Genomic DNA, 82709 nt, shown 5'->3' with positions numbered 1-82709 from the left:
CCGATCGCGATGGAAAACGGCCTGCGCTTCGCCATCCGCGAAGGCGGCCGCACCGTCGGCGCTGGCGTCGTGTCGAAAATCGTAGAATAATCGGTAGGCCGGGCTTCAGCCCGGCACATCGGTGAACAAACAAAGGCCGCTCCCTAGGGGGCGGCCTTTTTTAGGCTTTTCTATCGAAGACCGTCGACCTACCCGTAGGCCGGGCTTCAGCCCGGCGCGTCTATGATCCTAATGAAGGCCACGACCAGAACGTCAAGGCAGGGCGCATCCCGACCGACGATTTCAAAGAAATCCAGCTTTGTGTGAAAAGCAAACTACGCTGTCGAGAGCGGGCGGCTCAGCCCAACCCGCCTTCAGCTGCGGCCCGTACGGCCCGAATATTCTCACCGTAAACCTCGGGCTGATCAACTGATCCGCCTTTGAACACGGCAGACCCGGCCACCAGCACATCAGCCCCCGCTGCGGCAACAAGGGGTGCTGTCTGGGGATCAACTCCGCCGTCGATCTCGATATGCACCGGGCGGTCACCGATCATCTGGCGCAATTTGCGGATCTTGCCGGTCATGTCGATGAACTTCTGGCCGCCAAAGCCGGGGTTTACGGTCATGACGCAGACCAGATCGGTGAGGTCCAGCAGATGCTCGACCGCTTCAGCCGGGGTGCCCGGGTTCAAGGCGACGCCTGCCTTCATGCCTGCGGCGCGGATCGCCTGTAGCGTGCGGTGGGTGTGGGGCCCCGCCTCGACATGCGCGGTCAGAATGTCTGCACCTGCATCAGCGTAGGCCTGGATGTATGGATCGACCGGCGTGATCATCAGGTGCACGTCCATGACCGTCTTTACATGCGGGCGGAAGGCTTTGACGGCTGGCGGGCCAAAGGTCAGGTTCGGGACGAAATGGCCGTCCATTACGTCAACATGGACCCAATCCGCGCCCTGCGCCTCGATGGCCTGAATTTCCTGCCCGAAATTGGCAAAGTCGGCGGACAGAATGGACGGCGCGATCTTGATGGTGCGGTCAAAGCTCATATTGGCCTCGTATCAGCTGAAGAGTCGCGGATGCGTATACCCGTGAGGCGGAGCGATGGATACCCCCCGCGCGTGTCGGGTCGTTACAAAACTTTCACTACGCTGACACATATCCGTTGAACGGCATCTGTAGCAGTCCGCCAACATGAATTGGGGGTGGCACGTGCTGCGTATCAAGAAACTGACCAAACGCTTTGGTGACAATGTTGCCGTGAATGCCGCGACGCTGGATGTGGACAAGCCATGCATGATCGGGATCATCGGACGGTCGGGCGCGGGTAAGTCCACCCTGCTGCGGATGATTAACCGCCTGACGGATGCCAGCGAAGGCGAAATCCTGTTTGAAGGCCGGGACATCACCCAACTGAAAGGCCGTGACAAACGCGCCTGGCAGGCTGATTGCGCGATGATTTTCCAACAGTTCAACCTGGTGCCGCGCATGGATGTGGTTTCGAACGTGCTGCATGGCACGCTCAACCGTCATTCCACGCTGGCCGCTATGTTCAACCTGTTCCCAATGGATGAAATTCACCGTGCCATCGACATTCTGGACCGGTTGGGAATTGCGGAGCACGCTCCGAAACGGGCCGAGGCCTTGTCGGGCGGCCAGCAACAGCGCGTGGCGATTGCGCGGGCGCTGATGCAGGACCCGAGGATTATTCTGGCAGATGAACCAATTGCCTCACTGGACCCGATGAATGCACAGGTTGTGATGCAGGCGCTGCGCCGCATCCACGAAGAAGATGGCCGTACCGTTATCGCCAACCTGCACACACTGGACACTGCACGTCGCTATTGCGACCGCGTGGTTGGGATGCGCGACGGGCGCATCGTGTTCGATGGGCTGCCCGAGCAACTGACCACTGGCGTCGCCCGCGAAATCTATGGTGCCGATGCCAGCTTCTCGGAAGAAGCGACATCAACGGAAATCGAAACGCTCGACGCCACGCAAAAGGCGCTGATGGAAGCAGAGGCAACCATCTGAGCGGTCCCAACACCTTTCATCGCCCGGCCCGATGAGAGGCCGGGGTTATCAAACTGGAGAGAGACAGATGAAAAAACTGATTGCTGCCTTGGTCGCAACCACAACACTGGCCGCACCGGTCATGGCCGAAGAAATCAGCGAATTCCGCATCGGCATTCTAGGTGGCGAGAACGCTCAGGACCGGATGAGCAAAAACGAGTGTCTGCGCGAATACACCGAAGAACTGTTGGGCGTTCCGACCAAACTTTTTGCCCCTGCCGACTATAACGGAGTGATTCAGGGGCTGCTGGGCGGCACGATTGATGTCGCCTGGCTGGGTGCGTCGGGCTATGCCAAAACCTATCTGAGCGACCCCGAAGCGGTTGAGCCGGTACTGGTTAAGGTGAACACCGATGGCGGCTACGGCTACTACTCGGTTGGTTTTGCACGCAAGGACAGCGGCATCACCTCGCTTGGTGACATGAAGGGCAAGGTTTTTGGCTTTGGTGACCCGAATTCGACCTCGGGTTATCTGATCCCGTCGATCGAGATTCCCCAGGCCACCGGAGCAACCATGGAATCGGGTGACTATTTTGCTGAGGTGAAATTCACCGGCGGTCACGAGCAGACAATTGTCGCGGTGAACAACGGTGACGTTGATGGCGGTGTGACCTGGGCTGATGGTCTTGGCGAGTGGGAAGACGGCTATCAGTCGGGCGCGCTGCGCCGCGCTGTGGATGCTGGTCTGGTCGACATGAACGATCTGGTCGAGATCTGGAAATCGGCACCGATCCCGGAAGGTCCGGTTGTACTGCGCAAGGCTCTGCCCGAGGATGTCAAAGCTCAGGTCACCGAATTGTGGAACACGCTGGATGAAAAAGACCGCGAATGTTTCTACGGGGTGGCCGCGGGTGAGGCCAAGAGCTTTGATCCAATTACGCATGAGGCCTACGAGGTCATCATCGAAGCGCGCAAGCTGAAGTCCAACTAAGACCGCAAATCCAATGATCGGGGTCCGGTGATGTACCGGACCCCGTTTTCCCTTCAGGAGCATTCCATGACAGACCTTACTGCAGGGTCATTATCCGTCGATCAGATCCGCAACGACTATACAGCGATGACACGACGCAAGCGGGTCTATGGCGGCATCCTCCTGATCCTGTTCCTGTCGTTGATGGCGGCAGGGTTTCGCACAGCCGACAACCGGAATGCCGGCAGCTTTGTCGATGGCTGGCACCGTATTCTTGATTACCCCACAGAGGTTCTGTCCGAGGCGGGGGAAAAGATTGCCGAAATGCCAGCCAATCTGGTCTCGTTCTTCCCGGCTCTGATCGAGACAATCAACATCGCGGCGGCGGCGACGCTTGTTGGCACAATTGTCGGGACGTTTTTCGCCCTGATGTCGACACGCGGCATGGCGCTGTGGCCGTCATTTATCCCGCTGTTTCGCCGAATATCAGACATCTGCCGCGCCATTCCCGAGATCGTAATTGCGTTGGTTCTGATCTTCATTCTGGGCGGTGGCCCGGTTCCCGCGATGATCGCTATTGCGATTCACACAGCTGGCGCATTGGGCAAACTGTTTTCCGAAGTGAACGAGAATGCCTCGCTGAAACCGGTGGAAGGGCTGCATTCCGTCGGTGCCAACTGGTCACAGCGGATGTATCTGGGGGTGATCCCGCAGGTCGGGCCGAACTATGTCAGCTACGCGCTGCTGCGGTTCGAGATCAATATCCGTGCCTCGGCCATTCTTGGATTTGTTGGGGCGGGCGGTCTGGGTTACGAGCTGCGCAATGCCATGTCCTGGGGGCAGGGGCGTTATGGCGAAGCCGCGGCCATCTTCATTCTTCTGTTCGTTACAATCGTGGTCGTCGACCAGCTGTCTGGCTACCTTCGCGACCGTCTGACCCACGGCTCGGAAAAAGGAGCTTTGGCATGAGCACTTTCGCAACCAATTTGACTGTTGATGACCTCAAAGCCGAAGCAGATCGCTTGTTCAACCGCAAAAGGTTGATGAATTTCGGGTTGCCTGCTCTGGTTTTCGTCTATCTGGTCTATGTCTTCTTTGCTTTTGACGTGTCGGGCCTTGTGGGGCGCGCAAACTGGGCAAATGGCAAGACGCTGGTGGCAGACAGCTATAGCTACAAAACGCATGTCGCGCGGGATAATCGCACCGGTGAAGTGTCTGTCGCCATCGAGGGTGAGCGCAAGGGCGCTTACCCTGAGGGTCAGGCGCCGGAGTGGGTGGCACTGGGCGAGACGACCGTGATCGACCTTGAAAAGGGCCATGTGGTGCGTTTCGGTGCGCAGACGGTGGAATATGACATTCCCGGCTATGGCACCATTCGCGCGACGCCCACGCGTTCGGCCGGTGTGCAGGCCGAGTTGCCGGAGGGCGAGGTTCCGGAGTGGATCAATGTCTCTAAAAACCGGCTGTCTGTGACCACGGACGCAGGTCGTTTGACTGTCACCCGCAACCGGTCCGAGGTGTTCCGCTATTTCACAGGGTGGGAATTGTTCTGGTTCACGCTGGACAGTCCTTATTTCGGCAAGTCCTTCCCGGAACTGGCCGGACGCGCGGTGTCGGGCGAGGCGGGTGCGATCTTAAATGATTTCTGGACCAACAAGATGTGGCGCCATCAGGATGTGGCGTGGGCCATCTTCGAGACGATGCTGATGGCATTTCTGGGCACGTTTGGCGCGGCGATTGTGGCCCTGCCATTGGCCTTCCTTGCGACGCGCAATTTCAACCGGATGACATCCATCCGCTTTGCGACACGGCGTGTATTCGATTTTGTGCGCGGCGTAGACGCGTTGATCTGGACTGTGGTTCTGGCCCGCGCCTTCGGCCCCGGCCCGTTGACCGGTGCGCTTGCCATTCTGGTGACGGACACCGGGACATTCGGCAAGATATTCTCGGAAGCGTTGGAAAACGTGGATCAGAAGCAGATCGAAGGTGTGCAGTCCACGGGTGCGAACGCCCCGCAACGGTATCGGTTCGGCGTTATCCCTCAGGTCACGCCTGTTTTGCTGAGCCAGCTTTTGTACTTTCTCGAATCCAACACCCGCAGTGCGACGGTGATCGGTGCAATCACGGGGGGCGGTATTGGCTTGCTGCTGACGCAGGCAATCATCACGCAGAAAGACTGGGAAGAGGTCGCCTACTACATCATCCTGATCATTCTGATGGTGATGTTGATGGATTGGTTTTCGGGCTGGCTGCGCAGTCGTCTGATCCAGGGCGAGTCGGGTAAAAAGCGCAGACTGCGCACGCCCGACCCCAAACCGTTCCTGTTGCCCTGAACCGGGTTAGGAGTGGCAAGAAAACGGCACGGTTCAGTGCGGCGCAACCGTTTGAAAAAGCGTCACAGAGCTTTTGCACGACCGTTCATCCGATTGCCGGGACAACGCTGGCCCAAAGGCAGTTTATCCGGATTTCGCGCCACGCCCAACGGGATGAGACCCCCGGCAGGAGGTCGACGTCAGGCGGGAGAGGTTGTGGTTTACTCTTCGTTTAGCGTCAGCGTGACACGCTCACCAGCAAAGACGGTTCGACCATATTCGACGGGTGCGCCGTCCGGGTCCACGTTGACACCGATCGAAAACAGCACCGGGGCACCTTCGGACAGTTGCAGGTGAAGGGCTTGCGTTGCTGTCGCACCGCGCGCGGTCAATCGGGTCGAGATGCGGGTGTAGTCCGCGATGCCGCAGCGTTGCAGGGCTTTTGTTACTGACTGGGTCTCGGTCAGCGCCTGTAACAGGTTTGGAAAGCGTTCTGCCGGGAAGACACTTTGAAAAACGGCTATGGGCTGCCCATCCGCCAGCGATAACCCGTCATAGACATGCACCGGGCCCCCTTTGCTCAGACCCAGTGCTTCGGCCTCGGCTTCATCTGCCGCGCGTGTGGTCAGGGCCAGGATTTTCTTTCCCGGTATCTTGCCGCTGGCCGAGACGTTCTTGTGATATCGAACCCTTTTGCCAATCGGATAGTCGGTTGGCCGCGCCGCCACAAAAACGCCCGCACCGCGCCGGGCATGAACCAGACCTTGTTCCGACATGTCAGCCAACGCGCGCCGCACTGTGTGGCGGTTGACACCGTATTTAGCGGCCAGCTGCGCTTCGGTCGGCAGGCGGTCACTGGTTTGATACCGCCCTTCGGCAATGTCCGAGGTCAGGCGCAGGGCGATGCTTTTCCAGATCGGCGTTTTGCTCATGTCACCAAATCTTCACACAGTTGGAGATTGCGTGTAGCGCACACGCAGGTTAATATTTGTCTAGTTGTATAGTTTAAATAGACAACCCGGCCAAGAGGCTTTGATGACAGATCAGACAGAAATCGCGACCGGGGCGCGCAGGGATTGGATGGGTTTGCTGGCCCGTGCACCTGCCGACACCCTGATGACCTTGTGGGACGGGATTGAGACCCGCCCGAGCTTTGACTGGCTGCGCCGCCCCGAGGTCGGGAGCGTGATGGTGCGTGGTCGCACCGGCGGCACCGGAGCACCGTTCAATCTGGGCGAAATGGCGGTCACGCGCTGTTCTGTGGTGTTGCAGGATGGAACGGTTGGTCACGGTTATGTTCAGGGTAGATCGAAACCCAAGGCCGAAGCCGCAGCATTGATTGATGCGATGATGCAGACCGGGGCAGCAGATGAGGTGCAGGCGCGGCTGCTCGACCCGCTTCAGCAGCAAATGCAGGCGGTCAAAAGCACACGCGCGGCCAAGGCAGCGGCCACCAAGGTTGAGTTTTTCACGCTGGTTCGGGGGGAAGATTGATGGCCGCGCAAACACAGTTTTCCGGGGGCTTTGAAAACGCACCTGTCGATGCCGCACATGCGTTCCGCGCTGCGATGACAGTCATGGCACGCCCGGGCGACATACGCGTCCTGTCGGGCGGTGAACCTCCTGCACCTCTGTCCGTGGCGGCTGGTACACTGCTGCTGACGCTGTGCGACCCCGAGACCAGGGTTCACCTGGCCGGAGGCACCGATACCGCCGCAATCCGCAATTGGCTGACATTCCACACGGGCGCCCCGCTCGTATCCGCAGCAAAGGCTGATTTTGCCGTTGGCACGTGGGAGGCATTGGGACCGCTTAACGCCTATCGCATCGGAACGCCGGAATACCCGGATCGTTCTGCGACCCTGATTGTGGAATGCGACCGGCTAGAGCAGAGCGGTACCGTTCTGAGCGGCCCCGGCATCAAAAAGACCGCGCGCCTGTCTCTGCCGGATATTCCGGCGCTTCAGGGGAACGCGATGCTCTACCCTCTGGGGTGCGATTTCTTCTTTACCTGCGGCAACAGGGTTGCGGCCCTGCCACGCAGCACGCAGATCACGTCGGAGGCGTAAGCGATGTATGTTGCTGTCAAAGGGGGTGAAAAAGCTATCGAGAACGCCCATGCCTGGTTGGCCGAAGAACGCCGGGGCGCGACCGATGTGGCAGAACTGAGCCTTGCACAGATCCGCGAACAGTTAAGCCTTGCAGTGAACCGGGTCATGGCGGAAGGCTCGCTTTATGACCCCGATCTGGCTGCGCTGGCGATCAAGCAGGCGCGGGGCGACCTGATCGAGGCGATCTTTCTGATCCGCGCCTATCGCACCACGCTGCCGCGTTTTGGCCATTCAAATCCGGTCGAAACAGGTGAGATGGCCTGCGACCGCCGGATATCGGCCACGTTCAAGGATGCGCCCGGTGGGCAGGTTCTGGGGCCAACGTTCGACTATACGCATCGTTTGCTAGATTTCAAACTGGCCGCGGATGGTGATGTCCCGAAAGTTCCGGAAGGGTCAGCGCGGCAGGAACCGACGCCGCATATCACTGAATTCCTGAAAGACGAGGGCCTCATTCAGGACGAGCCGGCAAGTGATGACACCCCCGGCGACCTGACGCGCGAACCGATGGAATTCCCCGCCAATCGCCCGTTGCGCCTGCAATCGCTGACACGCGGGGATGAGGGTTTCGTGCTGGGCATGGCATATTCCACCCAGCGCGGTTACGCACGCAACCACGCGTTTGTGGGTGAATTGCGGATCGGCAAGGTTGCTGTTGAAATGGACATCCCCGAGTTGGGGTTTGCCATAGATATCGGCGAGGTCGAACTGACCGAGTGTGAGACGGTGAACCAGTTCAAGGGTTCAAAAACCGAGCCGCCTCAGTTCACGCGCGGTTATGGTCTGGTCTTTGGTCAATCCGAACGAAAAGCCATCGCGATGGCCTTGGTTGATCGCGCGCTGCGGTGGAAGGAACTGGGCGAAGACAATCTGGGCGCGCCTGCGCAGGATGAAGAATTTGTTCTGAGCCACGCGGACAACATTCAGGCAACCGGTTTTCTCGAACACATCAAGCTGCCGCATTACGTGGATTTCCAGTCCGAGCTTGAACTGGTCCGCAAACTGCGCCGCGAGGCTGACGCGCGGATCACGTCAAAGGAGGCTGCGGAATGAGCTCAAAACCCAAAAAAGAAATCTATTCCGAGCGAGGACGCTATTTTCCAGAGCGCAACAAGGCTCAAGCCTCCAAGAATGGCTATTGTGATTTCAAGTTTCTTGATCCTCTGTTCAAGACCAACTCTAATTTCAGTGTGTTGGGCGTTGAGGCGTTCCAAAATCTCGTTTTTGCAATCCAATTGCTGATCTCGGATCGCACGAAGCTCCCGTTTTATGATCTCTTCTTCGCTCGGATTGATAATTTGATTCAATTCCCAAGGTTCCAATGCATTTGTTCCGTTTTGCATAAGGGGGGTGTTCAAGATGTCTGAATACAACTTTGCATATTTGGACGAACAAACCAAACGGATGATCCGCAGGGCTATCCTGAAGGGCCTGGCTATTCCAGGGTATCAGGTGCCCTTTGCCAGCCGTGAAATGCCGATGCCTTATGGCTGGGGCACCGGAGGGGTGCAGGTCTCGGCCGCGACGCTGACGCCTGAGGATACGCTCAAGGTCATCGATCAGGGTGCGGATGACACGACCAACGCAGTGTCGATCCGCAAGTTCTTTGAAAAGACCGCAGGTGTGGAGACGACCGAGGAAACCGAGAAGGCGACGGTGATCCAGACCCGCCACCGCATCCCCGAGGCGAAGTTGCGCGAAGATCAGATTATCGTTTATCAGGTGCCGATCCCGGAACCTCTGCGTTTCCTCGAACCGCGCGAGACCGAGACACGCAAGATGCACAGCCTTGAAGAATATGGGCTGATGCATGTTAAACTGTATGAGGATATCAGCCAGCACGGGGCAATCTCGACCGCTTACGCCTATCCGGTGAAAGTGTGTGGTCGGTATGTGATGGACCCGTCCCCGATCCCCAAATTCGACAACCCGAAGCTTGAAATGGATGCGATCCAGCTGTTCGGCGCAGGGCGCGAGCAGCGCATTTACGCGGTACCGCCACATACCCGGGTCGTGAGCCTTGATTTCGAGGATTACCCGTTCGAAGCCACCAAGGCCGATCATCCCTGTGACCTGTGCGGAGCCGAGGATAGCTATCTGGATGAAGTCATCATGGATGATGCGGGCAACCGGATGTTTGTCTGTTCGGATACCGATTATTGCCGGTCGCGCCGCGAAGCGGGCCATATGGGCCGACTGGCCGAGGAGAACGCGGCATGACCCCCCTGTTGCAGGTCAAGGGCATCGAAAAGCTCTATGGAGCGCGGATCGGATGCGCGGATGTGACTTTTGATCTCTACCCCGGTGAGGTGATGGGGATCGTGGGCGAAAGCGGGTCGGGCAAGTCGACCCTGCTGAATTGTCTGGCCGGTCATCTGGTGCCCGATGCAGGGCAGGTGATCTTTGACACGCGCGCGAACGGGCCGGTGGACACGGTAACCATGTCTGAGCCCGAACGCCGGATGCTGAGCCGTACCGACTGGGCCTTTGTGCATCAGCATGCACGTGACGGGCTGCGGATGTCAGTTAGTGCCGGAGGCAATATTGGTGAACGGCTGATGGCCGTGGGCGAGCGCCACTATGGTGACATCCGAGACAAGGCCATTGACTGGCTGGGCCGGGTCGAGATCGAGGCGGCGCGCGTTGATGACCGGCCCACCGCGTTTTCGGGCGGAATGCAGCAACGTTTGCAGATCGCCCGTAATCTGGTGACTGGCCCGCGACTGGTGTTCATGGACGAACCGACCGGGGGGCTGGATGTCTCGGTTCAGGCGCGATTGCTGGACCTCTTGCGCGGCTTGGTGCGTGAAATGGGGCTGAGCGCGATCATCGTGACCCATGATCTTGCTGTGGTGCGTCTGTTGGCCGACCGGTTGATGGTGATGAAGGATGGTCATGTGGTTGAGGCCGGGCTGACCGATCAGGTGCTGGATGATCCCCAACACGCCTACACGCAACTGCTAGTGTCCAGCGTTCTGCAGGTTTGAGTATTTGGGAAAAGGTGAAGCAATGATTGAACTGATCAATGTGAGCAAAAGCTTTACCCTGCACAATCAGGGCGGTGCTGTTATCCCGGTGATGGAAGGCGCGTCGTTGAGGGTTGAACCGGGTGAGTGCGTTGCTTTGACCGGGGCGTCTGGCGCGGGCAAGTCCACGCTGATGCGCGTGATTTATGGCAACTACCTGGCGGCCTCTGGTCAGGTGCTGGTTGGAGGTCTGGACGTGGCAAAAGCCGAGCCGCGCCAGATCTTGACCCTCCGCCGGGAAACGCTGGGCTATGTCAGTCAATTCCTGCGGGTCGTGCCGCGTGTGCCGACGCTGGACGTTGTGGCAGAGCCTTTGCTGGCCGTGGGTTGCGACAGAATTGAGGCGCTGGAGAAATCAGCCGGGTTACTGAGACGGCTGAACATTCCTGAGCGCTTGTGGACCCTGAGCCCCACAACCTTTTCGGGCGGCGAACAGCAGCGGGTGAACATTGCGCGTGGCTTTGCGCATGACTACCCGGCGATGTTGCTGGACGAACCGACGGCAAGTCTGGATGTGCAGAACCGCGAAACCGTGTTGTCGCTGATTGAAGAGGCAAAAGGGCGTGGCGCGGCGATTGTCGGGATATTCCACGACCTCGATGCCCGTGAGCGTGTCTGTGACCGCGAAGTCAATGTCGCTGACTTCACGCCGGGACTGGCGGCATGACACTTGCCCCTGTCATAGCGATTGTTGGCCCTTCGGGAGTTGGCAAGGACAGTGTCATGGAAGCGTTGGAGGCACAGGCGCCTGGCGTCCGGCGCGTACGGAGGGTGATCACCCGCCCCGCAGGCGAACAAGGCGAGGATTTTGACCGGGTTTCGGTTGCAGAGTTCCAGCAGATGGAACAGGCAGGCGCTTTTGCGCTGAGCTGGCCTGCGCATGGACTGTTCTATGGTATCCCAGCCGCGATTTTGCGACAGCGTCAGGGGGCGAATGCGGTTCTGGTCAATCTTTCCCGCAGCGTTCTTTTGCAGGCGCAGAAGGTGTTTGGAGATCTGATCGTGATCTCTCTGACAGCAGATGCAGGGGTTTTGGCGCGGCGCCTGTCCGAGCGGGCACGGGAAAGCGCAGACGAGCAGGTGCGGCGGTTGTGTCGCGCCAACGCGAAGTTGCCGGATGGTCTGAACCGGGTCATCGAAGTCGACAATTCCGGCACGCTGGAAGACACGGTCGCCGAAATCCTGCGCCGTCTTCAACCGGAAAGCGCGTAGCGATGGATCAGGTGAAACCTCCCATCTTCGGCTTCGCCCACCAGGGCAAGATCAGTGATCTGGAAGGGCTGTGGCAGCAAAGGGTTCAGATGGGTTTGCAGTGCTTCTTGGGTTGCCCTGAGGGTTGGTTTGTCCAGTTTTCCGCTCAGCGTGATGTGGAATCGAAACGCGTCCAGCACGTAGGGATAGCCCCATTGGATCAGATTGTCGTCCTGTTCGGGGGTCAGCCCGGCGGTGCGGCGGCGCGTCAGTTCGGCCTGAGTGGCAGGTGCGCGAAACCGGTCGAGGTCGCGAACACAGGCCGCGGCCAGCGCATTCAGCGCCTGCGTTTCACCCAGCGGGCGCAGCGCCAGAAACCGGCCAAGGCGAGCAATTTCCAGGCCGTCGAGAGTGACGGGCTGCTGGCGCGCAGCCAGCGCAATGCACGCCTGGTGCAATGCGTCAAAGGTCAGGCCAACGCGCAACCGGAACGGCGGTTTCAGGGTCGCGTGCAGCCCGTATTTGCGCGGCACCTCAGTGATGGTCGCAATGTCGATGCCACCCATGATCGGATGCGCGACCTGCATTCCTTTTGCCATGTCCCAGCCCAACCAACTGGTCGCAATTTCCGTCCAGGCCACCTCGGCGGGTGGCGCAAAATAGATCGCGTATCGCGTGAATGTCACATTGGCCTCCTATTAAGTGGCCTTCCAATACCTCAGATTGCGTGAAGTTCAGATGACAGAAGACTTGATCCTTGCCAATGCCACGCTTGTGTTGCCGAATGAAACCGTGACCGGTTGTGTTCGAATTGCGGGTGACACTATCATCGAAATCGACACCGGGCGTGCAGTTCCCGCTGGTGCGATAGATTGCGAAGGCGACTATGTCAGCCCCGGTCTTGTCGAGTTGCACACGGATAATCTTGAACGCCATATTCAGCCGCGCCCAAATGTGCATTGGCCCCATGCCGCCGCCATTCTGGCCCATGATGCGGAACTGGCCAGCGTGGGGATCACAAGTGTGTTCGATGCGATGCGGGTTGGTTCAATCCCGTCCGGCGCCGGAAGGTACGGAAAATATGCCCGCGGCCTGTCGCGGGAGTTGTGGGAACTGCGCGAGCAGGATGCGCTCAAGATCAGCCATTTCCTGCATTTGCGGGCAGAGGTGTGTTCCGAGACACTGATCGAGGAACTGGACGAGTTTGGACCCGAGGACAGGGTTGGTCTTGTGTCCATCATGGATCACACCCCCGGCCAGCGTCAGTTTCGCGACATGGGCAAGCTGCAATCCTATCTGAAGGGCAAATATGCCATGGACGATGATACGTTCTTTCAGCATGTAGCCCAGCTGAAAGGCCTTCGGGATCGCAACGGTGATGTGCACGAGGTCGAAACCGTCAAGGCCGCACGCCGATTTGGAGCCGTTCTTGCCAGTCATGACGATACGACCGAAGATCAGGTGAAGGTCTCGGCAAGTCACGGCATTCGGCTGGCTGAGTTCCCCACAACGGTTGAGGCCGCACGAGCGTGTCATGATCACGGCATCAAGGTCATGATGGGTGCGCCAAACGTTGTTCGCGGAGGCTCTCATTCCGGGAATGTTGCAGCCCGAGAATTGGCCGAGCTTGGGCATCTGGACGTATTGTCCTCGGATTACGTGCCGTCGGCCTTGTTATTGTCTGCGGTCATGCTGGGTGAAATGTGGGGCGATATGGCGCGTGGGATGAAGACCGTCACATTGGCCCCGGCGCAGGCCGCCGGGCTAGAGGATCGTGGCGAGTTGCGCGCCAATGCCCGCGCCGATGTTATTCGTTTCCGGATGCGCGCGGGTGTACCGGCCCTCAACTCGGTATGGGCGCGCGGTCGCCGTGTGGCGTGATCAGGCCGTATAGAACAGGTAACGGTCCGGCGCGATCGTCTCGGGCCCTTTGATCTGATTGAAGCCGACAAGGGGCTGGCCGGAAATCAACAACCCACCGGGCTGCATGACTTGCGCGATCAACGGGCTGAGGCGTGCGGCTTCGGCCACATCTTCGTGTTTGATGCCGCGTCCGAAATCATAATGAGCCAATGCGATCCTGTGCCCCTCGGCCATCAGCCTCCGCAGCATAGGTTCAGCTTCGCCTTGCAGGAAATCTTCGGCCGGTGGCGTGCTGTCAGGATGGCATTGCAGCACACGATCCATCACCCAGATCCGGCGGTTCGGCAGGATCTCTCGCAGGTGGTCATAGGTGCGACCATTGCCTAGCCCCATATCCAGCACGTCGCCAGTTTGGTCACTGATCTGTTCGGCTGCCCAGTTCAGCCCGTCGCGTTGAGCCGTCAATCGGCGCAGCATGGAATCCAGTCGGCTCATGACGATGTCCTCATTCGTTCTTTGGTGCGACCCAGGGTGTGGCAGGACCGTCCAGCAGATGTTTCAGCAGCGCCTCGGTAAAGGCCCAGATGTCCTGATCATGGACCAGGTGATGGGTCAATACTCCAAAAGGCTCGGCGTTGTCTGCGCGGCCTTCGCGCCTGTCCCGCAGGAGGTTGACTGTCTGCGCGATCAGGCGATCCGGAGAGATCAGACCGCGTGAACCCCGCCAGTCAATCGGGTCAAGATGTGTGTTGACCTGCTCAAGCCCCGCAGCCGCCATTTTCGTTCTGCGGGGCGTTGCCGTGGAAAGAATGCGGTATCCCAGTGACGGAAGGTGTTCGATGACTTCTGGTGCAATGCGGTTCCACGGAGGGACAAACATCGGCCGCAGGGCGTTGCCGAACAAGGCGTCAAGGCATGACAATCCTGCCGCAGCATCCGCAACAACCTCGTCCAGCGGACGGTTGAGACGAAACTCGGCTTTCTTCTCACTGGCAGGCGCATGGTTCTTGTGGGACCACCCGTGGACCACAGGGATGAGAGTTTCGCCGCGCGCAACATAGTCAGCCAGCGCAGGGGTTGCCGCATGGGGAATGACGGCCAGATGTACCGGCAGGCCCAACTGTGCGGCCAGACCGGACAGGCGGTCCAACCGCGATGTCGGAGCGATCGCGTCATCGTCTCGCCACCACAGCGGAAGCGACAGGCCCGCTGCATGCCAATGGGTCAGTTCGACCTCAAGTGGGTGCCAGTCCGGGTTCATTTACGCCGCTCCAGCAGGTGCTTGGCGATCTCTACAGTTTGGGTCGCGCCGTCAAATCCAAAATCCTGCTGTGCTCGGGGTCCATCTGAAATGACACGCTCTACGGCCTGCGCCAACGCCTGCCCGCTCAGGGTTCGGCTGAGAAGCACCTCGATGGCTGGCAAACTCGACAGGCTTTGCCCACGCAGCCCCTGTTCAACCTCTTTGCCATCATCGAACGGGACAAAAACAGCGGGTGTTCCGCTTTGCAGAATATCCATGGCGGTGTTGTAGCCGCACATGCTGACCGATGCCGCCGCATGGGGCAGCATCTGGCGAAAATCCGGGCGCACGGGTTCCAGAATTGCCGAGGTTCCTTCGGCCAGTTGGGACAGCTCGGCTATTCTCGCCTTGGCATCCGTCCCGCCGACCAGCAAGCGCCAGCGCCTGTTGGGCATCTGGCGGGCGGCCTCGATGGCCGCGCGAAAGATCGGTTGCCCCACAGAACCACCGCCTGCACTGACAAGGATTTCGCCCTGTCCAACGGCCTCAGGATGCGGTTGGGGCAGTTCCGGCGCTACAAAGCCGGTATAATGCAACCGTTCCGCCAATCGGTCCGACACCGGCCAACTGACCGAAAGCGGTGTGACACTTTCGGTCGAGTGAACAAGAATGCCGTCATAAAAGCGGGTAACGATATCTTCTGTACGCTGGGCCTTGGCAGGTTTGGAAGGAGGGGCCAGAATATCCCGGATCGATCCCAGGATGATCGGAGGCCGAGGCAGGGCCCGTGCCGCATTCAGGGCCGCGTCGAATTCCGCTGCCAGCGACCGGCGGCCAAAGGGGTAAAGCTCGGTTATCAGGATTTGCGGCTGAAAGCTGTTTACCGCCTGCACCATGGCTGTCACACGCGCGCGCTGATAATCCGCGTCAGCCTCGACGCCGCTTTCAGTCAGAAGCCGGGTGAAATTGGTTCCATCTGATCTGAGCGGCGGCAAACCGAACAGGGTTTGCCCGCTGCTGTCCAGTTGAGGCGCAGGCATCCCGCCCGAGACGACCATGACTTGGTGGCCGTCATCCCGGAACGCCCGGCCCAACGTCAGGGCCCGGCTTAGATGCCCTGTTCCCAAAAGGTGCGTGACAACGATCATCACCTTCATGGCATCGGCCCATGTTTGATCAGGCGAACGGGGTCCGGGTCTGCGGTCATTGTGTCCATATCAACGATATACAGCCGATTGCGCTTGATCTTGAAGGGGGCGGGACCATCAAAATCCCAACCCCACGCCTGGGCGAGAATGACCCGCATGATGCCAATATGGCAGACCGCGACTGTATCCTTTCGCAGTCCGGACACCCAGGGGCGCAGCCTGGTCCAAACCTCGGCAGGGCTTTCACCGTGAGGCGGGCGAAAATCCCAGCTCCAGTCTTCGATATGGCGATACCCGCTGGTTTCATCGGCGATCAGGTCGACACCTCGAAGCCCCTCCCAGTCGCCCCAATTCATTTCGGTCAGCGCGTCCGAGGTTTTCGGGGCGCGCCCAGACACGATCCGCGCCGTTTCACTGGCGCGCAGCAACGGGCTGGACCAGATATCAGCGGCGGCCCATGGGTCAGGCAAGCGATACCCGGCCAGTTCAGACCGCGCGTCGTCATCCAGTGGAATATCACTGCGCCCCTGAATGCGCCCTGCGCGGTTCCAATGGGTATGCCCGTGGCGAAGCAGTGCAAGACGGGTCATGATACATCCTTCAACAAGGGCCGTAGATGCGCCCACAATCGCTCGGTCGCCTGAGGCATAAGATGGCGCCGTGCCACATAGCTGCGCGCATTCGCCCCAAGCGCACGGCGCTGCGCGGTATCCTCCAGCAGGTTTTGCATGTGATCAGCAAGCCCTTTGGCCCCAGCATCAACCGATGGGTAAACCGCAGGTGCCAGCACATCCCGAACGCCGGGGCGGTCCTGTGCGATCACGGGCAGGCCTGTCGCCTGCGCCTCGAGATAGACCATCCCATAGGCTTCGTTCACGCCCGGCCAGACAAGCAGGGATGCGTGTTGGTAGATTTTCTGCAAGGCCGCCCGGTCGAGCTGGCCCAGAAAGTGCACGCGGCTTCCGAACGGCACCATCAACGCTTCAACATCCGGCCGCGCCGGACCGTCCCCCGCGATGTTCAGGTTCCAGTCACATGTCAGGTGCGAAAGGGCTTCGGCCAAAATCCGGTAGGACGCCAGCTTGTCCCCATGCCGCATCATTCCGACAGTAAGCATGGGGCCGTCCCCGGCCGTAGCCACAGGCAACACGGTTTCAGGCAGAAATGGCGGCAATTCAACCAGTGCCTGCTTGCCAAAACGGTCCCGTTCCAACGTAATCAGGTCATTGGCAGTGTGGTAGAAAATGATATCCGCTGCATCACACGCCTGATGCGCCGCTTGGGCGAAATCGGCCCACGGCCCGTTCAGCCTGCTTGATGCGCGCGTACTTTCCAATTGCACATACGGAATGCCGCGCGCCTGGCAGATCTTGGGGCCCAGCAGGTCGGGTGCTTTGTAGTAATTGTGATAAGTCACCCACAGATCTGTATCAAAGGGCAACTCGGCGTACAGCCGCTGTGCTTCATTCTCAGCCGCGCGAACAAGGGTTTGCTGTAGGTCCCGGTCCCCGTTCTTGTCGTAGACGCGCAGGTCCGAAGCCAGTTCGACCTTATTTCCCTGCGCCGCCAAGGCCAGCATCAGGTTTCGCGCCATTTCGCGGTCGCCCGAGGGTTTCTGGCTGTCGGGGGATTTCATTGGCGCATAAAACGCAACCCGCGCCATTACGCGTCTTCCATGCTCAGGGTTTTCAGCCGTGCCGACAGCCGTGCAATACTAGGGTCCATTCGAAAATCTGCAATCAGACGGTCAAAGGCTGCACGCGCCATAGTTGCTGCCGTTTCCGGATCAGCGGCCAGTGCTGAAATGGCCGAAGCCAATGCAGCCGGGTCGTCATCAGACAACACGCCATGCGTTCCGGATTGGATGAACTCCGGTATGGCCGAAACCGGTGTCGACAGGATCGGCAATAGCTGCGATGCGGCCTCCATCAACACGTTTGGCAATCCGTCACGATCCCCATCCGCAGCAATCCGACTGGGCAAGACAAACAGGTCGGCCCTGCGCATGGCATCGATCACCTCTGGCTGATCGCACGCTCCCCTCCAGGTGATGCGGTCCGTGATACCAGCAGCGCGCGCCTGTGTGTGCAGAGTGTCCCCAAGACCCCCGCCGCCAATGTGGGTCCAATGCCAGTTCAGGTTTTCCGGCAGCAGTGTGAAGGCCGCAATAAGACGGTCAAAGCCCTTCTTTTCAACCAGTCGTCCAACGGAAATCATGTGAAACGGATCGCCAGCGGCGCGTATCCTGCGTTTTGGCGGTTCGGGGAAGCGCGACAGGTCCAGACCGTGATAGATAAGCTCCACGCGGTTGGGGTCATCAGCTAGGCTGCGCAGGTGTTCCGCGCCGATTGCCGTGCAGGTGGCCCCGAAAGCGGCCCCATACGTTGCGGCCTGCAGCTTTTCACGCTTTTCCCAATCCGGTGAGGTCCAGATATCCTTGGCATGGGCAGAAAAGCTCCATGGCAGACCGCGCATGATGGCCGCATATCGGGCGACCGACGAGGGGGTGTGCATGAAATGGGCATAGAGCCCCTGCGTCTGGGCGGGTAACTCGGCGGCCAGAACACATGCTTGCCCGAACCGGCGGATGCGGTTCGGCGTCGGGTCGCGGCGCAGGTCGTGCCGCCAGATCTTGTAGGCTTCGGCATAGCCGGGCAGGGCTTGGGCGGCAGCGCGGGCCGCCCACACCCGCTGTGGCTCTTCATGCAGGTATTCTGGCAGATAGCGAACCTGCCCCGAGAAGCGGTCGTGCAAAGGGTGACGTTTGGTGTCGGTTGGATGGCGCAGGGACCAGATGTCAAATCGGTGCCCGGCTTCCTGCAAGGCAACAAGTTCCTGCGCGATAAATGTTTCGGACAGTCGCGGCCAGCCTTTGACCACAACCGCCAGATTGGGAGAGGCCGAGTTCATCCAGTGGCTCGTTTCTGTTCCCGTGTCAGCAGGCTGTCAATGCGGTCGGTGACATAGTCCAAACCATCCAGCAATCCGCTTTGGATGGCCTGCGACGGCACTGATTGGTGCGGCAGGTTGCGGATGGCACGGATCATTGCGTCAGGTGTCAGGCTGTCGCGTTGTTCGTCCAGCATCTTGACCAGCCCCAGCTCTTCTGCGCGTGAGGCCCGTATCCACTGTTCCAGACGGGGTGTGGTGCGTGGAACGATGACGGCCCGTTTGTCAAAGGACAGGACCTCGCAAAACGTGTTGTAGCCGCCCATGCAGACCACGCCTTCGGCCCCGGCAAACAGCGTTTCGATCTGCGATTCAAACCCAACCGCAGTTACACGACCATTCAATGCGGCAACCCGTGCTTCGAAATCGTTGCGCAATTCACCCGACAGGAACGGGCCATAGACCAGCACAGCACGCGGCGACAGGTCTGGATCTTTCTCGTAGGCGGACAAGACCAGGTTGACCAGTGCCTTGCCATCGCCACCGCCACCGGGTGTGATCAGGATATAAGGTTGCTGAGGCGGTTCACCGACCGGGCCGAGGTCGCGGCGCAGATATCCCGTCCAGTGAATGCGGGATCGCGCTGACGCGCTTAGCGGCAAGCCTTGCGTCGGGTCGTAGATCGATTGCGATCCGTAAACCCAGATCTCATGATAGAACCGCTCGGTCGCCTCGATGGCTTCTTTGCGCGCCCATTCGGCGGCCAGCACTTCGGGTTCGTCCAGCACATCACGCAGGCCCAAAACCAGTTTCGTTCCGCAATGGCGTTCGAGGTATTTCAGTGTCGGCAACAGCTCACCCCGGAACCCTGTCGGTTCCTTGTCGACGACCAACACATCGGGGTCGAATTGCTGAACCGCAGTCTGGATCAATCCCGCGCGCAATTCGGTTACTTCGTCGATCCCCATTCCGATTGTGCGCGCGGCATACGATCCGTCCGCGCGCTTGGTCACACCGGGCAGGCGCACATGGTCAACGCGGCGGGGAAAGGTAAAACGGCCTGCCACGGGCGAACCCGTCAGGATCAGCGCCGAGGCGCTTGGATCCGCCTGCGTGATTGCCGCAGCCAAGGCGCGGGACCGGCGCAAATGCCCCAGACCGAACGTGTCGTGGCTGTAAAACAGGATACGCGGCGCGCGGTCCGGTTTAGAATTGGTTGTGCCAAGGCTCATAGTGTTGCCCGTCTTCTTGATCCCAGAGCGAAATCCGCGCGTTCGCAAGCGTTACTGTATATTTCAATCCCACGCTTGCCAAAGGCGGATTTGCGCACTTGCAAATGTTTCAAGCATTGCGATTTGGCAACAGCGTATTGACTGTTTCGCGACATATCGCACCACCGCCAGACAAGATCGCCTAATGAGAACGATGAAGACAATCGAGGCCGACCAGAAACCTTTGCTTGGTCATATTCAATTATTGAAAGATTGAAAACACCTGCGCTCATCAGAGTGCGCCAAGAACACGTCCAAACACGATATTGAGACGGTTCGATGCGAGTATTTGAACTGCTTGAAACGCTTCTGTAATCTGACCAATATCGGCAAAAACTGGATGCACGACCCAATGCGAAATAACTTTCTGGCCGCATTTTTTTTGGCGTTTTGGGCCATTTTCCTGAGCATTTCCACTGGTGCATTGGCGCAGTCATCCTTGATTCCCGGATATCCTTCAGGGTCGGGCAGTTCGTCCGAGGCCGACAAGGAAAGTGATCTGGCCGCTGCAATCCGCGCGGCCAGCGATGCGGGCGCAAGTGTCATTGTCATCGACAGTGCCGGTCAGGTTGTGACAACTGCAGGCGGAAAGGATGCAGGTTCGGAGGGCGCAGACAGCGATTCGAGCAACCCAATGGGTGACGGTTCGCAACTGATGAAGGCGCAAGAGCGGTTCTCGAAGTTCCGTGAGTCGATGCAATCGAGGCTCGAGGCGCTGCCCTATTCTATTTTTGAAGTACAATACATCCTGCGCCAGACCAGCCCGGATGGCCGAATTCAGACCTATGTCGAGGTGTTGGGTTGGAACATCCTGTTCCTGTTACTTGGGCGGTGGCTGTCGATCGAGATATACGGGAAGCGGTTCGCGCGCCGCTGGGTGGTGGCGCGGATCAAGGACGAACCACAGGGGTATCGGGAAAAGATGCCGTTCCTGCTGTTCCGGTTCCTGATGGGGATTGGAGCCACGGTCTTTGCCATGATCATGGCTTTGATCGTCGGGTATCTGATCTTTGGCGAGGCCGAGGATATCTCGGTCCAGTTCACGATCACGGCAATCTTTACGGCCTTTTTCCTGTCGCGCACGGTGTCGGACCTCTGGCGCATGGTCCTGTCACCTTATCTGAGCCAATATCGATTACCGCCCTTTTCGGACAAGAATGCGCGCAGGCTGTATATTTGGGCGTCCGTGCTGGCGACCTATGACATTTCGGTCGTTCTGTTTTCTACCTGGGTCGCGGATTTTGGACTGAACTACAACGTCTACGCCATGGTGTATGGCGGTCTGACAATGCTGGGCGCGCTGGGCAACATACTGATGATCCTGTTCAACGCCCGTGCAATCTCGAACGCGATCCGGGGTGGGCGGGCATCCGAACAGGTGTCATGGCTGTTGCGGTTCGTGTCTTTTGGCTGGGCACCGGCATTGATTATCTATGTCGTGTTCAGCTGGTTCCGTCTGGCCGTTGATCTGGCGCTGGAGCATCCGACGCCGCTGCCGCTGATTGCAAGCAGCTACATGATCTTCATGTCCGTGGTCGTGGCCTATGGTGCAATGAACTATCTGCTGGAGCGATATTTTGACCGCTCGCGCATGATTAGCGAAATTAACGGGGAAGCCGCCGCAGCGGAAGAAGGCGTCGTGACGACGGATATACCCGAGCCCGAACAACCGAAGCAGCATCTTCTGACTTATGAAGACCTGGCCCGCCGGGTAGCCGGAATTCTGGCTTTCGTGCTCGGGGCTTATGCGCTTGTCGTGATATGGTACCCGAACGCGGACTGGAGCGAGGATCTGCCGGTTGAACGTGCGCTGGATGTGATGGTTGTCCTGTTCATCGGGTACATCCTGTTTCACTTCTTTCGGATTTGGATCGACAGCAAAATCGCTGAAGAATCCGACGATGGCACCGAGGTTGAACTGGGCGACGAAGGTGGCGAAGGCGGGCAAAGCCGTCTGGCAACGTTGTTGCCGCTTTTCCGGGGCGCAATTCTGGCCGTTGTCGTGGTTACAATCGTTCTGATAGTCCTGATGGAACTGGGTATTAACGTCAGCCCGCTGTTTGCGGGTGCCGGTGTGGTTGGTTTGGCCGTGGGGTTCGGGTCACAAACGCTGGTGCGCGACATTTTTTCCGGCGCATTCTTCTTGTTGGATGATGCGTTCCGGAAAGGAGAATATATCGACATTGGGGATGTGAAAGGCACGGTCGAGAAAATCTCGGTCAGGTCCATGCAACTGCGCCACCATCTGGGTGCGCTGAACACCATCCCCTTTGGCGAGATCAAAGTGCTGACCAACTACTCGCGCGATTGGGTAATCATGAAGCTGCCGCTGCGCGTGACCTATGACACCGATGTCGAGAAGGTCCGCAAACTGATCAAGAAACTGGGACAGGAGTTGTTGACCGATCCTGTAATCGGAGACAATTTCATCCAGCCGCTGAAGTCGCAGGGCGTGATCGAGATGCAAGATTCGGCGATGATCATCCGGGTCAAGTTCATGACGAAACCGGGTGATCAGTGGCTGGTTCGCAAAAAGGTCTATCAGGACATACGCGAGTTGTTCGCGCGCGAAGGGATCAAGTTTGCACATCGCGAAGTCACTGTAAGATTGGCAGATGGGAAAGAGGCGGAAGACCTGACACCAAAACAGCGTGAAGCCGTAACGGGGGCTGTTCAGGCTGCGATTGACGAGGATTATCTGGACGATATCGGACCAGGCGGTGACGACCGTTAGCAAGGCCTTCCGCCGCTCTGAATTGCGCCTCGGATGAGGTGCCACCGACAGCGTGAGGTCCGGCTGCGCGTTTCGCGCGACGGTTGGGTCAGTTGGAAGTGAAGGGCCAGACCGGTTCGGATGTGCCCAGTTTCGAAGCGGGCAAATCCCATTGCAGCACAGCGTCACCGAGACTGAGGGCTGGTCTCAGGCGGTGCCCCGGTCCCCAGCCCGAAGCTTCTGTCGCAGGGGAGTAATCCGTGGGCGTCGGAGTAATGGTCTCTGCCTCGACGTTGTCTTTGCCGAGAACCGCCAATAGCTCGGCGGTGCGGGCAAGGGACAGATGCGCATGCATGATGGAATTGCCCGACGCGGCCTCGGCCAATGCGGAAAGGACGGCGGCTGCCAACAGGTAGCCGGTTGCGTGGTCCAAAGCCTGAACCGGCAATGGCGTCGGTTTGTCGGCGTCAGCCCACTCCATGCCCGCATGCGCAATTCCCGCGCTCATCTGGACAAGACTGTCAAACCCGCGCCGGGTCGACCAGGGGCCTTGCCAGCCATAGGCATTCAGCGTCACCTCGACCCTGTTCGGTGCCAGTTCATCGCGCTTGGCGCGGGTCAGGCCAAGTGCGTCCAAAGCGCCGGGCCGGTACCCATGAACGAATACATCCGCTTGGGGCAGAAGTTCTTGCAGCCGTTCCATGCCATTGGTCGATTTCAGATCGAGATAGGCGCAGTGTTTTCCAAGTGAAATGTCGGGGATCACACCGGGTTCGTCCCAGCCGGGCGGATCGATCCGCAGAACCTCGGCCCCGAAACCGGCCAATGTGCGGGTCGATACCGGACCTGCCAGAACGCGTGTAAGGTCAAGAACCCGCAGCCCGGCAAGAGGTCTTGCAGGGGTTGCCTGCGGTCTCTCGCGCAGCTTGACGTACCGGGGGCCTTGCCAGCCAATCAACGGGTCGCGCGATACAGCGCGGCCCTGCGGGTGTTCAAGCCACTCGGTCCGGCTGCGCATGGCAGCGGCCACGCCGCCTTCGGCCACAATATCGGTTTCCAAATCGGATATGGCCCGGGTTCTGACGGCTTTTGCCACAGCTTCACGCTCTGGCGGGGTGCCGAGAACCTTCATCGCTGCTGCGCGATGGCGCGGAAGGTTGGTGTGCAGCCTGATCCAGCCATCTGAGGCCCTGTAGTCCCCCGCGACCGCATCCCAAAGGTTTGGCATTTCCCAGCCATCGGGCTTGAAGGAATAGCCGAACCACAACGATGCCAGCCGGTGGTCGATGGCGATCTCGGGGGCGTTTTGGGTCAGGTTCAGCGCCTGCATAAAGCGGGCCATCTCTTGCCCAACGGCTGCAAAGCTGGCCGTCGCCAGTTCGGAGACGGCAAAAGCACTTGGCAGAGCGCCTTTGCCGACCTTGCGATATCGGTCGGCGGCGGGAAGGGTGGCAAGAAGGCTCATTGCTGATAAGGATCAAGGCTGTCGCGCAACCCGTCACCCAGAAAGTTGAAAGCCAGTACGATCACGATGATCGGCAGCATCGGGATTGCCGTCCAGGGGTAGATCTCGATCGATGCGAGGTTTTGCGCGTCATTCAGCATCACACCCCAACTGACCGCTGGTGCACGAAGGCCCAGGCCAAGAAAGCTAAGCGCCGTTTCCCCAAGTATCATTGCCGGGATCGACAGGGTGGCTGATGCAATCAAGTGAGACATGAAATTCGGCAACAAGTGCTTACGGATCACCCGGCCCGAGCTTGCGCCCATCATTTCTGCGGCCCGTACATATTCTTCCTCGCGTAGTGACAGGAACTTTGCACGAACTGAACGCGCCAGTCCTGGCCAGTCGAGGATGCCGAGGATGATCGAAATGATGAAGAATACGGCAACCGGGCTCCAGTTCGATGGCACTGCGGCAGACAGTGCCAGCCACAGCGGCAGTTCCGGCAGTGAACGCAGGATTTCGATGACCCGGTTGATGACCCAGTCGATGCGGCCACCGAAATAGCCGGCCATCGAACCGAACAGGATACCCAGAAAGAATGATACCGAAATACCGATCAGCCCCACGGTCAGCGACAGCTGCGCCCCATAAAGGATGCGGCTGAAGATATCGCGACCCAGCCTGTCGGACCCCCAGAGGAACAAGGTGGCACCATCCGGCGCGCAGAAAAGATGCCTGTCTGTCTTGATAAGACCCGCAAGTCGATATTCGGACCCTTCACAGAAGAACCGGATCGGGCGCGGGTCGTCAGTGTCAGGGACGAACTTCCACTGGAAGGTTTCCAGATCCGCCTCGGCGACGATTGGAAAAACATGGGGGCCGATAAAAGCGCCTTCGTAAAACCAGTTCACCGATTGCGGTGGCGCATACAGATGCTCTCCGTTTCGGTCATTCGGGCCATACGGCGCGATGAAACCGGCAAATGGGAGCATCAGGTAGCACATTAGCAGGAAGATGCCCGAGATCAGACCCAGCTTATGCGTGCGGAACTTGCGCCAGACCAATACCCAGTTGGGGGCATCCAGATCGGCGCGTTCCAGTTGCTGTATCGACGCCTGCGGATCAAACGGCGCGTCATCGACGTAGCGGTTGTCAGGAGTATCGGTCATGCTTCGCGCCCCTCATATCGTATGCGGGGATCCAGCATCACCAGCAGAATATCCGAGATCATCGTGCCGATAAGCGTCAGCAGCGCGACAAACATCAGGATAAACGCGGACAGGAATTGGTCCTGCGTTTTCAGTGCTGTCAGCAAAGTCGGCCCGATGGTTTGCAAGCCCAGAACGACTGACACCAGAACCGATCCCGACACCATAGATGGCAGAAGGTTACCGATATCCGCAACGAACGGGTTGAATGCCACGCGCAACGGATATTTCGTCAGCATCCGCGACGGCGCCATACCTTTGGCAATGGCCGTTTCCACATAGGGTTTCCCCAGTTCATCGAGCATATTTGCCCGCAGGCGCTGCATCATCGCCGATGCGCCCGAGGTTCCGATGACAAAAGTCGGAACGATCAGGTGGATGAGAATAGATTTCATCTTGTCCCAACTCAGCGGCTGACCTTCGAATTGCGGATCCATCAGGCCGCCGATAGGCAGGTTGAAATACCGATGCCCGTAGTAGAATAGGATCAGGGCCAACAAAAAGTTGGGTGTCGCTAGCCCCAGATAACCCACAAAGGCCGAGGTATAATCAATCCATGTCCGTGATCGCGCCGCAGCAATAACACCCAGGGGAAGAGCAACGGCATAAACAAACAGGATCGCGGCCAGGTTGACGACGACCGTCAGCCAAAGCGTGTCGCCCACGATTTCAGATACAGGCCGGTCGAACTCAAATGACCAGCCGTAATTACCTTGGATCAGACCCGAAAATCCGTGCGGTCCCGGCCAGAAGCCCACCCAGATCAGGTACTGTTCCCACATCGGGCGATCCAGAGCGTACTCGGCGCGCAGAAACTCGGCCTTGGCGACACCTGCTGACTGGCCCGAGGCCTGAAGCTCGGCAATCTGGTTGCTCAGGTAATCACCGGGCGGCAGGTTGATGATTATGAAAATCAGGACCGAGACCACCAACAATGTCAGCAGCATCGTGAAAAAGCGATACACCGCATAGCGCAGCATGACCATTTAGCTGCTCCTGCTTAGTCGGCGAAAAAGAACTCGTCCGGGCGGTGAACGCCAAAATGCGCACCGGGCTCCCATGCCCACATGGCCTGTTCCGGCACATTGCGCAGACGGTTCGACACGACAATGGGTTGGGGTGCTCCGTTCAGGATACCGATGGCAAAAAGCTGGTCGGCGTGGATTCTCAGCATCTCAGTCCAGACTTCCTTGCGTTCGTCATCGGTAGTTGCGACCTCCCAGTCATGGGCCAGTTGCATCAGGCGTTCTGCTTCGGGCATGTCGGGGGCTTCCCCGGCTTCACCACCTGTCTGATAAAACTGGCCCCATTTTGGCCAGGCCAGGAAGACCTGATCGGTGGGTGCCAGATACGCCGGGGACGTGTGCGCCTGCGGGATACCGTCATCCCACCCATACCAGACCGATGCCATCGAGTTACCTGCAAACACCCGGTTGCGCAGGATATCGCGATCCAACGGGCGCATGACCAGCTTGACCCCGATCTCGCGCCAGGTGTCAGTAACGATCTGAAGGGCGTTTTCAACCTCCTGCCGCTCGCCAGCGGTTTCGATCACCAGCTCCATAGGGCGCCCGTCCGGTAGCAGGCGAATACCGTTCTTGTCGCGCTGGGTCAGGCCGACCTCATCCAACAACGCATTGGCCTGGCCGACATCGTAACCGGCCCATGCGGTGGCATTCTTCTCATCATAAAAGGGCGAGGCAGGCAGAACCGACATTGCGCCGGGATGCGCTAGCTTGAAATACAAAGCTTGGTTGATTGTCTCGCGGTCGATGGCAAGGGACAGGGCGCGCCGCACACGGACGTCACGCAACACATCGCGCCAGACGTCATCCTCGAAATTGAGGTTCGGATAGATCGCGATTTGCGACGCAACGCCGGTTTTCCACAGCAATGTCTTGTAGCCGCCTTGCGCTTCGCCTTTTTTCAGGATCGAAGCGTCGCGGAAATCCAGACCCCGGCCTTGCAGGTCGCTTTCCCCTGCATTGGTTTTGGCAGCGACCAGACCGGGGGCAACGATCTCCATCTCGACCACGTCGATATAGGGCAGTTGAACCCCTTTGCTGTCGATACGGTGGTAATAGGGGTTACGTACGAAATTGTGGCGGATTTTCTTGCCGGAACTTGCGTTCAGCCACGGTTGCAACGTGGGCAATTCGTGATTGTCGAACTTGTACAGGTTGTCGAGCTTGTTGTGCAGCGCGGCCCAGCTTTTGACGCGGGCATCGTCGACCAGAAAGGCAAGTTCCTCGGGGTCGGCATATTTCTCGTGATATCGTTTCAGGAAAGCTGCTGGGCGATAGATAAAGGGCGGTCGTGCCTGAGCCAGCGATTGTAGAAAACCCGGGTTAGGGTCTTCCCATTCGAAAATTACCGTGGTTTCATCCGGGAAGGTAACGGTGGGTGATTTGCCTTCGACAATCAGAAAATCCGGCGGGCCTGACGGGCTGAGCAATTTGTTGTTGGCAACGTCTTCCCACCAATAGCGGAAATCTTCCGACGTAAACGGAGAACCGTCTGACCATTTGTGCCCTTCGCGCAGTTTCAGGGTGAACTTGCGGCCGTCTTCGTTTTCAAACGACGCCAGCAAATCGGGGATAATCTCATAGTTCTGGTCGAATCCGACCAGCCGGGCATAGCCATAGACAACCATCTGGCGGATATCTTTGGACCGCGTGATCATGGTGCGCAGGGTGCCGCCCTGTTTGCCGAACTCGCGACCCTTTGCTGCCAGATCTACAATCAGCGGGTCCGCTGGCAGGCGCTCCTGAACGGGTGGCAGATTGCCCGCTTCTACTTCCGCGTTCCAGAACACGCTTTCCTGCGGCGTCGGAATTGTCTCTGCCGTGGCGGGCAGCATACCGATGAGCGCCAGCGAAGCGGCCAGGATCAGGGGGCGAGTGGTCTTAAACATGGCAACGTACCTTATGGCCCGGTTCCAATTCCACCAATGAGGGTATCACGGTGTCCGAGAAACGAAAGGCTTCATCCCAACTGTCCGGCGCGCCGGCGCCCAAGGAAACCACTTGCAGGTCGATCGGGCGATTGATGTCGGGTTCGGGTTGAGCGGCAATCAGCGCTTTGGTGTAGGGGTGGCGCGGATTGTAGAAAAGAGTTTCGGGTGGTGCTTGCTCGACGATCAGGCCGCGACGCATCACGGCAACTTCGTCGGCGATCCGCGCGACCACAGCCAGATCGTGCGAGATGAACAGATAGGACAGGTTCAGGCTGTCCTGTAGATTTTCCAACAGGGTCAGAATCTGCTCTTGTACCGATACGTCCAGCGCCGAGGTGGGTTCGTCACACACGATGAGCTGCGGGTCGAGCATCATGGCGCGGGCTATCGACAGACGTTGCCGCTGCCCCCCCGAAAAGGCGTGTGGATAGCGTTTCAGCATGTCGGCTGTCAGGCCGACGCGCTGCAACATCTCGGCGGCCTTGTCGCGCTGCTCGGCCGTTGTTCCGATGCGGTGAATTTCCAGCGGCTCGGTCATCGCGTCCTGAATGCGCATCCGCGGGCTGAGCGAGCTGTAGGGATCCTGAAACACCATCTGCGCATTGCGCTGAAACGCCGTGCGCTGGGCGCGGGTCATGTTGTGCACTGTGATAGGATCGGCATTCGGCACGGTGCGAAACAGGACTTCTCCACCGGGATCGGGCAGTTCCGCACCCAATGCGATCCGCGCGGCTGTTGTTTTACCTGATCCGCTTTCACCGACAATGGCCAGCGTCTTGCCGCGTGCCAAATTCAGATCGACCCCTTTGCACGCATAGATTTCCTTGTCGGCCTGCCACCCTTTGCTGGACCGCATCGTGTAGGTTTTGGAGACACCCTTCATCTGAAGGATCAGATCGTCGTCCGGCATCGGTATACCCACAGCATCCTGATCTGGAATTTCCGGTGCAGCATCAAACAGTTGTTTGGTATATGGATGTGCGGGGGAGGTCAGGATTGGTGCGGCCGGGCCAGCCTCCATGATGCGGCCCTTGTGCATGACCACAACCTGTTCGGCCATGTTGGCGACCACGCCCAGATCATGGGTCACCAGAATAAGCGCCATGCCGGTCTCGCGCTGCAATTCCTTGATCAGCCCCAGAACCTGCGCCTGAGTGGTCACATCCAGCGCGGTGGTTGGCTCATCCGCGATCAGCAGTTCGGGTTTGGATACCATTGCCATCGCAATCATGGCGCGTTGGCGCATTCCGCCCGACAGTTCGAACGGGTAGGAGTCATAGGCGCGCTGCGGATCTGGAAAGCCCACGCGCTCGAACTGCGACAGGACCTTTTTGCGCGCCTCGGACTCGGAAAGCCCACGATGGAGCCACAGGACTTCACTGACCTGATTCCCAATCTTGTGCAGAGGTGACAGCGATCGCATGGGTTCCTGAAAGATCATCGAAACGCGATTGCCACGAATGCCGCGCATTTCCCGCTCGGAGACAGCTGTCAGGTTACATGTGCCCTTGGAATCATTCAGAGTTATCGTGCCGCTGCGTATCTGGGCCGTTCGCGGCAGAATCCGCAAGACGGCCCGGCACGTGATGGTTTTACCCGATCCCGATTCACCGACCAGCGCCAAGGTTTCTCCTGGTTTGACATCGAAATTCACATCCGTGACCACTGAACTTCCCGCACCAAAGCCGATGCTGAGGTCTCTGACAGACAACAACGCTCTCATGCAGGTTTTCCAACCGTTTGGCCGCTTGGTGACATCGGTCGTTTCAACTCCCCGTGATTTTTTCGTCAGTGTCGCGCGGTTCCGCCTGTCTAGTCAAACCCGTTCTTGGGCTGAAATGTCGCGAAAATGTGAAACTTTGGGCTTCGTCGCTACACAAAGTCTTGAGAATTTGTCATCTAAGGCGGCGTCGGGGGCACCTATGCTTTCGATTGGTATCAAGGAGATATTTGCCAGTGTCCGAGAATCAAAGTCGTCTGGACTTGTTTATCGATCGTATGGTGTCGCAGCGCGCCTGCCTGGATCACGCGATTGCGCAAACGGCAGGCATGGCTGGCCCGGTGTTTGAACTGGGGTTGGGCAATGGGCGCACCTATCATCATCTTGTGCAGCATATCGATGGACGTCCTGTCTTTGTTTTCGAACGCGCGGTGGCTTCGCACCCTGATTCAACCCCGCCCGAGGATCGGGTGATCTTGGGGGATGTGCGCGAGACGCTGCCAGCGGCGGTCGACAGGTTTGGACCGACAGCAAGCCTGATTCATGCAGACCTTGGGGGGCATAATCGCGAAAAGAACGACATCTTTGCGCGGCTTGTTTCCCCGTTGATCGAGCCCTTGCTGGCACCGGGTGGATTAATGGTTTCAAGTGACCGGATGTATTTCGAGGCGCTGGAGGAAATGCCGTTGCCCGAGGGTGCCGTCGAAGGGCGCTGTTTCATCTATCGGCGTTGACCAGAGAGAAGGGGCCTGCATGATATTCTACGATTGCTCTACGGCCCCAAACCCGCGCCGTGCCCGCATGTTCATCGCGGAAAAAGGGTTGAACATCGAAACGCACGAAATCTCGATTGCTGAGGGCGCGCAGTTGAGCACTGAGTTTCGTGCAGTGAACCCCCGGGCCACAATCCCGGTTCTGGTAACGGATGACGGCGCAGTCCTGACCGAAAATCTTGGCATCGCCGCGTATCTTGAAGCGCGTTTCCCCGAGCCACCCTTGATGGGCCGGACCGCTGATGAAAAAGGGTTGGTCCTGATGTGGAACGCAATTGCCGAGCAGCAGGGCGGTGCGCCCATCGCTGAGGCTTTGCGCAACAGCCATCCGGCGTTCAAACACCGTGCCATTCCCGGCCCTGTTAACCATGCGCAGATCCCTGAGCTGGCGCAGCGTGGGCGCGAGCGGGTTGCGTCGTTTTTTGAACTGCTGGAGGCGCGGCTGAAGCAAAGCGCGTATGTCGCGGGCGATGTATTCACTCTGGCGGATATATCCACTTTTGTTTTTGTCGATTTCGCGCGCGTCATTAAGATGCGGATACCGGACGGCAATACGAACACGCAGGTTTGGTTTGAAAGCGTGAAAGCCCGCCCAAGCGCCCAGCTTTAGGTTTGCAAAGCATTCGGCAGCGTTCTCGCATTCCGTACTGTACATAAATGTCTAGACAGAACTGAACAGTGCCACTAGCGTCTTCCCAGATTCTGTTCAGGGAGGTCGGGATGAAATCCCAATATCGCGTAGTGGTCATTGGTGGGGGCGTCGTTGGTGCTTCGGTTCTGTATCATCTGGCCAAATTCGGCTGGTCGGATGTGGTCATGCTGGAGAGGCGGCGGCTGGCATCGGGATCGTCCTGGCATGCAGCGGGCGGTATCCATGCCCTGAACGCGGATCCAAACATGGCCTCGTTGCAGGCCTACACAATTGACCTGCTGAGTGAGATCGAAAAAGAATCGGGCCAGAATATCGGTTTGCACATGACCGGTGGTCTGACGCTGGCCGGTACGCCTGAACGCTGGGAGTGGTTGCAGGCCAATTACCGCATCTTCCAGTCCATCGGCATTGATGATTGCGAGCTGCTGACCCCGCAAGAGGCACAGAGACGCTGCCCAATCATGTCAACCGACGGTGTTTTGGGCGCGATGTGGGCAGATCGCGAAGGGTATATCGATACGACAGGCACTGTTCAGGCTTATGCGACTGCGGCCAGAAAACGTGGTGCCGAATATTTCGAGGAAACCAAGGTCGAAGAGCTGATCCAGACAGATGATGGTTGGCAGGTTGTGACCGATAAGGGCACGATCACCTGTGAACATGTGGTCAACGCGGCCGGGCTCTGGGCCAAGCAGGTTGGGCGTATGGCCGGGGTAGAGTTGCCAGTCTCGCCGTTGAAGCACCACTATCTGATCACAGACACTGTGCCCGAAGTGGCGCAGGCGGATTTCGAGATGCCGATGACTGTGGACCTCGAAGGATTCACCTATATGCGGCAGGACCAGAAGGGTGTTCTGGTTGGGATCTACGAGGTCGATCACGAACACTGGGCGATGGATGGTGCACCATGGAACTATGGCGAGGAACTGTTTCAGGAACAGCTTGACCGGATCGAGAACGAACTGACGCTGGGCTTTGAGCGGTATCCGTCGATTCAGAACGTGGGCATCAAGACATGGGTCAATGGTGCGTTCACGTTCTCACCGGATGGTAACCCGCTGGTTGGTCCGGTTCCGGGCAAGCGCGGCTATTGGACCGCCTGCGCGGTGATGGCCGGGTTCCTGCAAGGTGGTGGCGTTGGGAAAACACTGGCCGAATGGATGATCCATGGTGAGCCCGAAGCGGATGCATGGCCGATGGATGTGGCGCGCTATGGTGATTTTGCACAGAACAAGCGGTATATCCGTGAAACCACTGGCCAGTTCTATTCGCGCCGCTTTGTGATGACCTACCCGAACGAGCAATTGCCTGCGGGTCGCCCGCTGAAGATGGCTCCGGCGCATGACGCGATGACCGAGGCCGGATGCAAATGGGGTGTCAGCTGGGATCTGGAGGTGCCGCTGTATTTCGCGCTCAAAGGGTTCGAGGAAACGCCAACGCTCAAACGTTCGAACGCGCACGACATCGTGGCCGCTGAATGCAGGACCATCCGTGAGGGCGTGGGCCTGATGGATATCACGGGTTTTTCTCGCTTTGAGGTTTCGGGCCCAAATGCCAAAGCGTGGCTGGATAACGTTATGGCATCGAAACTGCCCGCCCCGGGTCGTGCCAAACTGGCGCCGATGCTGGGCGAGGACGGGCGGCTCAAAGGCGATCTGACCGTGTTGAACTGGGGCGATGGCACCTGGTGGATCATGGGCAGCTATTACCTGCGCGCCTGGCATATGCGATGGTTCAACGATCATATGACGGATGGGGTCACTGTCCGCGACCTGGGAGAGGAGTATTGCGGGTTCGCCGTGGTCGGACCAAAATCGCAGGCGGTGGTCGAAAAATTGGCCGAACAGGATATCTCGGGTCTGAAATTCATGGGCTGCGGTGATTTCGACATCGGTCTCGTCCGTGCCCGCGTGGCTCGTATGTCGGTGACCGGCGAAAAAGGGTATGAAATCAACTGCCGCTATGGCGATCACATCAAGCTGCGCCGCATTTTGCTGGAAGCCGGTGCAGAAGAGGGTATCCGCGAGTGCGGTTTCAATGCGATGCTATCAACCCGGCTTGAGAAAAGCTTTGGCATCTGGTCGGCAGAGTTCACGCAGGCTTACACACCCGGCATGACCGGCATGGATCGCTGGATCGACTGGGACAAGGATTTCATCGGCAAGAAGGCCGCTCTGGCCGAACGGGATGGCAATGGCCCGGCGCAGGTGCAGGTGACACTGGAAATCGATGCGTTGGACGCCGATGCCAGCGGGTATGAGCCGGTCTGGGCCAATGGTGAACGCGTGGGTTTTGTGACCTCAGGCGGTTACGGGCACTATACCGGCAAGTCGTTGGCAATGGCCTTGATTGACCGTGACAAGGTGGACCCGGGTACGGAACTGTCTGTCCATGTCGTAGGGGTGGAATGTCCGGCGCGGGTAATTGCACCGTCGCCCTACGACCCTCAGGGCAAAGCGATGCGGGGCTGATCATGACGGCTCCGGACCGACGACGCCGAAGGCGAGGGGGCGCGGCTGCCCCGCAGCCCAGCCGCGATGTGAACTATCGCCAGCTCAGGAACCCTTTCCCTTTGATGGAGGTGTTCCCGGCTGACCGGATCGCGGACATGCACGAGGCAGCGTTGCGTACGCTCGAGGAGTTGGGTGTAAAGACCCTGCTTCCCGAGGCGCGCAAGCTGTTCAAGCAGGGTGGCGCGCGTGTGGATGAAGGCAGTGAAATGGTCTTTATCGGGCGCGAGATGGTTGAGGCTGCCGTTGCCTCGGCCCCCAAATCTATCGCTTGTCGCGCCGGTTCGCGGCATCGGGATTTCACTCTGGAACTGGGTTCGCTGGTTTTTCAACCGGGGGCAGGCGCGCCGAACGCAACCGATCTTGAGCGTGGCCGTCGCCCGGCGACCAGTCAGGATTATCTGGAGTTTCTAAAGCTCACCCATCATTTCGATGTGTTCCAGATGATCTCGCCTCAAGTTGAACCTCAGGATGTACCGACGCATTTGCGCCACTACTTCACGACACAAGCGCAGATGGAACTGACCGACAAGTTTCCGTTCCTCTTCTCGCGCGGCACGCCGCAGGTCATGGATTGCTTTGAGATGCTGTCCACGGCGCGCGGTCTGTCGGATGATGAGTTTCGGGGCAATGCGCATTGTTACACGATCATCAACACAAACAGCCCGCGCACGTTGGATATTCCCATGGCGCAAGGGCTGATCGACTTTGCGCGCCACGGTCAGATGTCGATCATCACTCCGTTCACTCTGATGGGGGCGATGGCGCCGATCACCGTGGCCGGGGCAATCACCCTGTCCCATGCCGAGGCGCTTGCCGCGCTGACCTTGACGCAGCTGGCCAGACCGGGCGCTCCGGTCTGTTATGGCACGTTCACCAGCAATGTGGACATGAAATCCGGCGCGCCGGCATTCGGGACGCCCTCACATTTTCAGGCGTCACTGGCCGCAGGCCAACTGGCGCGTCATCTTGGCCTGCCCTGGCGGTCTGCGGCAGGGTCGGCGTCAAACAGCAACGACGTGCAAGCGGCGAATGAGAACCAGTTTGGCCTTTGGGGCTGCCTGATGGCCGGGGCGACCGTGATCATTCATTCAGCGGGCTGGCTGGAAGGGGGATTGACCGTATCCTTCGAAAAGCTGGTCTGTGATGCCGAGGTGCTGAACATGGTGGCCGAGCTTTGCGCGGGCGCGCAGGCGGGGTCCGCCGAAATTGGCTTTGATACCGCTTTAAGTGAGGTCGCGCCCGGTGGCCATTTCTTTGCCTGCCCCCAGACGATGGAGCGCTACACCACCGAGTTCTATCAACCACATGTCCATGACTACGCCAATTTCGGCACATGGACCGAGCGTGGATCGACGGATGCCAACCACCGTGCAACGGGGGTTTGGAAGGGTATCCTGAACAATTTCAAGGCCCCCGCCATAGACAATGATCGTTTTGGAGCCTTGCAGGACCTTATTGCACGCCGCACCGCAGAGGGCGGGGCGCCACCGGAGAGTTGAATGAACAACAAACCTATCCTTCACCGCGATGATCCCGAAGCCGAGCCCCTGATCGGCAATATCAAGGTGACCCGCGACGATTGGCTGAACGTGGCGATGGACGTGCTGATTTCGGACGGGGTGGACCAGATCAAGGTTCTTAACCTGGCCGAGCGGATGGCCGTGTCACGTTCATCCTTCTACTGGTACTTCAAGTCCAGACAGGAACTTTTGGACGCACTGCTGGCGCGGTGGCAGGCGACCAATACGGTTGCGCTTGTAAAACAGGCAGAAGCGCCAGCCAAAACGATAACGGGCGCGGTCTGCAACGTGCATCGTTGTGTGGTCAACACGGATTTGTTTGACACCGCGTTGGATTTTGCCGTGCGCGACTGGGCGCGTAAATCGGGCAAAGTACGCCGTGCGCTGGATCAGTCTGACACTCGGCGGCTTGAAGCTTTGCACGCGATGTTCGCCAGATACGGCTATTCCGAAATCGAGTCCGAAACGCGTGCGCGCGTGCTGTATTACATGCAGATCGGATATGACCTTGCACAATTGAACGAACCCTTCGAGACGCGGATCTCGATGGTGCCGCATTACCTATACGCCTTTACTGGCGTCGAACCGAAACCCGAAGAAGTTGAAGAATTCAGCGCATATTCCTGGCGCTACTGGAAAGGAGACCCGACATGAGTCAACCAGACGCAATCATCATTGGCACAGGTGTGATCGGCGCGGCCATTGCGTTCGAAATGTCCAAGGCGGGCTGGAAAACCCTGTCTCTGGATCGTAACGCACAGGTTGGGCACGGTTCAACCGCCGGGTCCTGCGCGATCATCCGGATGCATTATTCCACCTTCGACGGAACGGCGTTTGCCTGGGAAGGCTATCATTACTGGCGCGACTGGGCTGACTATCTTGGACTGCCGGAGGGGGCCAATCTGGCTAAGTTCAGGGAAACCGGCTGCTTGGTTATGAAGACCGAGGCGAACGGGATGCTGGAGAAGCACATGCGCAATTCATCAGAACTGGATTGCCCGTTCGAAGAATGGTCGGGGGACAAAGTGGTTGAACGCCTGCCGGTTTATTCGCTGGACAGCTTTGCCCCGGCACGCCGTATGGATGACCCGGAATTCGGCCAGTCCAACGGGCGAAAGATGTCGGGTGGAGTGTACTGGCCTCAGGCGGGGTACGTCACCGACCCGGCCTTGTCGGCGCAAAACCTGATGGATGCTGCCAAACAGCACGGAGCTGAGGTTCGCACCAGTGCCGAAGTAACCGAGATCCTGACCGAGGATGGACGTGTTTCCGGTGTAAAACTTGCTTCAGGCGAAGAAATCCGCGCAAGGGTTGTCGTGAACGTGGCCGGGCCGGGCTCGGCTATCATCAATGGGATGGCAGGCGTTCTGGATGACATGACCATCAAGACCCGCCCCCTGCGGCAAGAGGTCGTGCATGTCCCCGCCCCGGAAGGGTTCGATTTTGAAAACGACGGAACCATAGTTTCGGACAGTGACATCGCCTGCTATTGCCGCCCGGAACACGGCAATCACATCCTTGTGGGATCAGAGGATCCGGAGTGTGATCCACATCAGTGGTGCGAAGACGATGTGAACTACAATCGTGAATTCACCGATCAATGGACAACGCAGGCCATGCGGTATGCGCAGCGTGTACCCAGCCTTGGTATTCCATCAAAAACGCGAGGCGTGGTCGACCTTTACGATGCCTCAACCGACTGGATTCCGATCTATGACAAATCCAGCCTGCCGGGGTTTTACATGGCCTGTGGGTCCAGCGGGAATCAATATAAGAATGCGCCGATTGCAGGTAAGATGATGGCGGCACTGATCGCGTATTGCGAAGGCGGAGCGGATCACGACGCGGAACCGCTGCAATTCGAACTGCCTTATATCAAACGCACCATCGACGTGGGCTTTTACTCACGCAAGCGCCCGATCAATGAGGAAAGCAGTTTTTCGGTTCTGGGCTAGTCGGGTTTTGGCATCGATCAAAGTCGAGCGGGGCAGGTTAACAGCTTGCCTCGCTATGACCGGCCGAAGGATAGGCGCATAGCTTCCGGGCTGCGCATCGGACGGCATATCCTGGTTCGAGCTACGTTGCCGCGAAAGTCACCCAGGCCCAGACCATCGCCACATAGGTCAGGTTGTGCAGGCACTGGTCTAACCCAGCCGCACGCCAGAACGCGGCCTGCGTCGGCTCAAGCTGTTTCTTGTCTGAATAGCTAGCTTTCAAGAAATCGATATTGAAATGAATGACCCATTCAAGCAGTCCGACAATCAGGATGAACAATACCGGAGCGCCAAACGCGGCAAACACGATAACAGAGCCCGCAACATGTACTGCTGCGTGCTGCGCGCGTCCCAAGTGAAAATACTCGCCTCGGCCAGAGAGCATTTTCGGTGTCTGGAGGTAGTAGTCAGCGAACATGTGCTTGACCTGAAAAAGGCAAAGCATAAGTAACACCGCGCCAATACTGGCAGTCAAAAGAACCCTCCCGATATCGTTCTAAACTGACTTTAGGCAATAACACGGCCATGCGTAAATGAACTAGTTCACATAAGATAAAGAAAATTCTCGGGTGGGAAAAAATTTGCATAACGTGTCAGTATGGCAGTAAATTCAAACCGTTGAATTTGGGCGCGCGGCATCCGGGCCGTGTTATCGGCCAGCAGTAGGGGCAGGTTCCATAGAACGCACGATTTTCCGCTTTATTTGGAAATACTCCAAACGCGATCAGCTGATCCTGTTGGCTGTGACGGCGACGTTGTTTCCGTTGCTCTATCTTACGCTGGAACTGCCCAAGCGTATCATCAACGACGCAATCGGTTCGACAACTGCCGAAGTGGATGTCTGGGGCTATACGCTTTCACAGACGAATTTCCTGATCATCTTGTGCTTTGCTTTCCTTGCTGCCGTGTTGGCGCACGGGCTGATGAAAATGCGCATCAACACCATGAAGGGTGTGCTGAGCGAGCGCATGCTGCGACGGTTTCGGTATCAGCTGGTCAGCCGCGCGCTTCTTTTTCCGCAACCCTATTTCGAACGGGTCAGCCAGGGCGAAATGGTCTCGATGATCACGGCTGAAAGTGAACCAATGGGCGGGCTGATGGGCGATGCGATCAGCCAGCCGGTTCTGCAAGCCGGTCAGATGATCACCATCCTTTCCTTCCTGTTCTTGCAAAGCTTTTGGTTCGGGCTGGCCGCAGTCGCCCTGATCCCGGTGCAGGCCTGGTTAATCCCTAAATTGCAGCGTCAGATCAATCTGTTGAACAAGAAACGTATTCAGGAAGTTCGGACGTTGGCTGCCCAGATCGGCGAAAACGCGGCAGGTGCGTCAACCCTCCGCAGCAATGGCGGCTGGCGCTATCGCCGGGCTATGATCTCCGATCAGTTGGGGCGGCTTTTCGCGATCCGCTTTGAGATTTACCAGAAGAAGTTCTTTATGAAGTTCATAAACAACTTCATCTCGCAGCTGACACCATTCGTGTTCTACCTGATCGGTGGCCTTCTGGTGTTGCAGGGTTCGGTTTCGCTGGGGGCATTGGTTGCGGCGCTGGCGGCGTATAAGGATCTGAGCTCACCCTGGAAAGAGCTGCTGACCTATTACAACCAAACCCAGGACATGTCGTTGCGCTGGGATATCGTCGTTGACCGCTTCGATCCAGCCGGATTGAAGGACGAAGCGCTGTTCGAGGGCGAACCAGCAGAGCGCCCCCACCTGAGCGGTGATATAGCGCTAAAGCACGTCTCGGTTCGTGACATGGACGGCAATCAGGTGCTGGATGATCTGAATCTTACTTTTCCCGCTGGCAAGACGATTGGCATTGCCGCACCCAGCGAAGAGGACCGGCGCGCCATGGGTGAGCTGCTGACCCGCGAGATTTTGCCCGCTGCCGGCACGGTTCAGGTTGGGGATCTGAACCTGGCAGACCTGCATCAGGGCGTAGTGGCCGCACGTATCGGGTATGCAACGTCCCGCCCGGTCATGTTTCAGGGAACGTTGGGTGACAACGTGATGATGCCGATGCGGTTCAAACCCTTGGCTGAATCCACAGATGACCCAGATTTTGCCGAGACCTTGCGGGCTGGAAACAGCATGGATCCGTTCAGGGTGGAATGGCTTGACCCGGCGCTGGCCGGGTTTGAAGACGCGACGGCGTTGCGCGATTGGTGGTTGCAGCTAGTTGATGGAATGGGGTCTGGTGCAGCCTTGTTTCGGCGCGGTGCCGAACAAAGCTTTGTTGCGACCGAACACTGCGAACTGGCCAGGAAACTGGTCGAGCTGCGCCCGCTGGTGCGGCAGGCCGTCCATGACGCGGGTCTTGAGCAGCAGGCGCTGATATTCGACCGGAATGCTTACAACCCGGCGCTGCCTGTTGCCGAGAACCTGCTTTTTGCGACGCCCCGCGTGCCGGTGACGCAGGCGTTGCTTGCCCGGCAGAAGGTTTTCCTCATGCAACTGCGAGAGCTGGGGCTGGATGAGACGCTGATCGCCCTGACCCGTGACGTGATCGAGATGCTGCGACAGATCTTCGGGTTCGACGGAACCGACCATCCGTTGTTCCGCAAGCTGGGTCTTGATGCAAAGACCTATGAGGCAGCCGTGGAGCTGGTTGAACAGACCCGCAAAGAGGGAACATCAGGGCTGGATGACGAACAGCTGGCCAGTATGTTGGCCGTGCCTTTCGTCGTCTCGGCTGAGCAGATTGGCCCGGCTTTCACGGATGAGCTGAAAGACCGCATTCTGGAACTGAGGCAGAGTCATTCGGACAAGCTGTTGGAAAGCCTGAAGGACGCATTTGTTCCGCTGGATCCGGAAGATTTCGCGCCTGGATTGACGGTCATGGAAAACGCGCTGTTCGGCAAGGTCAGCCAGATAGGTGGCGCGCGATCAGATGAGGCCCGCAAGGTCATTGTGGACGTGTTGGAGGAGAACGGCGCGCGTCCTTTGGTGGTCGAGCTGATTTATGACATTCCGGTTGCTTTGGGTGGGCAGAGCCTTCCGGCGGTTTTTGCCGAACCGCTGGCGTTTACCCGCGCGACAATCAAGAAGCCGGATATCCTGATCCTGGAGCAGGCATTGGCCAGTTACGACATGAAAACGCAGGTGTCGGTCTACAAGAAGCTGCGCGAGTTGTTGCCGGATGCCACGGTGTTCTACCTCAATGACCAGTTCGAAAACCCGGACGTATTCGACATGTTCGTGGAAATCCGGCAAGGTCGTGTCGTCTCGGACGGAGGACCGGTGGACGTGGGAAAAGACAGCGCATCTTCAGCAGATCTGGCGCGGAAACTGCGCGCGCTGGAGCAGACCCCCTTGTTTTCGGGACTGGACCGGAGGCAATTGCGCCTTCTGGCTTTTGGCGCGCAGTGGTTCGATGCCAAGCCCGGGCAGGTGGTGTTCCTGAAAGATGATCAGCCGACCGACGGCGCGTATGTGGTGCTGGAGGGTGAAGCCGGCTTGTACCTGCCGCAGGAAGATGGCCCCGACCAGTTGATCACCACCGTGGGGCCGGGCGCATTGGTGGGTGAGCTTGGTCTGATCCGCAAAGAACCACGCGCGCTGAGCATGGTGGCCGAAACAAACCTATCCTGTCTTCGGATCGGTGAGGAAGAGTTCCTGGCCGTTGTGGAAAACGATGCGGCAACCGCGTTCAAGCTGATGCAGGTGATCGCCGGTTACGTGTCCAATTAGGAGTGATCAGTTGGCAGGTTCGCAAAACAGATCGTACAGCAGACCGATCAGCTGCGCAGCATTCCCATCGCGCAGCGAATAATAGATCGTTTTGCCATCTCTTCGGGTGGTGACAAATCCTTCCTCCCGCAGACGGGCCAGCATTTGGCTGACGGCGGCTTGCCGCAATTGCAGCAAATCCTCAAGCTGGCCTACCGATTTCTCACCACTCCCGAGGTGGCACAGGATCATCAGGCGCCCTTCATGCGCCAGTGTCTTGAGAAATGCAGCCGCGCGGGCTGCATTTTCTTTCATTTCAGATGGTGTGTCCGAGGTGTGTGCCTGAGGTTCGGTTTCTAGGAGTGTCACGTTTTGACCGTTGTTCCGTTAATCTTGGGTTAATATGCCTCAAACACGTCTGTGTTGTCACCCCTCGGTTGCAGGGGCACCGCCCTGAAAAGCATTGCCGTTAACGTAATCGCAGGGCTCCTCCTGCATTTGCAGATGCAAGCCACGACCTTCATACGGGTGCGCGCGGGCCAGGTCTTCGTCGATGTCGATCCCAAGTCCTGGACCGGTCGGAGCGACCACAAAGCCGTCCTCGACCTGAATGGACCCTTTGATCAGCTGATTGTGGAACGGTGTTTCAATGGTTTCCAGCAGCAGCAGGTTCGGGATCGACGCGGCCAGGTGGATATTGGCGGCCCATTCCACCGGACCCGCATAAAGATGCGGCGCCATCTGAGCGTTGAATATCTCTGCTATGGCGGCGACTTTCTTCATCTCCCAGATTCCGCCGGCACGCCCCAGCGCCGGTTGCAGGATTTCCGCAGCCCCGGCGCGCAGAACGGCTCCGAACTCGGCCTTGGTTGTCATGCGCTCTCCGGTGGCGATGGGGATACGGACGTTGCGGGCGACACGGGCCATGTCTTCGATCATATCGGGTGGCGTGGGTTCTTCGAACCATAGGGGCTGGTACGGTTCCAGCGCCTGCCCCAGCCGGATGGCACCAGCCGTGTTGAACTGACCGTGTGTGCCAAACAGCAGGTCAGCCTTGTCCCCTACCGCTTCGCGAATTGCCTTGCAAAAGGCGACGGACATGGAAATGTCACTCATCGCGGGCATGTGGCCGCCACGGATTGTATAAGGGCCTGCCGGGTCGAATTTCACGGCGGTATAGCCGCGCCGCAACATTTCGGCAGCTGTTTCACCCGCTTGTTCGGGAGAGGTCCAGAAGTCGGTCAGATTGTGATGCGGCAAAGGGTAGAGGTAGGTGTAGGAGCGAATTCGTTCGTTCACCTTGCCACCCAACAGCGCATAAACCGGGCGGTCGCGATCCTTGCCAAGAATGTCCCAGCAGGCGATCTCTAACCCCGAGAATGCGCCCATCACCGTCAGGTCGGGGCGCTGCGTGAAACCGCTGGAATAGACGCGACGGAACATAAGTTCGATGTTTTCGGGGTTCTCGCCCAGCATGTGCCGTTCGAACACATCCCGAATGACGTGGCGCATCGCCTCGGGTCCGACGGACGAGGCATAGCATTCGCCCCAACCGGTGATGCCGGTGTCAGTCGTCAGTTTAACCAATATCCAGTATCGCCCCCCCCAACCCGGAGCGGGTGGGGCGGTGACGATGATGTCGAGATCCTGCAGTTTCATCTCAGTTTCTCCGGGCCGGGGGATCAGGTTCTGTCGAACAGGATCACGTTGCGCTTGGCAGATCCGGTTTTGGTATCGGCAATGGCCTCGTTGATCTGATCCAGCGACCAGCGGCCCGAGATCAACTCGTCCAGTTTCAGCCGACCTTGCTCGTAGAGGTCGATCATCCAGGGGATGTCCCGCTGAATAACCACATCACCCATTTTCGAGCCGACAACACCCTGACCCAGGGCTGCCAGAACAACCGGTTCATAGCTGGCCATGCTGCCCGAATGCGGCATTCCGATCATGATGGCCTTGCCGCCGCGGCCAAGATAGCGCGGGGCCTGATCATAGGCGGCGATTGCGCCGACAGTGATCAGAACCGCATCGGCGCCGCGCCCGCCAAGGGCATCGAACGCCGCGTTCCAGGGTTCTTGCAAGCTGGCCAGAACGCCATGGGTCGCGCCGAATTCCTTTGCGATTTCCAGCTTTTCTTCGGTCATGTCGACAGCCACGATCCGCCTTGCGCCTGCGATCCGCGCGCCCTGAATAGCGTTCAGGCCAACGCCGCCGGCGCCGATGACCACAACATCCTGACCCGGACGCAGACCGGCCGCGTTTACCGCAGCACCAACCCCGGTGATTACCCCGCAAGACAGAAGGCTAGCCAGGTCTTTGGGCAGGTTTTCGGGGATCCTGACGATTTGCCGATGGCTCACCACGACCTTTTCGGCAAAAGCGCCGCAGGCCATGGCCTGTTCCAGAGGACTACCGTCAGCCGTTTTTAGCGGGCCTTTGACGGTGTCGTACGGTGTTTCGCAATTTGTCGGGTGCCCTCCGGCACAGGTGGGGCAGGACCCGCACGCGCGGATCAGCGTTACAACCACAGGCTCGCCAATCCTGAAGTCACCGGCGGCCTCTCCAACTGCGGAGATCACGCCTGCGGCTTCGTGGCCGTAAACGGCGGGCAGAAAGCCGCCCCAGGCACCTTCGGCATAGGATATGTCCGAATGGCAGATGGCTACTGCATCCAGCGTCACTTCGACCTCGCCCGTGCCGGGGGGTGCCAGCTGAACCTCTTCGATAACCAAGGGTTCGCCGAATGCCCGGCAGACTGCGGCTTTGATTGTTTGCATGTTTTCCCTCACTTCCGTTGGGCCCACGGTGGCGTGGGAAAGGATTGATCGCAAGGCAGAAACCGTCATGTGTGTGTCGTTGTTAAGCCACGACAGGCGGGGACCGGCGAAACAACACAAACCCGGCCAGCATCAGCGCCAGCGCCAGCAGGAACGGAGCACCCGGCAAGTACAGCGGTGTGTCAGGGCGAATGAATTGCGCAAATACGCTGGTCATGACCAAGGGCGAAATGACCATCGAAAGCGCGTGGAGCGCGGACAATACACCCTGCAACTCTCCTTGCTGCGAATCCGGTGTCGCTTTGGACATCATTGCCTGAAGTGCTGGTGTGGTGATTGCCCCGATTGCAGTGATTGGGATGAACAAAAGTGCAATGAACCCGTTGGTCAGAAAGGCCAGAATTGCGAAACTGAGGATTTCAAAACCCATCCCGTAGATAATGGCACCCCGCTCGCCGCACAATCGGATTGCGGGGCGGATCAGACCGCCTTGCACAACGGCCATGCCGATCCCATAGACGCCCAGTGACAGGCCGATCATCTGAGGGGGCCAGCCGAACCGCTCGGTGGTGAAAAAGGACCAGATAGCGGGGTAGACGTAGATTGAGACCGAATACAGAAAGTAGACCCACAGCATAGGTCGGATACCGGGCAGTGCAGCAATGGCGCGCAGCGAATTCACCGGGTTGGCGCGGCGCAAGTTGAAGGCGCGCCGGGTCTTGTCGGTTACGGTTTCAGGCATCACGAAACAGCCGACGGCAAAGATCAGTGCCACCAGTCCTGCCGCAGCCCAGAACGGGGCACGGGTTCCATATTCGCTGAGCAATCCGCCGATCACCGGGCCAAGGACAAAACCCACGCCAAAGGCCGCGCCCAACAGGCCAAAGTTCGCGGCCTTGTCCTTGGGATCGGAGATATCCGCCATGAACGCGGCAGCGGTGGAATGTGTGGCTGCGGTTATACCGCCGACAATACGACCGGCCAGCAACAGCCAGATACTGCCCGCCACTGCCATAACCATATAATCAAGCGCCATGACGAACAGCGACAGCAGCAGCACAGTTCTGCGGCCATAGGCGTCGGACAGGTTTCCAAGGATTGGACCAAAGATGAATTGCATCGCCGCAAAAGCGGTACTCAGCACTCCACCCCAGATCGCCGCATTGGCAAGCGAACTGCCCTGCACATCAACAATCAGTTGCGGCATGATCGGCATAACCAGACCAATGCCCATTGCGTCGATCATGACGATGCTGAGGATGAAGAGTGATGGCAGGCGCATGGAACTCGGGCTGGTGATCTGTTCGTGGCACCCTAGGCACAGTCACCGAATGTGGGAAGACAGAGTTTTGCGTGCAGTCCGCCGCATCACTCAAATTTGCTTGCCAATTCGCTCAGCAATCCGGCCAGTTCCTGTGGATGCGAGAAAAACGGAGAATGCGAACTGTCGATGGTTCGCCGCAGGTCCTTCGGGATAAACGCGCACATGTCCGCCTGATATTCCGTGGGGATCGTTCGGTCATCCGTGGTGCGGATATAGGCCTTGGGCACTTCGTTGAAATTCGTGCCGACCGGCAGTGGTGTTTCCTGGGGGCGAATGGCCTGTGGGCACAGGCGCGCATAGGCGTAAGGCAGGATATCGTCAGGGCAATCGTGGTAGAACAGCTTTGGGATGGCATCTACCGACACGGTGTAAGACAGCCCGTCAGACGATTTGTCAATCGCGTGGGCAATTGTCTGCTGCGGGCCGCGTCTGCGCATTTCTGCCAGCGAAAGGCCATCGTGAGGCACGTAGGCGCACAGAAAGATCAGGGCGCGCATGGCGTCCGGTCGAGCTTCGGCGGCGGCGCTGATCGGATACCCGCCCCACGAGTGACCCACGACAATCGTATCGGGCGTGCAGGCGTTCAGAACGGCATCGCGGCAATTTTCCAGCGTCACTTCGGACACCGGCGTTGGATCTGCACCATGGCTGGGCAAGTCGATGGCCCGGGCCGAATGTCCCAAAGCTTCCAGCGCGGGGATCAGGTCGCGCCAGCACCAGGCTCCGTGGCAGGAGCCGTGGACCAACAGGAAAGACGCCATCGCTGTTCTCCTTCAGATATGCCCGATATCGGTCAGAAACCGGGTCAGGATTGCTGCGTATTCTGCGGGTTTCTCGACGCAGGGCAAATGGCCAGCTCTGCGGATCAGTTCGAACCGCGATCCGGGGATGAGGTCGACAGTTTCGCGCACCAGATCGGGCGGGGTCGAGCCGTCCTCGCTTCCGGCGATGCCAAGCGTGGGAAGGCGCAGGCCGCTTGTGGGTGTATAGAAGTCGGTCCCGGCGACGGCAGCGCAACAGCCCAGATATCCGTCAAGCGGTTGGCTGATCATCATATCGCGCCATGGCAGGTGGTTTTGCGCTGCGCGGAAATCACGGGAAAACCAGCGTTCCATCGTGGCGTCTGCCACCGCTTCAATCCCGCCGCGACGCACAGCGTCGATCCGATCCTGCCAGACTGCGGGAGTGGCGATTTTGGCAGCGGTGTTCGACAGAACCTGCGCACGTATCTGATCCATACGTTTGACGGCCAGCCCCTGTGCGATCATCCCGCCAATGGACAGGCCGACAAAAACGCAGTCGCGAACCTTCAGGTGATCCAGCAGCGACTCGGCATCGCGGATCAGGGCGCCCATAGAATAAGGCGCCGGTGGAACCGAGGATTGCCCATGCCCGCGTTTGTCATACCGGATGATACGCAACCCTTTGGGCAGGTGCGGTAACACTGCGTCCCATATGTGCAGGTTTGTTCCCAATGAGTTGGCAAAAACCAGTGGCGCGCCGTCCGCCGCACCATCGACACGGTAATTCAGTTTCACGTCGCCCAGATCAGCGATCTTCATGACTCAGGTCCTTGCAGCCCCGGCGTTCCAGGTGCAACTTGCACAGGTTTGGGGTGCCTGTCAGGTCAGGAATTCCAACGCCCTGGCAAAAACATCCGGATCGACATTACCACCCGAAGTAACTACGATCACGTCGTCGCCCTCGATCTCGTCGCCCCGGAACAGCGCCGAGGCCAATGCGACTGCGCCGCCGGGTTCCAGCACGATCTTGAGGCGCAGGAAAGCAAGTGCCATGGCCCGCAGCGCCTCGTCTTCGGTGACCGAAATACCGGGTCCGCAAAGACGGTTTAGGATGGGAAAGGTGATATCGCCGGGTTGCGGTGTCAGGATAGCATCGCAAATATTGCCTGATGCCGCGTTGTTGTTCTGAATCCGTCCCGTCGCCAGTGATCGTTTGACGTCATCGAACCCTTCCGGTTCGCACGGGCGTACCCTTAGGTCGGGGGCGTGTTTTTCAAGCGCCAGCGCAATGCCAGAGGTGAGGCCGCCGCCACCACAACAGACCAGAACATCCGCCTGAGAAACCCCAAGTTCCGCTGCTTGTCTGGAGATTTCCAAGCCGGTGGTACCTTGCCCGGCAATCACCTGAGGCTCGTCATATGGCCGGATCAGGGTTAGCCCGCGTTCGGCGGCGATGGTTTCCCCGATCTCTTCGCGGCTTTCGTTTGCGCGGTCGTAAAGAACAACTTCACCCCCAAGCGCTCGGGTGTTTTCGATTTTCAGGTGCGGCGCGTCCGACGGCATGACAATGACCGAAGCAATTCCATGTTTCGACGCCGCCATCGCAACGCCCTGCGCGTGGTTGCCCGAGGAATAGGCAATCACGCCGCACTGGCGTATGTCTTCGTCCAGCGCGGATATGGCAGACCAAGCCCCCCGAAACTTGAAACTGCCCGTATGTTGCAGGCATTCCGGCTTGACCCAAATCCGGCGCCCGGCGATCGCGTCAAGAAATGGCGACGACAGAATTGGTGTCTCGCGGACATGTCCCTTAAGCCGTTTGGCCGCAGCTTCGATCATTTCAATTGTGCTCATGCAGCGTTCTTCAATACCTTTTTGATGACATCCAGAGATTGAGGCTCATTCAGGAACGGAACATGCCCGCGATCCGGGACTTCGGCCGAGATCAGACCGGGATGCCGCCGATGCATCTCAGCCAGGGTTTCGGCGCTCAGAACGTCCGAGTTCGCGCCCCTGATCGCGCCGCAGGGTATGTTGCGCAGCGCTTCAAAAAACAACCAGTAATCGGGTATGGCACCGCTCGCGGCCTGTTCCAGAAGCGCCTTGCGCAGGGCCGGGTCATAGCGCAGCGCCAGCCCGTCCCCTTGTTGTTTGTATTGAATTTCGGCCTGTTTGCGCCAGATCTCCAGCGGAACCCTGGGAAATTGCGGCTCCATCATATGTTTCAGGGCGGCAGCAGCTTCGTCATGGGTTTTCGCGGTGGGTTGCGCGCCCACATAGGCCATGATCTTGGCTATGCCTGACGTCTCGATGACGGGCCCCACATCGTTTAGGATCACACCGACCAAACGTTCGGGGTGGCTTGCTGCCAGTGCCATGGCAATCAGCCCGCCCCGCGAGGTGCCCAGAATGACCGCTTTTTCGATGCCCAGAAAATCCAGCAGTTCAATCGCGTCATGGGATTCACGAAAGATGTTGTAGTTCATGAAATCGGGATCGTAGTCCGAGCGGCCGCGCCCCCTGTAATCCATCGCAATCATGCGCAGTTCAGTGGCATGTGGTGCGAAATACGAAAAATCCCGGCTGTTCCTAGTCAATCCGGCCAGACACAAAAGCGGCGTGCCCGATCCATGGTCTTCGAAATAGATGCGCTTGCCGTCCGAAGTCGTAAAGTCTGACATCAAAGACCAGCCAGCTTGGGAATGGTGGTCAAATCAGACAGAACATGCGCTGGCGTCCACGGCAGCCGGTCCATTGGTTCCCCGATCCGATTGACCCAGGCGGTGACAAAACCATAACCGCTGGCCCCCGCGGCATCCCAGCCGTTTGAACTGACGAACAAGACTTCGTCGCGGGCGCAGTCAAACCTGTTCTGAACCAGATCATAGACACGGGAATGGGGCTTGAAGACCCCAACGCTTTCGACCGACAGCACGTCATCCAGCACATCGCCGATCCCGGCGGATTGAACAGCACCGTCCAGCATGGGCGGTGATCCGTTGGACAGGATGGCAGTCTGCATCCCGCCATCCTTGAGGGCATTCAGCATGACAGGAACTTCGGGATAGGCCTGTAACTCCCAATAAAGATCCAGCAGGCGTTGGCGCAATTCTGGGTTGCCCTGAAGGCCGGCAGCTTCCAGCGCCCAGTCCAGCCCGTCCTGCGTGACATCCCAAAAATCCGCATGGGCATCCGCCACAGCACGCAGCCATGTGTATTGCAATTGCTTCAGGCGCCAATGTCCCGCGACCTCGGGCCATTTGTCTTTCAGGGCTTCGAACCCCGGCTCGCCTGCTGCCTGCCGGGCGGCGGCCGCAACATCAAACAGCGTTCCGTAGGCGTCGAACACGCAGGTCGTGATTGCCATATGACCCTCCTTTGATTGCGCGCAGGTTGGCACAACGCGAAAGGGGGGGGAAGGGCCAAGGGTTTACAACTTTGTGTCAATCTCTAGGGTTGGCCGCTTAACCCCTAAAAACGGCCGGAGGCCACTATGACCGAAATCAAGCAAGGTGACACGGTTCGCATCCATTACACAGGGACATTGTTGGATGGCAAAGTCTTTGACAGTTCGGATGGGCGCGATCCGTTGGAGTTCGTGGTAGGATCGGGCCAGATCATTCCCGGTCTGGACAGTGCCATGCCCGGTTTGTCCGCAGGTGACAAGAAACGGGTCGAGATTGCCTGTACCGACGCCTACGGCCCGATCAACCCTGCGATGCGTCAGGAAATCCCCCGCGAGGGTATTCCCGAGGATATTCCGCTGGATCCGGGCACTCAACTGCAGATGCAGACACCAGACGGTCAGGCCGTACCTGTGACAGTTGTGGACGCCAACGAAGCGATTGTGACCCTGGATGGAAACCATCCGTTGGCCGGTCAGGATCTGGTGTTTGAGATTGAAGTCGTCTCGATCAATTGAGACATAGTTCGGGTTGGAACGCCCGCCCGGGCTTCAGCCGATCAAAGCTTCAACAGCTGCGCGCACCTGTGGCTGGGTGAAAAAGACAAACACCAGCAGCAATGATGTCAGCGCGAGCAGCAGCACTCTGGCCCGCTGGCTGAGGAAACCGGACTTTTTCCGGCTTTGCACTGATCGTGCGTTGTTTGCAATGATTTGATCTAGCTTGCTCATACCGAAGTCCTGCCGCCCAAAGATGGTGAAATCTTGGCGGCGGCAGGGAAAGATATGGTCACATGAAATCGGGTTGCGGCATGCCCAGAACGTGGAAACCACCGTCAACGCGGATGATTTCGCCAGACGTGCAGGCTCCCGCATCAGATGTCAGGTAAACTGCGGTCCCGCCAACAGCTTCCAGAGTGGCATTCGAACGCATCGGCGCATTCTGATCGCAGAACTTATATGTCCTGCGCGCCCCGCCAATGGCGGCACCGGCAAGGGTTTTCATCGGTCCCGGTGAGATTGCGTTCACGCGGATACCATCCGGGCCAAGGTCATTGGCCAGATAACGGGTCGCCGATTCCAGCGCCGCCTTGGCAACACCCATGACGTTGTAGTTCGGTACCACCCGGTTTGATCCCTGATAAGTCAGCGTCAGCAGCGAGCCCCCATTGTCCTTCATCATCGGATAGGCGCGGCGTGCCACCTCGATGAAAGAATAGGCCGACACGTCCATCGAGTGTTTGAAGTTCGCCCGCGTGGTATTCAGAAACCGGCCTGTCAGCTCGGATTTATCCGAATACGCAATGGCATGAACAACAAAGTCGATGGTGGGCCAACGCTGGGCCAGTTCACCAAAGGCACGATCCAGTGACTCGTCGTCGGTCACATCGGCATCCACCATGAAATCGCTGCCAAGGCTTTGAGCGAGAGGTTCCAGCCGTTTGCCGAAAGCCTCGCCCTGATAGGTGAAGGCCAGTTCTGCGCCTGCCTCGTGCATGGCCTTGGCAATGCCCCACGCGATTGAGCGGTCATTGGCCACGCCCATGATCAGGCCGCGCTTACCTTTGAGAAGATCCGACATCACTTTCACCCGTTATACTTAGACAGAATCATGGACCCGTTGGTGCCGCCAAAGCCGAAGCTGTTGGTCATGACACTGTCCAGTCCTGCGTTTTCAACCACTTCAGTTGCAATTTCACCGGGCAAGATGCCTTGGGCGAGTGTGTCGACATTGATCGACGGTGTAATGAAATCATTGTCCAGCATGAGTAGGCAGAAGATCGCCTCAAGCGCTCCTGCCGCGCCTTGCGCGTGGCCAGTCATCGATTTGGTCGAAGAAATCGGTGGCACATTGCCTTCACCGAAGATGCGGCGCACAGCCTCTACTTCGCCTACGTCACCGACAGGGGTCGAGGTCCCATGTGCATTGATATAACCGACCTTGCGACCTTCGGGCAATGTGGCCAGCGCCAGCCGCATCGCGCGCTCACCGCCTTCACCCGAAGGGGCCACCATGTCGTGGCCATCCGAGGTAGCAGCATAGCCGGTGACTTCGGCATAAATCTTTGCGCCGCGGGCCAGCGCGTGCTCCAGCTCTTCCAGAACGAGGATGCCGCCGCCACCGGAAATCACAAACCCGTCACGGTTCTCGTCAAACGCGCGCGAGGCTTTGTCGGGCGTGTCATTGTATTTCGACGACATCGCGCCCATCGCATCGAACAGGCACGAAAGCGTCCAGTCCAGTTCTTCGCCGCCGCCAGCAAACATGACGTCCTGTTTACCCAGCATGATCTGTTCGGCCGCGTTGCCGATGCAATGCAGCGAAGTCGAGCAGGCCGAGGTGATCGAATAGTTGATACCCTTGATCTTGAACGCGGTCGCCAGGTTTGCCGAGATTGTCGAGCACATGCATTTCGGCACAGCGAACGGCCCGATCCGCTTTGTCGCACCTGTCTTCAGAACGGTCTGATGCGCCGTCAGCATCGCGCTTGTCGACGGGCCGCCGGATCCAGCCACCAAACCTGTGCGCGGGTTGACTACCTGGTCCTCGGTCAGACCAGAATCTGCAATGGCCTGAGACATGGCGATATGAGCGTAAGCCGCGCCCGGACCCATGAAGCGCAGGGTGCGTTTGTCCACGTGTTCAGCCACGTCAATCTTGAGCGTTCCCGCGATCTGACTGCGAAACCCATGTTCCGCCATCTGTTCGCTGGCTTCGATCCCGGATTTACCTGCTTTGAGCGAGGCCAGAACCTCTTGGGCATTATTCCCGATCGAAGACACTACCCCCAGACCGGTGACGACTACTCGACGCATGTGCGCACTCCTTATTTCGGGTCGGTCAGGCTCAGGCCTCGGACAGAACGACCTTCATATCTTTGACATCATAGATCATCTCGCCATCGGCTTCGACGATTCCATCTGCCACACCCATGGTCAGGCGACGTGTCTGAATCGCCTTTTTGAAATCGATTTTATACGTTAGCATCTTGCGGTCGGGACGAACCATACCGGTCAGTTTCACTTCGCCCACGCCGACGGCCATGCCGCGCCCTTGCCAGCCACGCCAACCCAGGTTGAAACCGGTCAGCTGCCATAGACCGTCAAGGCCCAGGCAACCCGGCATAATCGGGTTGCCGGGAAAATGGCAGTCAAAGAACCAAAGGTCAGGGGTGATATCGAATTCGGCCAGCACATGTCCTTTGCCATGCAGGCCACCATCATCCGAGATGTCGGTGATCCGGTCCATCATCAGCATTGGCGGGGCGGGCAATTGTGCATTGCCGGGGCCAAATAATTCGCCGCGGGCGCATTTCAGCAGATCGTCTTTGTCAAAACTGCTTGGGAACTGGGCCATTCTTGCCGCCTCTCCTGCCGTGGGTCCGTTCGTTATATCTGGCCTCGTCTAGCACCCGTTTGCAAGGTCCTGCAAGAGCAGCGGCCACATCATGTTGTGTATGCCGCGTTCTTTGCGAATGAATTTCATTTGAAATTGCCAACCATGCGCTCCTATATATAATGGAAGTAACTATGGGTATCGGATCAATGACACCGCAGAGCGGCGATATAGCAACGGGTTGGCTGGTGAACGCTGGCTTGCGTCCGACGCGTCAGCGTGTGGCGTTGGCCGAGCTTCTGGTGGGCGATGGCCGGCATCGTCACGTCACCGCCGAGAGCCTGTTTGAATCGGCCAAGGCGAATGGCGACGCTGTTTCACTGGCGACGGTTTACAATACCCTGCGCGCGTTTTGCGACGCTGGCGTTCTGCAGGAAATCACCGTGGACGGGTCAAAAAGCTATTTCGACACGAATACGCATGATCACCCTCATTTTTATTGGGAGGATGAGGCGCGCCTGAGTGACGCGCCGTCGGACCAATTGGTGATCCAACGCCTGCCCAAAGCACCCGAAGGGGTCGAGATTGCCTCGGTCGACGTTGTCATTCGCCTGCGCAAAAAGTAGCGCCAATACCGCCTTTCAAACTCGCCAACAACAAACGTTCAACCTGATCAATCGTCGCGTCAGCGGGCCCTGTTCCGTGGCGCGCAAGTACAACCGATTCAGTTGCGTCCTGATTGCTGATCGGAACACTGACAAGACGTTTATTGTCATAACTGACCGGGCTGAGCGGGCTGGTATAGCTGATCCCGATCCCTTCGCCATGGGCGGCAAGACTGCGCTGGATCTCAATCGATGCCGCCCTATGCGCGACAGTCGGGTGCAGACCGTTGCGCCGAAAGAGACTGAGGATGTGTTGGGCTGACCAGCCTTCTGTTGACAGGATCAACGGGTGAGCAGCCAAGTCAGCCAGCGAGACCATGCCCGCTGTCGCCAACAGATGATCCGGTGGCATTAGGGCCTTTGGTCGACTGTCGAACAGTTTTGTTCGTGTGAACCCGGCATCCATTGTCAGCTCATAAGTGATGGCAATATCGATCTGGCCATCAATCAATCTGTTCAGCAGCCCTTCAAAGGACGCAGCAAAGTATGTGATTGCGATGTTTGGAAAAGTGTCGCGCAAATGGTGCAGGGCGGGGGCCAATAGGAAGGGGGCGAGGTCCGTAAAACACCCCAATCTTAGACGTGTCGCGCCCGACGACGGTGTTTCTGATGACTCGATTTGGGCTGCGTCCTTCAGAAGGGTCTCGGCCTGATCGATGAATTTTCGCCCCTGAGGCGTCAGCGCCATGGCCGAGCCTCGGCGGCGGATGAACAGAGGGTGACCCAAATGTGCTTCGACACGCGTCAGGGCTGTAGACAGGGCTGGTTGCGAAACATTCAGGTATTGTGCGGCTGCGGACAGGCTGCCGTGGCGCCCGACCGCGCAAACATATTCGTACTGACGCAGTGAAATATATAACATGAAGTTAATTATAACTTCGAAAGATATGATTTGAATAGAACACATCTTCAACGCAAAAGATTGGAAAACGAATGGAGACCCGGATGCCTCACCCGCTTGTTACTCAAGAAATGATCACAACTTATCAGGATGATGGCGTCGTTCTGATCAAAGGGCTGTTTGCAGACTATGTGGATCAACTGCGGAAGGGTGTGGCCGCGAATATGGCAGAGCCTGGCCCGTATGCATCAGAAAACAAGAAAGAGGGTCAAACGGGTCTGTTCTTTGACGATTACTGCAACTGGACCCGCATCCCACAGTTCCGTGAGGTGATCGAAAACTCGCCCGCGGCCGAGGTCGCAGCGGACCTGATGCAGTCGAAAAACGTGCAGGTGTTTCACGACCACGTATTGGTAAAAGAGCCCGGGACATCCATGGCCACGCCCTGGCATCAGGATGGCCCATATTACTTCGTTGAAGGTCAGCAAACCATCAGCTTCTGGTCTCCGCTGGATCCGGTCAGGCAGGCGACGTTGCGCTGTGTCGCAGGTTCTCACCGGTGGGAGAAAGAGGTGCTGCCAACCCGCTGGGTTTCCGAGGAAGGTTTTTTCCCGGATGAAGGGCAGTACATCCCCGTGCCGGACCCGGATGCCGAGGGCATGAAAGTCGTTGAATTCGAAATGGCCCCCGGTGACGCCGTTGCCTTCAATTATCGCACCCTTCACGGCGCGCGGGGTAACCACTCGGATAGCCGTCGCCGCGCCTTTTCTCTGCGGTTGGTCGGCGATGACGCACGGTATGTAGAGCGTCCAGGCAGAACCTCTCCACCTTTTCCCGGCCATGGCATGACACCGGGGCAGCGTCTTCGCGAAGACTGGTTTCCGGTCCTGTTTCAGCGCTGAGACGCTTCAGAACCACTGGCCTGATTCGATCAGGCCCAGATCCAGCAGCTGCCGCGAGTGCCATTCAAAAGGCACAGAGTTGCGCCAGCTAAAATTCGGAATGTCAAAAGTCGACCCGGCATTTGTTTTGAGCGCCTTCGCGGCGCGGAAGGAACAAATAGCCGCGGTCATGTTGTGGTGCCATGGGCAGGAATAGGTATTGTATTCCGGCTCATTGAACGTGTGGTCCGATTTCAGGATCAAGCCCTTTTGCGCCTTAAACAGGGCGATGCGGTCGATGCGACGGCGTTCATAGGGAATGTGATCCTCGAACCGCCAGCGCAAGCCACCCGACAGGTCCACCTGTCGGTCCAGCGGTTGGCCGTCAGGGTCGCGGCGTGATTGGGCATAGTAACCCGTTTTGTCGAACAAAGCCTGTTCGGGGGCGACACCGTTGGGAAAAGCGGTCAGGTCCTCGGCATAAAGGTCGATGACGTAGCTCAGCATAGCGTTGCGGCGTTCTTCGCTGTGAAAGGCCAGCATCTCAGCAATGCTGCGCGTTTCGCAAAACGGAAAGAACAGGTATTCGGCGTTGTAGCAGTAATACATCCAGATGCCGGGTGCGGCCTGAATTATTCTGTTCAGGGTATCGAAAACCACCGTTCGGGGAACGCACTTCAAGGTGACCCGATGCACCCGGTCGGTCAACGCGGGCTCCAGTCGGAACTCCTGAGGCATGAAGGCGATAACGGATTTGAACCCTAGTTTCAGATGGTGATGCAGAGTACTTTCCAACTCGACCTCATCCTCGGCAAAAACCATCGCAACGGGGCCTTGCGCCATTGCGGGCTGCCCGGCTTTCAGGAAATGGTCGAGGGAATCGTATTGCATCGGCTGTTTTCAGTTTTGTCTTGCTGGAAAGTTCCGCCAAATTCGGGTAATTGCGCCCGCATTGCAAGCGGCGTTCGAAGCATATAGACGACGCCGGTCCAGCGAATGCAAAGGCCCGTCTCATGTCCGAACCGAAGAAGCTGTTTATCAAGACCTATGGCTGTCAGATGAATGTCTATGACAGTGAACGCATGTCCGAGGCGCTGGGCGGGCAGGGCTACGTTGAAACCCAGACCCCCGAAGATGCGGATATGATCCTGTTGAACACGTGCCACATCCGCGAGAAAGCGGCAGAAAAAGTGTATTCCGAACTGGGGCGCTTCAAGGGTCTGAAGGCCGAGAAGCCTGATCTGAAAATCGGCGTGGCGGGCTGTGTTGCTCAGGCGGAAGGCGAAGAGATCATGCGCCGCCAGCCTTTGGTTGATCTGGTGGTCGGTCCGCAAAGCTATCACCGCCTGCCCGAGATGGAGGCAAAGACCCGAGCGGGCGAAAAGGCGCTGGACACGGATTTCCCCGAAGAAGACAAGTTCGAAAAATTGAAAAACCGCCCCAAGGCCAAGCGCGGACCGACGGCGTTTTTGACTGTTCAGGAGGGCTGCGATAAATTCTGCGCCTTCTGCGTGGTTCCTTATACACGCGGTGCTGAAGTCAGCCGCCCAGCCGATCGCATCATCCGCGAAGCCCATGATCTGGTCGAACGCGGCGTGCGCGAGATCACGTTGCTGGGCCAAAACGTCAACGCCTATCACGGTGCCGGGGCGAATGGTGACATGACGCTTGCCGGCTTGATCTGGGAATTGAACAAGGTCGACGGGCTGGAACGCATCCGCTTTACGACCTCGCACCCAAACGACATGGCCGACGACCTGATCGAGGCACATGGCACCTGTGACAAGCTGATGCCTTATCTGCACCTGCCGGTTCAGTCGGGTTCGGACCGTATCCTCAAGCGGATGAACCGTAGCCATACGGCAGAAAGCTATCTGCGGCTGGTCGAACGCATTCGTGCGGCGCGTTCAGATATCGTGATGTCGGGGGACTTCATTGTTGGTTTCCCAGAAGAGACCGAAGATGATTTTCAGGCCACGATGGATTTGGTCGAAGAGGTCAAATACGGCTATGCCTATTCCTTCAAATACTCCACACGTCCGGGAACCCCGGCAGCTGAACGGTTGCAGGTTGATCCGGCTGCGGCAGATGAACGGTTGCAGCGGCTTCAGGCCTTGATCACGCGCCATCAGCGAGAGATTCAGGACGGTATGGTTGGACGCACAGTCCGCGTTCTTTTCGAAAAACCGGGTCGCTTGTCCGGGCAGATGGTTGGAAAGTCCGAATATTTGCATTCGGTGCACGTAAAAGGACCAGAGATCGCCACGGGTGACTTGAGAGAAGTCCGGATCACTGAGTCGGGGGCGAATTCTCTGGCCGGTGAGTTGTTGTAGGTCGGTGTAAACACCTCCCGGACACCATAGTTGGTGTTTGTTTCCAAAATTTACCCTTGATTTATTGCTTGGAACTATGCTCCGAGAGGAGCCATGGTTTTTTTGGCGCAAGGATCTGCGTCTACAAATCGGCAATATGCCGGTCCCGGAAAACGGGATGAGGGAGGTACGAGTGTCGACTATCAAGAGCTTTTGGAGCCTGAGCAGGTTGAGAACACTGACGTTAACTGCCGCTGTTACACTGATTGCCGGCGCATCCATTGCCGGTGATTTGAAAGGTGACATAAGCGATCCGGAAGTGGTCAGCCCGAAAAGATTCAGCAGCGATGTCCGCGCTTTTTACCTGGGACTTACCGGCGGTTATGGCTCTGGCGGGGACGATCGGTTTGGCCTGACAACTCCCGGTGGACAGTTTGATATCGGTGATCAGGATTTATCCGGAACATACGGGGGTCTCCGGGGCGGCTGGCGTGGTGTCTTACCAGCTGCAGGTGGGCGCGACTATGTCTATGGCTTTGAAGTCGGGTATGAATTCGGATCCCTGGACGACACTGTCAGCAGGCGGATCGGCGGCGTCAATGTGCAAGGCGGAACAGAGATTTCGGATGTTCTGGCAGTCCGATTTCGTAATGGTCTGACAAACCGCAGCGGACGAATTCTGTATTTCTTCAGTGTCGGATACCTGTGGGGCGATGTGGAAACAACCAACAGCTTGGCATTGGGCCCGACGGTTCAGAATTTCTCGGCGTCAGATCGGCGGAACGGTTATTCGGCAAGCATAGGGGCCGAGCATAAGTTGTCGGGCAATTGGTCGATCACGGGCGAATATGAATATGTCCAGTTCCAATCAAAGGACATCCAGTTCAGTTCTGGCTTTTCCACAAAGTCCACACCAAAATACAGCGGCTTGAGAATCGGGCTGAACTATACCTTCTGATGTTCGCCCAATCGGCAACCGATCACCGTTAAATCGGCTGTTACGACATCTCAGCGTTTATTTTTGAAACTGTGGCTTGCGCCTACCAAGATTTGTTGTCTACGCTCGGGGTGAACAGCCAAGACAGGAGAGCGGATTGGCCATCGGTGCCCTGACCCCACCGCAAGATGAAATGCCCCAACACGAGGCGTTCGTAGAATTTCCAGACAACCGATTGCTGATTGACCTGTGCGGTGAATATGACCGCAATCTGGCCGAGATCGAAACCAAGCTTTCGGTCCAGATTGTACGTCGCGGCAATCAGTTGGTTGTTATGGGCGATGAAGATGTTCAGAAACAGGCGGTTGAAGTGCTTAAATCGCTGTATACACGGCTTGAAGGTGGGCGCGAGGTTGAGGCCGCAGACGTCGATCGCGAGTTGCGGATGGGTGTTTCGGAGCAGGGAACCGGAAGCCGCGATGGCGATCAGCTTGAGATGTTCAAGGGCGGTTCTGTCGAGATCAAGACCCGCAAGAAGCTGGTTGAGCCGCGCACCGACGCCCAGAAAGCCTATGTCCAGTCACTGTTCAACAATGAGCTGGCCTTTGGAATTGGCCCGGCGGGGACGGGTAAGACCTATCTGGCGGTGGCGGTCGGTGTTTCGATGTTCATCGGCGGACATGTGGATCGAATCATCCTGAGCCGTCCGGCGGTCGAGGCGGGCGAGAAACTGGGCTATCTGCCGGGTGACATGAAGGATAAGGTCGACCCTTACATGCAACCGCTTTATGACGCGCTGAACGATTTTCTGCCCGGAAAACAGTTGGCCAAACTGATCGAAGAGAAACGAATCGAAATCGCTCCGCTGGCCTTTATGCGCGGTCGTACGCTGGCCAACGCATTTGTGGTTCTGGATGAAGCGCAAAACGCCACCACGATGCAGATGAAGATGTTCCTGACCCGTCTGGGCGAAGGAAGCCGCATGGTCATAACGGGCGACCGGTCACAGGTCGATTTGCCGCGTGGTGTTCAATCGGGTCTGGCGGACGCTGAGAGGTTGTTGAAAACGATCCCGAATATCAGTTTTAACTACTTCACCTCGAAAGACGTGGTGCGCCACCCGCTTGTCGCTGCGATCATCGAGGCGTATGAGGCCGATGCGGGCCGTGAAACCACGTGAGCACATAGCCCGTTAACGAGGCTGTTGTGCGGTAAGATGACCCTGGATCTCACTCTCGAAGACGAAAGGTGGCAAGATCTTGAGGTCTTGTCACAAAAGGCGATTAACGCCGTTCTGACCCATTGCGGTTTGGCCCCGGAGCTGTGCGAAGTCAGTATTCTGGGATGCAACGATGCGCGGATTTCAGAACTGAACGCAGAATTTCGCGGCAAACCGACGCCCACCAATGTGCTGAGCTGGCCTGCGGAAGACCTGGCTCCGGACGAGCCAGGGCAATCACCACGCCTGCCAGAGCCGGACTTTACCGGCGAGATTGTTCTGGGCGATGTTGCGATTTCCTATGACACCTGCGCCCGAGAGGCGGCCGAAGCCAACAAGGCAATGAGTGATCACGTGACCCATTTGCTTGTTCACGGAACGTTGCATTTGCTGGGTTATGATCACATTCGTGACCCCGATGCCACCTTGATGGAAGGGATTGAGGTCAAGTTACTTGGCAAATTGGGTATTGATGACCCATATAAGGTATAATGTGGGTTCAAGACCCGATCAGTTGGAACAAGGTAATGGGCGAAATAGAAGGCAGTTCTAGGGCGGCGCAAAGCGCGCAACCTCAGGACAGCAGTACTGAAACGGAAGAGAAAACCGGTCTGTTTTCTCGTATTCTCGAAGTGTTTTCGAGCGATGATACTCAACCGGACCAGACGGTGAACGGACAAAACGCGGCTGTGGCGCAGCCACGCGGGATGATTAACCTGCGCCGGATGCGCGTTGAGGATGTTGCCATCCCTACCGCTGAAATCGTCTCGGTACCTTCGACGATCACAAAAGATGAACTGGCGGACGTTTTCCGAAGCAGTGGTATGTCGAGGATTCCAGTCTATGAGGGAACTTTGGATACACCGCTTGGTTTTGTTCACCTCAAGGATTTTGCTCTGACCCACGGTTTCAACGGTGGGGGTAAAAAGTTTGATCTGACCTCTATGCTGCGGACGCTATTGTTCGTGCCGCCATCCATGCCAATCGGCGTCTTGTTGACCAAGATGCAAACCGAGCGGCGTCACATGGCATTGGTGATTGATGAATATGGCGGCGTTGATGGTCTGCTGACGATCGAAGACCTGATCGAGCAGGTCGTGGGTGAAATCGCTGACGAGCACGATGCGGATGAAGACCAGCTTTGGGTGCAGGAAAAGCCCGGATGCTATGTGGTACAGGCGCGTGTGCCGCTCGAAGATTTCGAGGCCGAGATTGGCCGGTCTCTGACCAGTCATGAAGACGTCGACGAAGAGGAAATCGATACTCTGGGCGGACTTGTCTTTATGCTCTCCGGCCGCGTTCCGGCGCGGGGTGAGGTTGTCATTCACCCAGAGGGCCCGGAATTCGAAGTGATCGAAGCCGATCCACGCCGTATCAAACGGCTGCGCGTCATGTTGCCGGACGTTGCTGCATGACCCCGGTACGGGGCTGGCCATTATCGTTGAGATTGTTGGTCGCTGCCACCCTTGGCGGGGCAGGTGCGTTTGGTCAGGCGCCTCATCTGTTTTGGGGCGCAACCGTTTTGGCTCTGGTCCTGATTGTGCCAATTTTCCTTGCCAGCGAAACCCGAGGCCGGGCGGCCTGGGTCGGCTGGGCCTTCGCGACCGGCTATTTTGCCCATGCCCTTGGCTGGATCATTGAGCCGTTTCAGGTAGATGCTGAACGCCATGCCTGGATGGCCCCGTTTGCGTTGGTGTTCTTAGCGGGCGGATTGGCCTTGTTCTGGGCTGCCGCCTTTGGCTTGTCGCGCAAAATTGGTGCCACGCCCATTCGTCAGGGCATATTACTGGTTGCAGTCTTGTCCCTGGCCGAGGTGGCGCGTGGATATGTGCTGACCGGCTTTCCATGGGCTGGCGTCGCGCAGATCTGGGTGGATACACCGGTGGCTCAGGTGCTGTCTCTGGTTGGGCCATATGGGTTGAACGCGCTGACCTTTGCAGCAACATTCCCAATTGGCGCGGCAATGGTGCAGGAAAAACCCTTGAACGGTTTGGCGCGGACCCTGGGTTTTACAGTCGCGATGGCCGCGCTGGCGATTACTTATGGGTCGACGCGACCCGTCGTTCAGGACGGTTCGCATCTGGTTCGCGTGGTTCAGCCGAATGCCCCTCAGCACCAAAAATGGGATCCGGCATATGCGCCTTTGTTTTTCGCGCGTCAGGTTGAATATACCGCAGCTTTTCCCAGACCCGACCTGATTGTCTGGCCCGAGACCGCAGTTCCAGCTTGGTTAGGTAGCGCGCAACCGTTTCTGTCAACTGTTGCGGATGCCGCGCAGGGTGTGCCGGTGATATTGGGGATTCAGCGCGCAGAAGGCCCGAGGATCTTCAACTCGCTGGTCTATCTGGATGAAACCGGGCGTCTGGCAGGGGTGTATGACAAACACCACCTGGCGCCTTTCGGTGAATACGTCCCGTTGGGTGATCTGATGGGGCGTTTCGGGGTCAGTGGTCTGGCGGCGACAACCGGGCACGGGTTCAGCGCGGGGCCGGGCCCCGCCCTTTTGGACCTCGGCAAGCTTGGAAGCGCATTGCCCCTGATTTGCTACGAAGCCATTTTCCCGCAAGATGTGAATGGTGCGCCGGGTCGGGCTGACTTCTTATTGCAGATCACTAATGACGCGTGGTTTGGAACACGGTCGGGACCGTTTCAGCACCTGGTGCAAGCCCGGATGAGGGCAATTGAGCAGGGCTTGCCGATGATCCGTTCGGCCAATACCGGTGTATCGGCCATGATTGACCCATTGGGTCGGGTGACTGCGTCGTTGGCTCTGGGTAAGGCAGGATATGTGGACGCCGTGCTGCCGCAACCACACCGTCGCACGACTTATGCACGTATCGGGGGCAGTCCGATCGTTGTTGTCTTACTGATTATTCTGGCGATGGCGCTGTTTGGTACCCGCGGCAACCGGGCAATTAGAGATTGACCCCAACTTTGGGCAAGCGTATGCGTCTGTGGTCTGTCACAACGGCTTCCTGGCGTGGCGGAGAAACCTTAATGGAGCACATTTATGTCCCGACAGAACTATACTTTTACTTCGGAATCCGTTTCTGAAGGGCACCCGGATAAGGTCTGTGACCGTATCTCGGATGCTGTCCTTGATGCATTTCTAAACGAAGAGCCTGAGGCGCGCGTGGCCTGCGAAACCTTTGCCACGACCAACCGCATCGTTATCGGTGGCGAAGTTGGTCTGTCGGACAAGGACAAACTGCATGACTACATGGGCCGCATCGAAGAAATCGCGCGCGAGTGCGTGAAAGACATCGGATATGAGCAGGACAAGTTCCACCACGAAACAGTCGAGGTGACGAACCTTCTGCACGAACAATCCGCCCATATCGCGCAGGGCGTGGATGCCGCGGACAACAAGGACGAAGGCGCTGGCGACCAGGGCATCATGTTTGGCTTTGCCACAACAGAAACGCCTGCGCTTATGCCTGCGCCGATCCAGTATTCGCACGCAATCCTGCGGCGTCTGGCCGAAGTGCGCAAGAACGGCACCGAGCCTGCACTGGGGCCGGATGCGAAATCTCAGTTGTCTGTCGTTTATCAAAACGGCAAACCAGTCGGCGTCAGCTCGATCGTTCTGTCGACGCAGCATCTGGATGAGGCGCTGACGTCGGATGATATCCGCGCCATCGTTGAACCCTATATCCGTGAAACCCTGCCCGAAGGCTGGCTGTCGGCCGAAACCGAATGGCACGTCAACCCGACCGGCAAATTCGTTATTGGCGGGCCGGATGGCGACGCTGGTCTGACCGGTCGTAAGATCATCGTGGATACCTATGGTGGCGCAGCCCCGCATGGTGGCGGTGCTTTCTCGGGCAAAGATCCGACCAAGGTTGACCGTTCGGCGGCCTATGCCGCGCGCTACCTGGCGAAAAACGTCGTAGCCGCCGGTATGGCTGAGCGCTGCACCATTCAGTTGAGCTATGCCATTGGCGTATCGAAGCCGCTTTCGATTTACGCAGACACGCATGGCACGGGTCAGGTTGCAGATGCGGCGATCGAAAAAGCAGTTGGTCAGATCATGGATCTGACACCCCGCGGCATTCGTCAGCACCTTCAGCTGAACAAGCCGATCTACCAGCGTACTGCGGCTTACGGTCACTTTGGCCGCGAACCGGATGCGGATGGCGGTTTTAGCTGGGAACGCACTGATCTGGTCGACGCGCTGAAATCAGCAGTTTGATCTGAAAAATCCAAAGCGCGCCTTCAGGGGCGCGCTTTTTCTTTGGGGCGGTGCACGCTCTTGCAACGTGCTCCGCTGCGCAGTATGGCCACCGCCATGAGCACCGAGACCCCACAACGCCCGCGCAGAAACTTTTATGGCCGTTTCAAGGGCAAGACCCTGAAGCCCAGTCAAAAGACCTATCTGAACGAAGATCTGGCCGCCTTGTCACCCGGCGCTGTGGACTGGGACACCAACCCTGAACGCAAGCCGCTGGACCTGGACGGCCTGTACGGCGGTAAACCGGTCTGGTTGGAAGTCGGCTTTGGCGGTGGTGAGCATCTGGTGCACCAGGCGCAAAACAATCCTGACATTGGCATCATCGGGGCCGAGCCTTACATCAACGGTGTTGCCATGCTGCTGGGCAAAATCCGTCAGGCAGGTGTTGAAAACCTTGCCGTGCACCCCGGAGATGTGCGCGATCTGTTCGACGTGCTGCCAGAGGCGAGCATTTCGCGCGCGTTCCTTCTCTATCCCGACCCATGGCCCAAAACGCGGCATCATCGCCGTCGATTTGTAACCCAGGAACATCTTGAACCGCTGGCGAAAGTGCTGAAACCCGGGGCGATCTTCCGGGTTGCAACTGACATTCCCGATTATGTGCGTCAGACCTTGGAAGAGGTTCCACGCGCCGGGTTTGAATGGCTGGCCGAACGCCCTTCTGACTGGCGCGAGCCGTGGGGCGACTGGATCTCCACGCGATACGAACAGAAGGCGCTGCGCGAGGGTCGGACACCTCATTACCTGACCTTCCGACGCAAAGGCTGATTGCCGCTGGACCAACGGGCGTCAATTCGCTAATCGGCTTGAGCACTGATAACGCAAAAGGAGCCCTCATGTCCGGACACGGCACGCCCATCCCGATGACCTCGCATCCCTGCGGCCCGCTGACCGGCATGGCAGAGGTGCCCGGCGACAAGTCGATTTCGCACCGGTCGCTGATCCTTGGCGCAATGGCCGTGGGTGAAACCCGGATTTCGGGCTTGCTGGAGGGCGAAGACGTTCTGGATACCGCCAAGGCGATGCGTGCCTTCGGTGCCGAGGTCACAGATCACGGAAACGGGGAATGGACAGTGCACGGCGTGGGTGTCGGTGGCTTCGCCGAACCGGGTCAGGTGATCGACTGTGGCAACTCGGGAACCGGTGTGCGGCTGATCATGGGGGCGATGGCGACCTCTCCGATCACTGCGACATTTACTGGTGATGCCAGCCTGAACAAACGCCCCATGGCGCGTGTTACAGACCCTCTGGCCCTGTTTGGGGCAGAGTCGGTTGGGCGATCCGGCGGGCGCTTGCCGATGACCATCGTTGGCGCGGCGGACCCGACCCCTGTGCGATACGAAGTTCCTGTGCCGTCGGCGCAGGTGAAATCTGCCGTTCTGCTGGCGGGTCTGAATGCCCCCGGAAAAACCGTTGTGATCGAGAAAGAGGCCACGCGTGACCATTCCGAACGGATGCTGGCTGGATTTGGTGCCGAGATCACCGTCGAGGATACCGACGAGGGCCGAGTTATCACTTTGACCGGTCGCCCGGAACTGAAGCCGCAGGTCATCGCTGTACCGCGCGATCCGTCCAGTGCGGCTTTTCCGGTTTGCGCGGCGTTGATCACACCTGGATCCGATGTTTTGGTGCCTGGGATCGGTTTGAACCCCACACGCGCGGGCCTCTATACGACCTTGCGCGAGATGGGCGCTGATCTGACCTATGAAAACGAACGCGAAGAGGGGGGCGAGCCAGTCGCCGATTTGCGCGCCAAATACTCGCCCAACATGAAAGGCATCGACGTTCCTTCCGGGCGTGCCGCCTCAATGATCGATGAATACCCGGTTCTGTCGGTAGTGGCTGCAAATGCCACAGGCACAACGATGATGGGCGGCGTGAAAGAGCTGCGCGTGAAGGAAAGCGACCGGATTGACGCCATGGCCCGTGGCCTGCGCGCCAACGGGGTGACTGTTGCCGAAGGTGACGATTGGTGGTCGGTTGAAGGGCTGGGCATCGGCAACGTTCCGGGAGGAGGCACCTGCGAAAGCTTTCTGGATCACCGCATCGCCATGTCGTTCATGGTGATGGGTATGGGGGCACAGAGCCCCGTGAGTGTGGATGACGGCGGCCCGATCGCGACGTCGTTCCCGATCTTTGAACCACTGATGGAGTCGCTGGGTGCAAAGGTAGAGCGCACTTGAGTTTCACGGTTGCCATTGACGGACCAGCGGCTGCGGGCAAGGGCACGATATCAAAGGCCGTGGCGGCGCATTTCGGCTTTGCTCATCTGGACACGGGTTTGCTGTATCGCGCTGTCGGAAGGCGTACGCTTGAGGGGGAAAGCGCGATTGAAGCCGCGCAGTCTCTGACCGCAGAGGAGCTTGAGAAGGGCGACCTGCGCACGGCCGACGTTGCGCAGGCAGCTTCCAAAGTGGCGGTTCTTCCAGAGGTTCGCGCTGCCTTGGTCGATTTTCAGCGCGCCTTTTCCCGCAGGGCAGGTGGGGCCGTTCTGGACGGTCGTGATATTGGCACGGTGATTTGTCCAGATGCCGAAGTGAAGCTGTTTGTAACAGCCAGTGCAGAAGTGCGCGCCGAGCGGCGCTTCCTGGAGCTTAGTGCAAAAGGCGCTGACGTAACCCGTGAACAGGTTCTGGCGGACGTCAGAGAACGGGACGCGCGGGATGCTGAGCGCAGCACCGCTCCGATGAAACCCGCTGAGGATGCCGTGCGGTTGGACACCACCGATTTGAGTATCGAGGCGGCGTTGGCCAAAGCCCTTGAGGTGATCAACGCAAAACTGCCCGCGACGCGTTAACGCCGCAGGCAAACGGGGCAGGTCTTACAGCTCGCCCACGGCGACGGTTTTGATATTCGCCCATTGGTCATCCGCCGTCTTTGCGGTGGCGACAACGTCCTTCAAAAAGGCTGCCCGGGTTTCCGCATTCAGGAAAAGAAACAGTTTTCCGTCTGCGACAAGGTATTGATCCGGGTCACCGTCAAATTTCTTGCCGACCGATACGCCGAACGAACAGAAGCCACCGTGCTGCGGAAGGTATGCAGCAGGGTTTGCTTCGAACGCTTCTCGGTTCGCGGCGGACGTGAAATAGTAGGAGGCTCCGTCATAAGTTGACGAGTGAGTGGCGAAGCCTTCGACCGGGTTGCCATCATTGACCAGTGCAACCAGATCAACCCCATGGGCGGCCAACGGTGCACCGGCGGCTGAAATGCCGTTGGACACGTTGATTTCGTCAGCAGCAAAGGCTGGGGTGGACAGGGCAATTGCAGTTGCCATGGCGGTAAAGATGAGAGATTTCATGATGTTTTCCTTTTGGTTCTGGTTTCGGGTCGACCTCTTTGTCGACCGATAAAGCTAAGTTAGGGAAGGGATACGGAACGTTTAATCTCAGATACGTCACCAAATCTTGCAGATCGTACAAACAATCGAATGGTTGGCGTTCACTCTCCAAATCTCCACCATCCATCCTGTGACGCAGGAAGCCGGGCGCCGCGTGACGCGCGAAAAGTTGAGACATATCACCTTTGCGTTGCAAGCTGAGGCTCAGCCGCGTGGTTCGGTTCCCGGTACCAGGATTCCTTCTGACAAGAACCGGCCGCAGACCATGCAGACTTGTTCAGTCAGAACCCGCTATCGTTCAGATTGCCAAATCGCATTGGGGATCAGCGTTAGGCAGGAGTTCCTGCGCGCGCTGCCGCACACCACAGGCTTTGCACTTGCACCGGTTCAAGATTCAGCCTATACGCGCGCTGTCGATACAAGGGCGGTCAACGTCCGGATGACGTTTCTGAGCAGGGCCGGGTTACCTCGGCCCTTTGTGTTTGTTTGCTCAGGGGCGCACCGGATCACGCTTGAAGACATCATGAAACAAGACCGGCGGAGACAACCGCTCGGCCAGCAAAAACGTACTGTAAAGGAAATGAACGCCACATGGCTAACGCATCCATGGAGGAATTCGAAGCCCTCCTGAACGAAAGCTTCGAAATGGACACGCCCGAAGAGGGTTCTGTTGTCAAAGGCAAGATTCTGGCGATTGAAGCCGGTCAAGCCATCATCGACGTAGGCTATAAAATGGAAGGCCGCGTTGATCTGAAAGAATTCGCAAATCCCGGCGAAGCCCCTGAAATCGCTGTCGGCGACGAGGTCGAAGTTTACCTGCGTGCCGCAGAAAACGCCCGTGGCGAAGCCGTCATCTCGCGCGAGATGGCCCGCCGCGAAGAGGCATGGGACCGCCTGGAAAAAGCATATGCCGACGACCAGCGTGTCGATGGTGCAATCTTTGGCCGCGTCAAAGGTGGCTTCACCGTCGATCTGGGTGGCGCAGTTGCATTCCTGCCCGGTTCGCAGGTTGACGTACGCCCCGTACGCGACGCAGGCCCGCTGATGGGTCTGAAGCAGCCGTTCCAGATTCTGAAAATGGACCGCCGCCGTGGCAACATCGTTGTGTCGCGCCGCGCAATCCTGGAAGAATCGCGTGCCGAACAGCGCGCCGAAGTCATCGGCAACCTGACCGAAGGTCAGAACGTCGAGGGCGTGGTCAAGAACATCACCGAATACGGTGCATTCGTTGACCTGGGCGGCGTTGATGGTCTGCTGCACGTCACTGACATGGCATGGCGTCGTGTGAACCACCCGTCCGAGATCCTGACGATCGGTGAAACCATCAAGGTTCAGGTCATCAAGATCAACAAAGACACCCACCGCATCAGCCTGGGCATGAAGCAGCTTCAGGAAGATCCGTGGGATCTGGTTGCTGCCAAGTACCCGCTGGGCTCGGTTCATCAGGGTCGCGTCACCAATATCACCGACTACGGCGCATTCGTCGAACTGGAAGCCGGTGTCGAAGGTCTGGTGCACGTGTCCGAGATGTCCTGGACCAAGAAAAACGTCCACCCCGGCAAGATCGTCTCGACCAGCCAGGAAGTCGACGTCATGGTTCTGGAAATCGACGGTGCCAAGCGCCGCGTGTCTCTGGGCCTGAAGCAGACTCAGCGCAACCCATGGGAAGTGTTTGCAGAAACCCACCCCGAGGGCACCGAGGTCGAAGGCGAAGTCAAGAACATTACCGAATTCGGTCTGTTCATTGGCCTCGAGGGCGACATCGACGGCATGGTTCACCTGTCGGACCTGTCCTGGGACGAGCGTGGCGAGGATGCGATCCAGAACTACCGCAAAGGCGACATGGTTTCGGCCGTTGTCTCGGAAGTGGATGTCGAGAAAGAGCGTATCTCGCTGTCGATCAAAGCTCTGGGCGGTGACAAGTTCGCAGAAGCCGTTGGCGGCGTGAAGCGTGGCTCGGTCATCACTGTCGAAGTGACTGCAATCGAAGATGGCGGCATCGAGGTTGAGTACGAAGGCATGAAGTCGTTCATCCGTCGTTCCGATCTGTCGCGTGACCGTTCCGAACAGCGCCCCGAGCGTTTCTCGGTCGGTGACAAGGTTGATGTCCGCGTAACCAACGTCGACAGCAAGACCCGTCGTCTGGGTCTGTCGATCAAGGCACGCGAGATCGCAGAAGAGAAAGAAGCCGTGGAACAGTACGGTTCTTCCGACTCGGGCGCGTCGCTGGGCGACATTCTGGGCGCAGCGCTGAAGTCGGGCGACTAAGCCCGGGGCGCATCCCAAGTATGATTTACGGCCTCGCATGGAAGTGCGGGGCCGTTTTTGTTGCGAATCAACATGTTCCAAACACGCTGCTCAAACTCGATAATGTTCGCGCTTGAAGTGTGTAAATCGCCCTGTCGGGCAAAATTTCGTGTGAGAATATGGCAAAATAAAGCCTCAACACGCAGAGTATCCGTTCCCCCGTTCTGGGTTTTTTCCTATACTGTCAAAACAGTAGACCTGTCACACCGGCTGCCTGGGAGGGTATCACGAATGATCCGTTCAGAACTGATTCAGAAAATCGCTGACGAAAACCCGCATCTCTATCAGCGTGATGTCGAGCGGATTGTGAACACCGTGTTCGAAGAAGTCACCGATGCCATGGCGCGCGGCGACCGGGTCGAACTGCGTGGCTTTGGTGCCTTTTCGGTGAAAAAGCGGGATGCCCGCGTTGGGCGCAACCCCCGTACCGGTGAAACCGTTCAGGTCGAGGAAAAATGTGTACCATTTTTCAAAACTGGTAAGTTGCTCAGGGATCGTTTGAACGGTAAAGCCTGACCTCATGATGCGTTACCTTCGATATGCTTTTCTTGGGACTCTCGGGATCGTTCTGATTTCCGTTTCCTTGGCAAATGTTCAGTCTGTAGAACTGAAACTGATGCCCGATGCTCTGGCCGAGCTTCTGGGCTTTAACGTCAGTACCTCTTTACCACTTTTTCTGGTCGTTCTGGGCGGTGTTGTCGCCGGTTTGATCATCGGTTTCATGTGGGAATGGCTGCGGGAACACAAACACCGCCGCGATGCGACCGTGAAAAAGGGCGAGGTCCGCAAGCTTGAACGCGAGGTCAAGAAGCTCAAGAAAAAGCAGAACGAGGGTAAGGATGATGTTCTGGCCCTGCTTGACGAGGCCAGTTGAGGCTTATGTCTACCGATGTGTCCGTTAAAATCTGCGGTTTGACCGCCTCAGAACATGTGCGCGCAGCCGTTGCAGCCGGTGCGCGCTATGTCGGGTTCAACTTTTTTCCCAAATCGCCCCGTTACGCACCGATACCGCAAGCCGCGGCGTTGGCCGCCGAAGTACCAGTCGGCGTCGCCAAGGTCGCTCTGGCCGTGAATTTCTCGGACGCGCAGCTTGATGAGATTGTCGCGGGGGTTCCGCTGGATATGTTGCAGCTTCACGGCGGAGAGAGCCCCGAGCGTGTGGCAGAGATCAAGCAGCGCTATGGCCTGCCCGTCATCAAGGCGATCGGTGTTGCCGAGGCCGAGGATTTGGCTGCGATTGATCTGTATTCCGAAGTTGCAGACCAGCTTCTGATCGATGCAAAGCCGCCGAAGAATTCGGAACTTCCCGGCGGCAACGGTCTTCCTTTTGACTGGCGGCTGCTGGCAGGTCGAAAATATTGGCGCAGGCCGTGGATGTTGTCCGGTGGTCTGAACCCAGACAATGTCGCTGAGGCGATCCGCATGACGGGTGCGCGGCAAGTCGATGTGGCGTCGGGTGTTGAAAGCGCGCCGGGCGTAAAGGACGCTGGACTGATACAGGCATTTATCGACGCGACACGCTGATTTTGTTTGCCGCTGCCAGGGGGCGACATGGTGCGTTTTGCCATGGCAAATCCCGCGACGACCACCTATGAAAGTCAGGTACGACGAGGGAGACACCCATGGCCAACGATCTTTTCAATTCCTTCATGTCCGGCCCTGATGAGCAAGGGCGCTTTGGCATATTCGGCGGGCGTTTTGTCAGCGAAACGCTGATGCCGCTGATCCTGTCACTGGAAGAGGAATACAACAAAGCCAAGGATGATCCGACCTTCTGGGCCGAGATGGATGATCTGTGGGCTAACTATGTGGGCCGCCCCTCACCTCTGTATTTCGCGGAACGCCTGACCGAGCATCTGGGCGGGGCGAAGATCTATCTGAAACGCGATGAGCTGAACCACACCGGCGCACACAAGATCAACAACGTGCTGGGCCAGATCATTCTGGCGCGCCGCATGGGCAAGACCCGGATCATTGCCGAGACCGGGGCAGGGCAGCACGGTGTGGCCACAGCCACGGTCTGTGCGAAATTTGGTTTGAAATGCATCGTTTATATGGGTGCCCACGACGTGCAACGTCAGGCGCCGAACGTGTTTCGTATGCGCTTGCTTGGGGCCGAAGTGATCCCGGTCACTTCGGGTCGCGGTACGCTGAAGGACGCGATGAATGACGCGCTGCGTGACTGGGTGACCAATGTGCGCGATACGTTCTACTGCATCGGCACAGTGGCCGGTCCGCACCCATACCCGGCGATGGTGCGTGATTTCCAGTCGATCATCGGCAAGGAAGCCAAAGAGCAGATGATGAAGGCCGAAGGCCGTCTGCCGGATACGATCATTGCAGCTATCGGTGGCGGCTCGAACGCGATGGGCCTGTTCTATCCTTTCCTTGATGACAAGGCCGTCAACATCATCGGTGTTGAGGCCGGCGGTAAAGGTGTAAACGAAAAGATGGAGCATTGTGCCTCGCTGACAGGCGGTCGCCCGGGCGTTCTGCATGGCAACCGGACCTATCTGTTGCAGGATGATGACGGGCAGATTCTGGAAGGCTATTCGATTTCGGCTGGTCTGGACTATCCGGGTATCGGGCCCGAACATTCCTGGTTGCATGAGGTCGGTCGCGCGACTTACGTCTCGATTACCGACAAGGAAGCGCTTGAGGCATTCCAGCTGTGCTGTGCCACCGAGGGTATCATTCCCGCACTGGAACCCAGCCACGCTCTGGCGCATGTCATGAAGATCGCGCCAGAGTTGCCCAAGGACCACCTGATTTGCATGAATATGTGTGGACGCGGTGACAAGGATGTTCAGACCGTCGCAAAATACCTGAACTTCGATATGTCTGACACCGAGGGTCGCACTGTCGGTTGATTTCGAACCGGGGCCACATGCCCCGGTTTACAATTTCGATCAATCAAGCTGCCGGGAAAACCCGTCGGTCCACCCGTGATTGTAGCGCCGGTCCGAAATGGTCTTCGGATCTAATTGCTGTTTTGCGGAGCGCAGATGGATTGTTGCTCCTACCCGGCGTGTCATCCGGTTTTGTCATCGTATGCTCGCCGTCGCAAGCGATCCTTTTGGACCCGCCGGAGCCCGGCCAAAGAATCGCCCACAAGCGATATCGCCCTGTTCCACTTGCGCCCGAAGGTTTCCAAATGGTGGTCAGTGCGGCAAGTGGAGCCACACTGTTGTAAAATTGCTGAAATTTCAGCGATTATGTCCCTTCTGTCTTTGCAGACGAGTTTCCAGCGTAGCCTGCCTCAGGTTTCTTTCTCCGCGCGACGACACTGTAAATACTGGGTGTTTCAAGCTGTTTGAGAGTTAGCCTTGGTCAAAACCCGGTTGTTCTAACAACACGACGTGTCCCGCACGCCCCAGTTGATTCCTGCCGCGTTCTATACAGCGTCTTCCAATTGAATTAACTTCTCATTAACCGGCGATTTGCCGCCGGTTCTGGGGATGTCTCTGCGAAGATGGGGCAAGGATGACGCTGCTTGGGATGCGATTTTAACCCCGGGCACTCTGGTGTTTGGCACCCACGCGGTGCTGTAGGAGGTAATATGGTTTGGTCCGCAATTACGAGGCTGTCGTGCCTGGGTCTTTTGGTTTCCGCGCTTTTGATGGGAAGCGTCAAAGAGGGTCTGGCGTTTGGCAACCCTTCGTTTCCGTCCCAGACAGTCGCAACACCTAACGGCGGGCAGATTTTCTTTTCCAATCTCCAAAGTACTGCGACAGCGTTCATGTCGTTGGGCGGCTCGGGAGAAGGCCCGGGAGGATCGTTCTATTTCAACAATGGTGTTTTGACTCAACCTGCTATTACGCCAGCAGGATTGGCCAATCTTGGATATATTGGCGCGACGATACTCAGCCAGAATGGAGCCGATTCCACTTACGCCGCTGATGGCTATCTTGGGGTCATGTTCACCGCGCGCGAAACCGTCGGAGGGCCGCTTTACCTTTATGAAATCGCGCTGTCGGGTGTCACGAATACCCAGATTATCAACACTCGGACTTTGGCAGACACGACGCAGCCGACGGCCTCAATTGGTGCGCTGACAACAATCGGGAACGGTACGTTCCAAGCGGTGATCACACTGAGTGAACCCAGCACAGATTTCACGGTGGGCGACTTGTCGGTTACCAATGCCTCCGCAAGCCTGACAGGATCGGGAACCAATTATGTTGCGACGTTAACTGCGCAAAATAACGGTACAATTGAGCTGTTTATTCCCGCAGGCGTTTTTTCGGATGCCGCCGGGAACCTGAACCTTGCGTCCAACAGGGTCAGCACACAACAGGGTGTAACGGACACACAGCGACTGGTGCAGGCCTTTCAGAACGCCCGGGCCAACAGCCTCGTGACCAATCAGCCAGAGCTGACGCAGTTTCTTCAGCAATCAGGATCAGGTGCGCTGGACTCGTCGGTAACGCAAGGATCGGGGTATCTGAAATTTGCAAGTGACCCAACCCACCCGGTCTGGTTCAATCTGTCCGGGAACTGGAGCTCTCAAAACGATTACGACAGTTCTTATGCCTTGGCCGTGGTGGGGGCGCATGGCTGGGTGAACTCGAACCTTCTGATCGGCGCCATGTTGCAGATCGACTATGCCGAAACCGAAAACGGCCCGGCCAGCGTGGATGGCACAGGGTGGCTGGTCGGACCTTATGTCGTCGCCAAACTGCCCAGCCAGCCGGTGTTTTTCGAAGGGCGCGTTCTGTACGGTCAGGCTGATAACGACATTTCTCCACTGGGCACCTATACCGACAGTTTCGATAGTGAACGCTGGCTGATCCAGTCGCGCGTAACCGGAGAGTTCAAGCGCGGTGACCTGACGCTTATGCCGCTGCTGGATGTTAGCTATGCCAGCGACGATCAGGAGGCTTATACCGATAGTCTGGGCAACCTGATCCCACAGCAGGATTTCAGCCTGACCACTGCACGGCTGGGTATGGATTTCAGTCACCCAATCCAGGTGTCGCGTGGTCAGATGATGCTGAGCGGTGGTTTGTCTGGTATCTGGAGCACAACATCCGGCTCAGGCACTGTTCCTGGCGTGACACCGATAGGGGATACCGCCCGCGCCCGCGCTGATCTGGGATTTGATTACCGGCTGGAGAACAACAGCCTTCTGGCCGCAAACCTGTTCTATGATGGTATCGGCGAAAGCGGTTTTGAAAACTACAGTGTCAGCCTGATCTGGCAAATGGCATTCTGAATCAGCCGTGCGCCCCTTTGGCGGCCCTTCAGTTCTTTGCCTTATTTTGAAGCAGAATGTCGAGCGGTACGATCTCAAGCGCGCGTTGATGTGTCGCCTCCAGATGAACCTGTGGCGCACATCCTTCGTCATGAGCTTGCAAAAACCGGCTGGCGCATAAACACCAACTGTCGCCTGGGCGAAGGCCTGGAAAGTCGAATTCGGGCCGTGCCGTGCTCAGGTCATTGCCGACATATTTTGAGAATGCCAGAAACTCGGCCGTCATCACGGCGCAGACTGTGTGACTGCCCTGATCCTCGGGGCAGGTATTGCACGCGCCATCCCGGAAAAAACCCGTCAAAGGGTCGCGAGAGCAAGGGGCCAGAACGCCACCCAGTACATTGATACTTTCTTGTTTCTGCATAATGGCATCTTACAGACTTTCCGCAATCTTGCGGAACATTTCGATGTTCAGGTCATTTACGCCGGGTTCACGGAACAGCCTGTCTGCACCGGTGGACACAATCAGAACCCCCCTGGGCTGGTTGAAATAGATGTATTGCCCATAGACGCCACGGGCCAGAAACTCTCCTTCATGCGCGCCGCGGGGAATCCACCATTGATACCCGTACCCGATCTCTCCTTGTGCGGTCGGTGCGCTGGGTTGGGTGGCTTCGAAAATCCATTCGGCAGGAACCAGTTGTTTTCCATTCGCGATGCCGTCCTGCAGGATCATTTGTCCGAACCGGGCGAAATCACGCGTCGTAAAGTTGAGGCCCCCCAAAACAAAAGCGACCCCTGCACCATCAGTGATGTAGTATCCGTCCCGCTCCAGCCCCAACGGTTGAAGGATCTTCTCCGTCAGAAGGTCTGCCACGTTCCGCCCGGTCGCACCGCGTATAACCATGCCCAGAACATGGGTGTCGATCGACACGTATTGCCAGGTTTCACCCGGCGTCGCAAAGCTGTCCTGCAGTGAGGCTGCGAAATCGTCCAGCTCACCACCCAGGGCAACCACACGCCCCATCCGATTGATGTCGGAATTTGGGTCGAGGTAATCTTCATCAAACGTCACGCCGCTTGCCATGTTCAGCACGTTGCGGATCGACGCGGTTTCATACGCGCTGTCTTTCAGTTTTGGCGCATATTTGACAACCGGGTCATCCAACGACCCGATTGCACCCTCTTGCAAAAGGATACCGAAAAGCGCCGAAAGATAGCTTTTGGCGACCGACCAGGAAATCCTCCGGTCATCCGGCCCGGTGCCAAGATAATATTCCTCGAATCTGATCTTGCCGTTCTGTATGACCAGCAACGACGTGACCGCGCGTTCATCGATCCAGCTGTCGGTTCCCTCCGGCAGCTCGAACCCTTCGCCATAAGGCAAGTCCCAGGTTGGCGCGTCGCCACGCGGCAGGTTCACGGTCAGAAAAGCCTCGTCCATGTGCGAGAAATTGTGAACGATCTTCTCTTCCGAAAATAACGAGTTCACGGCCAAAAGGCGCTGCAACTCTTCGCGCTTCCACAGCCCGACGGCAGTGGCGGCCAGAACCAGCGCCAGTACGATGCGCAGCACCCACTTCAAGATGGATTTCATCGCATTGCCTCCCTAGTTGAGCGGTATTGGAACGCGGGAGATCACATTCCGCAACCTCTACGTAACGGAAAGAGGCAGAGGTGCTACCTGAATTTGTCCAAAAGCTTCTGCATCGCCGACCGGTCGTCGCCCGCGGCGTCGGGTGCGGCTGTTGAAGCTGCGTCGGCTTTTGGTGCGGCGGTCTTTGATGATCGCGGCGGGGCAGTGCGCAATGCAACTGCATTCATGAACTTGCCGCCCTCGTCCTGAGCCAGATAAGCAGCCCCGTCCGAAACACCCCGAAGAACGTCGTCCAGCCAGCTGGTTTCGGATTTCGCAAAATCACTGAGCACGTACCCCGAAACCATTTCCTTGCGGCCCGGATGTCCGATCCCAAGGCGTACACGGTCATAGGCCGCCCCGATATGCTCATGGATCGAGCGCAGACCGTTATGCCCGGCGTGCCCGCCCCCTGCCTTGACGCGCAACTTGCCCGGGGCAAGGTCCAATTCGTCATGAAATACAACAACGTCGGTGGATTCGAGCTTGTAAAACCGCATCGCCTCACCCACGGATTGACCCGATCGGTTCATGTAGGTTTGCGGTTTCAACAGCAGGACTTTCTCGGTGCCAAGCCGACCTTCCGAAATCTCGGCCTGAAACTTCGATTTCCAGGGACCAAACCCGTGATTTTCTGCGATCCGGTCCAGGGCCATGAACCCGATATTGTGCCGGTTCCGGGCATATTTCTGGCCCGGGTTTCCCAATCCAACAAACAGCTTCATGTTTCCGTTTTGCCTCTGTAGCTCCAAAGCCATTTCATGCCCGGAAATCGTCAGGAAATCCAGTCAGGCCCGATTATTGGACCCGCAAAAAAAAACGGGGCTCACCCGAGCCCCGCTTCAAAGTCGGAAACACTGTTCCAGACTTATTCTTCTTCTTTTCCGACAACTTCGACTTCATCGGCTGCAACTTCACCATCTTCATCGTCGTCGCTGGTGGACAGACCAGTCGGCGCCGAGATGTTGGCAATCACAAAATCACGGTCGATGGTTGGTTTGGTGCCCTCAGGCAGTTCAACCGACGAAATGGTCACAACGTCATTGATGTTCAGACCGGTCAGATCAACGGTGATCTTTTCAGGAATGTCACCGGCGGTGCACATCAGTTCGACTTCCGGGCGGACAACGGTCAGAACGCCACCCTTTTTGATGCCAGGGGCCGCACCTTCATTGATGAACTCAACGGGGATGAACAACGCGATCTTGGTGGTCCGGCGCAGGCGCATCAAGTCCAGATGGGTCGGCAGGTCTTTGACGACATCACGCTGAACGTCGCGGCAGATGACGCGGACGTCATCGTGGCCTTCAACTTTCAGGTTCCACAAGGTCGACTTGAACCGGCCCGCTTTCAGGCGCTTGAACAAGACGTTGAACGGGATCTGGATTGGCAACGGTTCTTTGTCGCCACCAAATACGATGCCCGGAACCATGCCGTCGCGGCGTGCTTGACGAGCGGCGCCCTTGCCTGTCCCCGTCCGTTCCAGAGCTACGAGATCAGGAATCTCACCAGCCATGATATATTCTCCAATGTTAGGGCGGGCATCCTCCAAGGCTGTATACCCGCGTGAAGCCGCGTCCTTAGCTTGATTCACCCGATTTGGAAAGAGGTATTTCTTGCCATGCCGTTCGGCTGGGTTCTATCGCCTGTCCTGGAGTATTTATCGGGTGGACGATTGAAGGATCCCCAGCTTCATCTGGCCAAAAATATCCCGGGGGAGGCGCCCGGAACGGGCGTCGGGGGCAGAGCCCCCTGATTGACCGGTTACGCTTGCCAGCGGCCCCCGAAGTTTTCAGGTATCAGCAGATTGTGACGCCCCAACGCAGCCACATTTTTCTCACCACAAAGCGCCATTGTCGTATCAAGCTCCCTCTGGATCAGCTCAAGCGCCGTGGCGACACCTTTCTGACCCATGGCACCCAGACCATACACAAACGCGCGGCCAACATAGGTCCCTTTGGCCCCAAGCGCTAAGGCTTTGAGCACGTCTTGTCCGGATCGGATACCGCTGTCCAAATGCACCTCGATATCGCCCCCAACCGCATCCATGATCTCGGGCAGGACACGAATTGAGCTTAGCGCGCCGTCAAGCTGACGCCCACCATGGTTTGACACGACAATGGCATCGGCACCCAGCTTGGCGGCCATCCTTGCGTCATCCGCATCAAGGATGCCCTTAAGGATCACTTTCCCGCCCCATTGCTCCATCAGTTTTTCAACCTTCGACCAGTCGAGGCTGGGGTCAAACTGTTCTGCAGTCCAGGCCCCCAATGAAGACGTGTCCGAAATACCATGCACATGCCCCACGATATTGCCAAACTCGCGCCGCTGGGCCCGCAGCATTTCAATGCCCCAGGCCCATTTGGTCATCAGGTTGGCGATGGTCTTTGCCGTCAGTTTGGGCGGGGCCGACAGACCGTTTTTCAGGTCCTTGTGCCGTTGGCCCAGAATTTGCAGGTCGAGCGTGATTACCAGTGCGGAACATTTAGCGTCTTTTGCTCGCTGGATCAGGCGGTTGATGTAGTCCGTGTCCTTCATCGAATATAGCTGGAACCAGAATGGTTTGTTGGTATATCCGGCCACATCTTCGATCGAGTTGATGGACATTGTGGACAGCGTAAAGGGTACACCAAATTCCTCGGCGGCTTTGGCGGCCTTCATCTCTCCGTCTGCATGTTGCATCCCCGTCAACCCGACCGGGGCAAGCGCCACGGGCATTGAAACGTCTTCGCCAATCATTTGCGAAGATGTCGACCGACCGGACATATCGACCGCAACCCTTTGGCGAAGGCGTATTTTTTCAAAATCGGTCGTGTTTTCGCGAAAAGTCTGTTCTGTCCAGCTGCCGCTTTCGGCGTAGTCATAGAACATACGGGGCACGCGGCGTTCATATATGCGTTTGAGGTCTTCGATATTGGTGATCACAGGCATGAAAACAGGGCTCCGCGTTTATTGGTTAGTTTTCTTTACCAATTCATTCTAAAGGCTGCAATGTTTTGACGCTACAACGATGAGTCACGAAATACCCGCCGCGGTACCCGCGACGGGTCATAACTCTCGCATGCTGGTTGCGAAATCAGGCGCTGTGCGCGCCATCCGAAAGAGATTTCACAAAGGTCAGCACGTCGGTCACAGGTTTACCAGCGCCGATCTGGCTGACGATCGCTGACCCGACCACCGCGCCGTCCGACACCGAGGCAATATTGCGCGATTTTTCGGGCGTGTTGATCCCGAACCCTACGATTACCGGCAGATCGGTCGCGGCCTTGATGCGGGCAACCTCGGGGCCAACATCGGTTGCCTCTGCCTCGGCTGCGCCAGTGATCCCGGTGATTGAGACATAATAAACAAAGCCCGAAGTGTTTTGCAGAACACGTGGCAGGCGTTTGTCATCCGTGGTAGGGGTCGCCAGGCGAATAAAATTCAGACCCGCCGCTTGCGCGGGCAGGCAGAGTTCTGCGTCCTCCTCGGGGGGAAGGTCCACCACGATCAACCCGTCAATACCAGCTGCTTTTGCATCGGCCAGAAACGCATCGACACCCCGGCTGTAGATCGGGTTGTAATACCCCATCAGGACAATGGGGGTTGTATCGTCCGTTTCCCGAAAGGTTCGTGCCAGATCCAATGTGCGTTGCAAGGTCATGCCCTGCTCAAGCGCACGTTGGCCCGCGGCCTGAATTGTCGGGCCGTCGGCCATCGGGTCAGTAAAGGGTAGGCCCAGCTCGATAACATCCACGCCAGCGCCTGGCAGGCCTTTGACCACTTCAAGCGAAGTGTCATAGTCGGGATCTCCGGCCATGACATAGGCGACAAAGGCTTTTTTTCCTTCGGCTTTCAGGGCGGCGAACTTGGCGTCGATACGGGTCATCGGATGTCCTTGCACTCGGGTTTCGACCTGATGTGCAGAAACTTTGACCGAAAATCAATCCCGCCCAGACAGGAATGGATCAGAAGCCCAGATGATAGCGTACCAGCAGGGCATTCACGCCCGGGTTTTCGTCATTGGTACTGGCGTTGGATTTATGGGTAAGCGCGACAGACACGCTGTTGCCATTGTTCAGATTATAGCCAAGACCCAAAAGGCTGCGAATCTGAAAATCGCCCCCAAGATCATTCAGGTCGTTGCTGGCATTATAGTAGCCGGGCATTACACTGCCTTCCACGAACCAGCGATCGCTTAGCGCATACTGCCCGATCAGGCCCGCGCCGATATGCGTGTCACCATCTTCATCTACAGTTAGGGCCGCACCCCAACCGGCGCGAAACCGCGTGGCCTGATGAAATGGTGCATGGTGGTATTCAATCGAGATCAGGCCCTGATCCTCGGACGTGTCTTCGGAATAATCAGCGTATCCAGCGCCAAAAACAATGGTCTGTGCCTGGGCTGACACGCAGGCCGTTGCCGCCATTACGGTTACAAGAAAAAAATGTTTCATCGGGTTCCGCTAACATAAAGTGATCGTGCGATATTAACTGGTTATCGTAGGCGCCGTTTTTCAATTTAGACAAGAACACATTTTCCAAACAATTTTGTGATGTGGCGAAATGGACTCGGCAAAGGTGCCGCCAGCAATCCCTTGCGCATCTAGGCTGACCTGCATAGAAGCTGCGATCGTATTCTATGCAGGAGGCCGTGATGGGCTTTAAGATGGGAATCGTGGGTCTACCGAATGTCGGCAAGTCGACCCTGTTCAATGCGTTGACCAAAACCGCAGCTGCGCAGGCCGCGAACTTCCCGTTCTGCACCATTGAACCCAATGTCGGGGATGTTGCGGTTCCCGACGCCCGTCTCGACAGGCTGGCAGCGATTGCGTCCTCAAAACAGATTATCCCGACGCGGATGACTTTTGTGGATATCGCGGGTCTGGTGAAAGGCGCGTCAAAGGGCGAAGGGCTGGGCAACCAGTTTCTGGCGAATATTCGCGAAACGGATGCGATTGCACATGTGTTGCGCTGTTTCGAAGACGGTGACGTGACACATGTCGACGGGCGTGTTGATCCGGTTGCGGACGCTGAAACGATTGAAACCGAACTGATGCTGGCCGATTTGGAAAGCATCGAAAAGCGCCGGGCCAATCTGGTGCGCAAGCTGAAGGGCAACGACAAGGAGGCGCAACAGCAGGATCGCCTGTTGGCCGAGGCGCAGGCCATGCTGGAAAGCGGCAAGCCCGCACGTCTGGTCGAAGTCAGCGACGAGGACGCCAAGGCGTGGAAGATGTTGCAACTGCTGACAACCAAACCGGTTCTCTACGTCTGCAACGTGTCCGAGGAAGACGCCGCACAAGGCAACGAATACTCTGCCCGCGTGGCCGAAATGGCCGCTGCGCAGGGCAATGCCCATGTCATCATCAGTGCCAAGATCGAAGAAGAGATAAGCCTGCTGGACGAGGACGAAGCCCAGATGTTCCTTGAGGAGATGGGACTGGAAGAGCCCGGCCTCGACCGTCTGATCCGCGCTGGTTACGATCTGCTGAAGCTGGAAACCTATTTCACCGTTGGCCCGAAAGAGGCCCGCGCCTGGACCATCCGCACTGGCACCGCCGCTCCGCAGGCCGCCGGTGTGATCCATGGCGATTTCGAAAAGGGTTTCATTCGCGCCGAGACCATCGCCTATGACGACTATGTCGCCGCCAATGGCGAACAGGGCGCGAAAGAGGCGGGTAAGATGCGGGCAGAGGGTAAGGGCTATATCGTCAAGGACGGCGATGTGATGCACTTTTTGTTTAATACGTGATTCACGGTCTTATTTGTGGATGGTTGTTTGAAGTGTTTTGAGGTGGGCGCTGTAACGTCTGCGGCGTCGCACCAATTGCCATTAGTAATTTGGTATCATCCTCTAACTGGATACCCACAGAGTGTTTCGCCGAAGCTTTTGAAGGGGAAAAAGCGGAAATCTTCGTAGCCGATGCTATGTTTTGTTTCGTTTGAATTTGGATGATACCGGAAGGCACCAAGGTATTTCATATCCTTGAAAAAGATTGAAGCAGGTGGGGCGACACCAGCGGTGGGCCCTACTTCACTGCAACTCCAATCATCATTACGCAGTCGTGCGTCCACTTCTTCCTGATGGTCGAAGATGCGGACGCTTGGCCCATCTAAAATCTTCATCATCCATACACTGTTCACGACGATAATAGTGCCGTCATCGTGCAGGTATAGATTAACCTCGCGGCCCAAATCGGCCACGAGCCATTCGTAGGCGCAAGAGAAGGGGGTGTCGTCACACACGACCAAGCGGCGCTCATACTCAGTAAAGAGTGATCGAAAAAGCGTGGGAACCTGCACGCGTACAGTCAAGCCGTCAGGGAACTTAAATGCATTCTTGTAGGGCTCATCTGCAGCCGCTGCTCGTAAGTTGACGGTTATAGAAACAGTGAAGACAAAGCAAA

At 57.7% G+C, this 82709-nt stretch carries 83 protein-coding genes and 1 riboswitch (1 of these 84 only partly in view); of the genes, 42 read left to right on the top strand and 41 right to left on the bottom strand.

What is annotated here, in order from left to right:
- Positions 1–90, top strand: a 90-nt coding sequence (locus tag ACR0BZ_RS12635) for an EF-Tu C-terminal domain-related protein (RefSeq protein WP_282027698.1), incomplete at its 5' end; no start/stop codon positions are given.
- Positions 91–337: 247 nt separating this feature from the next.
- On the opposite strand, the gene rpe is transcribed toward ACR0BZ_RS12635, so the two are convergent.
- The gene (gene rpe / locus ACR0BZ_RS12630) at positions 338–1027 is read right to left on the bottom strand and encodes a ribulose-phosphate 3-epimerase (protein ID WP_480920360.1); all 690 of its coding nucleotides are present in this window, start codon (positions 1025–1027) and stop codon (positions 338–340) included.
- A 163-nt stretch (positions 1028–1190) separates the two neighbouring features.
- Here rpe and phnC point away from each other — a divergent pair, with 163 nt between their 5' ends.
- From phnC to phnE (ACR0BZ_RS12610), 4 genes are all read left to right on the top strand, one after another.
- A complete protein-coding gene (gene phnC, locus ACR0BZ_RS12625) occupies positions 1191–2012 on the top strand; it encodes a phosphonate ABC transporter ATP-binding protein (protein WP_480507128.1) in 822 nt (273 codons plus the stop codon).
- A 67-nt stretch (positions 2013–2079) separates the two neighbouring features.
- Positions 2080–2982: a phosphonate ABC transporter substrate-binding protein gene (gene phnD, locus ACR0BZ_RS12620; protein WP_480507127.1), complete on the top strand. Its 903-nt coding sequence runs from the start codon at positions 2080–2082 to the stop codon at positions 2980–2982.
- 66 nt (positions 2983–3048) lie between these two features.
- Positions 3049–3930: a phosphonate ABC transporter, permease protein PhnE gene (gene phnE, locus ACR0BZ_RS12615; protein ID WP_480920359.1), complete on the top strand. Its 882-nt coding sequence runs from the start codon at positions 3049–3051 to the stop codon at positions 3928–3930.
- Positions 3927–5294 carry a phosphonate ABC transporter, permease protein PhnE gene (gene phnE, locus ACR0BZ_RS12610; protein WP_480920358.1) on the top strand — a complete coding sequence of 456 codons (1368 nt, stop codon included), beginning with the start codon at positions 3927–3929 and terminating at the stop codon, positions 5292–5294. The genes phnE (ACR0BZ_RS12615) and phnE (ACR0BZ_RS12610) overlap by 4 nt, the downstream gene beginning before the upstream one ends.
- 200 nt (positions 5295–5494) lie before the next feature.
- Here the strand turns inward: phnE (ACR0BZ_RS12610) and phnF are convergent, their stop codons facing one another.
- Positions 5495–6205 (bottom strand): phosphonate metabolism transcriptional regulator PhnF, encoded by a 711-nt coding sequence (gene phnF / locus ACR0BZ_RS12605; RefSeq protein ID WP_480920357.1) that lies wholly within the window; start codon positions 6203–6205, stop codon positions 5495–5497.
- Positions 6206–6308: 103 nt separating this feature from the next.
- On the opposite strand from phnF, the gene phnG reads away from it, so the two are divergent.
- The 3 genes from phnG to ACR0BZ_RS12590 are packed head-to-tail and all read left to right on the top strand — an operon-like array spanning position 6309 to position 8437.
- Positions 6309–6767: a phosphonate C-P lyase system protein PhnG gene (gene phnG / locus ACR0BZ_RS12600; RefSeq protein WP_480920356.1), complete on the top strand. Its 459-nt coding sequence runs from the start codon at positions 6309–6311 to the stop codon at positions 6765–6767.
- Complete coding sequence (gene phnH / locus ACR0BZ_RS12595; RefSeq protein ID WP_480920355.1) at positions 6767–7342, top strand: phosphonate C-P lyase system protein PhnH; 576 nt, start codon at positions 6767–6769, stop codon at positions 7340–7342. The genes phnG and phnH overlap by 1 nt, the downstream gene beginning before the upstream one ends.
- Positions 7343–7345: 3 nt before the next feature.
- Positions 7346–8437 carry a carbon-phosphorus lyase complex subunit gene (locus tag ACR0BZ_RS12590; protein ID WP_480488329.1) on the top strand — a complete coding sequence of 364 codons (1092 nt, stop codon included), beginning with the start codon at positions 7346–7348 and terminating at the stop codon, positions 8435–8437.
- Between the two features lie 2 nt (positions 8438–8439).
- On the opposite strand, the gene ACR0BZ_RS12585 is transcribed toward ACR0BZ_RS12590, so the two are convergent.
- On the bottom strand, positions 8440–8727 hold the full coding sequence (locus ACR0BZ_RS12585) for a hypothetical protein (protein WP_480920354.1): 288 nt from the start codon (positions 8725–8727) through the stop codon (positions 8440–8442).
- A gap of 16 nt (positions 8728–8743) precedes the next feature.
- On the opposite strand from ACR0BZ_RS12585, the gene ACR0BZ_RS12580 reads away from it, so the two are divergent.
- Genes ACR0BZ_RS12580 through phnN form a run of 4 tightly spaced genes read left to right on the top strand, consistent with a single transcriptional unit; the run spans position 8744 to position 11622 of the window.
- Positions 8744–9604 (top strand): alpha-D-ribose 1-methylphosphonate 5-phosphate C-P-lyase PhnJ, encoded by an 861-nt coding sequence (locus ACR0BZ_RS12580; protein ID WP_480920353.1) that lies wholly within the window; start codon positions 8744–8746, stop codon positions 9602–9604.
- On the top strand, positions 9601–10371 hold the full coding sequence (gene phnK, locus ACR0BZ_RS12575) for a phosphonate C-P lyase system protein PhnK (protein ID WP_480484061.1): 771 nt from the start codon (positions 9601–9603) through the stop codon (positions 10369–10371). The genes ACR0BZ_RS12580 and phnK overlap by 4 nt, the downstream gene beginning before the upstream one ends.
- 22 nt (positions 10372–10393) lie before the next feature.
- A complete protein-coding gene (gene phnL, locus ACR0BZ_RS12570) occupies positions 10394–11077 on the top strand; it encodes a phosphonate C-P lyase system protein PhnL (protein ID WP_480920352.1) in 684 nt (227 codons plus the stop codon).
- Complete coding sequence (phnN, locus tag ACR0BZ_RS12565; RefSeq protein ID WP_480920351.1) at positions 11074–11622, top strand: phosphonate metabolism protein/1,5-bisphosphokinase (PRPP-forming) PhnN; 549 nt, start codon at positions 11074–11076, stop codon at positions 11620–11622. The genes phnL and phnN overlap by 4 nt, the downstream gene beginning before the upstream one ends.
- Here phnN and ACR0BZ_RS12560 read toward each other — a convergent pair.
- The gene (locus ACR0BZ_RS12560) at positions 11604–12287 is read right to left on the bottom strand and encodes a DUF1045 domain-containing protein (RefSeq protein ID WP_480832663.1); all 684 of its coding nucleotides are present in this window, start codon (positions 12285–12287) and stop codon (positions 11604–11606) included. The two genes, phnN and ACR0BZ_RS12560, sit on opposite strands and share 19 nt — an antisense overlap.
- A 52-nt stretch (positions 12288–12339) precedes the next feature.
- On the opposite strand from ACR0BZ_RS12560, the gene ACR0BZ_RS12555 reads away from it, so the two are divergent.
- On the top strand, positions 12340–13482 hold the full coding sequence (locus tag ACR0BZ_RS12555) for an alpha-D-ribose 1-methylphosphonate 5-triphosphate diphosphatase (protein ID WP_480920350.1): 1143 nt from the start codon (positions 12340–12342) through the stop codon (positions 13480–13482).
- Here ACR0BZ_RS12555 and ACR0BZ_RS12550 read toward each other — a convergent pair whose 3' ends face one another.
- Genes ACR0BZ_RS12550 through ACR0BZ_RS12520 form a run of 7 tightly spaced genes read right to left on the bottom strand, consistent with a single transcriptional unit; the run spans position 13483 to position 19976 of the window.
- Positions 13483–13959, bottom strand: a complete 477-nt coding sequence (locus ACR0BZ_RS12550) for a class I SAM-dependent methyltransferase (RefSeq protein ID WP_480488318.1) — start codon at positions 13957–13959, stop codon at positions 13483–13485.
- A 10-nt stretch (positions 13960–13969) separates the two neighbouring features.
- Positions 13970–14725, bottom strand: coding sequence for a polysaccharide deacetylase family protein (locus ACR0BZ_RS12545; protein ID WP_480920349.1), 756 nt, complete (start codon positions 14723–14725; stop codon positions 13970–13972).
- The gene (locus ACR0BZ_RS12540) at positions 14722–15864 is read right to left on the bottom strand and encodes a glycosyltransferase family protein (RefSeq protein ID WP_480920348.1); all 1143 of its coding nucleotides are present in this window, start codon (positions 15862–15864) and stop codon (positions 14722–14724) included. Before ACR0BZ_RS12540 ends, ACR0BZ_RS12545 begins: the two co-directional genes overlap by 4 nt.
- A complete protein-coding gene (locus ACR0BZ_RS12535) occupies positions 15861–16445 on the bottom strand; it encodes a histidine phosphatase family protein (protein ID WP_480585906.1) in 585 nt (194 codons plus the stop codon). Before ACR0BZ_RS12535 ends, ACR0BZ_RS12540 begins: the two co-directional genes overlap by 4 nt.
- Entirely contained in the window at positions 16442–17518 is a 1077-nt protein-coding gene (locus ACR0BZ_RS12530) for a glycosyltransferase family 4 protein (RefSeq protein WP_480920347.1), read from the bottom strand. Before ACR0BZ_RS12530 ends, ACR0BZ_RS12535 begins: the two co-directional genes overlap by 4 nt.
- Entirely contained in the window at positions 17518–18765 is a 1248-nt protein-coding gene (locus ACR0BZ_RS12525) for a glycosyltransferase family 4 protein (protein WP_480920346.1), read from the bottom strand. Before ACR0BZ_RS12525 ends, ACR0BZ_RS12530 begins: the two co-directional genes overlap by 1 nt.
- Positions 18762–19976: a glycosyltransferase family protein gene (locus ACR0BZ_RS12520; protein WP_480484051.1), complete on the bottom strand. Its 1215-nt coding sequence runs from the start codon at positions 19974–19976 to the stop codon at positions 18762–18764. The genes ACR0BZ_RS12525 and ACR0BZ_RS12520 overlap by 4 nt, the downstream gene beginning before the upstream one ends.
- A gap of 391 nt (positions 19977–20367) precedes the next feature.
- Here ACR0BZ_RS12520 and ACR0BZ_RS12515 point away from each other — a divergent pair, with 391 nt between their 5' ends.
- Positions 20368–22749 (top strand): mechanosensitive ion channel domain-containing protein, encoded by a 2382-nt coding sequence (locus ACR0BZ_RS12515; RefSeq protein WP_480920365.1) that lies wholly within the window; start codon positions 20368–20370, stop codon positions 22747–22749.
- 88 nt (positions 22750–22837) lie between these two features.
- Here the strand turns inward: ACR0BZ_RS12515 and ACR0BZ_RS12510 are convergent, their stop codons facing one another.
- The 5 genes from ACR0BZ_RS12510 to ACR0BZ_RS12490 are packed head-to-tail and all read right to left on the bottom strand — an operon-like array spanning position 22838 to position 30062.
- Positions 22838–24193 carry a CoA transferase gene (locus ACR0BZ_RS12510; RefSeq protein ID WP_480920345.1) on the bottom strand — a complete coding sequence of 452 codons (1356 nt, stop codon included), beginning with the start codon at positions 24191–24193 and terminating at the stop codon, positions 22838–22840.
- On the bottom strand, positions 24190–25344 hold the full coding sequence (locus tag ACR0BZ_RS12505) for an ABC transporter permease (RefSeq protein ID WP_480484049.1): 1155 nt from the start codon (positions 25342–25344) through the stop codon (positions 24190–24192). Before ACR0BZ_RS12505 ends, ACR0BZ_RS12510 begins: the two co-directional genes overlap by 4 nt.
- Positions 25341–26369 (bottom strand): ABC transporter permease, encoded by a 1029-nt coding sequence (locus ACR0BZ_RS12500; protein ID WP_267363792.1) that lies wholly within the window; start codon positions 26367–26369, stop codon positions 25341–25343. The genes ACR0BZ_RS12505 and ACR0BZ_RS12500 overlap by 4 nt, the downstream gene beginning before the upstream one ends.
- A 14-nt stretch (positions 26370–26383) precedes the next feature.
- The gene (locus ACR0BZ_RS12495) at positions 26384–28297 is read right to left on the bottom strand and encodes an ABC transporter substrate-binding protein (RefSeq protein WP_480920344.1); all 1914 of its coding nucleotides are present in this window, start codon (positions 28295–28297) and stop codon (positions 26384–26386) included.
- On the bottom strand, positions 28290–30062 hold the full coding sequence (locus tag ACR0BZ_RS12490) for an ABC transporter ATP-binding protein (protein WP_480920343.1): 1773 nt from the start codon (positions 30060–30062) through the stop codon (positions 28290–28292). The genes ACR0BZ_RS12495 and ACR0BZ_RS12490 overlap by 8 nt, the downstream gene beginning before the upstream one ends.
- A gap of 233 nt (positions 30063–30295) precedes the next feature.
- Between ACR0BZ_RS12490 and ACR0BZ_RS12485 the strand changes: the two genes are divergently transcribed.
- The 6 genes from ACR0BZ_RS12485 (at position 30296) to ACR0BZ_RS12460 (ending at position 37472) form a co-directional block, all read left to right on the top strand.
- Positions 30296–30793 (top strand): class I SAM-dependent methyltransferase, encoded by a 498-nt coding sequence (locus ACR0BZ_RS12485; RefSeq protein ID WP_480585924.1) that lies wholly within the window; start codon positions 30296–30298, stop codon positions 30791–30793.
- A gap of 19 nt (positions 30794–30812) precedes the next feature.
- Positions 30813–31442 carry a glutathione S-transferase gene (locus ACR0BZ_RS12480; RefSeq protein WP_480920342.1) on the top strand — a complete coding sequence of 210 codons (630 nt, stop codon included), beginning with the start codon at positions 30813–30815 and terminating at the stop codon, positions 31440–31442.
- 110 nt (positions 31443–31552) lie between these two features.
- A complete protein-coding gene (locus ACR0BZ_RS12475) occupies positions 31553–33955 on the top strand; it encodes a GcvT family protein (protein ID WP_480494875.1) in 2403 nt (800 codons plus the stop codon).
- Between the two features lie 2 nt (positions 33956–33957).
- The gene (locus ACR0BZ_RS12470; RefSeq protein ID WP_480920341.1) at positions 33958–35496 is read left to right on the top strand and encodes a trimethylamine methyltransferase family protein; all 1539 of its coding nucleotides are present in this window, start codon (positions 33958–33960) and stop codon (positions 35494–35496) included.
- Entirely contained in the window at positions 35497–36171 is a 675-nt protein-coding gene (locus ACR0BZ_RS12465) for a TetR/AcrR family transcriptional regulator (protein WP_480920340.1), read from the top strand.
- Positions 36168–37472 (top strand): NAD(P)/FAD-dependent oxidoreductase, encoded by a 1305-nt coding sequence (locus ACR0BZ_RS12460; RefSeq protein ID WP_480920339.1) that lies wholly within the window; start codon positions 36168–36170, stop codon positions 37470–37472. Before ACR0BZ_RS12465 ends, ACR0BZ_RS12460 begins: the two co-directional genes overlap by 4 nt.
- Positions 37473–37593: 121 nt before the next feature.
- Here the strand turns inward: ACR0BZ_RS12460 and ACR0BZ_RS12455 are convergent, their stop codons facing one another.
- On the bottom strand, positions 37594–37956 hold the full coding sequence (locus ACR0BZ_RS12455) for a DUF3307 domain-containing protein (protein WP_480488349.1): 363 nt from the start codon (positions 37954–37956) through the stop codon (positions 37594–37596).
- Positions 37957–38200: 244 nt separating this feature from the next.
- Between ACR0BZ_RS12455 and ACR0BZ_RS12450 the strand changes: the two genes are divergently transcribed.
- Positions 38201–41197, top strand: a complete 2997-nt coding sequence (locus ACR0BZ_RS12450) for a cyclic nucleotide-binding domain-containing protein (RefSeq protein WP_480920364.1) — start codon at positions 38201–38203, stop codon at positions 41195–41197.
- A gap of 6 nt (positions 41198–41203) precedes the next feature.
- Here ACR0BZ_RS12450 and ACR0BZ_RS12445 read toward each other — a convergent pair whose 3' ends face one another.
- The 9 genes from ACR0BZ_RS12445 to ACR0BZ_RS12405 all read right to left on the bottom strand — a co-directional run bounded on the left by ACR0BZ_RS12445 (position 41204) and on the right by ACR0BZ_RS12405 (position 49387).
- Positions 41204–41491, bottom strand: coding sequence for an ArsR/SmtB family transcription factor (locus ACR0BZ_RS12445; protein WP_480920338.1), 288 nt, complete (start codon positions 41489–41491; stop codon positions 41204–41206).
- A 111-nt stretch (positions 41492–41602) separates the two neighbouring features.
- On the bottom strand, positions 41603–42835 hold the full coding sequence (locus ACR0BZ_RS12440) for a mandelate racemase/muconate lactonizing enzyme family protein (RefSeq protein ID WP_480920337.1): 1233 nt from the start codon (positions 42833–42835) through the stop codon (positions 41603–41605).
- 23 nt (positions 42836–42858) lie between these two features.
- Positions 42859–43953 (bottom strand): Zn-dependent alcohol dehydrogenase, encoded by a 1095-nt coding sequence (locus ACR0BZ_RS12435; protein ID WP_480920336.1) that lies wholly within the window; start codon positions 43951–43953, stop codon positions 42859–42861.
- 82 nt (positions 43954–44035) lie between these two features.
- Positions 44036–45235 carry a TCR/Tet family MFS transporter gene (locus ACR0BZ_RS12430; RefSeq protein WP_480546289.1) on the bottom strand — a complete coding sequence of 400 codons (1200 nt, stop codon included), beginning with the start codon at positions 45233–45235 and terminating at the stop codon, positions 44036–44038.
- Positions 45236–45321: 86 nt separating this feature from the next.
- Entirely contained in the window at positions 45322–46038 is a 717-nt protein-coding gene (locus ACR0BZ_RS12425; RefSeq protein ID WP_480920335.1) for an alpha/beta fold hydrolase, read from the bottom strand.
- A 12-nt stretch (positions 46039–46050) separates the two neighbouring features.
- A complete protein-coding gene (gene pcaD / locus ACR0BZ_RS12420) occupies positions 46051–46839 on the bottom strand; it encodes a 3-oxoadipate enol-lactonase (protein ID WP_480920334.1) in 789 nt (262 codons plus the stop codon).
- 60 nt (positions 46840–46899) lie between these two features.
- Positions 46900–47874, bottom strand: coding sequence for a threonine ammonia-lyase (locus ACR0BZ_RS12415; RefSeq protein ID WP_480488284.1), 975 nt, complete (start codon positions 47872–47874; stop codon positions 46900–46902).
- Positions 47871–48701 (bottom strand): alpha/beta fold hydrolase, encoded by an 831-nt coding sequence (locus ACR0BZ_RS12410; protein ID WP_480488282.1) that lies wholly within the window; start codon positions 48699–48701, stop codon positions 47871–47873. The genes ACR0BZ_RS12415 and ACR0BZ_RS12410 overlap by 4 nt, the downstream gene beginning before the upstream one ends.
- The gene (locus tag ACR0BZ_RS12405; protein WP_480484031.1) at positions 48701–49387 is read right to left on the bottom strand and encodes a haloacid dehalogenase type II; all 687 of its coding nucleotides are present in this window, start codon (positions 49385–49387) and stop codon (positions 48701–48703) included. The genes ACR0BZ_RS12410 and ACR0BZ_RS12405 overlap by 1 nt, the downstream gene beginning before the upstream one ends.
- 126 nt (positions 49388–49513) lie before the next feature.
- Here ACR0BZ_RS12405 and ACR0BZ_RS12400 point away from each other — a divergent pair, with 126 nt between their 5' ends.
- Positions 49514–49942 (top strand): FKBP-type peptidyl-prolyl cis-trans isomerase, encoded by a 429-nt coding sequence (locus ACR0BZ_RS12400; protein WP_480546297.1) that lies wholly within the window; start codon positions 49514–49516, stop codon positions 49940–49942.
- A gap of 33 nt (positions 49943–49975) precedes the next feature.
- Here the strand turns inward: ACR0BZ_RS12400 and ACR0BZ_RS12395 are convergent, their stop codons facing one another.
- Genes ACR0BZ_RS12395 through fabA form a run of 4 tightly spaced genes read right to left on the bottom strand, consistent with a single transcriptional unit; the run spans position 49976 to position 52781 of the window.
- A complete protein-coding gene (locus ACR0BZ_RS12395) occupies positions 49976–50155 on the bottom strand; it encodes a hypothetical protein (RefSeq protein ID WP_267366102.1) in 180 nt (59 codons plus the stop codon).
- Between the two features lie 58 nt (positions 50156–50213).
- The gene (locus ACR0BZ_RS12390; RefSeq protein ID WP_267366101.1) at positions 50214–51005 is read right to left on the bottom strand and encodes an enoyl-ACP reductase FabI; all 792 of its coding nucleotides are present in this window, start codon (positions 51003–51005) and stop codon (positions 50214–50216) included.
- Between the two features lie 5 nt (positions 51006–51010).
- Entirely contained in the window at positions 51011–52240 is a 1230-nt protein-coding gene (fabB, locus tag ACR0BZ_RS12385) for a beta-ketoacyl-ACP synthase I (RefSeq protein WP_480920333.1), read from the bottom strand.
- 31 nt (positions 52241–52271) lie between these two features.
- On the bottom strand, positions 52272–52781 hold the full coding sequence (fabA, locus tag ACR0BZ_RS12380; RefSeq protein WP_209598228.1) for a bifunctional 3-hydroxydecanoyl-ACP dehydratase/trans-2-decenoyl-ACP isomerase: 510 nt from the start codon (positions 52779–52781) through the stop codon (positions 52272–52274).
- 188 nt (positions 52782–52969) lie between these two features.
- On the opposite strand from fabA, the gene irrA reads away from it, so the two are divergent.
- On the top strand, positions 52970–53386 hold the full coding sequence (gene irrA, locus ACR0BZ_RS12375; protein WP_480920363.1) for an iron response transcriptional regulator IrrA: 417 nt from the start codon (positions 52970–52972) through the stop codon (positions 53384–53386).
- Here the strand turns inward: irrA and ACR0BZ_RS12370 are convergent.
- Complete coding sequence (locus ACR0BZ_RS12370) at positions 53364–54287, bottom strand: LysR family transcriptional regulator (RefSeq protein ID WP_480920332.1); 924 nt, start codon at positions 54285–54287, stop codon at positions 53364–53366. The genes irrA and ACR0BZ_RS12370 overlap by 23 nt on opposite strands.
- A gap of 83 nt (positions 54288–54370) precedes the next feature.
- Between ACR0BZ_RS12370 and ACR0BZ_RS12365 the strand changes: the two genes are divergently transcribed.
- Entirely contained in the window at positions 54371–55168 is a 798-nt protein-coding gene (locus ACR0BZ_RS12365; RefSeq protein ID WP_480920331.1) for a phytanoyl-CoA dioxygenase family protein, read from the top strand.
- Positions 55169–55174: 6 nt separating this feature from the next.
- Here the strand turns inward: ACR0BZ_RS12365 and ACR0BZ_RS12360 are convergent, their stop codons facing one another.
- Positions 55175–56038 carry a hypothetical protein gene (locus tag ACR0BZ_RS12360; RefSeq protein WP_480920330.1) on the bottom strand — a complete coding sequence of 288 codons (864 nt, stop codon included), beginning with the start codon at positions 56036–56038 and terminating at the stop codon, positions 55175–55177.
- 122 nt (positions 56039–56160) lie between these two features.
- On the opposite strand from ACR0BZ_RS12360, the gene miaB reads away from it, so the two are divergent.
- The 10 genes from miaB (at position 56161) to ACR0BZ_RS12310 (ending at position 66643) form a co-directional block, all read left to right on the top strand.
- The gene (gene miaB, locus ACR0BZ_RS12355; RefSeq protein ID WP_480900156.1) at positions 56161–57480 is read left to right on the top strand and encodes a tRNA (N6-isopentenyl adenosine(37)-C2)-methylthiotransferase MiaB; all 1320 of its coding nucleotides are present in this window, start codon (positions 56161–56163) and stop codon (positions 57478–57480) included.
- A 37-nt stretch (positions 57481–57517) separates the two neighbouring features.
- Positions 57518–58417 (top strand): outer membrane protein, encoded by a 900-nt coding sequence (locus tag ACR0BZ_RS12350; RefSeq protein ID WP_480920329.1) that lies wholly within the window; start codon positions 57518–57520, stop codon positions 58415–58417.
- A gap of 136 nt (positions 58418–58553) precedes the next feature.
- Positions 58554–59576, top strand: coding sequence for a PhoH family protein (locus ACR0BZ_RS12345; protein WP_480920328.1), 1023 nt, complete (start codon positions 58554–58556; stop codon positions 59574–59576).
- Between the two features lie 36 nt (positions 59577–59612).
- Complete coding sequence (gene ybeY, locus ACR0BZ_RS12340) at positions 59613–60107, top strand: rRNA maturation RNase YbeY (RefSeq protein WP_480920327.1); 495 nt, start codon at positions 59613–59615, stop codon at positions 60105–60107.
- A 35-nt stretch (positions 60108–60142) separates the two neighbouring features.
- A complete protein-coding gene (locus ACR0BZ_RS12335) occupies positions 60143–61030 on the top strand; it encodes a hemolysin family protein (RefSeq protein WP_267366995.1) in 888 nt (295 codons plus the stop codon).
- Positions 61027–62541: an apolipoprotein N-acyltransferase gene (gene lnt / locus ACR0BZ_RS12330; RefSeq protein ID WP_480920326.1), complete on the top strand. Its 1515-nt coding sequence runs from the start codon at positions 61027–61029 to the stop codon at positions 62539–62541. The genes ACR0BZ_RS12335 and lnt overlap by 4 nt, the downstream gene beginning before the upstream one ends.
- A gap of 30 nt (positions 62542–62571) precedes the next feature.
- Positions 62572–62620: riboswitch (SAM-SAH riboswitch) on the top strand.
- Positions 62621–62625: 5 nt separating this feature from the next.
- Positions 62626–63807 carry a methionine adenosyltransferase gene (gene metK, locus ACR0BZ_RS12325; RefSeq protein ID WP_480920325.1) on the top strand — a complete coding sequence of 394 codons (1182 nt, stop codon included), beginning with the start codon at positions 62626–62628 and terminating at the stop codon, positions 63805–63807.
- A gap of 96 nt (positions 63808–63903) precedes the next feature.
- A complete protein-coding gene (trmB, locus tag ACR0BZ_RS12320) occupies positions 63904–64614 on the top strand; it encodes a tRNA (guanosine(46)-N7)-methyltransferase TrmB (protein WP_480920324.1) in 711 nt (236 codons plus the stop codon).
- A gap of 68 nt (positions 64615–64682) precedes the next feature.
- Complete coding sequence (gene aroA, locus ACR0BZ_RS12315) at positions 64683–66029, top strand: 3-phosphoshikimate 1-carboxyvinyltransferase (RefSeq protein ID WP_480920323.1); 1347 nt, start codon at positions 64683–64685, stop codon at positions 66027–66029.
- Positions 66026–66643 carry a (d)CMP kinase gene (locus tag ACR0BZ_RS12310; RefSeq protein ID WP_480920322.1) on the top strand — a complete coding sequence of 206 codons (618 nt, stop codon included), beginning with the start codon at positions 66026–66028 and terminating at the stop codon, positions 66641–66643. The genes aroA and ACR0BZ_RS12310 overlap by 4 nt, the downstream gene beginning before the upstream one ends.
- Positions 66644–66667: 24 nt before the next feature.
- On the opposite strand, the gene ACR0BZ_RS12305 is transcribed toward ACR0BZ_RS12310, so the two are convergent.
- Complete coding sequence (locus tag ACR0BZ_RS12305; protein ID WP_480920321.1) at positions 66668–67144, bottom strand: YHS domain-containing (seleno)protein; 477 nt, start codon at positions 67142–67144, stop codon at positions 66668–66670.
- Positions 67145–67250: 106 nt separating this feature from the next.
- Here ACR0BZ_RS12305 and ACR0BZ_RS12300 point away from each other — a divergent pair, with 106 nt between their 5' ends.
- The 7 genes from ACR0BZ_RS12300 (at position 67251) to ACR0BZ_RS12270 (ending at position 74705) form a co-directional block, all read left to right on the top strand.
- Positions 67251–67814: a hypothetical protein gene (locus ACR0BZ_RS12300; RefSeq protein ID WP_480920320.1), complete on the top strand. Its 564-nt coding sequence runs from the start codon at positions 67251–67253 to the stop codon at positions 67812–67814.
- Complete coding sequence (rpsA, locus tag ACR0BZ_RS12295; RefSeq protein ID WP_480484015.1) at positions 67775–69451, top strand: 30S ribosomal protein S1; 1677 nt, start codon at positions 67775–67777, stop codon at positions 69449–69451. Before ACR0BZ_RS12300 ends, rpsA begins: the two co-directional genes overlap by 40 nt.
- A 270-nt stretch (positions 69452–69721) precedes the next feature.
- A complete protein-coding gene (gene ihfB, locus ACR0BZ_RS12290) occupies positions 69722–70006 on the top strand; it encodes an integration host factor subunit beta (protein WP_050603110.1) in 285 nt (94 codons plus the stop codon).
- Positions 70007–70013: 7 nt separating this feature from the next.
- Positions 70014–70364: a LapA family protein gene (locus ACR0BZ_RS12285; protein WP_267365457.1), complete on the top strand. Its 351-nt coding sequence runs from the start codon at positions 70014–70016 to the stop codon at positions 70362–70364.
- 5 nt (positions 70365–70369) lie between these two features.
- Entirely contained in the window at positions 70370–71014 is a 645-nt protein-coding gene (locus ACR0BZ_RS12280) for a phosphoribosylanthranilate isomerase (RefSeq protein WP_480484014.1), read from the top strand.
- Between the two features lie 98 nt (positions 71015–71112).
- On the top strand, positions 71113–72360 hold the full coding sequence (gene trpB, locus ACR0BZ_RS12275) for a tryptophan synthase subunit beta (protein WP_209505407.1): 1248 nt from the start codon (positions 71113–71115) through the stop codon (positions 72358–72360).
- A 689-nt stretch (positions 72361–73049) separates the two neighbouring features.
- A complete protein-coding gene (locus tag ACR0BZ_RS12270; RefSeq protein WP_480920319.1) occupies positions 73050–74705 on the top strand; it encodes an Ig-like domain-containing protein in 1656 nt (551 codons plus the stop codon).
- Positions 74706–74733: 28 nt separating this feature from the next.
- On the opposite strand, the gene ACR0BZ_RS12265 is transcribed toward ACR0BZ_RS12270, so the two are convergent.
- From ACR0BZ_RS12265 to ACR0BZ_RS12235, 7 genes are all read right to left on the bottom strand, one after another.
- Positions 74734–75108 (bottom strand): DUF2237 family protein, encoded by a 375-nt coding sequence (locus tag ACR0BZ_RS12265; RefSeq protein WP_480911115.1) that lies wholly within the window; start codon positions 75106–75108, stop codon positions 74734–74736.
- A gap of 9 nt (positions 75109–75117) precedes the next feature.
- The gene (locus ACR0BZ_RS12260; protein ID WP_480911112.1) at positions 75118–76281 is read right to left on the bottom strand and encodes a serine hydrolase domain-containing protein; all 1164 of its coding nucleotides are present in this window, start codon (positions 76279–76281) and stop codon (positions 75118–75120) included.
- An 83-nt stretch (positions 76282–76364) separates the two neighbouring features.
- Positions 76365–77045: an aminoacyl-tRNA hydrolase gene (gene pth, locus ACR0BZ_RS12255; protein ID WP_480507078.1), complete on the bottom strand. Its 681-nt coding sequence runs from the start codon at positions 77043–77045 to the stop codon at positions 76365–76367.
- Between the two features lie 143 nt (positions 77046–77188).
- A complete protein-coding gene (locus ACR0BZ_RS12250; RefSeq protein ID WP_267366092.1) occupies positions 77189–77836 on the bottom strand; it encodes a 50S ribosomal protein L25/general stress protein Ctc in 648 nt (215 codons plus the stop codon).
- Between the two features lie 248 nt (positions 77837–78084).
- Positions 78085–79251: an alpha-hydroxy acid oxidase gene (locus ACR0BZ_RS12245; protein WP_480920318.1), complete on the bottom strand. Its 1167-nt coding sequence runs from the start codon at positions 79249–79251 to the stop codon at positions 78085–78087.
- Positions 79252–79396: 145 nt separating this feature from the next.
- A complete protein-coding gene (gene trpA, locus ACR0BZ_RS12240) occupies positions 79397–80188 on the bottom strand; it encodes a tryptophan synthase subunit alpha (RefSeq protein ID WP_480538607.1) in 792 nt (263 codons plus the stop codon).
- 79 nt (positions 80189–80267) lie between these two features.
- The gene (locus ACR0BZ_RS12235; protein ID WP_209505423.1) at positions 80268–80756 is read right to left on the bottom strand and encodes an acyloxyacyl hydrolase; all 489 of its coding nucleotides are present in this window, start codon (positions 80754–80756) and stop codon (positions 80268–80270) included.
- A gap of 200 nt (positions 80757–80956) precedes the next feature.
- On the opposite strand from ACR0BZ_RS12235, the gene ychF reads away from it, so the two are divergent.
- Positions 80957–82054: a redox-regulated ATPase YchF gene (gene ychF, locus ACR0BZ_RS12230; RefSeq protein WP_480494836.1), complete on the top strand. Its 1098-nt coding sequence runs from the start codon at positions 80957–80959 to the stop codon at positions 82052–82054.
- A 95-nt stretch (positions 82055–82149) separates the two neighbouring features.
- Here the strand turns inward: ychF and ACR0BZ_RS12225 are convergent, their stop codons facing one another.
- Positions 82150–82709, bottom strand: partial view of a hypothetical protein gene (locus ACR0BZ_RS12225; RefSeq protein WP_480484004.1) — the 3' portion only. The gene runs 31 nt beyond the window's last position; 560 of the gene's 591 nt are visible here — the last part of the coding sequence; the start codon falls outside the window, past its right edge; its stop codon occupies positions 82150–82152.

It is taken from the genome of Ruegeria sp. P8 (assembly GCF_056534665.1).
Note: the sequence above shows the minus strand (reverse complement) of the source record. Positions and strands in the feature narration are given on the sequence as shown.

Coding starts and splice junctions, on each gene's coding strand:
- ACR0BZ_RS12455 (WP_480488349.1), bottom strand. CDS start 37,956: ATGCTTTGCCTTTTTCAGGTCAAGCACATGTTCGCTGACTACTACCTC.
- ACR0BZ_RS12440 (WP_480920337.1), bottom strand. CDS start 42,835: ATGAAACTGCAGGATCTCGACATCATCGTCACCGCCCCACCCGCTCCG.
- ACR0BZ_RS12525 (WP_480920346.1), bottom strand. CDS start 18,765: ATGAACTCGGCCTCTCCCAATCTGGCGGTTGTGGTCAAAGGCTGGCCG.
- phnN (WP_480920351.1), top strand. CDS start 11,074: ATGACACTTGCCCCTGTCATAGCGATTGTTGGCCCTTCGGGAGTTGGC.
- ACR0BZ_RS12405 (WP_480484031.1), bottom strand. CDS start 49,387: ATGGCAATCACGACCTGCGTGTTCGACGCCTACGGAACGCTGTTTGAT.
- fabB (WP_480920333.1), bottom strand. CDS start 52,240: ATGCGTCGAGTAGTCGTCACCGGTCTGGGGGTAGTGTCTTCGATCGGG.
- ACR0BZ_RS12580 (WP_480920353.1), top strand. CDS start 8,744: ATGTCTGAATACAACTTTGCATATTTGGACGAACAAACCAAACGGATG.
- ACR0BZ_RS12505 (WP_480484049.1), bottom strand. CDS start 25,344: ATGACCGATACTCCTGACAACCGCTACGTCGATGACGCGCCGTTTGAT.
- phnL (WP_480920352.1), top strand. CDS start 10,394: ATGATTGAACTGATCAATGTGAGCAAAAGCTTTACCCTGCACAATCAG.
- ACR0BZ_RS12335 (WP_267366995.1), top strand. CDS start 60,143: ATGGGCGAAATAGAAGGCAGTTCTAGGGCGGCGCAAAGCGCGCAACCT.
- pth (WP_480507078.1), bottom strand. CDS start 77,045: ATGAAGCTGTTTGTTGGATTGGGAAACCCGGGCCAGAAATATGCCCGG.
- rpe (WP_480920360.1), bottom strand. CDS start 1,027: ATGAGCTTTGACCGCACCATCAAGATCGCGCCGTCCATTCTGTCCGCC.
- ACR0BZ_RS12245 (WP_480920318.1), bottom strand. CDS start 79,251: ATGCCTGTGATCACCAATATCGAAGACCTCAAACGCATATATGAACGC.
- ACR0BZ_RS12530 (WP_480920347.1), bottom strand. CDS start 17,518: ATGGCGCGGGTTGCGTTTTATGCGCCAATGAAATCCCCCGACAGCCAG.
- phnH (WP_480920355.1), top strand. CDS start 6,767: ATGGCCGCGCAAACACAGTTTTCCGGGGGCTTTGAAAACGCACCTGTC.
- irrA (WP_480920363.1), top strand. CDS start 52,970: ATGACACCGCAGAGCGGCGATATAGCAACGGGTTGGCTGGTGAACGCT.
- ACR0BZ_RS12305 (WP_480920321.1), bottom strand. CDS start 67,144: ATGAAATCTCTCATCTTTACCGCCATGGCAACTGCAATTGCCCTGTCC.
- ACR0BZ_RS12415 (WP_480488284.1), bottom strand. CDS start 47,874: ATGAGCACAATTGAAATGATCGAAGCTGCGGCCAAACGGCTTAAGGGA.
- ACR0BZ_RS12470 (WP_480920341.1), top strand. CDS start 33,958: ATGACGGCTCCGGACCGACGACGCCGAAGGCGAGGGGGCGCGGCTGCC.
- ACR0BZ_RS12260 (WP_480911112.1), bottom strand. CDS start 76,281: ATGAAATCCATCTTGAAGTGGGTGCTGCGCATCGTACTGGCGCTGGTT.
- ihfB (WP_050603110.1), top strand. CDS start 69,722: ATGATCCGTTCAGAACTGATTCAGAAAATCGCTGACGAAAACCCGCAT.
- ACR0BZ_RS12445 (WP_480920338.1), bottom strand. CDS start 41,491: ATGAAAGAAAATGCAGCCCGCGCGGCTGCATTTCTCAAGACACTGGCG.
- ACR0BZ_RS12585 (WP_480920354.1), bottom strand. CDS start 8,727: ATGCAAAACGGAACAAATGCATTGGAACCTTGGGAATTGAATCAAATT.
- phnK (WP_480484061.1), top strand. CDS start 9,601: ATGACCCCCCTGTTGCAGGTCAAGGGCATCGAAAAGCTCTATGGAGCG.
- ACR0BZ_RS12500 (WP_267363792.1), bottom strand. CDS start 26,369: ATGGTCATGCTGCGCTATGCGGTGTATCGCTTTTTCACGATGCTGCTG.
- ACR0BZ_RS12430 (WP_480546289.1), bottom strand. CDS start 45,235: ATGCGCCTGCCATCACTCTTCATCCTCAGCATCGTCATGATCGACGCA.
- ACR0BZ_RS12265 (WP_480911115.1), bottom strand. CDS start 75,108: ATGCAGAAACAAGAAAGTATCAATGTACTGGGTGGCGTTCTGGCCCCT.
- phnG (WP_480920356.1), top strand. CDS start 6,309: ATGACAGATCAGACAGAAATCGCGACCGGGGCGCGCAGGGATTGGATG.
- rpsA (WP_480484015.1), top strand. CDS start 67,775: ATGGCTAACGCATCCATGGAGGAATTCGAAGCCCTCCTGAACGAAAGC.
- ACR0BZ_RS12370 (WP_480920332.1), bottom strand. CDS start 54,287: ATGTTATATATTTCACTGCGTCAGTACGAATATGTTTGCGCGGTCGGG.
- ACR0BZ_RS12480 (WP_480920342.1), top strand. CDS start 30,813: ATGATATTCTACGATTGCTCTACGGCCCCAAACCCGCGCCGTGCCCGC.
- ACR0BZ_RS12425 (WP_480920335.1), bottom strand. CDS start 46,038: ATGGCGTCTTTCCTGTTGGTCCACGGCTCCTGCCACGGAGCCTGGTGC.
- ACR0BZ_RS12285 (WP_267365457.1), top strand. CDS start 70,014: ATGCGTTACCTTCGATATGCTTTTCTTGGGACTCTCGGGATCGTTCTG.
- ACR0BZ_RS12465 (WP_480920340.1), top strand. CDS start 35,497: ATGAACAACAAACCTATCCTTCACCGCGATGATCCCGAAGCCGAGCCC.
- ACR0BZ_RS12390 (WP_267366101.1), bottom strand. CDS start 51,005: ATGTCGGATCTTCTCAAAGGTAAGCGCGGCCTGATCATGGGCGTGGCC.
- ACR0BZ_RS12490 (WP_480920343.1), bottom strand. CDS start 30,062: ATGAGAGCGTTGTTGTCTGTCAGAGACCTCAGCATCGGCTTTGGTGCG.
- ybeY (WP_480920327.1), top strand. CDS start 59,613: ATGACCCTGGATCTCACTCTCGAAGACGAAAGGTGGCAAGATCTTGAG.
- ychF (WP_480494836.1), top strand. CDS start 80,957: ATGGGCTTTAAGATGGGAATCGTGGGTCTACCGAATGTCGGCAAGTCG.
- ACR0BZ_RS12495 (WP_480920344.1), bottom strand. CDS start 28,297: ATGTTTAAGACCACTCGCCCCCTGATCCTGGCCGCTTCGCTGGCGCTC.
- phnD (WP_480507127.1), top strand. CDS start 2,080: ATGAAAAAACTGATTGCTGCCTTGGTCGCAACCACAACACTGGCCGCA.
- ACR0BZ_RS12250 (WP_267366092.1), bottom strand. CDS start 77,836: ATGGCTGGTGAGATTCCTGATCTCGTAGCTCTGGAACGGACGGGGACA.
- ACR0BZ_RS12410 (WP_480488282.1), bottom strand. CDS start 48,701: ATGTCAGACTTTACGACTTCGGACGGCAAGCGCATCTATTTCGAAGAC.
- ACR0BZ_RS12550 (WP_480488318.1), bottom strand. CDS start 13,959: ATGAGCCGACTGGATTCCATGCTGCGCCGATTGACGGCTCAACGCGAC.
- ACR0BZ_RS12400 (WP_480546297.1), top strand. CDS start 49,514: ATGACCGAAATCAAGCAAGGTGACACGGTTCGCATCCATTACACAGGG.
- ACR0BZ_RS12235 (WP_209505423.1), bottom strand. CDS start 80,756: ATGAAACATTTTTTTCTTGTAACCGTAATGGCGGCAACGGCCTGCGTG.
- ACR0BZ_RS12475 (WP_480494875.1), top strand. CDS start 31,553: ATGAAATCCCAATATCGCGTAGTGGTCATTGGTGGGGGCGTCGTTGGT.
- ACR0BZ_RS12270 (WP_480920319.1), top strand. CDS start 73,050: ATGGTTTGGTCCGCAATTACGAGGCTGTCGTGCCTGGGTCTTTTGGTT.
- ACR0BZ_RS12535 (WP_480585906.1), bottom strand. CDS start 16,445: ATGACCCGTCTTGCACTGCTTCGCCACGGGCATACCCATTGGAACCGC.
- ACR0BZ_RS12280 (WP_480484014.1), top strand. CDS start 70,370: ATGTCTACCGATGTGTCCGTTAAAATCTGCGGTTTGACCGCCTCAGAA.
- ACR0BZ_RS12460 (WP_480920339.1), top strand. CDS start 36,168: ATGAGTCAACCAGACGCAATCATCATTGGCACAGGTGTGATCGGCGCG.
- fabA (WP_209598228.1), bottom strand. CDS start 52,781: ATGGCCCAGTTCCCAAGCAGTTTTGACAAAGACGATCTGCTGAAATGC.
- metK (WP_480920325.1), top strand. CDS start 62,626: ATGTCCCGACAGAACTATACTTTTACTTCGGAATCCGTTTCTGAAGGG.
- ACR0BZ_RS12395 (WP_267366102.1), bottom strand. CDS start 50,155: ATGAGCAAGCTAGATCAAATCATTGCAAACAACGCACGATCAGTGCAA.
- ACR0BZ_RS12590 (WP_480488329.1), top strand. CDS start 7,346: ATGTATGTTGCTGTCAAAGGGGGTGAAAAAGCTATCGAGAACGCCCAT.
- aroA (WP_480920323.1), top strand. CDS start 64,683: ATGTCCGGACACGGCACGCCCATCCCGATGACCTCGCATCCCTGCGGC.
- ACR0BZ_RS12515 (WP_480920365.1), top strand. CDS start 20,368: ATGCGAAATAACTTTCTGGCCGCATTTTTTTTGGCGTTTTGGGCCATT.
- trmB (WP_480920324.1), top strand. CDS start 63,904: ATGAGCACCGAGACCCCACAACGCCCGCGCAGAAACTTTTATGGCCGT.
- ACR0BZ_RS12360 (WP_480920330.1), bottom strand. CDS start 56,038: ATGCAATACGATTCCCTCGACCATTTCCTGAAAGCCGGGCAGCCCGCA.
- phnE (WP_480920359.1), top strand. CDS start 3,049: ATGACAGACCTTACTGCAGGGTCATTATCCGTCGATCAGATCCGCAAC.
- ACR0BZ_RS12435 (WP_480920336.1), bottom strand. CDS start 43,953: ATGCAAACAATCAAAGCCGCAGTCTGCCGGGCATTCGGCGAACCCTTG.
- ACR0BZ_RS12545 (WP_480920349.1), bottom strand. CDS start 14,725: ATGAACCCGGACTGGCACCCACTTGAGGTCGAACTGACCCATTGGCAT.
- ACR0BZ_RS12510 (WP_480920345.1), bottom strand. CDS start 24,193: ATGAGCCTTCTTGCCACCCTTCCCGCCGCCGACCGATATCGCAAGGTC.
- ACR0BZ_RS12365 (WP_480920331.1), top strand. CDS start 54,371: ATGCCTCACCCGCTTGTTACTCAAGAAATGATCACAACTTATCAGGAT.
- trpB (WP_209505407.1), top strand. CDS start 71,113: ATGGCCAACGATCTTTTCAATTCCTTCATGTCCGGCCCTGATGAGCAA.
- lnt (WP_480920326.1), top strand. CDS start 61,027: ATGACCCCGGTACGGGGCTGGCCATTATCGTTGAGATTGTTGGTCGCT.
- ACR0BZ_RS12555 (WP_480920350.1), top strand. CDS start 12,340: ATGACAGAAGACTTGATCCTTGCCAATGCCACGCTTGTGTTGCCGAAT.
- phnE (WP_480920358.1), top strand. CDS start 3,927: ATGAGCACTTTCGCAACCAATTTGACTGTTGATGACCTCAAAGCCGAA.
- miaB (WP_480900156.1), top strand. CDS start 56,161: ATGTCCGAACCGAAGAAGCTGTTTATCAAGACCTATGGCTGTCAGATG.
- pcaD (WP_480920334.1), bottom strand. CDS start 46,839: ATGAAGATCGCTGATCTGGGCGACGTGAAACTGAATTACCGTGTCGAT.
- ACR0BZ_RS12540 (WP_480920348.1), bottom strand. CDS start 15,864: ATGAAGGTGATGATCGTTGTCACGCACCTTTTGGGAACAGGGCATCTA.
- trpA (WP_480538607.1), bottom strand. CDS start 80,188: ATGACCCGTATCGACGCCAAGTTCGCCGCCCTGAAAGCCGAAGGAAAA.
- phnF (WP_480920357.1), bottom strand. CDS start 6,205: ATGAGCAAAACGCCGATCTGGAAAAGCATCGCCCTGCGCCTGACCTCG.
- ACR0BZ_RS12520 (WP_480484051.1), bottom strand. CDS start 19,976: ATGAGCCTTGGCACAACCAATTCTAAACCGGACCGCGCGCCGCGTATC.